Origin of the sequence: uncultured Campylobacter sp. (assembly GCF_944323605.1) — a bacterium.
Lineage (GTDB): Bacteria > Campylobacterota > Campylobacteria > Campylobacterales > Campylobacteraceae > Campylobacter_D.
In genome coordinates, this window is sequence record NZ_CALUTC010000006.1 from 1 (window position 1) to 81,606 (window position 81,606).

General features: G+C 31.3%; 83 protein-coding genes. 56 read left to right on the top strand and 27 right to left on the bottom strand.

Annotated elements, in window-relative coordinates; all coding sequences use genetic code 11:
- Window positions 1-222: 222 nt before the first annotated feature.
- Window positions 223-642 (top strand): capsular polysaccharide synthesis protein, encoded by a 420-nt coding sequence (locus Q0J35_RS04665; RefSeq protein ID WP_297193584.1) that lies wholly within the window; start codon window positions 223-225, stop codon window positions 640-642.
- Between the two features lie 49 nt (window positions 643-691).
- Here Q0J35_RS04665 and Q0J35_RS04670 read toward each other — a convergent pair whose 3' ends face one another.
- Genes Q0J35_RS04670 through Q0J35_RS04685 form a run of 4 tightly spaced genes read right to left on the bottom strand, consistent with a single transcriptional unit; the run spans window position 692 to window position 5,650 of the window.
- A complete protein-coding gene (locus Q0J35_RS04670; protein WP_297193586.1) occupies window positions 692-2,332 on the bottom strand; it encodes a flagellar hook-basal body complex protein in 1,641 nt (546 codons plus the stop codon).
- Window positions 2,333-2,353: 21 nt separating this feature from the next.
- On the bottom strand, window positions 2,354-3,133 hold the full coding sequence (locus Q0J35_RS04675) for a flagellar basal body rod modification protein (protein WP_297193588.1): 780 nt from the start codon (window positions 3,131-3,133) through the stop codon (window positions 2,354-2,356).
- A gap of 48 nt (window positions 3,134-3,181) precedes the next feature.
- Window positions 3,182-5,296: a flagellar hook-length control protein FliK gene (locus tag Q0J35_RS04680; protein ID WP_297193590.1), complete on the bottom strand. Its 2,115-nt coding sequence runs from the start codon at window positions 5,294-5,296 to the stop codon at window positions 3,182-3,184.
- 18 nt (window positions 5,297-5,314) lie between these two features.
- Window positions 5,315-5,650, bottom strand: coding sequence for a hypothetical protein (locus tag Q0J35_RS04685; RefSeq protein WP_297193592.1), 336 nt, complete (start codon window positions 5,648-5,650; stop codon window positions 5,315-5,317).
- Window positions 5,651-5,773: 123 nt separating this feature from the next.
- Here Q0J35_RS04685 and typA point away from each other — a divergent pair, with 123 nt between their 5' ends.
- Genes typA through Q0J35_RS04715 form a run of 6 tightly spaced genes read left to right on the top strand, consistent with a single transcriptional unit; the run spans window position 5,774 to window position 11,775 of the window.
- Window positions 5,774-7,582 carry a translational GTPase TypA gene (gene typA, locus Q0J35_RS04690; RefSeq protein WP_273404897.1) on the top strand — a complete coding sequence of 603 codons (1,809 nt, stop codon included), beginning with the start codon at window positions 5,774-5,776 and terminating at the stop codon, window positions 7,580-7,582.
- Window positions 7,582-8,220: a poly(A) polymerase gene (locus Q0J35_RS04695; RefSeq protein WP_297193595.1), complete on the top strand. Its 639-nt coding sequence runs from the start codon at window positions 7,582-7,584 to the stop codon at window positions 8,218-8,220. The genes typA and Q0J35_RS04695 overlap by 1 nt, the downstream gene beginning before the upstream one ends.
- Window positions 8,221-8,265: 45 nt before the next feature.
- Window positions 8,266-9,618: a hypothetical protein gene (locus Q0J35_RS04700; RefSeq protein ID WP_297193596.1), complete on the top strand. Its 1,353-nt coding sequence runs from the start codon at window positions 8,266-8,268 to the stop codon at window positions 9,616-9,618.
- Window positions 9,615-9,992, top strand: a complete 378-nt coding sequence (locus tag Q0J35_RS04705) for a DUF1425 domain-containing protein (protein ID WP_297193598.1) — start codon at window positions 9,615-9,617, stop codon at window positions 9,990-9,992. The genes Q0J35_RS04700 and Q0J35_RS04705 overlap by 4 nt, the downstream gene beginning before the upstream one ends.
- 3 nt (window positions 9,993-9,995) lie before the next feature.
- Complete coding sequence (gene lpoB, locus Q0J35_RS04710; RefSeq protein WP_297193600.1) at window positions 9,996-10,622, top strand: penicillin-binding protein activator LpoB; 627 nt, start codon at window positions 9,996-9,998, stop codon at window positions 10,620-10,622.
- A gap of 7 nt (window positions 10,623-10,629) precedes the next feature.
- Complete coding sequence (locus tag Q0J35_RS04715) at window positions 10,630-11,775, top strand: CsgG/HfaB family protein (protein WP_297193602.1); 1,146 nt, start codon at window positions 10,630-10,632, stop codon at window positions 11,773-11,775.
- Window positions 11,776-11,840: 65 nt separating this feature from the next.
- Here Q0J35_RS04715 and Q0J35_RS04720 read toward each other — a convergent pair whose 3' ends face one another.
- Entirely contained in the window at window positions 11,841-12,191 is a 351-nt protein-coding gene (locus Q0J35_RS04720; RefSeq protein WP_297193604.1) for a cyclophilin-like fold protein, read from the bottom strand.
- A 62-nt stretch (window positions 12,192-12,253) separates the two neighbouring features.
- A complete protein-coding gene (locus tag Q0J35_RS04725; protein WP_297193606.1) occupies window positions 12,254-12,823 on the bottom strand; it encodes a sugar O-acetyltransferase in 570 nt (189 codons plus the stop codon).
- 198 nt (window positions 12,824-13,021) lie between these two features.
- On the opposite strand from Q0J35_RS04725, the gene Q0J35_RS04730 reads away from it, so the two are divergent.
- The 5 genes from Q0J35_RS04730 to Q0J35_RS04750 are packed head-to-tail and all read left to right on the top strand — an operon-like array spanning window position 13,022 to window position 16,642.
- On the top strand, window positions 13,022-13,720 hold the full coding sequence (locus Q0J35_RS04730) for a methyltransferase (RefSeq protein ID WP_297193608.1): 699 nt from the start codon (window positions 13,022-13,024) through the stop codon (window positions 13,718-13,720).
- On the top strand, window positions 13,710-14,078 hold the full coding sequence (locus tag Q0J35_RS04735) for a YkgJ family cysteine cluster protein (RefSeq protein WP_297193610.1): 369 nt from the start codon (window positions 13,710-13,712) through the stop codon (window positions 14,076-14,078). Before Q0J35_RS04730 ends, Q0J35_RS04735 begins: the two co-directional genes overlap by 11 nt.
- The gene (locus Q0J35_RS04740) at window positions 14,057-15,373 is read left to right on the top strand and encodes a hypothetical protein (protein WP_297193612.1); all 1,317 of its coding nucleotides are present in this window, start codon (window positions 14,057-14,059) and stop codon (window positions 15,371-15,373) included. Before Q0J35_RS04735 ends, Q0J35_RS04740 begins: the two co-directional genes overlap by 22 nt.
- The gene (trpC, locus tag Q0J35_RS04745; RefSeq protein WP_297193614.1) at window positions 15,370-16,149 is read left to right on the top strand and encodes an indole-3-glycerol phosphate synthase TrpC; all 780 of its coding nucleotides are present in this window, start codon (window positions 15,370-15,372) and stop codon (window positions 16,147-16,149) included. The genes Q0J35_RS04740 and trpC overlap by 4 nt, the downstream gene beginning before the upstream one ends.
- Before the next feature lies 1 nt (window position 16,150).
- Window positions 16,151-16,642, top strand: a complete 492-nt coding sequence (locus Q0J35_RS04750) for an HIT domain-containing protein (RefSeq protein WP_297193616.1) — start codon at window positions 16,151-16,153, stop codon at window positions 16,640-16,642.
- Between the two features lie 63 nt (window positions 16,643-16,705).
- Here Q0J35_RS04750 and glnA read toward each other — a convergent pair whose 3' ends face one another.
- Window positions 16,706-18,136: a type I glutamate--ammonia ligase gene (glnA, locus tag Q0J35_RS04755; protein ID WP_297193618.1), complete on the bottom strand. Its 1,431-nt coding sequence runs from the start codon at window positions 18,134-18,136 to the stop codon at window positions 16,706-16,708.
- 184 nt (window positions 18,137-18,320) lie between these two features.
- Between glnA and Q0J35_RS04760 the strand changes: the two genes are divergently transcribed.
- The 17 genes from Q0J35_RS04760 to Q0J35_RS04840 all read left to right on the top strand — a co-directional run bounded on the left by Q0J35_RS04760 (window position 18,321) and on the right by Q0J35_RS04840 (window position 30,717).
- Window positions 18,321-18,980: a chemotaxis protein gene (locus Q0J35_RS04760; RefSeq protein ID WP_297193620.1), complete on the top strand. Its 660-nt coding sequence runs from the start codon at window positions 18,321-18,323 to the stop codon at window positions 18,978-18,980.
- On the top strand, window positions 18,980-20,227 hold the full coding sequence (locus Q0J35_RS04765; protein WP_297193622.1) for a peptidase U32 family protein: 1,248 nt from the start codon (window positions 18,980-18,982) through the stop codon (window positions 20,225-20,227). The genes Q0J35_RS04760 and Q0J35_RS04765 overlap by 1 nt, the downstream gene beginning before the upstream one ends.
- A gap of 4 nt (window positions 20,228-20,231) precedes the next feature.
- The gene (gene purE, locus Q0J35_RS04770; RefSeq protein ID WP_297193624.1) at window positions 20,232-20,726 is read left to right on the top strand and encodes a 5-(carboxyamino)imidazole ribonucleotide mutase; all 495 of its coding nucleotides are present in this window, start codon (window positions 20,232-20,234) and stop codon (window positions 20,724-20,726) included.
- 13 nt (window positions 20,727-20,739) lie between these two features.
- Window positions 20,740-21,261, top strand: coding sequence for a DUF3972 domain-containing protein (locus Q0J35_RS04775; protein WP_297193626.1), 522 nt, complete (start codon window positions 20,740-20,742; stop codon window positions 21,259-21,261).
- A complete protein-coding gene (glyQ, locus tag Q0J35_RS04780; protein WP_297193628.1) occupies window positions 21,261-22,124 on the top strand; it encodes a glycine--tRNA ligase subunit alpha in 864 nt (287 codons plus the stop codon). Before Q0J35_RS04775 ends, glyQ begins: the two co-directional genes overlap by 1 nt.
- Window positions 22,114-22,839, top strand: coding sequence for a Nif3-like dinuclear metal center hexameric protein (locus tag Q0J35_RS04785; protein ID WP_297193630.1), 726 nt, complete (start codon window positions 22,114-22,116; stop codon window positions 22,837-22,839). The genes glyQ and Q0J35_RS04785 overlap by 11 nt, the downstream gene beginning before the upstream one ends.
- Before the next feature lie 18 nt (window positions 22,840-22,857).
- Window positions 22,858-23,604: a zinc ribbon domain-containing protein gene (locus Q0J35_RS04790; protein WP_297193632.1), complete on the top strand. Its 747-nt coding sequence runs from the start codon at window positions 22,858-22,860 to the stop codon at window positions 23,602-23,604.
- Window positions 23,604-24,758, top strand: a complete 1,155-nt coding sequence (waaA, locus tag Q0J35_RS04795) for a lipid IV(A) 3-deoxy-D-manno-octulosonic acid transferase (protein ID WP_363315703.1) — start codon at window positions 23,604-23,606, stop codon at window positions 24,756-24,758. The genes Q0J35_RS04790 and waaA overlap by 1 nt, the downstream gene beginning before the upstream one ends.
- Complete coding sequence (locus Q0J35_RS04800) at window positions 24,755-25,510, top strand: RNA pseudouridine synthase (protein ID WP_297193637.1); 756 nt, start codon at window positions 24,755-24,757, stop codon at window positions 25,508-25,510. Before waaA ends, Q0J35_RS04800 begins: the two co-directional genes overlap by 4 nt.
- Before the next feature lie 65 nt (window positions 25,511-25,575).
- Window positions 25,576-26,913 carry a signal recognition particle protein gene (gene ffh / locus Q0J35_RS04805; RefSeq protein WP_297193639.1) on the top strand — a complete coding sequence of 446 codons (1,338 nt, stop codon included), beginning with the start codon at window positions 25,576-25,578 and terminating at the stop codon, window positions 26,911-26,913.
- Between the two features lie 65 nt (window positions 26,914-26,978).
- Window positions 26,979-27,206 (top strand): 30S ribosomal protein S16, encoded by a 228-nt coding sequence (rpsP, locus tag Q0J35_RS04810; RefSeq protein WP_297193642.1) that lies wholly within the window; start codon window positions 26,979-26,981, stop codon window positions 27,204-27,206.
- Window positions 27,207-27,208: 2 nt separating this feature from the next.
- The gene (locus Q0J35_RS04815) at window positions 27,209-27,454 is read left to right on the top strand and encodes a KH domain-containing protein (protein ID WP_297193644.1); all 246 of its coding nucleotides are present in this window, start codon (window positions 27,209-27,211) and stop codon (window positions 27,452-27,454) included.
- Complete coding sequence (gene rimM / locus Q0J35_RS04820) at window positions 27,447-27,968, top strand: ribosome maturation factor RimM (protein ID WP_297193645.1); 522 nt, start codon at window positions 27,447-27,449, stop codon at window positions 27,966-27,968. Before Q0J35_RS04815 ends, rimM begins: the two co-directional genes overlap by 8 nt.
- A complete protein-coding gene (trmD, locus tag Q0J35_RS04825; RefSeq protein WP_297193647.1) occupies window positions 27,965-28,684 on the top strand; it encodes a tRNA (guanosine(37)-N1)-methyltransferase TrmD in 720 nt (239 codons plus the stop codon). The genes rimM and trmD overlap by 4 nt, the downstream gene beginning before the upstream one ends.
- Complete coding sequence (gene rplS / locus Q0J35_RS04830; RefSeq protein ID WP_297193649.1) at window positions 28,674-29,030, top strand: 50S ribosomal protein L19; 357 nt, start codon at window positions 28,674-28,676, stop codon at window positions 29,028-29,030. The genes trmD and rplS overlap by 11 nt, the downstream gene beginning before the upstream one ends.
- Window positions 29,031-29,041: 11 nt before the next feature.
- Window positions 29,042-30,385, top strand: a complete 1,344-nt coding sequence (locus Q0J35_RS04835; RefSeq protein ID WP_297193651.1) for a class II 3-deoxy-7-phosphoheptulonate synthase — start codon at window positions 29,042-29,044, stop codon at window positions 30,383-30,385.
- Window positions 30,385-30,717 carry an ArsC/Spx/MgsR family protein gene (locus Q0J35_RS04840; RefSeq protein WP_297193734.1) on the top strand — a complete coding sequence of 111 codons (333 nt, stop codon included), beginning with the start codon at window positions 30,385-30,387 and terminating at the stop codon, window positions 30,715-30,717. Before Q0J35_RS04835 ends, Q0J35_RS04840 begins: the two co-directional genes overlap by 1 nt.
- A gap of 6 nt (window positions 30,718-30,723) precedes the next feature.
- Here Q0J35_RS04840 and Q0J35_RS04845 read toward each other — a convergent pair whose 3' ends face one another.
- Genes Q0J35_RS04845 through hemB form a run of 5 tightly spaced genes read right to left on the bottom strand, consistent with a single transcriptional unit; the run spans window position 30,724 to window position 34,103 of the window.
- Window positions 30,724-31,125: a pyridoxamine 5'-phosphate oxidase family protein gene (locus tag Q0J35_RS04845; RefSeq protein WP_297193653.1), complete on the bottom strand. Its 402-nt coding sequence runs from the start codon at window positions 31,123-31,125 to the stop codon at window positions 30,724-30,726.
- A 9-nt stretch (window positions 31,126-31,134) separates the two neighbouring features.
- Window positions 31,135-31,878 carry a 3-oxoacyl-ACP reductase FabG gene (gene fabG, locus Q0J35_RS04850; RefSeq protein WP_297193656.1) on the bottom strand — a complete coding sequence of 248 codons (744 nt, stop codon included), beginning with the start codon at window positions 31,876-31,878 and terminating at the stop codon, window positions 31,135-31,137.
- 43 nt (window positions 31,879-31,921) lie between these two features.
- Window positions 31,922-32,227 carry a divalent-cation tolerance protein CutA gene (gene cutA / locus Q0J35_RS04855; protein WP_297193658.1) on the bottom strand — a complete coding sequence of 102 codons (306 nt, stop codon included), beginning with the start codon at window positions 32,225-32,227 and terminating at the stop codon, window positions 31,922-31,924.
- Entirely contained in the window at window positions 32,221-33,123 is a 903-nt protein-coding gene (argF, locus tag Q0J35_RS04860; RefSeq protein ID WP_297193660.1) for an ornithine carbamoyltransferase, read from the bottom strand. The genes cutA and argF overlap by 7 nt, the downstream gene beginning before the upstream one ends.
- On the bottom strand, window positions 33,120-34,103 hold the full coding sequence (gene hemB / locus Q0J35_RS04865; protein ID WP_297193662.1) for a porphobilinogen synthase: 984 nt from the start codon (window positions 34,101-34,103) through the stop codon (window positions 33,120-33,122). Before hemB ends, argF begins: the two co-directional genes overlap by 4 nt.
- Before the next feature lie 59 nt (window positions 34,104-34,162).
- Here hemB and ribA point away from each other — a divergent pair, with 59 nt between their 5' ends.
- The 3 genes from ribA to Q0J35_RS04880 are packed head-to-tail and all read left to right on the top strand — an operon-like array spanning window position 34,163 to window position 36,007.
- Window positions 34,163-34,729 (top strand): GTP cyclohydrolase II, encoded by a 567-nt coding sequence (ribA, locus tag Q0J35_RS04870; RefSeq protein WP_297193664.1) that lies wholly within the window; start codon window positions 34,163-34,165, stop codon window positions 34,727-34,729.
- Window positions 34,726-35,337 (top strand): 16S rRNA (guanine(527)-N(7))-methyltransferase RsmG, encoded by a 612-nt coding sequence (gene rsmG, locus Q0J35_RS04875; RefSeq protein ID WP_297193666.1) that lies wholly within the window; start codon window positions 34,726-34,728, stop codon window positions 35,335-35,337. The genes ribA and rsmG overlap by 4 nt, the downstream gene beginning before the upstream one ends.
- On the top strand, window positions 35,267-36,007 hold the full coding sequence (locus Q0J35_RS04880) for a hypothetical protein (protein WP_297193668.1): 741 nt from the start codon (window positions 35,267-35,269) through the stop codon (window positions 36,005-36,007). The genes rsmG and Q0J35_RS04880 overlap by 71 nt, the downstream gene beginning before the upstream one ends.
- Here Q0J35_RS04880 and Q0J35_RS04885 read toward each other — a convergent pair.
- Window positions 36,000-36,596: a nitroreductase family protein gene (locus Q0J35_RS04885; RefSeq protein ID WP_297193670.1), complete on the bottom strand. Its 597-nt coding sequence runs from the start codon at window positions 36,594-36,596 to the stop codon at window positions 36,000-36,002. The two genes, Q0J35_RS04880 and Q0J35_RS04885, sit on opposite strands and share 8 nt — an antisense overlap.
- 207 nt (window positions 36,597-36,803) lie before the next feature.
- On the opposite strand from Q0J35_RS04885, the gene Q0J35_RS04890 reads away from it, so the two are divergent.
- From Q0J35_RS04890 to Q0J35_RS04920, 7 genes are all read left to right on the top strand, one after another.
- Complete coding sequence (locus Q0J35_RS04890; protein ID WP_297193736.1) at window positions 36,804-37,958, top strand: efflux RND transporter periplasmic adaptor subunit; 1,155 nt, start codon at window positions 36,804-36,806, stop codon at window positions 37,956-37,958.
- Window positions 37,955-39,877: an ABC transporter permease gene (locus Q0J35_RS04895; RefSeq protein WP_297193672.1), complete on the top strand. Its 1,923-nt coding sequence runs from the start codon at window positions 37,955-37,957 to the stop codon at window positions 39,875-39,877. Before Q0J35_RS04890 ends, Q0J35_RS04895 begins: the two co-directional genes overlap by 4 nt.
- A gap of 29 nt (window positions 39,878-39,906) precedes the next feature.
- A complete protein-coding gene (locus Q0J35_RS04900) occupies window positions 39,907-41,271 on the top strand; it encodes a TolC family protein (protein ID WP_297193737.1) in 1,365 nt (454 codons plus the stop codon).
- 261 nt (window positions 41,272-41,532) lie between these two features.
- Window positions 41,533-42,669, top strand: a complete 1,137-nt coding sequence (locus Q0J35_RS04905) for a hydrogenase small subunit (RefSeq protein WP_297193738.1) — start codon at window positions 41,533-41,535, stop codon at window positions 42,667-42,669.
- 2 nt (window positions 42,670-42,671) lie between these two features.
- The gene (locus Q0J35_RS04910) at window positions 42,672-44,387 is read left to right on the top strand and encodes a nickel-dependent hydrogenase large subunit (RefSeq protein WP_297193674.1); all 1,716 of its coding nucleotides are present in this window, start codon (window positions 42,672-42,674) and stop codon (window positions 44,385-44,387) included.
- 11 nt (window positions 44,388-44,398) lie between these two features.
- A complete protein-coding gene (cybH, locus tag Q0J35_RS04915) occupies window positions 44,399-45,088 on the top strand; it encodes a Ni/Fe-hydrogenase, b-type cytochrome subunit (RefSeq protein ID WP_297193676.1) in 690 nt (229 codons plus the stop codon).
- A complete protein-coding gene (locus Q0J35_RS04920) occupies window positions 45,089-45,622 on the top strand; it encodes a HyaD/HybD family hydrogenase maturation endopeptidase (protein ID WP_297193678.1) in 534 nt (177 codons plus the stop codon). It abuts the gene before it with no gap.
- Here Q0J35_RS04920 and Q0J35_RS04925 read toward each other — a convergent pair.
- From Q0J35_RS04925 to pta, 3 genes are all read right to left on the bottom strand, one after another.
- The gene (locus tag Q0J35_RS04925) at window positions 45,619-46,758 is read right to left on the bottom strand and encodes a hypothetical protein (protein ID WP_297193680.1); all 1,140 of its coding nucleotides are present in this window, start codon (window positions 46,756-46,758) and stop codon (window positions 45,619-45,621) included. The two genes, Q0J35_RS04920 and Q0J35_RS04925, sit on opposite strands and share 4 nt — an antisense overlap.
- A 102-nt stretch (window positions 46,759-46,860) precedes the next feature.
- Window positions 46,861-48,051 carry an acetate kinase gene (locus Q0J35_RS04930; protein ID WP_297193682.1) on the bottom strand — a complete coding sequence of 397 codons (1,191 nt, stop codon included), beginning with the start codon at window positions 48,049-48,051 and terminating at the stop codon, window positions 46,861-46,863.
- 18 nt (window positions 48,052-48,069) lie between these two features.
- Window positions 48,070-49,575: a phosphate acetyltransferase gene (gene pta, locus Q0J35_RS04935; RefSeq protein WP_297193684.1), complete on the bottom strand. Its 1,506-nt coding sequence runs from the start codon at window positions 49,573-49,575 to the stop codon at window positions 48,070-48,072.
- Between the two features lie 79 nt (window positions 49,576-49,654).
- On the opposite strand from pta, the gene flgH reads away from it, so the two are divergent.
- From flgH to Q0J35_RS04975, 8 genes are all read left to right on the top strand, one after another.
- Complete coding sequence (flgH, locus tag Q0J35_RS04940; protein ID WP_297193686.1) at window positions 49,655-50,356, top strand: flagellar basal body L-ring protein FlgH; 702 nt, start codon at window positions 49,655-49,657, stop codon at window positions 50,354-50,356.
- Window positions 50,357-50,486: 130 nt separating this feature from the next.
- Window positions 50,487-51,194 carry a hydrogenase nickel incorporation protein HypB gene (gene hypB / locus Q0J35_RS04945; protein WP_363315702.1) on the top strand — a complete coding sequence of 236 codons (708 nt, stop codon included), beginning with the start codon at window positions 50,487-50,489 and terminating at the stop codon, window positions 51,192-51,194.
- Window positions 51,172-51,453, top strand: coding sequence for a HypC/HybG/HupF family hydrogenase formation chaperone (locus Q0J35_RS04950; RefSeq protein WP_297193688.1), 282 nt, complete (start codon window positions 51,172-51,174; stop codon window positions 51,451-51,453). Before hypB ends, Q0J35_RS04950 begins: the two co-directional genes overlap by 23 nt.
- Window positions 51,437-52,525 (top strand): hydrogenase formation protein HypD, encoded by a 1,089-nt coding sequence (gene hypD, locus Q0J35_RS04955; protein ID WP_297193690.1) that lies wholly within the window; start codon window positions 51,437-51,439, stop codon window positions 52,523-52,525. Before Q0J35_RS04950 ends, hypD begins: the two co-directional genes overlap by 17 nt.
- Window positions 52,526-53,500 (top strand): hydrogenase expression/formation protein HypE, encoded by a 975-nt coding sequence (hypE, locus tag Q0J35_RS04960; RefSeq protein ID WP_273403664.1) that lies wholly within the window; start codon window positions 52,526-52,528, stop codon window positions 53,498-53,500.
- Window positions 53,500-53,841 (top strand): hydrogenase maturation nickel metallochaperone HypA, encoded by a 342-nt coding sequence (locus Q0J35_RS04965; protein ID WP_297193694.1) that lies wholly within the window; start codon window positions 53,500-53,502, stop codon window positions 53,839-53,841. The genes hypE and Q0J35_RS04965 overlap by 1 nt, the downstream gene beginning before the upstream one ends.
- Window positions 53,842-53,849: 8 nt before the next feature.
- Entirely contained in the window at window positions 53,850-55,361 is a 1,512-nt protein-coding gene (locus tag Q0J35_RS04970) for a peptide MFS transporter (protein WP_297193697.1), read from the top strand.
- A 9-nt stretch (window positions 55,362-55,370) separates the two neighbouring features.
- The gene (locus tag Q0J35_RS04975; RefSeq protein ID WP_297193699.1) at window positions 55,371-57,155 is read left to right on the top strand and encodes an aminopeptidase P family protein; all 1,785 of its coding nucleotides are present in this window, start codon (window positions 55,371-55,373) and stop codon (window positions 57,153-57,155) included.
- A 9-nt stretch (window positions 57,156-57,164) separates the two neighbouring features.
- On the opposite strand, the gene Q0J35_RS04980 is transcribed toward Q0J35_RS04975, so the two are convergent.
- From Q0J35_RS04980 to lepA, 3 genes are all read right to left on the bottom strand, one after another.
- Window positions 57,165-58,799 (bottom strand): DUF4105 domain-containing protein, encoded by a 1,635-nt coding sequence (locus Q0J35_RS04980; protein ID WP_297193701.1) that lies wholly within the window; start codon window positions 58,797-58,799, stop codon window positions 57,165-57,167.
- Window positions 58,800-58,806: 7 nt separating this feature from the next.
- On the bottom strand, window positions 58,807-59,202 hold the full coding sequence (locus Q0J35_RS04985; protein ID WP_297193703.1) for a hypothetical protein: 396 nt from the start codon (window positions 59,200-59,202) through the stop codon (window positions 58,807-58,809).
- Window positions 59,203-59,457: 255 nt separating this feature from the next.
- Window positions 59,458-61,248, bottom strand: coding sequence for a translation elongation factor 4 (gene lepA, locus Q0J35_RS04990; protein WP_297193705.1), 1,791 nt, complete (start codon window positions 61,246-61,248; stop codon window positions 59,458-59,460).
- A gap of 83 nt (window positions 61,249-61,331) precedes the next feature.
- Between lepA and Q0J35_RS04995 the strand changes: the two genes are divergently transcribed.
- The 3 genes from Q0J35_RS04995 to Q0J35_RS05005 are packed head-to-tail and all read left to right on the top strand — an operon-like array spanning window position 61,332 to window position 66,357.
- A complete protein-coding gene (locus Q0J35_RS04995; RefSeq protein WP_297193707.1) occupies window positions 61,332-62,603 on the top strand; it encodes a TolC family protein in 1,272 nt (423 codons plus the stop codon).
- 20 nt (window positions 62,604-62,623) lie between these two features.
- Window positions 62,624-63,331 (top strand): efflux RND transporter periplasmic adaptor subunit, encoded by a 708-nt coding sequence (locus Q0J35_RS05000; RefSeq protein ID WP_094325658.1) that lies wholly within the window; start codon window positions 62,624-62,626, stop codon window positions 63,329-63,331.
- Window positions 63,331-66,357: an efflux RND transporter permease subunit gene (locus Q0J35_RS05005; RefSeq protein WP_297193741.1), complete on the top strand. Its 3,027-nt coding sequence runs from the start codon at window positions 63,331-63,333 to the stop codon at window positions 66,355-66,357. The genes Q0J35_RS05000 and Q0J35_RS05005 overlap by 1 nt, the downstream gene beginning before the upstream one ends.
- A 42-nt stretch (window positions 66,358-66,399) precedes the next feature.
- On the opposite strand, the gene Q0J35_RS05010 is transcribed toward Q0J35_RS05005, so the two are convergent.
- Genes Q0J35_RS05010 through Q0J35_RS05020 form a run of 3 tightly spaced genes read right to left on the bottom strand, consistent with a single transcriptional unit; the run spans window position 66,400 to window position 69,196 of the window.
- Entirely contained in the window at window positions 66,400-67,119 is a 720-nt protein-coding gene (locus Q0J35_RS05010; protein ID WP_297193709.1) for a hypothetical protein, read from the bottom strand.
- Window positions 67,116-67,880, bottom strand: a complete 765-nt coding sequence (locus Q0J35_RS05015; RefSeq protein WP_297193711.1) for an inositol monophosphatase family protein — start codon at window positions 67,878-67,880, stop codon at window positions 67,116-67,118. Before Q0J35_RS05015 ends, Q0J35_RS05010 begins: the two co-directional genes overlap by 4 nt.
- A gap of 47 nt (window positions 67,881-67,927) precedes the next feature.
- On the bottom strand, window positions 67,928-69,196 hold the full coding sequence (locus Q0J35_RS05020) for a citrate synthase (RefSeq protein WP_297193713.1): 1,269 nt from the start codon (window positions 69,194-69,196) through the stop codon (window positions 67,928-67,930).
- Window positions 69,197-69,476: 280 nt separating this feature from the next.
- Here Q0J35_RS05020 and nrfH point away from each other — a divergent pair, with 280 nt between their 5' ends.
- The 4 genes from nrfH (at window position 69,477) to Q0J35_RS05040 (ending at window position 73,747) form a co-directional block, all read left to right on the top strand.
- On the top strand, window positions 69,477-69,977 hold the full coding sequence (gene nrfH / locus Q0J35_RS05025) for a cytochrome c nitrite reductase small subunit (protein WP_297193715.1): 501 nt from the start codon (window positions 69,477-69,479) through the stop codon (window positions 69,975-69,977).
- A gap of 18 nt (window positions 69,978-69,995) precedes the next feature.
- Window positions 69,996-71,816: an ammonia-forming cytochrome c nitrite reductase subunit c552 gene (locus tag Q0J35_RS05030; protein ID WP_297193717.1), complete on the top strand. Its 1,821-nt coding sequence runs from the start codon at window positions 69,996-69,998 to the stop codon at window positions 71,814-71,816.
- Between the two features lie 149 nt (window positions 71,817-71,965).
- Window positions 71,966-72,829, top strand: a complete 864-nt coding sequence (locus Q0J35_RS05035; protein WP_297193719.1) for a response regulator transcription factor — start codon at window positions 71,966-71,968, stop codon at window positions 72,827-72,829.
- Between the two features lie 66 nt (window positions 72,830-72,895).
- Window positions 72,896-73,747: an ATP-binding protein gene (locus Q0J35_RS05040; RefSeq protein ID WP_297193721.1), complete on the top strand. Its 852-nt coding sequence runs from the start codon at window positions 72,896-72,898 to the stop codon at window positions 73,745-73,747.
- 41 nt (window positions 73,748-73,788) lie between these two features.
- Here Q0J35_RS05040 and Q0J35_RS05045 read toward each other — a convergent pair whose 3' ends face one another.
- The 3 genes from Q0J35_RS05045 to Q0J35_RS05055 are packed head-to-tail and all read right to left on the bottom strand — an operon-like array spanning window position 73,789 to window position 76,720.
- On the bottom strand, window positions 73,789-75,066 hold the full coding sequence (locus Q0J35_RS05045; protein WP_297193723.1) for a TRAP transporter large permease subunit: 1,278 nt from the start codon (window positions 75,064-75,066) through the stop codon (window positions 73,789-73,791).
- Between the two features lie 2 nt (window positions 75,067-75,068).
- On the bottom strand, window positions 75,069-75,689 hold the full coding sequence (locus tag Q0J35_RS05050) for a TRAP transporter small permease (RefSeq protein WP_297193725.1): 621 nt from the start codon (window positions 75,687-75,689) through the stop codon (window positions 75,069-75,071).
- A gap of 5 nt (window positions 75,690-75,694) precedes the next feature.
- Window positions 75,695-76,720: a DctP family TRAP transporter solute-binding subunit gene (locus Q0J35_RS05055; RefSeq protein ID WP_297193728.1), complete on the bottom strand. Its 1,026-nt coding sequence runs from the start codon at window positions 76,718-76,720 to the stop codon at window positions 75,695-75,697.
- A 253-nt stretch (window positions 76,721-76,973) separates the two neighbouring features.
- Between Q0J35_RS05055 and Q0J35_RS05060 the strand changes: the two genes are divergently transcribed.
- Together Q0J35_RS05060 and truD are read left to right on the top strand one after the other, a co-directional pair.
- Entirely contained in the window at window positions 76,974-77,798 is an 825-nt protein-coding gene (locus Q0J35_RS05060; protein WP_297193730.1) for a thiamine-phosphate kinase, read from the top strand.
- Complete coding sequence (truD, locus tag Q0J35_RS05065; protein WP_297193742.1) at window positions 77,767-78,870, top strand: tRNA pseudouridine(13) synthase TruD; 1,104 nt, start codon at window positions 77,767-77,769, stop codon at window positions 78,868-78,870. Before Q0J35_RS05060 ends, truD begins: the two co-directional genes overlap by 32 nt.
- Here truD and kcuS read toward each other — a convergent pair.
- Both kcuS and Q0J35_RS05075 read right to left on the bottom strand, forming a co-directional pair.
- A complete protein-coding gene (gene kcuS, locus Q0J35_RS05070; RefSeq protein ID WP_297193744.1) occupies window positions 78,867-79,061 on the bottom strand; it encodes a KCU-star family selenoprotein in 195 nt (64 codons plus the stop codon). The genes truD and kcuS overlap by 4 nt on opposite strands.
- Window positions 79,062-79,171: 110 nt before the next feature.
- Window positions 79,172-81,337 (bottom strand): carbon starvation CstA family protein, encoded by a 2,166-nt coding sequence (locus Q0J35_RS05075; protein ID WP_297193732.1) that lies wholly within the window; start codon window positions 81,335-81,337, stop codon window positions 79,172-79,174.
- Between the last annotated feature and the right edge of the window lie 269 nt (window positions 81,338-81,606).

Below are 81,606 nucleotides of genomic sequence, written 5' to 3' on the forward strand. Positions count from 1 at the left end.
AAAAAGACTAAAAAATTTTAACGTCTTCTTCAGTATTTTTTTTTTATTACACACTAATCTTTCCTCCCCCCCCCCCCCTTTTTTTTTTTTTTACTACAAGTTTGCATTTACTGCTTTAAACTTACATTTTTAATATTTTTTTTATATTCTTAAGTAAAAACTATATTAAATATATTTAATTTTTAAAAGATAACTTATTATACATTTTTACTTAAGTATTTTATGCCAAGCAATGATGAGCTAAAAAAGGTTTTGCATAGTAAATATTTTGCTTATTCTTATTTTAACTATAATGATGATTTTATGGTGAAAATGTTTTCAAGCTTTATCATATCTAAGAAAAATAACGCTTTCACAAGTGCTATGCTTGATATTATGATGAATTATTGGCAAAATGACGATTCAAAACATCATCACTATTTTATGCTACATATTATTTTTGAGCTTTTAAAAGAAAATGGTTTTACAAATGAAAAATTTCATATAAGTGATTTTGAAATCCACCTTTTACAGTTTCATTCTCAAGACAAGTTTGATGAGAAATTATGGCAGGATATAAAAGAAAAAACCTTTTTACATAAATTAACATATTTTAAAGAGATAAAAGAAAATTCTATGCTGTCTAAAGTGCTTTTTGATTGAGTGTTTTGTAAATCACCCGTTTGGATGATTTGCAATTAAAGTTTTAAATTTATTTTTTCATATTTATAGCTTGCTGTATCATTTGATCGCTTGTTGTTATGCTTTTGCTACTTGCGTCAAATGCTTTTTGCATAACTATTAAATTTGTAAGTTCTACGCTTAAATCAGTTGCTGAAGCTTCTAATTTATCGCCTATAAATTGTGCTGTGTATATTAAATTTCCTTGCTCATCATACAAAAAGGAAGCTTCTCCGCTATTTCCTGTTTGAACAAAATTACTTCCATCTACAGAAGCCAAGCCTTGCTCATTGATGAAATTATACAGTGCTAGTTTTGCTACAGTTGCAGTAGCCCCATTTGTAAATTGCACCATTATAGAGCCGTCTGCTTTTATATCATACATTTGAAAAAAACCTTCAGGAACGCCGTCTTGTGAGCTTGTTATATTTTTTACATCGGGATCGTTTATGTTTATGTAAATTCCATCAAACCCAGAACCAACCACAGCGTTATTTAGTGTAGAACCTAGATTTATATTTACTGTATTTCCGTTGCTAGGATTTACTACTGAAGTTACTGTGTTTTGTATTAAAGCACCAGTTCTGTCAAAAACTATACTTCCTTCATTTGCTTCCCCTAAAGGATTTCCGTCCCAGTCAAAAATTTGCACAGTTGCTCTATATGCTATGTCAGTTCCATCTTGCGGTAAAACTCTTTCTAGTGTTAATCTTAGCCTATTTTGACTTCCATCGCTATTTACAAGCTTTTCTTCCATTACTTGAACATCAGCACTTTCTCTTTCTGTAGCCAGAAAAGCACTTTCTATTCTTAAGCTATCTCTATCAAGCCCAGCTAATTCTAATTCATTTGTTGTGAAATTTAAATTTTCATCTAGCAAAACTTCAGCACTAGCCTTTACTCCGTTCGCATCAACGAAATTTATCACAACTCTTTCTCCCTCTTTAGCGGAAAATATATCTTCTCTGCTTATAGACCCACTTACTACTATATTTGTATTTACTTCTTGTATGTTAAGTTCTGCAGGATTTAAATCAACCTCTATAGTTTCTACTGTAGTGCTTGAATCAAGACTTCCTTTAAATGTTACGTTGTTTGTGAGTTGCGGTTGATAGTATATATTAGTAGGGACAGATAAAATACCTTGAGAATCAACAGTGCCTAAGTCAAAAATTTGATTAGGATTATTTACTGTAAAGCCATTTGTTACGGGTATTCCACTTGCACTACCCATTATTTGAGATACTCTGTCGCTATAAGTTATAGGGGCAAAATTTGGATTCATAGTCCCTAAAACATAGTTTCCATTACTATCTACTAAATTTCCATTTGCATCTCTCATAAAAGAGCCATTTCTAGTATAGTAAATTCCGTCATTGCTAGTTACCCCGAAAAAGCCTTTTCCTGCTAATGCGACATCAAATTCTCCACCACTATCTAAAAAATGCCCTTGTTCAAATACTATTTTATTCGCACCTTGCACAGCACCAAAACCTGATTGTGATGGATTGGTTGAGTGCGATGTAACCACTCTGTTAAACACATCTGAAAATTCTGTTATGTAGTATTTGTAACCCGGTGTATTTACATTTGCTATATTGTTAGAGGTAGAATCAATACCAAAATTTTGGGCTTTAACCCCATTAACTCCATTATAAAATGCAGCAAACATCTGATGCTCCTTTGTAAATTTTTAACCCACTATTTCAGAAATCAAATCAAATCTAAGCTCTTTACCAGCCATAACAGCATAAGGAATTCCGTCCTTAAATCTAACAGATTCTATAGGATAAGCTCCAAATGAACTTGTTGAAGTTCCGCCATCCACATCTGTGTAGCTTGTTTTAAAGGTATATTGTCCGGCAGGAACTGGATTTCCATTATCATCTTTGCCGTCCCAAGATACTTTGTTTAAGCCTTGAGTTAAATCATCTTTTTCTATCTTTATAGAGCGAACTACATCTCCTTTTGAATTAAACACTTGAAAAGTAGCCCCGTCTTTTGTTTCCTTAGGTAGATACATATCTATATCAGAAAAACTTTCTCCAGAACTGCTCACATTTATGTAAGGATTATTTATAACAGCCATTTTACCTAAAGCACTTAAAGAAGCTAGGTTTTGACTAGCCATAATAACTGTTGAAAGATTGGTCATAGTTTCAACCATACTTTGCATAGTTGTATTTGTATTTTGCTGCATTTCAAGTGCGGCAAGTTGAGAAGTTTGGGTAAGCATTTTATCAGTATCCATTGGATCCGTAGGATCTTGGTGTTGCATTTCTATCAATAATAACTTCAAAAAAGCATCTTTATCAAGTAAAGAGTTGCCAGATTGACTTGTGCTATCATTTATACCTGTATCTGTTGTATTTGTAGTATTTGTAGTATTTGTAGTATTTGTAGTATTTGTAGTATTTGTTCTTGCTACTTGATTGTTGTTTGAAATAATAGCATTTGAATAAAAATCACTCATATTAAACCCCCTTAATTTTTTATATTTAAAAGCAAAAAGTATTCCAAATTAAAAATACTTGGCTAGGATTAATTCCAAAGGAGACTGTGTAGGCTCACTTATGGCAAAATCACCACTAGCTTTGTATGAATTTTTATTCTTTGAAGTTTGCTCTTTTTGATCTTTTTGTTTTTGATCGCTAAAATTCATTTCAAGTCCTGTGAAGCCCATATTTACAAGAGAATTTTTAAATTCTGCTTGATTTTGCACGAACAATGCCATTGTGTTAGGATTTGAGTTGAAATTTATATGTAAGGCACTTCCTCTTTGTATCAAAGTAACTTCAACTTCACCTAGATTAGAAGGATTAAGAGTTATGTTAAGCTTAGTAATAGGTGCTTTAAATTGTTGCATTTGCTCTTTTAGGTCATTTGCAAAGTATGAAAAGGTTTCTCTTACATTTAAATTCGCCTTAAGCTCATTTGCACTTATTTTGCTTAATGTGCTTACTAGATTATTTAGCTCATTTGTATTGTATTTTACATCACTTTTTGTATCTGTGTTATGCTCTTTTACATTGTTGTTTGTAGCAATTTCTTTGGTGTTTTGATTTTGGCTTTGACTATTTTGTTGCTCTAGATTATTGTTTGGATTTGAATTTGCTAAATTTGGATTAATCTTATTTTGATTTATCTTTGTGTTAAGTTCAAGCTTGTTATCTGTTATTATATCGCTTTCTTTGGTGCTAGGTTCTTGTTTTATATTTTTTAAAACACTAGTATCAACAACTACTTTTTCAGCAGATTTTACCTGCGTTGTTTGTAAAGAAGGCTTGGTATTTTCTATATCGGCTTGTTTTATTTCAGCTTGTTTGGTATTGTCTTGTTTTGTATTGATATTTTGCTTATTATCTATTTTATCATCTATCTTTTCATCTTTATTTAATGCTAAATTTTTATCAGTATTGTCAAGTTTAAGCTCTTGTTTTTCATCTTGTTTAGCAAGATTTTTAATGGTATTTGTGTCTAAATTTTGAGTTTTAACCTTAGAATTTTCATTTTTAAGCTCACTATTTTCTTGTAAATTGTTTTTATTTTCTAAAGGCTTTTCTTTTGATATATCTTTGCTTACTTCGTTGTTTTCTTGTATCTTGCTAAATGTTTCGTTTTTATTTTCTGTTTTTATATTTTCATTTATTTTTGGCATATTTTCTTTTATTTTTTGTGAATCATCTTTTAAAGGAAGTTCATCTTTTTTTGCATTTGTTTTAACTTCTTTAAAATCTTCTTTTTTAATCTCATCTACTGCAAGTTTGTTGCTTGTTTTGTCATTTGTATTTTTGATAATAGCTTCATTATCTGTGATTAAATTTTCTACCTTAGTATCTTTTATAGTTTGATTTTTTGCATCAAGCTTTAGCAAGTCGTTATTATCTAAATTTTCTATCTTTTTATCTTTAGAATCCTTAGTTTTTACTTTTTCATCTGTAAGCTTTAAAGCTTGGCTTAATATATCTTTTGAATTTTTGTTTGAATTTACATTTGTATTTTTATCTTTTTTTTCTATCTTATCTACTATGTTTGAAATTTTTGTGTTTAGAATATCTTTAAATGCACTTTCTAAAGACTGATTAAAAAATCCAGCTTTATCTAAATTTGGAAAGGTGTTTTTTAAATCCAAAATCCTATCTATCTTTATGTTTGATACATTTAAATCTAGCCCCTTAGCTATATCCAAAAGCTCACTTAAATTTTTAGCACCTTTTAAGGCATTAAAATTGCTCTCGCTTTGTAAAAATTGCTGTGTAAGATTAGATAGATTAGAAAGCTTAACATCAGTGCTTTTTATCTTTAATGTTTCTAAAACCCCCAAAACCTCCATAAAACTTAGAGATTCAAAGATTGACATTTCATTATTTTCGCTAGAAAGTCCGAAAAAGTTTGAATTTTTTTCTATATTTGCTATGATTTCTGCAGAAATTTCTTTATCGCTTATTTTAAGTCTATCCGGTAGAAATTCATTTGTTTCATCTATCGCAGAAAGTAAAGAAGATAAAAAATCCCCTTGAGAGCTATCATCACTTAAATTTTGATTGCTTTCTATAAAATTTTCACTACCTTTAGAACTTTTATTAGCTACCGTAGCTATGTCCAACAAAGAAGCTTTTGCAGCGAGTCCTTGCATAGTATATCCTTTTTAAAATTATAAAAATTTCTTTTTAGCTAATACTGGAAAGCTATCTTTTAAACTTTCAGTAGAATAAATTTTTAGCATTCTGTCGTTTTTATTTAACTCATCTAATATACACAAAAGATCATCTAAATTTTTGGCTTTTTCTATTCTCGCACAATTTTTCTTATTGCTAAGAATTTGAGATAATTCGCTTGAAATTCGAACTAACTTGCTATTTTTGCCACTTTTTAAACTATCTAACAATGCTAAAACTTGCATAAAGAATTCATTCTTCTTATTTACCTTTACCTCGAAAATTCCGTCTGTTAAAAGTTCAAAAATTTCATTTTTTACTGGTTTTGACATCTTCAATCCTTTAAAATAATATTTACACAGACAAAAGCAATTACTGTTCCAATTTTTAAATTTCTTTATTTAGATATTTTTTATATAATTTCAAGTCTTTAAACTTACACAAAGGGACCTAATTTGGAAAATATAAGAAACATAGCAGTAATAGCCCACGTTGATCACGGAAAAACTACTCTTGTTGATGAGCTTTTAAAGCAGTCAGGAACTTTTTCACAAAGAGAGCAAATAGCTGAAAGGGTTATGGATAGCAATGATATAGAAAAAGAAAGAGGCATAACCATACTTTCAAAAAATACCGCCATAAAATACGAGGGTTATAAGATAAATATAATAGACACTCCCGGACACGCTGATTTTGGTGGCGAGGTTGAACGTGTTTTGAAAATGGTAGATGGGGTTTTACTTTTAGTAGATGCTCAAGAAGGCGTTATGCCCCAAACTAAATTTGTGGTTAAAAAAGCCCTGTCTTTGGGCTTAAAACCCATAGTTGTGATAAATAAAATAGACAAGCCAGCAGCCGAGCCTGACAGAGTTATAAATGAAATTTTTGACCTTTTTGTAGCCTTAGAGGCAAATGATGAGCAACTTGACTTTGCCGTTGTTTATGCTGCGGCTAAAAATGGTTATGCAAAATTAAATTTAGATGATGAAAACAAGGATATGAAGCCGCTTTTTCAAACCATTATAGACAGAGTTCCAGCACCAAGTGGCAAGGTGGAAAATCCTCTACAACTTCAAGTATTTACATTAGGCTATGATAATTTTGTAGGAAAGATAGGAATAGCTAGGATATTTAATGGCAAGGTTAGGAAAAATGAAAATGTCTTGCTAGTAAAAGCAGACGGCGAGAAAGTAAATGGCAGAGTTTCAAAGCTTATAGGCTTTTTAGGTCTTGAAAAAATGGATGTAGATGAAGCTTATTGTGGGGATATAGTAGCTATAGCTGGCTTTGAGACTCTTGATGTTGGTGATAGTATAGTAGATGTAAATAATCCTCTACCACTTGATCCTTTGCATATAGAAGAGCCTACTTTAAGTATAGTTTTTTCAGTAAATGATGGCAAATTAGCAGGAACAGAAGGAAAGCACGTAACGGCAAATAAGATAGCCGAGAGATTAGAAGCTGAAATGAAAACAAATATAGCTATGAGATATGAAAATATAGGAGAGGGTAAATTTAAGGTAAGTGGTCGTGGAGAACTTCAAATCACTATATTAGCTGAAAATATGAGACGAGAAGGCTTTGAATTTTGTATGGGCAGACCAGAGGTTATAATAAAAATGGAAGATGGCGTAAAAACAGAACCTTTTGAGCATTTAGTTATAGATGTGCCTGATGAATTTAGTGGTGCTGTCATAGAAAAACTTGGAAAAAGAAAGGCTGAAATGAAAACTATGGTCCCAACTGCAGATGGACAAACTAGGCTAGAATTTGAAATCCCAGCCCGTTCTTTGATAGGTTTTAGAAGTCAATTTTTAACGGATACCAAAGGCGAAGGCGTTATGAATCATAGCTTTTTAGAATTTCGTCCTTTTAGTGGAGCAGTGGAAAAAAGAGGTAATGGTGCTTTAATATCGATGGAAGATGGAGTAGCATTAGGATACTCGCTTTTTAACTTGCAAGATAGGGGAGTGCTTTTTATAGAGCCTCAAACCAAAGTTTATGTAGGTATGATAATAGGAGAGCATTCCAGACCAAATGATTTAGATGTAAATCCTATAAAAGGTAAAAATTTAACAAATGTTAGAGCTAGTGGAAGTGATGACGCTATAAAACTTGTGCCGCCTAGAAAGCTAAGCCTTGAAAGGGCTTTAGAGTGGATAGAGGAAGATGAGCTTGTTGAAGTTACCCCACAAAATGTAAGGGTTAGAAAAAAATACCTTGATCCAAATCAAAGAAAAAGAATGCAAAGGCAAAATTCTTAATGCAAGACTTAGAGGATAATAGACTTTTTTTACTAAAAAGACTTGGAATTCTAAGGCTTTTAAGCATTATAGAAGCATTAGTCATTGGTTTTTTAGCCTTTGTTTTTATAAAAGATCTTATTATAGCTGTGATACTTGCTTGTATTGTAGGAATTTTATTTTTTCGATTTACAAGCAAAAAGCTTATTTTAGCTAAGAATGAACTTGAATTAAATATCACTAGGCTTTTTTTAAGGCAAAACAAAGCAAAGTTAAAGCTTTCTAGCATAAACGAAAAGGACTTTTTAAAGCTTAATTTTTTACAAAATTTAAGTGAATTTAAAAGTGTAAATAGCTTTGAATTTGATGATTTTAAACTTTATGATTTGCTTTTTAAAGATGAGTTTAAACGAGCTTTTTGCGGAGTGCTTGTGTGCTTTAATAAAGAATTAAAACAGGACGCAAACGCCGATATAAGCGATATATTCATAAGGGTAAAGGATAGAAATTTTAATACAAATGTTTTTTTTAAGAAAGGAAACAGTGTTTTAATCCCAAGCCTTAAAAATCCATTCTTTGCAAATTTAAATTTAACAGTTAAAGCAAATTTAGAACTTATGCAAGAAAATCTTAAAAAAATCAGAAATATTAACCCATAGTTAAGATGTTTTATACTACAATTTTGCTTATTGTGAGGTTTTTATATGTATAAGTTTTTTAAATATTTTATACCTTTTTATACCTTTTTTTTATTGGCTTGTGCTAATCATAGCTCTGACAATTTAATTTACACCCAAACCATACTTAGCAATTCTTGCTCTGATTCTTTTTTTGAGAAAGAAAAGAAAAAGATAGATAATTTAGAAGATCCTATATATGTAGGCATAAATGTAGCATCTATAGCTAGATATTGTAATAAATTTGAACTTAGCAATGAAATTTTTGACAAAACAGAAGACGCTTATAAATTTGATGTAGATTTAAAAGACGGAGCATCTAAAACATTAAAAGCCATTGGCACAACACTCACAAACGATTCTCTTGCTGATTATGATGGCACTTTATATGAAAGAATAATGCTAAATATTTATAAGGGCTTGAATTTTATGAGTCTGCGTGATTTTGAAAATGCTAGAGTTGAATTTAACAGAGCCTTGTATCGACAAGATAGAGCAAAAGAGTATTTCGCAAAAGATATAGCCGAGCTTAGAAAGGAATTTGACGAGCAAAAACAAAACAAAAAAGATATAGAATCAGGCATAGATAAAGTAAGTTCGCAGTATGAACATTTATTAAGAGAATTTAAAACATCGCAAAATTTTATAAATCCTTACGCTACTTATATTAGCTCTGTGTTTTTTTTCTTAGAAAGGGATTATTCAAAAGCTGCTGATTTGTTTAAAGAAATTGCCGTAACACACTCAAACAATGCTGAAATTAAAAAAGAATTTAATGTCTTTAATCAATACGCAAATTCAAGCTCTCCAGAAAAACTTAAAAAATATATATTTGTAGTTTATGAAAATGGGCTTGGTGCGGGATTATACGAAATGAGTTTTACTATACCTTATTCTTTTAACGATAGTATAATAACAACCTCATTTGCTTTACCGGTTTTAAAGGCTAGACCTTCATCGTTTCATTACATAAAAGCGGGAGATAAAAGAACTGTTGAGGTTGCAAATTTTGACGATATTATAGCTACTGAATTTAAGATTTTATTACCTGCTAAAATTTTTAAAGCCATTGTTTCAAGTATTTCAAAAACCGCTGTTAATATGGTCGTATCAAATAATGCAGGAGGCTGGGCTGCCTTAGCAAGCTCTATAATAAATTCAGCTACTACTAGAGCAGATGTTAGATATTGGTCATCTTTGCCAAAAAATGCACAAGTTCTTATGATAGAAAATAATGGCTATATAGAACTTACTGATAATATGGGCGGACTTTTATATAAAAATGATAATATAGACAAAAGTAAAAATACCTTACTTATATTGAGGTCATTCAGCGTAAATTCTACAAATTTAACATATCTCATACAGGAGGATAGATGAAAAGAATATTAATCTTGGCTTTGGCAACTTTGTTTTTTGTCGCTTGTGCTAGCAAAACAGTTGATCCTATGCAAGAAAGGATTAAAAAACATATAGTTTTTGAAGGCTTTAGTGAAGATATAGTTAAAAGTTTTAATTACAGAATAAATTCAAATTCTTTATTAGAAATAGAACTTATCTTATTTAGCGAGGATTCAGAGACTTTATCGTATAGTATTTCTTGGTTAGATGAGGATGGCTTTAAGATACAAACTCCTTCTTATTCGGAAAAGAAAAACAATATAAAACTTAAGGAAAATCAAGAGTTTGTAATACAAAGAGTATCAGAAAACAAAGATGCTGTTGATTTTAAGATAACACTTACGAAAGGATAAGAAATGACAAAAATAAAAATTTTAGGTTTAAGTTTGCTTAGTGCTTTTCTTTTAAATGCTTGTTCTAGTGCGGTTTCATACACTGACGGAAGAGCAGGTCAAGAAAAACAAGGAGATGCTCTTACTTTAGGGCTTGATAGAGAAGATTTTGAAAATGCTGCTGATACTATGATACAGTCTATGCTTAAAGACCCAGCCTTTGCTAGTATAAGACCGGGGCAAAGAAAGGTTATAGCAATAGGTAGGATAGTAAATGATACTCCTCAAAGGATAGATACAGATAGAATGATTTCAAAGATTACCATAGCTCTTAGAAAATCAGGAAAATTTGTTTTAACAACTGCAGTTGCAGCAGGTGGGGCAAAAGATAGTATGAGTCATGATGTAAGAAATTTAAGAGATAATGATGAATTTAATCAAGCTACCATAGCAAAAAAAGGAACTTTAGTATCCCCAGATTTTTCACTTGCAGGAAAGATAAGACAAGACACTGTAAAACTTCCTAACGGTAAAATTCAAGCTGAATATTTTTTTCATTTAACAGTAACTGATTTAACAAGTGGTTTGGCTTATTGGGAAGATGAGCAAACTGTTAGCAAAACAGGCTCTAGCAAAGCTGTAACTTGGTGAGGTTTTTATGAAATTTAAAATCTTAAGTATATGTTTTTTTGCCCTATCTTTTGCTTTTGCTGAAACAAACACTAGCACAAATTTTGGGAAAAATATAGGCATATCTCTTAGCAATAAAGACGGAACATATATCAATGTATCTCAAGGAGAAGGCAGCGGACAAACTAGGGAAGAAGCTACCTTAAATGCACTAGCAAACGCACTTTCTAAAATGAAAGGTCTTAGCATAGATGTAAAACAAGGTATAAATCAAAGAGCACATACTTACTTGCTAGGTTACACAAATGTTTTAGATAATAAAATTCAAAGTGCTGCAAAAGGCAGGATAGATAGCTATGAGATAACGAGCGTATCTATAGAGCCAGATACAAAAGAGTATGTGGTTTCGGTAAATGTGTATAAGACTCTTTTTAAAAGAAGCGAAAAGCCTCATATAGCTATATTTAATGATTCTGTCTTTAAAGCTATCGGAGATAATATCTTGCAAAATATCACAAACGAGCTTGTGAAAAGCAAGAAAGTAACAGTGCTTGATAGAAAAAGTGATAAATACTACAAGGCAGAAAAAAATTTGCTTAAAAGCGAGGATAGTTCAAGCGATGACTTATATAAGCTAGGAAATGTCTTAGGCACTGATTATATGCTTATTTTTAATCTTAGAAAGATAGGTGCTAGCTCGAATCAGGGTTCAAATATAACCGTTGCAGACACTCAAAGCATAAAAGGAGACGTGGTAATTGATTATAAGCTTATATTGTTTGCTACTAGGGAGATAAAGCTCTCTGATACACTTACTGTAAGTATTTTAGTCAAGGAAAATGATGTAAGAAGCGATGAAAAAGCAAGTGCTAAAATAGCAAAAGAGCTTAGCTCTAAGCTTTTAGATGAGCTTTATCCTCTTTATATAGCTATGGCTACAGATAAAGAAGTTATTTTTGAAGAAAAACTTGACAATGGTGCTATTTATACTTGCACCAGTTCTAATGCCGATACTTCCAGAGTGCAGATAACAAAGAGTTCTGCTAAAAGCTCAAGTGCAAAGATACTTGAGGGTAAGCCAAGACTAGCCAATGTATGCCATCTTGAAAGCGAAACAGGTAAGGCGGCAAATTATAAACTAGGCGATGATGGAGGCGTAAATTTAGGCTTTTAAGCCCTTATTAACTTTTACTTTTTAGTATCTTAACTAAGAAGTAAAAGTTTTCAATCTATATATTTTTATTTTAATTCGTAAATTTTAAGCTTGAAATCGCTGTTTGTGTTTTTAAGCTTTTCTACAAGCTTCTTATCTACTTTACCAAGATATACCAAGCCACTTGCTGGGCTTTGTTTTTCGTAAAAGATGCCTATATTTCCCCAAGGACTATAATAAAAAAAGTCCCCAATCTTAGGAGCATATCCATTTGTATGCTTTATAGATAAAGGTTTTTCTAAATGTGCTATTTTTTCTTTATGAACATAATCAGAAAAAGAAAGCTCAAGCGGAAGCTGTGTTAAAAATTCCGCACTAGCTTTATTATTTTCAAGTGTTATATTAAATTTTTCCTCGTTTAATTGTGCTATAATCATAAAATTCTCCTTAGCAAAATATTGACTACATAACAAAAATACACAAAAAATAATCCTAAACATCACAGTCCTTTTTGTTCTATTTCTTTAATGATCTTTGCTGGATTGCCACCAACTATTGAATTTGGTGGCACATCTTTTGTTACCACTGCACCTGCGGCTATGATAGAATTTTCTCCTATTCTAACACCAGCACAGATTATAGCTCCAAGCCCTATCCACACTCTATCTTCTATGTGTATGGCTTTGCAAATAGTGGTTTTTCTATTGTAAGGATTTATGTCGTGATTTATAGTCGCTAAATTTACTTTAGGTCCTATAAAAACATCATCTCCTATGTAAATTCCACCCCTATCCATAAATTCACAGCAGTGATTTATAAAAACATTTTTTCCAAGATGTATGTTTCGTCCAAAATCCGTGTAAAATGGGGGTAAAAGCCATACACTATCGTCTATATTGTTTCCTGTTAATTCTCTTAAAATTTGCCTTACCTCATTTTCATCGTGATAGCCAGTGTTTAATCTAGCTATTATTTTTTGGGCATTTTTAATCACTTCTAAAATTTTGTGATAATCATCATCTTCTGGATTTACAGGCTCTCCTGACATATCTCTTTGAAAAATATCCATTTTCTTCCTTTCTTAATTTTTGCTTATTATAAAACATTAGACCTACTCTAAGTCAATACTTATTTTTAAAAAAATATTAATTTTTAAATTTTTACTTTACAAAAAAGCAAAAATATTTACTGATTAAAATAAAACTATATGGCTAAATTTTTTATTGCATTACAAAATTATTATACAATCTGCTTAAGAGAGATTAAAATGAGAGAATTTACTTTTACCCAGCTAAAAGATGGCTATAGATACAATAGCGATACCTTGCTACTTTATGATTTCATTTCAAAGCATAAATTAAAAGGCTCTGTGCTTGAAGTTGGCTGTGGTTGCGGCATAATAGGAATTTTATTAAAGCATAAATTTGAAAAAATAGAGCTTTTTTTGCTAGATATTTTGCAGCAAAATTATGAACTTTGTGAGATAAATTTAAAGCAAAATAACATATCAGCCCAGCTTTTTTGTGAGGATTTTTTTAACTTTTCTCATAAAAAAAAAATTGATTTTATACTATGCAATCCTCCATTTTACAGAAATGGTGCGTATGAAAGCACAAATTTGCATAAAAAAGTTAGCAAATTTCAAAGCTCATTTTGCCTAGATAGCTTTATTAAAAAATCAAATAGTTTGCTTAAAGCAAATGGAACACTTTATTTTTGTTACGAAAGTTCTGCTTTAGAAAGTATTTGCTCTACTCTTACTAAATATAAACTTAGACTTAGTAAAATTTGTTTTGTTTATAAAGATGAAAAAAGCAAGGCGAGGTTGGTTTTATTGGAAGCAAAAAAGTCTTTTAATGGGGTTTGCGAGGTTATGAGACCATTTTTTATGTATAAAGATAAAATCATAAGCCCACAAATGCAAGAACTTTCATCGTCTTTAAGGATAAAAAGTCTTGATTTATAAAGAAAATTTTAACTATAGTTTTGATGAAAAAGCTTGTGAAAAGTGCAATGCCAAATGCTGCACGGGCGAAAGCGGGTATATATTTGTAAGCAAAGATGAGATGAAAGCTATATCATCTAGTTTGAGCTTAAATTTAAAAGATTTTAAAAAACTATATACAATAAAACTTGGCATAAAATACAGTTTAAAAGAAGTGCCTTACGAAAATGGCTTTGCTTGTATCTTTCTTGATACAGATAGCAAAAAATGTAAAATTTATGATCTAAGACCTAAACAGTGCAAAACTTTTCCATTTTGGGAATATTTTAAAACACATAAAAAGGAGCTTGAAAAAGAATGTATTGGCGTGTGTTTTTAGTTTGTTTAAGCTTGTTTTTTGCAGCTTGTGCTGTTAAGCAGGAAAATAAAGTTGCAGCTAATAACTCTTTAGTGGTAACAGAGGAGACTTTTAATACAAAGCTTTTAAGGGCATTAGCTTACGAAAGCGTTAGAGATTTTAGTTCTGCTAGTGCAGTTTTTTTAGAATTATATAAAGAATACAAAGAGCCTTCCTTACTTGAAAGAGCGTTTGTTTTAGCCATACTAAATAATAGCGATAAAAAAATACTTGATTCAATGAATGAAATGGCTAAAAAATACGATACAGCCAATATTATAAAGGTGAGGATTTCTTATTATGTTAAATTTGCAGATATTAAAAATGCTCTGATTTTGCTTGAGAGATTGATAAAAAAAGATAAAGATTTTAGAAATTACGAATTAGCCGGAGATCTTTATTTGTTTAGTAAAAATTTAAACAAGGCTTTGAGTTATTATAAAAGTGCTAATAGCTTACTTCCAGATCAATTTAAACCTAGCGAAGCTTTGAGTATAAAAATTTCAGAACTTGAATTTTTGCTAAACAACAAAGAAGCTTCAAAAAAAATTCTTAAAGATTTTATAAAAGCAAACAACAATAAATGCTCCTTGCTAGTTTGTGCTAGACTTGCTATGATATATGCAAATGAGAAAAATTTGGAAGGATTTAAAGATATATCATTGGAGCTTTATGAGCTTAGCCAGAATCCAGAATTTTTACTAAATGTTATATCAGCTTATTATAATTTTGGAAAAAAACAAGAGCTTTACGATAATATAAGTAGCTATTTAGAAAATAATTCTTTGCCTATATATTTTATTTTAGAGGTTATGAAAGATTCTCAAACAGCTAATAATTTTGCAAATAGACTTTATAACAAAACAAAAAATACAACCTTTCTTAGCATATCCGCTATAATAGAATACGAAGATATGAGAAAAACAAATACTGTAAATGAAAAAAAATTAAAATCCATCATAGAAAAATTTGATAAATCTGTAAATAAAAATAGCGAGGCTCACGTACTAAATTTTTATGGATACTTGCTAATAGATCATAATGTAAATGTATCAAAAGGTATAGAGCTTGTAAATTTAGCCTTAAAAGCAGAGCCTAAAAATGTGTATTATTTAGATTCATTGGCTTGGGGTTATTACAAACAAGGCAAGTGCGAAAAAGCTCTTGACTTAATGCAAGAAGCCCTTAAGTATGATTCTAAAAACGATATGATAAATTCAAGCGAATATAAAGAGCATATTAAGGCTATAAATTCTTGTTTAGGAGTTAAGGATTGATTTTAGATGATATTTTCAATAAAACGAAAGAGGATTTAAAACTTAAAAAGAAAGAAAAACCTTATAAGCATTTAGAAAGTATGATGCCTAAAAATAGGGCTTTTAAAGATGTAAAATCTTTATTAAAAAGAAATAATGAAAAATTAAATATAATAGCAGAGCTTAAAAAAGCTAGTCCTAGCAAGGGTGTTATAAGAGAAAATTTTAATTTTTTAGATTTAGCACAAGAATACGAAAGAGCAGGAGTAGCAGCTATCTCTGTTTTGACAGAAGAGCATTTTTTTAAAGGCTCTTTATCATACTTAAACGAACTTAGTAAAAAACTTTCTTTACCATTGCTTAGAAAAGATTTTATCTTTGATGAGTATCAAATTTTAGAAAGCTTTAATGCAGGGGCTGATTTTTTACTTCTTATAGCTAAAAGTCTGAGCAAGGAAGAGTTAAAAAGCTTATATGCCTTTGCTAAGTCCTTAAATTTAGAAGTTTTATTTGAAATTCATAGCGAGGAAGATTTAGAAAAAGCTATATTTGCTGAAGCTAAGATTATAGGAGTAAATCACAGAAATTTAGATGATTTTTCTATGGATATGAAGCTGGGCTATAAACTCTTTGAGCTTATGCCAAAAGAGCTTATAAGGGTTGCTGAAAGCGGTCTTGATGATAAAAACATTTTGCTTGAGCTAGACAGTGCCGGGGTCGATGCTTTTTTGATAGGTGAATATTTTATGAGACAAAGCGATGTTTTTAAAGCAAGTTTAGACTTTGTAAGGAGATGATATGCTAGAGGTTATACATTCGCCACACAGAAGCAAATATTTAAGCCAAAAACAAGATATATGCCCATTTTGCAATATAGATAAAAAAGATGATGAAGAAAAAGGTGTATTTTTTAGGGCTAAATTTTGTTACTGTATAATGAATTTATATCCTTACACTCCCGGACATTTTATGGTAATACCTTATGAGCATATAGCTAATTTGTCAGATTTAAGAGATGAGGTTTGGCTTGAGATGAGTTTGCTTGTTAAAAAGGGAGAGCTTGCTTTAAGAAAAATTTTAAAAGCACAAGGAGTAAATTTAGGTATGAATTTAAGCGATGTTGCTGGAGCTGGCATACCTACACATTTGCATTATCATCTTGTGCCAAGATATTTTGGTGATACAAATTTCATAACCACCATAGCACAAACTAGAATTTGCGGCAAGGATTTAAATAAACTTTATTTAGATTTAAAGCAAGAAGCTGACAAGTTTTTTACAGTTAGTTAATTTGTATTAAAAATATAGTTTAAAAAAGTTCATTGTTAAGCCCAGCAAAAGCTGAGCTTAAATTTAGCAAGAATAACAAGTTTTAAATTCATACGCAGTAGGTCTAGCTTCCACAGGCCAAACTTGAGTTCTAAATTTAAGGTGTTGATAATCATCTATAAAGACATCGCTCATCACAGGCTTTAGGTATGAATTATATCTTATCAAGGCTTCAAGGCTGCCTCTTAGGGTGTGAGGTAACTGTTCTATGCCCTTTTCTCTTATCTCATCAAGTGTTAATTCAAATAAATTTTCATCCATTGGTCCAACAGGAACTGTTTTATTTTTTATGCCATCAAGCCCTGCCATAAGCAAAGAAACAAAGGCTAAGTAAGGATTTGCTGTGCTGTCTGGAAAGCGAATTTCAACACGTGCCGAATTTTTACCTATACCGTATGGAACACGGCAGCTAGCACTTCTGTTTTGACAAGAATAAGTTAATATAGACGGGGCTTCAAAGCCAGGTATTAGTCTTTTATATGAATTTGAGCTAGGATTTGTAAAAGCTGCCACACTTCTTGCATGACCTAATATACCACCTATGTAGTTTATAGCCGTTTGGCTTAATTTTCCATAACCCTTTTCATCGTAAAATAAATTCACGCCATTTTTCCAAAGACTCATATGCACATGCATACCGCTGCCATTATCTCCATAAAGTGGTTTTGGCATAAATGTAGCTGTCTTTCCGTTAAGATGTGCTACCATTCTTACTACGTATTTGTAAATTTGCACATTATCAGCAGCCTCGACTAAGGTTCCAAAATTTACGCCTATTTCCCCTTGTCCTTGAGCGACTTCGTGATGATGGACGAATGTTTTTAAACCCACTTTTTCCAGAGTTTGCACCATTTCAGCCCTTAAATCAACCATAGAATCTATTGGTTGCACAGGAAAATATCCGCCTTTTGTTCTAGGTCTATGTCCCGTATTGTATCCATCTACAAAGTCTTTATCATCGTTCCAATCACCTTCTTCAGTATCTATTTCATATTTTGCACAGTGTATATTATCGACTATTTTAACACTATCAAATATGAAAAATTCATTTTCAGGTCCAAAATATGCAGTATCAGCTATATCGCTATTTTTGAGAAAATCCATAGCCTTTTTTGCTATGCTTCTAGGACATTTTTCATACATTTGACCCTTGTAAATATCATAAACATCGCAAAAAACTATCACTGTAGGATCAGCGGTAAATGGATCTAAAAAAGCACTTTGTGCGTCTGGTTTTAGTATCATATCTGATTGTTGCACGGGTTGCCAACCATCAAGTGAGCTACCATCAAATGGAATTCCTTCTTCAAAATGTTCTTTATTTATCACTGATAAGTTATAAGTTATGTGATGCCAAGTGCCTATCATATCTGTAAATCTAAAATCTACAAATAAAACTTCATTATCTTTACAGAATGAAAAAAATTCATCTACGCTATTCACGAATTTTCCCATATTTTCTCCTTATGTGAAATATATTTTAAAATTGTAGTATATTTTTTTTAAATTAAGTTTAAATTAATAAAAAAAAGATGAGCATTTTATAAAATAATTTTTTTATGCCTTTTTAACTTATTTTTGATTGATAAATTATGAAAAATTTATTATAATGAAGCTTTTGTTTTGTGAAGGACTTGCTATGACACAAGAAGAGCTTGATAATTTGATGGACGGCAGTAATGAACTTTGCGATTTAGATAGCAAAGATGATTATGTCAGAGGAAATGTAGATGATGGATATAGAGTAGAAGCTGATGCTCATTGGCCACCTCCTCCACCTAATGAAGAACATAAGGTTGTTCATCAATTAGACGATGTTACTAGAGATAGCGAAGTTAAGGCTATAGAGCTTATGGATAGGCTTGAACTTATGGATAAGTATTTTTCGCAATCGGAATTCTTTTTGCAAGAAATAGAAAGTTGTAATAAGAAAAATATAGAAATTTTTAATATATTAAAAGAAAAATTTCCTGCTGTGCAAACTTTCAAAGATAGAGCTGAGGCAAACGAGGCTATGTCAGAAAAATTTTCAGAAATTTTTACTCGTTTGCAGAATGGACAAAATGAAATTATGGTTTCTATGGATGCTATGCAATATCAAGATATACATAGACAAAAGATAGAAAGAGTTATAAATGTGATGAGAGCATTAAATAAATACCTTACTTCTCTTTTTGAAAGCAAAAAAGACGATAGTAAAAGGGTCTCTTCTGCTGTTTATATAAATGGTGATGATAATGACGATGTCGTTACTAATGACGACATAGAAGCCTTGATAGCAAATTTAGGCAAAAAATAATGCTAAAGCCCGAGTTAGTGGCACCTGCTGGAAATTACACTAAGCTTAAAATAGCTCTAGCTTACGGTGCAGATGCTGTTTATGCAGGGCTTAATAACTTTTCTTTAAGAGCTGCAACTGCTAAAGAATTTGATTATGAAAGCTTTAAAGAAGCTGTAAATTACACTCACTCTCTAGGTAAAAAAATTTTTGTTACATTAAATGCTTTTTATTTTTCTTCTCAAATTGAAAATTTAAAAAAACATATAAAAAAACTTTACGATATGAAGCCCGATGCTTTTATAATAGCTTCTTTGGGTGTGGCAAATTTGATAAAGGAAATGAAATTAGATATAGCATTGCATATATCAACACAAGCTAATGTTTTAAATTATTTAGACGCACAAGCCTATGAAAAATTAGGTGCAAAAAGGGTGGTTATAGCTAGAGAATTGAGTTTGAAAGAGGCAAAAATCATTAAAGAGCATTGTAAAAATTTAGAATTAGAAGCTTTCGTGCATGGCTCTATGTGCTTTGCTTATTCTGGACGTTGCCTAATATCTTCTGTGCAAAGTGGTAGAATGAGTAACCGTGGTTCTTGTGCTAATGATTGTAGGTTTTCTTATGAGCTTTACGCAAAAGGTAAAAATGGGACATTGTTTAGATTAGAGCAAGATGAAAAGGGAACTCATATTTTTAATTCTAAGGATTTAAATTTATGCACTTATGTAGAGCAAATTATAAAAGAAAACTGTATAAATGCCTTTAAGATAGAGGGTAGAACAAAAAGTGAATACTACGTAGCTCTTGCTACTAGAACTTATAGAATGGCTATAGATGATGCTTTAAGCGGAAATTTTAATCCTAAACATTATGAGTCTGAAATACAAACCTTAGCAAACCGTGGTTTTACAGATGGATACCTTGTAAATAGGGCATTAGATAGACAAGATACTCAAAATCTTTCAAGTAGTATAGAGCAGGGCAGCAAGCAAGTATGTGCCTTTAGTGAAGATGGAAATTTTTTCAAATGTAAAGGCAAAATAGCTTTAAACGAAAGCTATGAAATACTTTGTCCCTTAAATTCACACATAGATGAAAAAGAAAATGAGCTTGGTAAAATTTATAAAAAAGATAGCAAATATTTTGTAGAATTTAAAAAATTACTATCAAAAACTAATAAAGAATTCAAAGAAATTCATAGCGGTAATGAAAATGAAATTACCCTACCAGTTTCTTTGCCTAAATTCTCTTTTTTAAGAAGGTGATAAAATGAATTTTGTTTCTATTTTAATGGGTAGTAAAAGTGATTATGAGATTGTAAATGAGGCTAGTAAAATCCTTCAATCTTTTAATGTAAAATACGAGCTAGTAATTACTTCAGCACATAGAAGTCCCACAAGGACAAAAGAATACATAAAAGATGCTGAAAAAAGAGGTGCTAAAGTTTTTATAGCCGCTGCTGGTATGGCAGCACATTTAGCGGGAGCAGTCGCTGCTTACACGGTAAAACCTGTAATCGGAATACCAATGCCCGGTTCGAATTTAGCAAGTATGGATTCTTTGTATTCCACAGTGCAAATGCCAAGCGGGATACCTGTGGCTACAGTTGCCATAGGAAAAGCTGGTGCTATTAATGCTGCTTATCTTGCTATTCAAATTTTAGCTGTAAATGACGATTTACTAAGTAAAGCTCTTTTAGAAGACAGAAAAAAACAAGAGGAAAAACTTGTAGCCGATTCTAAAATGGTTGAAGTTTTGCTCTAAACAAGGAAAGCTTATGCAAACTTATCTAGAACTTAAGGAATTTTGCAAATTAGTTCATCTAAATGAAGATGTGGTTAAAGGAATGATGGCAAACAATGCTTTAAATTTTAAAGAAGAAGACGGTAAAATTTACATAGAAGCAAATCAAGGCACTTTTAGCGTTGTGCCAAGTAGAAATTCAAGCGAACCTTTACCTGTTGATTCTATAAGCTTAGCTGGAGAAAGTTTTGTAGAAAAAACAATAGGCACTATATTGAATTTGCACGAAAAAGTTTTGGATGCAAAAGATGAAACATTAGAGGTCTTGCAAAGAGAAAACAAATTTTTAAAAGATGCTCTTTATTCTATGCAAGAAATTTATGATGAGGATAGAAAAACTATAGATGCTTTAAATTCACAGTTAAAACACGCTCAAGATGAGGTAGAATTTCTTAAAAGAAAGTATAAAATGATGTGGAATAAGGCTATAGATAATTTTACTCAAAACAAAGAAACTAACAAGAATCAAAATACAAATCCTAGCGAGGATAAATGATGCTATCTTTTTCTGAAATGATTTTAAGATTACAAAATTTTTGGCAGGACAAAGGCTGTGCTATTATGCAACCTTATGATATGCCAGCTGGAGCAGGCACATTTCACCCTGCAACCTTTCTAAGAAGTTTAGGCAAAAAACCGTGGGCGACCGCTTATGTAGCACCTAGCAGAAGACCAACAGATGGAAGATACGGTGATAATCCAAACCGTTTAGGTGCTTACTACCAGTTTCAAGTCCTTATAAAACCTAGTCCAGACGATATACAAGAGCTTTATTTAAAGAGTCTTGAGTGCTTGGGTTTTGATTTAAAAAATCACGATATCAGATTTGTAGAAGATAATTGGGAGAGTCCTTCTCTTGGTGCTTGGGGGCTTGGTTGGGAAGTTTGGCTTGATGGTATGGAAATAACTCAATTTACATATTTTCAGCAGGTCGGAGGCTTGGCACTTGATTTAATAAGCGTTGAAATAACTTACGGTCTTGAAAGACTTGCTATGTATTTGCAAAATGTAAATTCTGTTTATGACATACTTTGGAGCGAATTTAATGGAGAAAAGATAAGCTATAAAGATGTGCATAAACAAGGAGAATTTGAACACAGTAAGTATAATTTTGAACTAAGCACAGTAGAGCGGCTAAATGAAAATTTTGATAATGCTTATAAAGAGTGCAAACATATACTTGAAAACAAACTTTCACTTCCTGCTTATGATTACTGTATGCAAGCAGCTCATATATTTAATTTGCTAGATGCAAGAGGTGCTATTTCAAGCACTAAAAGACAGGAGTATATGCTAAAGATTAGAGAACTTTCAAAGGCTTGTGCCTTAAATTACAAAGAAAATTTAAATGAAACTTGAGAAAATATATAAATTTTTAGACAGCATAAGCCCTTTTGAAAGCCAAGAAAAATGGGATAATAGTGGGCTTTTGTTGGGTAATTTTGAAGATGAAATTTCAACAGTTTATCTAAGCCTTGATATAGATGAAAATTTGCTTGATGAATGTAGCGAAAATTCTCTTTTGATTACACATCATCCTCTTATATTTAAGCCTTTAAAAAATTTAGCTAATGATTTGTATCCAAATTCTCTTGTAAAAACTATGGTTAAAAAGAATATTTCTTTGATTTCTTTGCATACAAACTATGACAAATCTCATTTAAATATATATTTTACTGAAGAAATTTTGGGCTTTAAGCATTATACGCAAGATAATTTTTTAATATACATTGATATAGAAAGCACTTTTTCTTCCTTGCTTACCTTGCTTAAACAAAAACTATCCCTGAGTATGATTAAAAATGCTTTTTGTGGCAAAGAAAAAATAAATCGCATAGCCATTTGCACTGGAAGCGGTGGAGATTTGATACCATTTGTAAAAGCGGACTGTTTTTTAAGCGGAGATTTTAAGTATCATCAAGCATTAGAGGCTATTAGCAATGGTTTAAGTTTGATTGATATAGGACACTTTGAAAGCGAGGAGTGTTTTTCAAAATCTTTAGCAAATTCTTTGCAAAATTTGCCATTAAAGGTTATAATTACAAATTCAAAAAATCCATTTAGACTTTCTTAGAGAAAAAAAGGAAAAGGTATGAATAAATATTTAAAGCAATTAGTCGAGTTATCTGAAATAGACAAGGAAATTGATAGTTTCGCACCTAAAATAGAGGATATAAGTAAAAATTTAAAAGACACACAGTCAAAAATAGACAAATTTCAAAAAGAAATAAATACTTGTAATGATGAAATTTCAGATATAAAAAAAGAACAGGTGCAAAATGATTTGCATATAAAACAATTCAAAGAAAGGATAGATGAGCTTAGCAAAAAATCAGCTTCTGTTAAAACTGCAAAAGAAGCTAATGCTTTACAGATTGAAGAGGATATACTAAAAGAGCAGCTAGAGGTTGCTAATGAAGAAATAGAAAAACTTGATAGATTGTTAAAAAGTAAAGAAAAAATAAAAGAAGAATTGCTTAGCAATAAGCAAAAAGAAGAAGAGAATTTAAAAGATATAAGTGTCGATGTTGAAGCCAGAATGAAAGAGCTTGAAAAACAAAGATCCTTAGTTTTTGACAAAAAATCAAAATTAGTAGAGCAAATAAACCACAAGGTTTTAGGATTTTATGAAAAAATTCGCAAATGGGCCAAAAATACAGCTGTAGTGCCAGTTAAAAAACAAGCTTGTTATGGTTGTTTTATGAGAATATATGATAAAACATACCTAGCCGTGATAAAGGGTTCTGAAATAGTTACTTGTCCTCATTGTGGTAGAATTTTATATAAAGAGATAGAAAAAGAAAATAATAAAGAAAAAATTGCTGAAAGTGCGAATTGATAGTATTTTTATACTATATTTTACTTAGCATATTATATATTTTATCCTTACCTTTTTTGCTTATACTGTCTTTTACCAAGGATAAATACAGACAAAGCATAAAGGCTAGATTTTTTTTATATAAAAATAAATTAAAAAAAAGTGATATACATTTTCACGTTTGCTCCTTTGGTGAGGCAAGAAGCATAAAAAAATTAAGCTCAAATTTCGAGGATAAACGAATAACTTGCATCACTCAAACAGGCTTTTTGGAAGCTAAGACTTTTTGCAAGAATGTTTCTTTTTTAGCTTTTGAAATTTTTATACCTTTTTGGTTTAGTCCTTGTAAGGTTCTTGTTATATTTGAGGCTGAACTTTGGCTTATGTTGATTTTTGTTGCTAAATTAAGAGGAGCAAAGGTCATACTACTCAATGCTAGGCTTTCTGATAAATCCTTTCACAGATATAAGAGATTTTCTTTTTTTTATAAAACCCTTTTTTCTTACATAGATGAGGTGTTTGCTCAAAGTGCCTTAGATAAACAAAGACTAGAGGAGCTTGGGGCTAAAAATGTTATAGAGTATTTTAATATAAAAGCAGCACTTAGCTCTACCGTGCAAAAAATATATAAAAAAGTAGATAAAAAAATAATACTTTTTGCTAGCACTCACGATAAAGAAGAAGAGCTTTTGTTAAATTTTTTCAAGCCAAGAAAAGATGAAATTTTAATCATAGCACCAAGGCATCCAGAGAGATTTGAAAAGGTTGAAGAATTTTGCAAGGATTATAGTAAAAAATACGCTTTAAGTTTTGATAAATTTAGTAATTATGGTGAAAATTTTAATAGCGATAAGTTAAGTTCAGTTTTTTTGCTAGATACGCTTAATGAGTTAGTGAATTTTTACTCTATCGCCGATATTGTGGTTCTTTGTGGATCTTTTATAAAAGGCGTGGGAGGACATAATCCAATAGAAGTAGCACAGTTTAATAAAATTTTGATTTCTGGACCTTACATACATAATCAAGTATCCCTCTTTTCAATGCTTGATAATGCCTATATTTGTTATGATATACCAAAGCTTAGAGAATTTATAGATACTTGCGATAAGGCTGTTTCTTTGAAATTTAAGCCAAATTTGAACTTGATTACAGATCACATCAAGGCTTTATTATGAATAAAGAAAAAGCCTATAAACTTTTAGCCTTGCAAGAAAAAATTTCTAACTCAAAGGCAAAAGAGCTAATAGATAGAGGTTTGGTTTTTTATAAAAATGAAAAACTTCAAATGGCTAGAACTATGTTAAATAGCTCTGCAAAATTTACGGTTAAAAAGTTGCAAGATATAAAAATAATCTTTGAAGACGATAAAATCATAGCCGTTAATAAGCCTTATTCTGTTTTAAGCGAAGAAATTCAAGATAAATTAAAAACAAGGCTTTTAAATAGATTAGACAAAGAAACAAGCGGACTTTTGCTTTTGTGTAAAGATGAAGATTTTCGCATAAAATGTGTAAAAGAATTTAAAGAACAAAAGGTATATAAGAGCTATATAGCAATACTTAATGGCATTGTGCCACAGGAAATAGATATAGATGAACCCATTTTGGTTAAAAAGACTAAAAATTCAGCTTTTGCTAAAATTTCAAAAGACGGTTTAGAAGCTCATACTAAAATCATACCTCTTATGGTCAATGCAAAGAAGACATTGGCAAAAATACTTATAAAAACGGGCAGAACCCATCAAATTCGTTTGCATACGGCTTTTATAAATAATGGAATTTTAGGCGATGAAAAATATGCAAAAAGTCGCTCTGTAAGAATGTTTTTACACAGCTTTGAATGCAAAATTTTTAATTATCATTTTATAGCCCCATTGGATAATGATTTTGAAAAACTTGGCTTTGATATTAAAAATTTAAATTTTTAAAGACCTTTAAAGCAAACATAAGTTATAATACACATTTTTACTTTAATTTAAAAGAGGAAAAAGAATTGTTCGAATTAATAGGAGATTCGTTTAAATCAGCCATTAATAAGCTTAGATTTGTCGATGATGAAAAATCCTTGAAAAATGCCTTAGATACACTTAAAAAATCTTTATTAAAAGCTGATGTGCATCATAAGGTTGTAAAAGAGCTTTTGGCTTTAGTTGAGGAAGATGTAAAAAAAATCGGTATAGGTCAAAAACAGTTCTTAAACTCTATAAAACAAAATTTAGAAAATATCTTAACGGTAAAAGACAAGCCTCAAGGTTTTGTTTTTTCAAACACTCCTCCTACAGTTGTTTTAATGTGCGGCTTACAAGGTGGAGGTAAAACAACAAGCACTGCAAAGCTTGCAAATTTTTTAAAGTTAAGAAATAAAAAAGTCCTAGTAGCAGCTTGTGATTTGCAAAGACTTGCAGCCGTTGAACAGTTACAAAAGCTTTGTGAAGATAATGATTTTGATTTTTTTAGCATAGACGGAGAAAAAAAAGCTTTAATAGTAGCAAAAGAAGCTCTTAAAAAGGCTAAAGCTGGAGCTTATGATGTTTTATTGGTAGATACCGCAGGTCGTTTAGCGATAGATGAGACATTAATATCAGAGCTAAAAGATATAAAAAAAGCATTAGAGCCAGATGAGACATTTTATGTAGCTGATTCTATGAGTGGTCAAGACGGTGTAAAAACAGCCGCTTCTTTTAATGAAAGCATAGGCATAAGCGGGGTTATACTTAGCAAATTCGATGCTGATACTAAAGGCGGTGTAGCTCTTGGCATAGCAAAGCAGCTTCAAATTCCACTTCGTTTCATAGGCACAGGTGAAAAAGTCGCTGATTTAGAGCTTTTTATACCTGATAGGATAGTGGGTCGTATTATGGGAGAGGGGGATTTGGCTTCTTTGGCTGAAAAAACCGCTACCATCATAGATGATAAAGAAGCAAAAAAAATAAATCAAAAGATAAAAAAGGGAGAATTTAATTTTAATGACTTTTTGGATCAAATGCAAAATGTTAGCAAACTTGGAAGTATGCAGTCTTTAATATCTATGATACCAGGAATGTCAAATGTTGCTTCGGCAGTTAAGGATATGGATTTTGAAAATTCCAAACAGCTAACTCATATAAAGGCTATGATATCATCAATGACACCAAAAGAAAGGGAAAATCCTAGTCTTTTGAATAATTCCAGAAAACGTAGGATAGCAAGTGGTGCAGGGCTTTCGCAAATGGAGGTAAATCGTTTTTTAAAGCAGTTTGAAAATGCAGCGAAATTAGCTAAGAAATTTTCCTCAAAAGCTGGTATGCAGAATTTAATGCAGATGATGTCAAATGCTAGACGAGGTTTTTAGCAAAATTTTATATATGTGTATTTTTTGTATTCATATATAAAATTTTTTATTTTTAGGAGATTTTAATGACAGTTGTTAGACTTACTAGAATGGGACGAAAGAAAAGACCATTTTACAGAATAGTAGTTACTGATAGTCGCAAAAGAAGAGACGGAGCTTGGATAGAAAGTATAGGCTATTATAATCCTATGGTAGAGCCAGAAGTCATAAAATTTGATGCTGAAAGGCTTGCTTACTGGAAAAGCGTTGGTGCTAAACTTAGCGACAAGGTTGCTTCTATTACGAGTAGATAATTATGGCTGAAGAATTTTTAAAAGAATATGCTAAATTAATAGCTGATTTTCCAGATAAAATTCAAACCAAATCGGTTAATTTGGGAGATAATTTTGTTGAAATTATAATTTATGCTGATAAGGTAGATACAGGAAAGCTTATAGGAAAAAATGGCAAAATGATAAATGCTATTAAAACAGTTATTTCAGCTTTTAAAAGTAAGGATATGATATCTTATAGGGTTACAGTTAAAAATATAGATGAATAAAATTCTAGTAGCCAAGATAGGCAAAACTGTAGCTCTTAGAGGTTATTTAAGGCTTCATATATTAAGCGATTTTCCTTATATCTTTAAAAAAAACAGTGCTTTTATGAGTTCTGATGATAGAACACTTAAAATAAAAAACTTCGATAAGGAAAAATCTTTGGTATTATTTGAGGGCTATGAAGATGTGAATTTAGCAAAAGATTTAACAAATTTAGAGCTTTATCAGAGCTTAGAAGATACAAAAAAATACTGTAAATTAAATAAAGATGAGTTTTTTTATTTTGATATTATATCCTGTGAAATTTTTGAGGATAGCTTAAAATTGGGCAAAGTGATTGATATACTTCAAACCTCTGCTTCATATTTATTTTTAGTGCAAGTTGATAAGTCTTTAGGACAAGATTTTGCTACACAGTTTTATCTACCTTATGCCGATTTTTACATAGAATCAGTAGATATAAAATCAAAAAAGATTTATGCTAAAAATGCCTTAGAATTATTAAAAAGCATATGAAATTTTCTTTTGTTTCTTTATTTTGTGAAATTTTATATCCGTATTTTGAATACTCCATTCTTGCCAGAGCTAAAGCTAGAAATTTAATAAGCACAGATTTTTTTAATCCCAGAGATTTCTCAAAAGATGTTAGAAAAAAAGTAGATTCTTATAAGATAGGTGGCGGAGCCGGGCTTTTAATGCAGGTAGAACCACTTTGTGAATGTTTAGAACACATACACAAAAGCAACAGTAACACTCATTTTGTTTTTTTAAATCCTGCCGGAAAACCTTTTACCCAAAAAGATGCAAAAAGACTAGCTAAAAAAGAGCATATTTGTTTCGTTTGTGGCAGGTATGAAGGTATAGATGAAAGGGTGCTAGAACTTTTTGCAAATGAAGTTTTTTCACTAGGTTCTTTTGTATTAACCGGTGGAGAATTAGCAGCACTTTGTATGAGCGATGCTATAAGCAGAAATATAAATGGTGTATTGGGCAATTCGCAAAGTTTAGATGAAGAGAGTTTCGAAGATAACTTACTTGAAGCACCGTCTTTTGCAAAACCTTTTTCTTTTAATTATAAAAATGAAAATTTAAATACTACTTCAGCCTTTTTAAAGGGAAATCACGGTAAAATCATAGCTTTAAAAAAAACTTTGTCTTTAGCCAAAACGAAGTTTTTTAATCCAACTTTGTATCAAAAATACCTTTTTTCAAGGAAGAATTATGAAAAATAAATATATACAAAATTTTGAAGCAAAACAGCTAGAAGGAAAAACAGTGCCTGATTTTAGAGCAGGCGATACCTTAAAACTTGCGATTCGTATTAAAGAAGGCGACAAGAGCAGGATACAAAATTTTGAGGGAGTTTGTATAGTAAGACGTGGTTCTGGCACTGCTGAAACTTTCACTGTAAGAAAAATAGGTGCAAACAATATAGGTGTTGAAAGAATTTTTCCTATTTATAGTGAGAGCTTAGAAAACATAACTGTTTTAAGACGAGGACGTGTTCGTCGTGCAAGACTCTTTTATCTAAGAGATAGAAAAGGAAAAGCTGCTCGTATAAAAGAATTAAAAAAATAAAAGTAAGCATTATGGCTTGGTCTAAAGATTCTTGGAAAAAATACCCGATAAAACAGCAGCCTGTTTATGAAGACAAGGCTTCTTTAGAATTAGTTACAACAAGGCTTGCAAAATTACCTCCTTTGGTTTTTGCCGGCGAGGTAAGAGCTCTTAAAAACAAGCTTGCTAAAGTATCTAGAGGAGAGGCTTTTTTATTGCAAGGTGGAGACTGTGCTGAAAGTTTTTTAAATTTTGGTGCAGACAACATAAGAGATACTTTTAAATTAATGTTGCAAATGGCAATAGTGCTTACTTTTTCTGGCGGTTGTCCCGTTGTAAAAGTGGGAAGGGTAGCAGGTCAGTTTGCAAAGCCTAGAAGTTCAGATTTTGAAGAAATAAATGGAAAATCTTTGCCAAGCTATAGAGGTGATATAGTAAATGGCTTTGAATTTGATGAAGAAGCTAGAAAAGCCGATCCTAAGAGAATGATTGATGCATATTATCAAAGTGCAACTACCTTAAATTTGCTTAGAGCTTTTGCTAGAGGCGGTTTAGCTGATTTAAGAGAGGTTCATCGTTGGAATTTAGCATTTTTGAAAAATGCAGAATTGGGTGATAAATATAGCGAATTAAGCGAAAAAATTACCCAAGCTATAAATTTTATAGAAGCTTGTGGGATTAATGCTACAAATACACCTAGTCTTAGAGAAACAAGCATATATACTTCACACGAGGCTTTATTATTGCCTTATGAAGAGGCATTAACGAGGATAGACAGCATCACTTTAGATGCCTATAATTGTTCAGCACATATGCTTTGGATAGGTGAAAGAACAAGAGGTGTAAATGATGCACACGCACATTTTTTAAGCGGTGTTAAAAATCCTTTGGGCGTTAAAATAGGACCAAGTGCTAAGGCAGACGAAATTAAGGCTTTGGCTTCTGTGTTAAACAAAGATAATGAGGAAGGAAAATTAAACATTATTATAAGAATGGGTGCTGATAAGATAGCAGATTCTTTACCTCAAATTTTTAGAGAGCTTAAAAAAGAAGGTTTGAATTTAATTTACAGTATAGATCCTATGCACGGAAACACTGTAAAAGCTGGAAACTATAAAACAAGAGCCTTTGATAAGATAATGCAAGAAGTCAGAATGTTTTTTGAAATAGCTATGAGCGAAGGAGTTTATCCCGGAGGTGTTCATCTTGAAATGACTGGGCAGGACGTAACCGAATGCACGGGTGGGATTTCTAATGTAACTGAAGAAACTCTTAGAAAAAGATACGAAACCCAGTGCGACCCAAGACTAAATGCAGATCAGGCTTTGGAGTTAGCTTTTTTGATGGCTGATTTGGTAAAAAGGGCTAGGACTTGATAAAGCTTTATGGTATAAAAAATTGTTCTAGCGTAAAAAAGGGTATAGATTTTTTAAATTCTAAAGGTATTTCTTTTGATTTTTTAGATATTAAAAAGATAAGCGAAGAAGAACTTGACTTCTTTTTATCTAAGAAGTCTTTTGATGCTTTGATAAATACAAGCGGTATGAGTGCTAAAAATTTAAAAATAAACAAAGAATTTATATCAAATTCCAGCATAGATGAATTAAAGCATATAGTTTTGCAAAATCCAAGCCTTATAAAAAGACCCGTCATTTGCATCGATAATGTAGTGCTTGTTGGAAAAGAATACGAAAATTTCCAGTTTTAATTAAACTTATAAACTTTCAAATTCCCCATTTAAAAATTGTTTTCTAGCACTTAATTTATCAAGATAAAATACTTCAAAAGTCGCATTACTAGGGCTTTGATAAAGATCTTTTAGCATAGGATATTTTTCAAACATAGCCTCTTTTACCTTTGCATTATCTTCAAATATAGCATTAGCTCTAAGTCTTAGGAAGGTTCCATCCTTTGCACAAGAGCAAAATTCTATGCCGCTGTGTTTTTGTATATGTTTAAAAAGATTTTTTGTATTTGATGTGCAAAAATAAATTTTATCCTCCCAAAGTAACGGACTTTGTATAGGTCTTATACGAGGATTTCCGCAAGTTCCAAGTGTTGCTAAAAAAGCCGGTGGATTGTTATCTAAAAATTCTACTAAGTCTTTGATTGTCATATTTTCTCCTTACATATAAAGTCCGCCATTTACTTTTAGCACATCACCGGTTATATAAGAGGCGTAATCGCTAAGCAAAAAGGCTACTGCATTGGCAACTTCTTCAGGTTCTGCAAATCTTTTTAATGCTATGTTGTTTTCATATGCTTTTTTTATATCTTCACTTAAAACGTTTGTCATATCGCTTTTGATAAAACCAGGAGTAACGCAGTTAAAGCGTAAATTTCTACTAGCTCCTTCTTTTGCAAAAGATTTTGTCATAGCTATCATACCGCCCTTGCTAGCAGAATAATTTACTTGACCAGCATTCCCCATTTCTCCAACTATAGAAGCTATATTTACAACCGCACCAAATCTTTGCTTACTCATAGCTTTTAAAGCTTCTTTGCAGCCTAAAAAAGCAGAATTTAAATTTGTATCTACAACTAGAGAAAAGTCAGCTAAACTCATTCTTAATGCTAACTTATCATTTGTTATACCAGCGTTATTTACTAGGTAAGAAAGCTCACCGTCGCTTTGTATTATAGTTTTTATAGCAGCTTCAAATTCATCTTCTTTGCTAGCATCAAAACAAATCACAGCAGCACTTCCACCTGATTTTTCTATATCATCTTTCAAGGCATCAGCAAGCTCTGGTTTGCTTCTATAATTTATCCAAACTTTAAGCTTAAAATCAGCCAAAGTTCTTGCAATAGACGCACCTATGCCTTTGCTAGCACCTGTAATTAATACATTTTTTCCACTAAATTTCATTATTTTTCCTTTATAATTTTTATTATTTTAACAAATAAATTATTTACATACAATCAAAAAGCCATTTCTCATATTCCACAGAGCTTTCTTTTATCTCAAAAACAACGAATTCCGGCAGCTCGTAACTGTGTTTTTCTTTTAATTGTTTTAAAATTTTATCTACATTTTCACTTTTGCTTTTTATGCTTAATAAAAATTCCTTATCTTTTCGTATTTTGTTCTGCCAGGGGTAAAAGCTTTTTATTTTTGAAATTTGCACACAGGCTGATAGTTTGGATTCTATTAGCATTCGTGCTAAGTTCTTAGCGTCTTTTTTATTTGCAACTGTAGTGTTTATTACAACTAGCATTCAACATCGCTCAAAAAGCAAAGTAAGGCTTTAACCACGTAGAGTCTGTTTGTGGCTTCTGTAAATACAACTTCGCTATGTTCCTCAAAAACATCTTCGCTTACTTCAAATCCTCTATATGCAGGTAAGCAGTGCATAAAAATAGCATTTTTGTTGGCATAACTCATAGCTTCCTTGTCTATTATAAAGCCGCTAAAATCTTTTATTTTTTGCTCTTTTTTATCCTCTTCACCCATAGAAACCCATGTATCTGTTATGATTACATCTTTATTGCTTATGGCTTTAAATTTATCATTGCTTATTTCTATCTTAGCTCCGCTTTTTTCAGCTTCTTTTAGGGCAAAAGAAAGAATTTCATTGTTTATATTATAGCCTTTAGGTATGGCTATGCTTAATTCAAATCCTAAAATAGAAGCCGCTATTAACCAAGAATTACACATATTATTACTATCGCCAACAAAGGCTATCTTACCTTGTTTGTTGTATTCTTTTATGGTGAGTAAATCACCTAAAACTTGAGTAGGGTGGTATAAGTCGCTAAGGGCATTTATAACAGGTGCTTTTGAATACTTAGCAAATTCAAGCAAGGTTTCGTGTTTATTAACCCTAAGCATTACAAAATCAACCATAGATCCTATAACTCTTGCAGTGTCCTTTACAGGTTCGCCTCTATTTAACTGCAAGTCATTAGAGCTTAAAAATAAAGCCTTTCCGCCAAGCTCACTTATAGCTAGCTCAAATGCCATTCTGGTTCTTGTCGAGCTTTTTTCAAAAATCATAGCTAATTTTTTATCAAGCAGTAGTTTTCTTGGTTCTTTTTTTATACTAACAGCCATATCTATCAGTTTTAAAATTTCATTTTTTGTATAATCTCTCAAGCTTAAAAAGTGTCTCACTGCATATCCTTTAAAATTTTAGCTATTTCTTTTGCGTGATAGCTTATTATTAGTTTTGCTCCAGCTCTTTTAAAAGCAAACATAGTTTCTAAAAGAACCTTTTCATAATCAATTACACCTAGTTTAGCTCCGGCTTTAAGCAATGCGTATTCTCCGCTTACATTATAAACGCATACTGGAAGTTTTGTATTTAAAGATAATTCTTTTACCACATCAAGATAGGCAAGTGCCGGTTTTATCATCAATATATCAGCACCTTGTTTTTCATCTTCTAGGCTTTCAAGTAAAGCTTCTTTTGCATTTGCATAGTCCATTTGGTAGCTCTTTCTATCTCCTTTATTTGGGCTTGATTTTGCTACCTCTCTAAATGGTCCGTAATAACTAGAAGCAAATTTTGTAGAATAACTCATAAGCGGTAAATTGCAAAAGCCATTTTCATCTAATGCTTTTCTAAGTGTGTATATAATCCCGTCCATCATACCGCTTGGAGCTATCATATCAACACCTGCTCTTGCTTGAACTAATGCTTGTTTTGCTGAAATTTCTAGCGTTAAGTCATTATCAACTGTTTCTGTTTTTGGGTCTATTATGCCACAATGACCGTGTTCTGTGTATTCACAAAAGCAAAGATCTGCTATTACAAATAAATTTGGAAAAGATGCTTTTATTTCTTTTATACTTCTTGCTATTAAGCCATCATCATCTAAAGCATCACTACCTATACTATCTTTTTTATCATCATCTAAAACTCCAAAAAGTATGATAGCTTTTATTCCAAGTTGTGTGAGTTCTTTACACTCTTTTAGTATTTCATCTATACTCATTTGAAAGACACCCGGCATAGATGATATTTCATTTTTTATACCATTTCCTTCAACAACAAAAAGTGGATAAATAAAATCGTTTATATCTAAAGAAGTTTCTTTGAGCATAGACCTTAAAGAACCGTTTAACCTTAGTCTTCTAAACCTCTTAAACATAAATTTCCTTTTTTTAGATAAAATAAAAGCAAATATTATAACATAAAAGGTTTTAAAATATGGATATAGAAATTTCTAAAATAGCAAAATTACCTACAAAATTTGGAATTTTTCAAATTCAAAGCTTTAAAGAGGGCGAAAAAGAGCATTTATGTATATTTAAAGGGGATTTGAAAGGAGATGTTAATATTAGAATCCATTCAGAGTGCATAACCGGAGATACCTTATCTTCTTTAAAATGCGATTGTGGAGAGCAGCTTGATTTTGCACTTAGATATATACAAGAAAATGGCGGGCTTATTATATATTTAAGGCAAGAAGGCAGAGGTATAGGACTTTTAAACAAGATAAATGCTTATTCTCTTCAAGATGAGGGTTTAGATACTGTAGAAGCAAATTTAAAGCTTGGTTTCAAAGAAGATGAAAGAAGATATGATGTAGTGAATTTTATATTAAAGCATTATAAAATAAGCTCTGTAAATTTAATGACTAATAATCCTTTAAAAATAAAAAGTTTAGGACTTGAAGTAGAATTAAAACAAAGAATACCCATAAAGATTCAGTCAAACGACTTTAACAAAGAATACCTAAGAATAAAAGAAGAAAAAATGGGGCATTTAACTTGAATGTATCTGAATTAGAGAAAAATTTAAATTTTTTACAAGATTTTGATAGCTCTAAAAAAGAAACTTTTTTTAAAAGATTGAAAATTTATGAAGAATTATTTTTTTCTTATCAGAAAGTGCATAATATCTCAAATTTTAAAAGCTTAGAATTTGAGATAATAGACAGCCTTAAAATACTTGATTTTAAAAATCTAAATTTTGTTAAAAATGCTATTGATGTAGGGAGTGGTGCTGGTTTTCCGGGCGTTTTTTTAGCACTTGTTTTAGGGTCTAAATTCTACCTTTTTGAGCCAAATAAAAAAAAAGCAGCTTTTTTATTTTTGATAAAGAGTGAATTAAAACTTACAAATTTAAGTATAAAAACGGAAAGGATAGAGGCTAGCACGGAATTTTTTACAGCTGATTTGATAAGCTCTAGGGCTTTGACTAATGTAAGAGATTTATTAAAACTTTGTATAAAATTTTATGATAAAAATACATTTTTTCTTCTTTATAAAGGAAGTAAATTAGAAGATGAATTAAAAGAGGTTAAAGAATATGAAATTTTTTCATACAATAAGAGAAAGTATTGTTTTTTGTCTTGTAGTTTTTGTAATGCTCTCAAGTGAGCTTTTTGCTGATAATATTTTGCAAGATTATCTTAAAAATGAGCTTAAAAACATAAGCGAAAGCGAGCAAAGAACTTTGTCTTATAATGCGATTAGGGTAATTTTAGAAAAGAAATTTAAGAACGAAGCTTTAGAAGATAAACTAAAAGATGAGGTTTTAAAAAAAGCTAGGTTAGCTCTTTTGTCTATGAAAAATGAAAGATTAAGCGGAGATTATTTGGCTATAGCACTTAGTTTTTATGCTAATGATGGGCTATATGAAAGTGAAAATATAAGCCATTTTATTGCTCTTTGGAAAAATGATGAACAAATACCAAAAAATTTAGCTATAAGTGCTGATTATAATTTATTTTTAAATCTTGTATCTTTTTTAAAGGAAGTTGATAAGAATGAAACTTTTGCTAAATTTGTGGCAAAAACTGTAAATAAAAACAACAATAATATATTATTTTTAAGCACAAAGATTGATAATGAAGCGTATTTCATAAATTTTAACAAAAAACAATACACAGTAAAACACGAAAATTTTATCCCGCTAGAGCAAAATAGCTTATCTGTAGTTATTTTAAAACAAGACTGCACTCTTGCACCGCAGGAAATAAGAGATACAGGCTTAGAGCTTTTTAGCGATAAAAAATGCTTTGAAATTTTGCCTTTAAGTATTATATAAATTTAACAACATCATTAAAGTTAAATCTAGACTTTGCAGGTATTTCTTTATCTTTTCTATGCCCCAAAGCAACCATAACCGTAGCTTGCTCTTTGCCTGTATCAAGTCCAAGATATTTATCTAAATCTTTTTGGGAGAATCCACCTATAGCACAAGAACCCAAATTTAAGCTTGTAGCAGCATATAAAATTGTAGCAAGTGCTATGTGAGCTTGTTGTTTTGAATATGATTTTCTTTCTTCAAAATTCATAGACTCTAAAAAAGGCTTGTAAGCTTGTATCCTTTTTTCTATCTCTTCTTTGCTCATATCTCTTTTTCTAAGTTTATCCTCGAAATAAGCAGCAAAATCATATCTTGAAACGATGATTATCAAAGCAGCACAAGTGCTAACGCGAGTTTGATTATTTGCTATTATTCCTAACTCTTTTATTTTATTTTTATCTTGAGTGGCTATAAAATACCAAGGCTCAAGCCCTAAGGAGCTAGGACTAAGACGTGCAAGTTCTAAAACCTTCCTAAAATCGTCTTTATCTATATCTTTATCTAGAAATTCTCTACAAGAAAAACGGTTTTCAAAAATTTTAAACATACTCAAACCTTTATGCAAAAATGTCTTAAAATTCTAGCAAATAAAATCTTAAAATTTAAAAAAATATTTCCTAGAATTTACTTTAAATTCACTTTTAAAACTTAAAATAGATATAGTAAAATACTCAAGGGACAAGCTTTGAAAGCACTAAAATTAAGGTTTAAAGATTTTTTTTCATCATTACTTGCTTTTGCTAAAAAAAAGAAAATGATATTATTTATTATTTTAATAATCTTATTAATAGCATTGTTTTATATATTTTATCCACGAGACAATACTACACACCTGCTTACACAAAAAATTACTAGAATCACTATAAATCAGAGCATAGAGGCTATAGGCACTGTTTATGCTAAGGAAGAGGTTGATGTCGGCGCACAGGTTAGCGGACAGATTATAAAGCTTTATGTCGATATAGGCGATAAGGTTAAAAAAGGGGATTTAATAGCACAAATTGATAAAGATAAACAAGAAAATGATCTTAACATATACAAGGCACAACTTCAAAGTGCAAAAGCGAATTTAGAAAGTAGGCAGGTTGCACTTGATATAGCTGATAAACAGTATCAAAGGGAACAAGCACTATATGATAAAAAAGCTTCTTCTTTGGAAGTTTTAGAAAATCTTAAAAATAATTACTACACTTTAAAAGCCAATGTAGCAGAGCTTGAAGCTCAGGTTGTCCAGCTTGAAATAACGCTTAAAAATGCTCAAAAAGATTTAGGTTACACTACTATATTAGCTCCAATGGACGGGATTATAATAAATACAGCTGTAGAAGAGGGTCAAACTGTTAATGCAAACCAAAATACCCCTACCATAGTAAGAATAGCAAATTTAGATGAAATGGAAGTAAGAATGGAAATAGCGGAGGCTGATGTTAATAAGATAAAAGTTGGAAGTGAGGTTGAATTTGCTATATTAAGTGATCCAGATAAAAGGTACAAAGCTAAAATAGAAAGCATAGATCCTGCAGATATTGAAACAAGCGATGCGACTAGCAATTCATCAAATTCAAATTCATCAAGCACATCTAGTGCGATTTATTATTATGCAAAATTTTTTGTTAAAAATGAAAACAATTTTTTGCGTATAGGTATGAGCACTGAAAATAAAATAATAGTAGCAAGTGCTACAAATACCATATCCGTTCCAACATATGCTATAAAAAATGATAGTGGAGGGTATTTTGTTGAGATTTTAAAAGGACAAAATATTGTTAAAAAATACATAAAACTAGGCATAAAAGACGGCATAAACACCCAAGTTTTAGAGGGTGTTAATGAAAATGATGACTTGATAGTAGCAAATACAAGTGCAAAAAGTTCTGGAGCATCTACACCTTATGCGAGACCTAGATGATAACACTAAGAAATATTTGCAAAAATATAGGACAAAATGAAATATTAAAAAATGTTAGTTTAAGCATACAAAGAGGCGAATTTGTAGCTATTATAGGTCAAAGCGGTAGCGGAAAAACCTCTCTTTTAAATATTATAGGAACATTAGATGAGCCAAGTTCAGGCTCTTATATCTTTGATAAGTATGAAGTTACAAAACTTGATAAAGATGAAAAAGCAAAGTTAAGAAGAGAAAATATAGGCTTTATTTTTCAAAGATATAATCTTTTAAGCTTATTAACTGCAAGAGAAAATGTCTCTTTACCGGCAGTTTATGCGGGTAAAAAGACTGATTTTAGAAACGAAAGAGCTAAAAATTTACTGTCTGATTTAGATCTTGAATCAAAAATAAATTCAAAACCAAATGAGCTAAGCGGGGGACAACAACAAAGAGTAAGTATAGCAAGAGCCTTGATGAATGGAGGAGATTTAATACTAGCCGATGAACCAACCGGAGCACTCGATAGTAAAAGCGGTATAATGGTGCTAAATATTTTAAAATCCTTAAACAAAGAAGGTCATACCATAGTCTTAGTAACTCACGATCAAAGCATAGCAGCACAAGCTAAGAGGATTATAGAAATAAAAGATGGAGAAATTTTAAAAGATAGCTCTACTGCATATGAAAAACAAGAAATAAAGATTGAAAAAATGAAAGCTGAAGTAAAAACTTTTACACTGCTTAAGAATCAGCTTTTTGAATGCTTTAAAATAGCTTTTTCATCTATACTTGCCCATAAACTTCGTTCTATACTAACTATGTTGGGTATAATAATAGGCATAGCTTCAGTAGTTTGTGTTGTAGCACTTGGGAAAGGCTCTCAAGAACAAATACTAGCTTCTATTAGTAGGCTTGGCACAAATACAATAGAAGTTCGTCCCGGTAAAGGTTTTGGCGATATTCGTTCTGGTAGGACTTGGCTAAATGTAAGCGATTTAAAGACATTAAGAACTCTGCCTCAACTTGAAGCTGTTGAAGCTAGAGTAAATTCATCGGCTATCGTTACTTATAAGAATATATCTTTAAATGCAAGAGGCGAGGGCGTAGGTATAAATGAAATAAAAATAAAAGGTCTTGAATTAGAGGCTGGTAGAGTGCTTTCAAGTGATGATATAAAAAATAATTCTAATGTCGTGGTGATTGATTATAATGGACATCAAGGGCTTTTTGCAGATATGAATGCAAAAAATATATTAGGAAAAACAATAATTTTTGATTCTAAACCATTTGTTGTAATAGGTGTATTAAAAAGAGATGCAAACAGTAGGGCTGAAGATGTAACCGTAAGGCTTTACATACCATATACTACTATGATGAATAAAATAACAGGAGACAGACTTTTAAGCAGTATAATAACAAAGGTTGCAGATAATACCTCACCAACAGTAGCAGAACAAGCTATCACAAGAATTTTAGAGATAAAAAGAGGGCAAAAAGACTTTTTTACAGTAAATTCAGATGCCATAAGACAAACTATAGATGAAAATACTAGAACTATGACAATATTAATCACTTCAATAGCAGCTATAGCTTTAATAGTAGGCGGAGTTGGTGTTATGAATATAATGCTTGTTTCTGTCAGTGAAAGAACAAGAGAAATCGGCATAAGAATGGCTATTGGTGCTAGAAGAGAGGATATTTTAATGCAATTTTTAATAGAAGCTATTATGATATGCTCTATAGGTGCTTTTCTTGGCGTTATTTTGTCTATTAGCTTGGTTTATTTTTTAAATTATTTAGGTGTTTTTTCTATGATTATCTCTAGCTTATCTTTGTTTGTAGCTCTTTTAAGCTCTGTTTTTATAGGTTTAGTCTTTGGCTTTTTTCCAGCTAGAAATGCCGCAAATTTAAATCCTATAAGTGCTTTATCAAAGGAATAAATATGGTATTAAGTGCTTTAAACATAAATATTAAGCAGGTATTGTTATCATTTTTTGTATTTTTTATCCTTGCTTGTGCCCCATTAAATGATGTAAATTTAGAAAGAAACGATACAGATTTTGCCTATGATAAATGGTGGCAAAAATATGATAATCAAATTTTAAATGATTTTGTAGATACTATTTTAAAAAATAATAGCGAAATACAAATGGCAAGGCTTAATCTTCTAAGCTCTCTTGCTTCTTATGATTTAGCTTATGTTGATTTATTTCCCACTGCAGACGGGTCTTTAGGTGCATCTAGCACTAAAAATTATAATCCAAATAACACTAGCAACAGCTTTTCAGGCTCTTTATCTGTATCATACGAGCTTGATATATATGGAAAAATAAGAGACAATATAGCTTCAGCAGAATTTAGTGCTAGAGCTAGTGCATACGAACTTGAAAGCTTAAAATTAACTCTTATAAATTCCAATATAGATGCGGTGCTTGATTTGGTTTATGCAAATGAAGTTTCAAAGCTTTTAAGTGATTATGTTGAAAATTTAGAGCTTGCACGAGAGCTTTATGCTTTAAAATACGAACTTGGAAAGATTCCAGAGCTTGATTTATTAAATTTAGAAAATTCTTTGCTTAATGCTAGACAAAGTTTATTGAGTAATGAGCAAAGCAAAGAGCTTATTATAAAAGGCTTAAAGGATTCGTTAGCTTTTGAAAAGGATTTTGATAAAATTGCGAGCTTAAATAGTCTAAGTTTTAGTGATTTCAAAGAAAGTGAGTTAAATTTTGATATAAATTTACAAGATCTTAGCAATAGACCAGATATAAAATCCGCACTAAATTCTTTAAAATCAGCTTTTAAAGACCTTAGTGTAGTTGAAAAAAGCATTTATCCTAGCATAAATTTAGGAGGAACTTTGAATACAAATGATTCTAATAACGGCAGTTTTAGCGTCTCTAGTTTAGGCGGAAATTTAAGGCTTTCTCTACCTTTTTTGGATTACGCACGCATAAGACAAAATATAAAAATTTCACAATACGCCTATGAAGGTTTAAAAGTGCAGTATGAACAAAGCCTTCAGAGTGCTATAAATGAATTTATACAATGCAAAGCTGATTATGCTTTTTATGAAGAGCTTTTTAAGAATATTATTTTAATTAACAAAAAACAAGAAAAAATAAAAAATACCTATGCTTTACAGTATGAGGCTGGAAAAGTAGAGTTAAAAGACTTTTTAGACGCACAAAATAGCTATATAAATTCTCATAGAGACATATTAAGCCAAAAATTAAATTTATTAAAAACTAGAAATTTGTATTATAAAATAACCACATTTTCAAGCTCTACACCCTCTTTAAACAAAGAAAATACGGGTAGAATTTCTTTTTAGATTTTTGAAAAAAGTTATGTTTATATTAAAGATTTTTATCTATTTTAATTCTTTAGCAACTTTAAAATTTATTTTTATCTTTTAGGGCATAAAATATCTTATTTAAGGGCTTTTGAGATAAATTATATCCTAAAAATTTTTGTGTAAAAACTTAACATTATTGATACTTTTTTATATAAAAAATAATTTTTTTTAATTTTTTTACACAAGCTCTATTATTTTTAATATAATAGCAAATGAGAAATACTTTTTAAAGGTTTAATTATGACAGAAGAAAGATTAAAGGCTCGTCTTCTAGAGCTTGAAAGTATGCCTTCTTTAAAGCCCAAACTCTCTATACCACAGGCTTTAGAACAGGCTGGTTTTTCTAGAAGGGATTTTTTAAAATGGGCTGGTGCTATGACAGCTTTCTTAGCACTTCCTAGCACATTTACTCCACTTGTTGCAAGAGCTGCTGAACTTGCTGATAGAGTGCCTGTTATATGGCTTCATATGGCTGAATGCACAGGCTGTTCTGAAAGTTTGTTAAGAAGTGATACTCCTACTATAGATAGCTTAATATTCGATCACATATCTTTAGAATACCACGAAACAGTTATGGCTGCGTCTGGTTGGCAAGCTGAAGAAAATTTAGAAAGTGCTATACAAAAGCATAAAGGAAATTATTTTCTTATGGTAGAGGGCGGAATTCCTATGGGTGATACTGAAAATTACCTAACGGTTGGACCTCACGGAAAAACAGGATATCAACACGCAAAAGAAGCTTGTGATAACGCAAAAGCTATTTTAGCTATAGGCACATGTTCCTCTTTTGGTGGAATTCAAGCTGCTAGACCAAATCCAAGCAACGCACAACCTTTAAGCAAGGTTACAAACAAAACTGTTATTAATGTTCCTGGCTGTCCTCCTAGCGAAAAAAATATAGTTGGAAACATTCTACAATTTTTAATCTTCAAAGAAGCTCCATCTCTTGATGTTTATAATAGACCAAAATGGGCTTATGGACTTAGAATTCACGATTTATGTGAGAGAAGAGGTCATTTTGATGCTGGTGAGTTTGTGCAAAAATTTGGAGATGAGGGTGCTAAAAATGGATACTGTCTTTATAAGGTTGGTTGCAAAGGACCTTATACCTTTAATAACTGCTCAAGAGAAAGATTTAATTCACACACCTCTTGGCCTATACAAGCAGGACACGGTTGTATAGGTTGTTCTGAACCTCATTTTTGGGATAGAATGCAGCCATTTGAAGAGCCTATTGCTGGTAAAATTTTTCCTTTAGGGCAAGGATCTGATTCTGTTGCAGATAAAGTTGGTATAGGTATTTTATGTCTAACAGGTGTAGCTATAGCTGCTCACGCTGCATTGGCTGCCATTAAAAAAGATAAGGAGGCTTGAGTATGGCACAAAGAATTATAGTAGATCCAATAACAAGAATAGAAGGACACTTAAGAGTCGAAGTTGTAGTAGATGAAAATAATGTTGTGCAAGAAGCATATTCTGGCTCTACCTTGTGGCGTGGTATAGAAACAATAGTAAAGGGAAGAGATCCTAGAGATGCTGGTTTTTTAACTCAAAGAATTTGTGGAGTTTGCACATTTTCACATTATAAAGCAGGTATAGTTGCTGTTGAAGATGCTTTGGGTATAACACCTCCTTTAAATGCTATTTTAACAAGAACGCTTATGAATGCAGCTTTGTTTTTACACGATCACATAGTGCATTTTTATCAATTACACGCTCTTGACTGGGTTGATATAGTTAGTGCCTTAAGTGCAGATGTTAAAAAAGCTAGTGATGAAGCTTTTAAATACACTAATATGCCTTATGCAACAGGTGCTGATAAATTACTAGAAGTAAAACAAAGGGTAAAAACTTTTGTAGATAAGGGAAATTTAGGACCGTTTGCAAATGCTTATTACGGACATCCTACCTATAAATTGACCCCAGAACAAAATTTAATAGCACTTTCTCACTATCTTGAATGCCTTAGAGTTCAAAGAATTGTTGCTCAATGTATGGCTATATTCGGTGCTAAAAATCCTCACCCTCAAAGCTTAACAGTAGGTGGAGTTACTTGCGTTATGGATCTTTTAAGTCCAGCTAGACTTGGAGAATACATAGAAAAAATAAAAGAAGTTGTTGATTTTGTTAATCGTGCGTATTATCCTGATTTGATAATGGCTGGTAAGGCTTACGCTAATGAACCTAGTGTTATAAATGATGTAGGTGTGCCTAATCTTCTTACATATAAAGAATTTCAAATTGGTGCTAATGATTGGTTATTTGATAGTGGATATATCAAAAATGGCGATCTAAGCAAAGTTTATGAAGTAGATGAGTCTTTAATAACAGAAGAAGCCACACACTCTTGGTATAAAAATGACAAGCCTTTACATCCTTATGATGGTGAAACAGACCCTAATTACACAGGTTTTGTGGATATGAAAACCGTTAATGGCAAAGGTCAAATGGTAGATAGCAAAGCCTTTGATACAAAAGGTAAGTATAGCTGGATAAAAGCACCTAGATACGACAGTATGCCTATGCAAGTTGGTCCTTTAGCTAATATAGCTGTAAATTATGCTAAGGGAAATAAGTTAGTAGTTGAAGCTGTTGATAAATTCTTAAAAGACAGTGGCTTACCTATAAGTGCCGTTTTAAGCACACTAGGAAGAACTGCTACTCGTTGTATAGAAGCTAGCATTATAGCAAACAACATACATAAGGCATTTGATAATTTAGTAGAAAATTTAAAAATAGATGAAAGCACTTGTGCTGATTATAAAATCGATCCTAACAAAGAATATAAAGGTAGATATATAGGCAATGTGCCAAGAGGTATGTTAAGCCACTGGTGTCGCATAAAAGACGGAGTTATATCTAATTGGCAAGCCGTTGTTCCTTCTACTTGGAATGCTAGTCCAAAAGATTCTAAAGGAGTTGGAGGAAGCTATGAGCAGTGCTTAATAGGGCTTAAAATAGCTGATGTAAAACAACCTTTGGAAATTATTAGAAAAATTCACTCTTATGATCCTTGTATTGCTTGTGCTGTGCATGTTATGGATACAAAAGGCAATAATTTAAGTGAATATAAGATGAATGTAAATGCGTGAAAGGATAAATAATGCGACAGGCTACTTCACACCAAAAAAGAAGTGATGGAAACAGACACGCAGTTTATGAATTTAGCTTAGGTTTAAGACTAGCACACTGGATAAGGGCCATAAGCATAGCGGTTTTAGTCTTAACCGGCTTTTATATATCCTATGTTTATCAATACCCAAGCGATAATGTTTTTGTGCAAAGTGTATATCGTTTTGCACATGAAATTTTTGGTTTCGCTTTTGTAGCTTGTATATTTTTTAAAATTTATTTATTTTTTGCTGATAATACAAGCAAGATAGAAAGAGCTAGTTTCAAGGATTTATTTGATAAGCAAGTGTGGATAGATCAAATAAAATTTTATCTATGTATAGGTAAGCACCCTAGATTAAGGGGTGCTTATAACCCATTGCAGTTTGTTACGTATTTTATACTTTATGTTGTTTTTATGGGTCTTATTGTAACGGGTCTTATACTTTATATGCACAATTACCACGAAGGTCTTGGAGGATTTTTTTATGGCTTTTTAAGACCTATTGAAGCTATGTTTGGTGGATTATCTGAAGTTAGGACTTATCATAGATTATTTATGTGGTTTGTGATTATTTTTGTTCCTATACATGTTTATATAGTTGTGCTAAATTCTATAAAAAACAAAGATGGCTCAACAGATGCTATAGTAAGTGGTTATAAATACGAAGAAGAGCATTGATTGAAATTTTTGGTTCTTGGCATAGGAAATATCGTGTTTGCAGATGAAGGCTTAGGCGTTCATCTTTGCAAACAGATAGAAAAAAACTACCTCTTTAAAAGCGATAGTCATAGTATAGATTTTATAGACGGCGGGACCTTGGCTTTACAGCTTAGTTATATAATAGCAAAGTATGATAAGATGATAGTTATAGACTGTATAGATGCTGATGATGCTAAGCCCGGAGATGTTTTTTTCTTTCCTTACGAGGCTATGCCAAAGAAGGTTTCTTGGAGTGGGAGTGCTCACGAAGTAGAAATGCTACAAACTTTGCAGTATATGGAGCTTCTTGGAGATTTACCACAAAGCCATATTTTAGCTTGTGTCCCAAAACGGATAGAGCAGATGAGTTTTAAGCTTTCAGAAGAGCTTATAAACGCTTCTAAGATTATGGAAGATACGCTTATAAAACACCTTAAAAGCGAGGGGTTTGATTGTGAAAAAATAGCTGATTATTCTTTGCAAGACTTAGCAAATTTGTCTTATAAAAATTAGAATTTTCCTCTTTCTCTTCTTTGAATAAACCTTATAGCTTCAATTAAAACACTTATAAAAAGCGAGTAAAATATGCCTTTATTTTTCTTTTCATCTTTAAGGAATGATTTTAAGTATTCTAGATAATTATTTTTATCTTTAGATTTTTGAAACATCTTCCAGCTAAATTCAGCAATTTTATCTATGTGTTCTTTGTTTATATGTTTTAATTCATAATTTTCTTGATAAGTGCTTAAATCTTTTTTTGTAAAAAGCCTTTCTCTATCTGGGAAAAATTTTTTTCTTACTTTTTCGTTTGAGTCTTCAAAATATTTTAGATAAGCTCCATAACTCTGTTTCGGTGGCATAAATTTAAGATTTTTATCATAAAAACATAAAACATCACTACAGCTACTTGGAATATCGTCCATATTATTGTTATATTTGTTAAAGATGCTAAGAAATTCAAAGCCTAGCAAATTTAGACTTTCATTCTTGTTTTTAGGGAAAATAAAGTCATAGTCTTTTATGCCTAAAATATGTAAAAAATCTTTTATTAAATCCTCTTTAAAAAAATCATCTTTTTGAAATATCCTAGGTATAAAATTTTCTTTGCCAAATATATCGCTATACCTAGAACAAAGAATATCATAATCAAAAGTATATATATGCTCGTGTTCTTGAGGTTTGATTTCATAAGAAGTTTTAATTAAGCCTCTTTTTAAATCTTCAGAGCTTAAAGATACCATAAGATCGGCTTGATTTCTAAGATAAAGTATTATTTTTATATCATCAAAACCAAGATAATTTAAAAACAATTTTAAAGCTTTAATTTTTTCTTCTATATCCAAAAAAAAGCTTATACATTCACTTGAAAATATAAAAGTTTTATCTTTGTTTTTTTCTATTTCTTGTTTTAAAGATTTTATTATACGTTCTGAATCAAGGTATTTGCTAAAATTATTAGGACTGTTTTTTTCATAAATTTTGTTAGCTATATGATGTAGAAAAATATGCTGGGGATTTTCTTTTTTATATAATATGCTTTGTGGGTAGTAAAATTTATGCTTTTTTAGCTCGTTTTTATTATCTTGCAGGAATCTTTGTATAGATGTTGTCCCTGTTTTAACTGTGCCTATATGCAAAAAAGCTTTCATTTGTTGCCTTTTTTAATTTTCATCATTTTACAAAAAAAAAAAACAAAATCAAGGATTATATGTATTTTTGTGAGAGAATTTCCGCTAAGTAGCGGAAATTTGCTATTTTTTGTAGATTAAATTCTTTGTAGTATTTGCTATTTCAAATTCCTCATCTGTTGGCACAACTAAGATTTTTAATTTAGCATTTTTAGAGCCTATTTCTCTTATTTTAGATGATCTTTCATTGTTTAGATTATCATCTATATCAAAGCCTAAATGTTTTATAAAATCACAAGTTTCTTTTCTTATGAAAGAAGCGTTTTCGCCCACTCCTGCGGTAAATACCAAAGCATCTGTTTTTGGAAGTATTGCAAAATAAGAACCGATATATTTCGCAAGTCTGTAAGCATACATTTGCACGGCAAGTCTGGCTTTATCATCTCCTTTTTTTCTTTGAGAATCCACATCTCTTAAATCATTGTAGCCGCAAATTCCTAAAAAGCCACTTTTTTTATTCATCAAAGTATCCACTTCATTAGGGCTTAAACCTCTTACCTTTTGTATGTAAGGCACGATGGCTGGGTCTAAATCACCGCATCTAGTCCCCATCATAAGACCTTCTAATGGAGTTAGTCCCATTGAGGTATCAATGCATTTTCCATTCTTTATAGCACTAATGCTAGCTCCATTTCCAAGGTGAGCAGTTATTACATTAAAATTATCATACCCAATGCCTAAAAATTCGGCAGCTTTTCTACTAACATACGAATGAGATGTGCCGTGATAGCCATATCTTCGTATATTTTCTTTTTCGTAGTATTCGTAAGGCAAGGCATACATATAAGCATAATCAGGCACTGTAGCGTGAAAAGCTGTATCAAATACTGCAACATTAGGGACATTTGGTGCTTTTTTTATCATAGTTCTTATACCTGCTAGGTTTGCTGGGTTATGAAGTGGTGCTATAACAGTTGCTTTATCCATTTCATCTATAACTTCTTGAGTAACTAAGCAATGTTTCATAATCTTAGCTCCACCTTGCACCGCTCTATGACCACAGCCATCTAAGGTGTTTAAATCCTCTAGCAAACCTGACTGTTTAAATAGCTCATTTACCAAGCTCAAGCCTTCTTCGTGATTTTTTATGCTTTGTTCTTTGCTAAATTTTTCATCTGTATCTATGTTTTTAAGCTCGACTTTAGAACTTGCCTCTCCTATTCTTTCTACCAATCCTACGGCAATAGCCTTGTCATCTTTGTATAACTTAAATTTTATTGATGATGAACCTGAATTTAAAACTAATATTTTCATTATTTATCCTTTTCTTAATTATTTTGATTGTGCTTGTATCGCACTTAGTATAACTGTATTTACTATATCATCTACTAAACAACCTCTAGAAAGATCGTTAATAGGCTTTTTAAGACCTTGTAATATAGGTCCAACCGCTAAAGTATTTGCTGTTCTTTGCACCGCTTTGTAACATATATTTGCTGCATTTAAATCAGGAAAGATAAATACATTCGCATGTCCTGCCACAGAACAGTTTGGCATCTTGCTTTTTGCTGTTTTTATGTCAATAGCTGCATCAAACTGTAGCGGTCCATTTATCTCTAAATCAGGGTATCTTTCTTTTGCTATAGCTAAAGCTTCTTTTATAGCATCTACGCTAACGCCACTTCCACTACTTCCAGTAGAGTAGGACAACATAGCCACCTTAGGATTCATACCAAAAGCTTTTGCAGTGTTTGCACTTGAGTAAGCTATCTCTGCTAACTGCTCTGGAGTAGGATTTGTAGTAACAGCACAATCTGCAAATACCAAAACTCTATCCTCTAAAAGCATAAAAAACATACCAGAAACTACGCTTACTCCGTCTTTTGTTTTTACAAATTGTAACGCAGGTCTTATTGTCTCGGCTGTGGTTGTAGAAGCTCCACTTACCATAGCATCGGCTTTATTTGTATGCACTAACATAGTCCCAAAATATGTTCTATCTTTTACAAGCTCTTTCGCCTCATTTTCACTCATACCTTTGTGTTTTCTAGCTTCATATAAAATTTTTGCAAATTCAGAATGTAGAGGTGAAGCTTGATTATTTAAAATTTCAGCCTTATGTATATTTATATTTAGCTCTTTAGCCCTACGTTTTATAAGAGCTTCATCTCCTAAAAGCACAACATCTACAAGTTCTTGTTGAAGCAATATAGCTGCAGCTTGTAAAATTCTATCATCATCACTTTCTGGCAAAACAACTTTTTTCTTATTCTTTTTAGCCAATTTAACTGTTTGGTAAGAAAAACGATTTTGTGTAACGAAATTATACTCTTTTACCTCGTAAAATTTATTTAAATCAAATTTGTCATTTATTTCTACAAATTCTACACAGTCTAGCTTTTCGCTTAGATAGTTATTAACTGTTTTATCTTGTCTAAAATTGATAGCAAAAATAGGCGTATTAAGTTCTTTTGCAAATTTTACATTCATTTCAAAAAGCCCTAATACTCCAAATGACGATAGCCCTAAAACAAAAACAAAATCATATTCTTCTTTCAGTTTCTCAAAAGCAGATATAAGTCCTTGTAAAAAGATATTTTTATCTTTAACATAACTTTCTAAAGCTTCTTCTTCTGAAAAAGCGTATGTTTTGTTAAACTCTTGTTTTAATTTAAATTTCGATATAAGTTCTTTTAAGAGTCTTTCATCTACAGGAGCAAAAACGGGAGTAAAAATACATATATTTTTGTATTTTTGAGCTATGCTCTGTAACATTTTTTCACTTATACTAAAACTTAAATCCTCATCTTTTGTTCGTATAAGATATAAACTTTTCATAAAAATACCTCCTTACTAAATTTGGAACTTAATTTGCTTTCATTTTAATAAAAAAATGATTTTATATCAAGGAGGAGCTATGAAAGTTAGAAGTTTTTGTTTATTATTGTTACTTTTTGTTTTTTCAGCTTGCACTGCTAGCATAGAACCACAAATCAGTATGGCACCGCCAGCTTATGTTGAAGAGCTTGAGCCAAAACATAGCAATAATGTAGAAATTTCTCCCGGATCTTTGTTTGGCAAAGGAGATAATCCTTTGTTTTCAGACAAAAAGGCTATGAATGTGAATGATTTGGTAACAGTTGTAATACAAGAAAGCACCACTCAAAGCACACAGGCTGATAAATCTACCTCAAAAACAAATAACACAAATTTAGGTGGAGCTACTATAACAGCTGGTGGGGCTTTAAGTTCTGTTGCAAATACTATAAGTGATTACTCAAATATAGGTATGCAAAGCACATCGACTAGAAATTTCACTGGAGAAGGTTCTCAAAGCAGAAATGAAAGCTTTAACACTACTATTTCAACTAGAGTTATTAAAATTTTATCGAATGGAAATTATTTTATAGAAGGATCAAGGGAGCTTTTGATAAATGGAGAAAAGCAAACTATACAGCTAAGTGGAGTTATAAGACCTTATGATATAGGGCAAGATAATACCATAGATAGTAGATATATAGCTGATGCTAGAATTTTGTATAAAACAGAAGGAGATGTTGCAAGAAGCACCAAAAAGCCTTGGGGCATTAGTATCTTTGAAGCTATTTGGCCTTATTAAAAATGTTGGGCTTGTTTAAAGCCCAATTTATCTTTTTAAATTTTAATTATACTAACAAAATCTTATTATTGACAAAGTATCTAAAATTTTATACAATCGCTTAATCTTAAATAATTTAAAAGGCATTATAATGTGTAAAAACTGTGGCTGTTCTAACAAAGTTGAAGAAAAAAAAGAAGTTGTTGTTGAGAAACAAATACTTTATAAAAATATGGAAGAAGCAATGCACAATAAAAAACATTTTGATGAAAATAAAGTATTGTGTATAAATTTAATGTCCTCTGCTGGAAGCGGTAAAACAACGCTTTTAGAAAGCACTATAAAGGCTTTAAAAGATGAGTTTTTTATTTCTGTTATAGAAGGAGATTTGGAAACAAACAATGACGCAAATAGAGTAATCAAAGCCGGTGCAAAAGCCTATCAAATCACCACCGGACAAACTTGCCATTTAGATGCTTTAATGATACATAAAGCACTTAATCATATAGATTTAAAAGAAACTCAATTGCTATTTATAGAAAATGTTGGAAATTTAGTGTGCCCAGCTTCATACGCCTTAGGAGAGCATATAAATGTTGTTTTATTATCTGTTACCGAAGGTAGCGATAAGCCTCAAAAATATCCTGTTATGTTTAGAAAGGCTGATGTGGTTGTCATTTCAAAGTCTGATTTAGCACCTCATTTTGACTTTAACTTTGATGAGGCTATAAAAGCTTGTAAGGAGTTAAATCCAAACGTAAGGGTTATAAAGCTTGACGCAAAAAACGGGACAAATTTAAACGAATGGCTTGAATTTTTAAGAAAGGAAGTAAAAGATGTGTCTGTCCATACCGTCTGAAATTTTAGAAATAGATGAATACAACAATGCTTTAGTTCAAACACTTGGAGTAAAAAGAAAGGTAAATTTAGATCTTGTGCCTGAAAGATGTGAGGTCGGTGATTTTGTTTTAATCCATGTTGGTGTTGCTATGGAAAAAATCGATAAAGAATACGCTAAAGAAAGTATAAAAATGTATGAAGATATAGCTTCAAAAATGCAAAATGGCGAGATAGATGAAAATGAAGGGAATTTAGGATTTAATGAACTTTATAGATGAATTTCGCTCAAAGGATACCATACTAGCTTTTAAAAAACTTATAGAAAAAAACATCAAAAATAATATAAATATAATGGAAATTTGCGGAGGGCATACTCATAGCATTATGAAATATGCTTTGCCAAGTATCTTGCCAGAACAGATAAATTTCATACACGGACCGGGCTGTCCTGTTTGTGTTATGCCAAGAGAAAGGATAGATATTGCTATAAAATTAGCATCAAATAAAGATGTGATATTTTGCACCTTAGGTGATTTGCTAAGAATCCCAGGAAGTAAGATATCATTACTTGAGCTTCGTGCAAAAGGTGCTGATGTAAGGGCTTTGTATTCTCCTCTTGATGTTTTAAAAATAGCTAGTGAAAATACCGATAAAAAGGTGATATTTTTTGCACTTGGTTTTGAAACCACTACGCCAATGACTGCTCTTTTGCTTGAAAAAGTTATAGAAAAAGAAATAAAAAATGTCTTTTTTCATATAAATCATATCACAGTGCCAGCGGCTATACATAGTATAATGCAAGATGAAAATGTAAAAATAGACGCATTTTTAGGACCGTCTCATGTAAGCGTTATAACAGGTTACAAAATTTATGAAGATATAGCAAAAAAATACAAAACTCCAATAGCAGTAAGCGGTTTTGAGCCAGTTGATATAATGCAGTCTGTGTTAAATATAGTCTTACAAATGAATGAGTCAAAATTTGAAGTATTTAATCAATACAAAAGGGCGGTTAGTGAATTTGGTAACACTAAGGCACAAGCTTTGGTAAATAAATACTTTAAGCCTTGCGATTTTGAGTTTAGAGGACTTGGGCTTATAAAAAATTCAGGCTTAGAATTAAGGTCTGAATTTAGCATTTATGACGCTTCTAAAATTTTTGATTGTGAAGTTGAAAGCAAAAAAGAAAGCAAGGCCTGTATCTGCGGTCAAATTTTAAGAGGACTTGCAAAGCCTTATGAATGCAAGGTTTTTGCTAAGGCTTGCACCCCTAAAAGTCCTATAGGAAGCTGTATGGTTTCATCAGAGGGTGCGTGTGCGGCTTATTATAAATACTCAAAGGCTATGTAAATGAAAGAAATTCAACTAGCCCACGGGGGCGGAGGCGAGGAAATGTCTGAGCTTATAGGCAAAATTTTTTCAAGTCTTGATAATGAAATTTTAAGACAGGCAAATGATGCTGCATTGTTTGATGGATTTGCTCTTAGCACTGATAGCTTTACTCTTAGTCCGATATTTTTAGATGATGAGGTAAATATAGGCAAGCTTTGCGTTTGTGGTTCTGTAAATGATGTTTTAATGGTTGGTGCTAAGCCTTTATATATGAGCTTAGCTTTCATAATAGAAGAGGGATTTTCTTTTTCTAGCTTTGAGAAAATTTTAAATAGCATTAAAAAAGAAAGTGAAAAAATTGGTGTAAAAATAGTCTGTGGTGATACTAAGGTTGTCCCAAAAGGCAAGGCAGATGAAATTTATATAAATACAACAGTTTTTGGTAAAAGTATAAAAAAACTAGAAACAAAAAATATTAAAGAAGGTCTTTCTATAATATTATCGGGCGATATAGGTAGGCACGGTGCTTCTGTTTTAGTTCAGAGAAATGAGCTTGAAGCTGACATTAAAAGTGATTGTAAGTGTTTATATGATGAAGTTTTTACACTTTTAAATGAAAATTTAGAAATAATCTGTATGAGAGACGCTACAAGAGGTGGAATCAGTGCTGTTCTTAATGAATGGAGCTTGCATAGCAAATTTGACATACTTGTTTATGAGGAAAAAATATCTATAAAAGACGAAGTTGCAGGTCTTTGTGAGCTTTTTGGATACGAAGCTTACGAGCTTGCAAATGAAGGAACTTTTTTGCTTTGCATTGATAAAAAAGACGAAAAAAAAGCAGTAGAGCTTTTAAGAAAATTTAACAAAAATGCGAATGTAATAGGCGAAATTTTACCAAGCAAGGAATCTAGAGTAATCATACAAAATGCTTATGGGGCTAAGCGGTTTTTAGAAGCCCCAAAAGGTGAGCTTTTGCCAAGGATTTGTTAATGCACGAATTATCCATAGTAGAAGCTTTAATAAGACAGTGTGAAGAAGAGGCAAAGAAAAATAACGCTTCTTTAGTAGATGAGGTTTATGTAAAGATAGGTCGTTTAAGTGGCGTTGAGGTTGATTTGTTTCAAAGATGTTTTGAGACTTTTAAAGAAAATTCTTTATTTTGCAAAAAAGCCACCCTTTTCTTAGATGTTGCTGATGTAACTGTAGCTTGTGTTTGCGGATTTGAAGGAATTTTAGAAAATAATATCTTTCTTTGCCCAAAATGTAAGTCAAAAGACTTAAAAATAATAGACGGCGAGGAGCTTTATCTAATGAGACTTTGTATGAGTTAAGGTTTAAAATGAAAAAAAATGATTTAAATACGGCTTTTTTAGGACACCCAAAGCCTTTAATGTCGCTTTCTGCTGTAGAATTTTGGGAAAGATTTTCTTACTATGGCATTAGAGCCTTGTTAGTTTTTTTTATGAGTGCTGGGGTATTATCCGGAGGGCTTGGACTTGGCGAGGAAAATGCAAGTGCTATTATGGGAATTTTTGCTGGGGCATTATATCTTGCTACCTTGCCCGGAGGCTACATAGCTGATAATTATCTAGGTCAAAAAAGAGCAGTTTTTATGGGAGCTGTTGTTGTGGCTTTGGGGCATTTAAGCATAGCATTTTCTTATTTTTACAGCTTTATGTTTTATATAGGACTTGTTCTTATAGTAATTGGCACAGGACTTTTTAAAACTTGCTCTTCTGTTATGGTCGGAATGCTTTATAAACAAAATGACACTAGAAGAGATGCTGGTTTTACTCTTTTTTATATGGGGATAAATTTAGGTGCTTTGATAGCACCACTTATATGCGGATTTTTTAGCGAGCTTTATGGTTGGCACATAGGTCTTGGCATAGGTGGTCTTGGTATGTTGCTTTCTTTAGCGATATTTTATTTTAAAACTATACCCGATTTTGAGGAATTTGAAAAAAATATAGGAGTAGATAGTGCTTGGAAAGAACCTGTCAAAAAGCAGCTTTTTTTAAAATATGTGATTATTTTTTCCTCCATACTACTAGCTATATTTATAGCACTTTGTATTTTTGGTGTAGTAAAGCTTAATCCAGTAGCAATAGCAACTTATATGACCGTTATCATAGCTCTTGTCTCTTTGCTTTATTTTATAGTATTGCTTTTTTTGCCTTCAGTAAGCCTAGATGAAAAGAAGAATTTATTTCTTTTTGTGATATTATTTATAGCTTCTGCATTTTTTTGGTCTGTATTTGAACAGCAACCAACTACCTACAACCTCTTTGCTAAAGATTTTATGGATAGAATGATTTTTAATTTTGAAATTCCAGCTACTTGGTTTCAAGCCTTAAATTCATTTTTTATAATAATCTTTGCACCATTATTAAGCTTTTTGTGGATTTTCTTGGCTAAAAGACAAAAGGATCTTGATTCTATGTCTAAATTTGTTTTAGGACTTGTTTTTGCAGGACTTGCTTTTTTGATTATGTATTTTGCCGCACTTTCTGTTTTAGAAAATTCTCAAAACAAAGTTTCTTATCTATGGATGGTTGCTTCTTTGTTTTGTCTAACAATAGGAGAGCTTTGCTTATCACCTGTTGGTATGTCTATAATGACAAAAATAGCTCCTAAAATTTTGCAAAATCAAGTTATGGGGCTTTTTTTCGTAAGCATATCTCTAGGAAATTTAGTAGCAGGTCTCATAGGTGGGGGTGTAAATTTGGAAAATATAAATAATCTTCCAAATATTTTTATGAACTGTGTTATTATGCTTTTTGTTGTAGCGTTTATTGTATTTGTAATCAAAAAACCTATATATAAAATTTTGAAAAAAGATAGAATTTAAGGATAAAAGATGAGTATTTATGCCGATAGAATCAAAACTTTGCAGTCTTTGATGAAAAAAAAGTCCCTTAGTCTTTTTATAATCCCTTCTTTTGATATTCATTTAAGCGAATATCCAGCCGAATGCTTTTTGCAAAGGCAGTATATAAGCGGTTTTAAAGGTTCTGCTGGGACCTTGCTTGTATTTTTAAAAGAAGCTTTTTTGATAAGTGATGGCAGATATGAAATTCAAATGAAAAAAGAGCTTAAAGATAGCAATATACAAGGCATAGTATCTACTGATTTTACAACATTTTTAAAAGAAAAATTGAAAAATAATTCTACCATAGGAATAGATTTTAAAAAACTTTCTATGCACCAAGCTATAGAGCTTAAAAAGCTTGTTAAAAGCAAAAACTCAAAACTAAAAAACATAGATTTAGTAGATGAAATTTGGACTGATAAACCTCTTTTGCCAAGCGAGAAAATTTTCGAGCAAAGAGCTATTTTTTGCGGAGAAAATAGACTTGCTAAGCTCACAAAAATTAGAGAGGAAATGAGTCTTAAAAAAGCAAATGCTAATTTTATTTCAAGCCTTGATGATATAGCTTATATCACAAATTTAAGAGGGCTTGATGTGGATTACAATCCTGTTTTTTTGTCATTTTTATATATAGATGAAAATGAGGCTTTTTTATTTGTAGATAGCAAAAAACTAGACAGTAAGCTAAAACAAAAGCTACAAAAGGATAAAATTTTTATAAAAGAATACGAAACTTGCTTTGATTTTATAGCTTCTAAAAAGAATTTAAGACTTTTAATAGACCCTAATAAAAATAGTTTTTTTATAGCTAAATTGTTTAAAAAACAAAAAAATAAGCTTATAAAAGATACAAATCCTAGCACCATACTAAAAGCTTGTAAAAAACCAAAAGAGCTTTTAAATTTAAAAGATGCTATGGTAAATGATGGTGTTGCTTTATGTAAATTTTTTATTTGGTTTGAAAGGGCTATTAAAAAAGGAATTTTGCTTAGCGAGTTAGACATAGACAAAAAATTATGCGAGTTTAGAAGCAAAAACGATCTTTATCTGTGCGATTCTTTTGCTACTATAGCAGCTTTTAATGCTAATGCTGCTTTGCCGCACTACCGTGCAAAAGAAGACAGCTTTTCGTATATCAAAGCAGACGGACTTTTACTAATTGATTCAGGAGCACAGTATCAAAATGGCACAACAGATATAACAAGGGTTGTAAGCGTTGGTAAGGTAAAAAAAGAGTATAAAAAAGATTACACAACGGTGCTAAAATCGTTAATATCTATGAGTAAAGCCGTATTTCCAAGAAATATAAACTTAGTCTTAATAGACAGCATAGCAAGGGCTAAGATGTGGGAAGAAGGCTTTGAATACAAGCACGGAACAGGACACGGGGTAGGGTATTTTTTAAACGTCCATGAGGCACCTATAGTGCTTTCTTACCACGCAAAAAATAATGATAATAATAAAGCTAAAATAGGTGTTTTAAGCTCCATAGAACCGGGAGTTTATAGAGAGGGAAAATGGGGAATTAGGCTTGAAAATTTAGCATATATAGACGAGGCAACTTCTTTAAAAGATAGCGAATTTGGAAATTTTAATTGTTTTAAAACGGTTACGCTTTGTCCTTTTGAGAAAAAACTCATAGATAAAAATCTTTTAGATGAAAAAGAAATAAAGTGGCTTAATGACTATCATAGTTTGGTTTTCAAAAAATTATCTCCTTATCTTAAGACAAATGAAAGAAAATGGTTAGAGCAAAAAACATCTGCTTTATAAGTTTGCAATTTAAAAATTTAAGCTAAATCCTAGATCTAGGTTATTTAGCTTTTTTATTTTATAAATTTTTGTGTTATTTTTGTAAAAATTATGTCTTATGAAAAAATCTGTGTTTTTTAGAATATTAAAAGACAACGAATTTTCAACTCCAAAATCATAACCTCTGTTATTTACCTTTAAATCAAAGTATTTGTTTAATTCACTTTGAATTCTAGCCTTATAAAAACTAAGCACAAAACCAGCTTTTACTCCAAGTGCTACATTGTGTATATTATCATATCTATACGATAATATAGGAATCGCATAAAGGCTTAACTGTTTGTAATAAGTTCCAAGTCCATAGCCAAATTCTACTTGAGGATTAAATCTTGTATCCTCATTTAACTCATCTAGATATTTTCCTTTAACTCTTTTATACAAATTCTCTTTTAAAGAAATGTCTAAAAATTTTGAAAAAGACTGTGTATCTTTTATATCATTTATGGAAAATAAATGCACTAGTTCAAGATTTTTGATAAATATATTTTTTTCATCAAAACCCAACTTCAAAGACATAAGTCTTGATTCGCTTAGTTCTTTATAAGCGTAATTACTGTTTTTTATATCCGAGTATATAGGTGAAAAATACACATAAACTTGCTTTTGGCTTGAAAAAGCGGTCGCAAAAGTTGAGCTAGGAGCTGTTTTAAATATATCATTATAGCCTTGTTTTTGATAAAATTCTTTCTTTTCTTCAGGACTTACAATTTGCAAATTTTCTATTAAATTTTTACTATTTAATTCTTTTATGTATTCATTTGGTGTGATAAAAGGCTTGTTTTTACTGGCTTCATACTTTTCATCGAGCACAGATAAAATTCTAGAAATTCCGTCTGTGCAGTTATTTGTAACGAAAGAATAATGCACATTTATATCTTTTAATTCAAACAAATGCAATCTAAAAAGTTGTTTTTGCTCTTCATTTATATTTAGTTTAAGTTTATATATATTTCTTTTTTCTTGTTTGAGATATAAAAATTCGCTTTCTTCGTATAAATTTAAGGCATAATACCCGCTTAAATTTCCACTTAAAGCCTTTAAATATCCAAGCGGATCTATATCTCCTACTATCGCGTGATAAGAAAGTGCGTAAGAGCGAGTATCTCCTTTTTTAAATTCTACTTTTTGCCCCAAGGATGTTTTATTAAAATCTTGCTTTGCTTTGCCTTTTATATGTAGATAAAGATGTCCCATAGTAGAGGCTATATAATTAGTGCTTTCAGCTGCAAAATCAAGATACAATTCATCTAAGACAACTATTTTTAGGTAATCTTCTAATTCTTCACACTCGCTTAAGGCTTGTATTAAAAAATCACTATTTATCTTTTTTGATATAAAAAAAGTACGTGCTGGGTATTTGCAAAGCACGGTTTTATCGTTTGTATTTATGTAGGCTAAAAGACCTTTTACTGTTTTTTTAAATTCATTTTTAGGATTTTTGTATCCATCTTTTGCTAGAAAAAATGAGGAATTGCCTTGTATGACGGATTTTTTATCGTCAAAATGAAGCAAATTTAACCAGATTTTATCCTCATAAAATTTCAAGTCTTTTTGTGTAGCATATAATAAATTAAATAGCAAAAGAAACAAAAAGACTTTTTTCAAACTAAGCTTATTTTCTAATAGGCACTGTATAGCTTTCTTGAGAATAAGACCACATAGACCCAGTTATCCCGTCAGTTGTAGAACCTAGTGTTCCGCCTATTGTGATATTTCCTAAAAACCACGGATTAAAACTTTCTTTACCAGGTATTACAAGTTCGCTATTTTGAAAACCAGGATTGTCACTTGATAAAACAGTTATAGTAGCACCGCTACTTCTATTTATTCTAACTTTACCAGGTATGCTTACTTTTAAAACACCTACGGTTGCAACAACCTTTTCACCTGTTGAAGTGTTTATTTGCACTTCTTGCTCTGTAATTTGCCCTTTGCTTGCATTTGTTATTGTTGTGCAAGCACTAAAAGCTAAAGCCACTAAAGTAGCCATACATAGATGTTTAAACATTAAAAACTCCTTAAATTAAAATCAGTGACTTTGATTTTACAAAAAAAAAAAAAAAACGAAATGTAAATTAAGAAATTCTATCTTTAAAAAGTTTTAGTTCAAAGCCAAACATTAGGGTATTTAGCTCTTTACACAAAAAAGTCTAACAGTTTAAGCTCATTTACAAAAAGATTTTTGTTATATGCAAGATTAATGCCTATATTTTTGCCCTAACTTTTCTCATAAATCACCTAAATTTAAAAATAAATTTTTATATCAATCTATCTTAAGCACAGACAAAAAAGCTTCTTGCGGCAAATGCACTTTGCCTATAGCTTTCATACGCTTTTTACCTTCTTTTTGTTTTTCTAAGAGCTTTCTTTTTCTGGTTATATCTCCTCCATAGCACTTTGCTGTTACATTTTTTCCCATTGATTTTACGGTTTCTCTAGCTATTATTTTTGAGCCTATGCTTGCTTGAATAGCTACTTCAAAGAGCTGTCTAGGCACTATTTCTTTCATAGCTTTTACAAGCTCTCTGCCCTTAGTTTGTGCTTGTTCTTTTGGCACTATTACGCTTAAAGCATCTACATTTTCTCCAGCTACCTTTATATCAAGTTTTACAAGGTCTGCTTCTCTAAATTCTATAGGCTCATAATCAAAACTAGCATAGCCCTTGCTTAGAGATTTTAGCTTGTCATAAAAATCCATTATTATTTCATTTAAAGGTATATCGTATTCAAGCAAAACTCTAGTAGTATCTATATAATCCATCTTTGTTTGCATAGCTCTTTTTCTATTTAAAAGTGTTATTAAATTTCCTACAAATTCACTCGGAGTGATTATTGTAGCCTTTACAAATGGTTCTTTTATAAAATTTATTTTATTTACAGGTGGAAGTTCGCTAGGATTTTGTATGTTTATTACCGTGCCATCGTTTAAATGCACTTCGTAAGTAACTGTTGGTGCTGATGCTATTAAATCAAGCTTAAATTCTCTTTCTAACCTCTCTTTTACAACTTCCATATGCAAAAGCCCTAAAAACCCGACTCTAAAACCAAAGCCAAGAGCTAGAGATGTTTCTGGTTCGTATGTTATGGAGCTGTCATTTAGCTTAAGTTTATCAAGTGCATCTCTTAAATCTTCAAATTTATCAGTATCTATAGGGTAAATTCCTGCAAAAACAAAGGCTTTTGCCTTTTCAAAACCAGCTATAGCTTCTTTTGCTTCATTTTTTGTGCAAGTTATAGTATCGCCTACTTGTAAATCAGAAACATTTTTAAGTCCTAAAACTACAATGCCTACCTCTCCTGATTTTAAAATATTTGTCTTTTTTTGACTTATTGGGTGAGGGTATAAAAGCTCCAAAACATTGTGCTTTTTTCCAGAAGACATTATTAAAACTTCCTCATTTTTTTTAATGCTACCATCATAAATTCTAATCAAAGCCAAGGCTCCAAGGTAATTATCAAACCAAGAATCATAAATCAAAGCTTTAGTAGGGGAATTCTCATCTATTTTTGGAGCTGGAATTTTTTTTATTATATTTTCTAAGAGTTCTTTTATACCTTCGCCAGTTTTTGCACTTACGCAGATTGCATTTGAGCAATCTATGCCTATGATGTGCTCTATTTCGTGTTTTACTTTGTTTATATCGGCTGAAGGAAGATCTATTTTGTTTATAACCGGTATTATTTCAAGATTATTTTCTAAGGCTACATAAACATTTGCTATGGTTTGGGCTTCAACTCCTTGAGAAGCATCTACTACAAGCAAAGCACCCTCGCAACTTGCCAAAGATTTGCTAACTTCGTATGAAAAATCAACATGTCCTGGAGTATCTATCAAATTTAAGATATATTTTTCTTTTTCAAATTCATACTCAAGTCTTACGGACTGTGCTTTTATGGTTATGCCTCTTTCTTTTTCTATATCCATAGTATCAAGCACTTGAGAGCTCATCTGTCTTTCGTTTATAGCATTGCATTCGCTAATTATCCTATCTGCTAATGTGCTTTTTCCGTGGTCTATATGTGCTATGATTGAAAAATTTCTAATATTACTCATTTTACTTCCTAAATCGCACATTCTAGCAAAACTTGCTTTAAAGAAAAATTTAATATAATTAAACAAAGTTTAGGATTATTTTTATGCTTAGAATCGCTATATTTGTTTTTTTGTCATTGTCGTTATATGCTGTAAATTTAGAGGATTTTATAGAGCTTAGTCTAAGAAATGAAACAAATTTGATAAAAGAAAACGAAATTTTAAAAGCAAATAATGAAAAAGACAAAGCTTTAAGTGCTTATTTTCCAAGTATAAGTTTAGAAAGTGCTTATAACGCAAATAATGGAGATGTTTTTATAGATAGGGCTAAAGAGAGTTTATATGCAGTTTTTTCTTTATCTTATATAATATATGATGGAGGTAAAAGAGAGGCACAGTTTAAAGGTGCAAAAAGTATGCAAAATTTAGCTCTTTTAAATTCACAATTTACAAAGCAAAATACAGTGTATAAAGCTTGTGTTCTTTATTTTAATTATCTAAGTTTAGAAAAAATAATATCAGCAAGTAAGGCTAAAGAAAATTTTTTGCAAAACAGTCTTAATAACGCTCAAAAGATGTTTTTAGCAGGTTTAAAAAGCAAAGAAGAATTTGAAAGCATAAAGGCTGTATATCATCAAAGCAAGATAGAGCGTATGAAAAATGAGCTTAAATTAAATGAGATTGAAAAGGAGATTTTTATACTTAGCAAAGAAAGGCTTGTCCCAAGCAAAATAAGCTCTTTGCAAGAACCAAAATACCATAGCACAGATAGCATAGAAGTAAAAATAGCAAGAGAAGAAGAAAATTTAGCAAAATTAAATTTAGATATAGCACGTTCTAAATTTTATCCAACTTTTTACATACAAAACAATTACGGTTTTTATCAAAATAATTTTGATTTTAGTATCCCAAACACCTTGCCGCCTTTTGCCATAAATTTCGTGGATAGGTATTTTAAAAGGCATTCACAAAATAATCAATTCATAATAGCTATGCAGTGGAAAATTTTTGATTTTAAGTTAAGAAGTTCGGAGCTTGAAAATAGCAGACTTGACTTTTACTCGAAAAAACTACAAACAAGATTAAATGAAAGAAAAAATAAGGCTGAACTTGAATATAGCTTAAAGGAATTACAGGTTTTAAAGGAGCAAATAAGTGCTTTAGAGCTAAATTTAGATGCTTCAAATTTAAGCTTTGAAAGTATAGATAAGAAATATAAAAGTGGATTAAAATCTTTAAATGACTATTTAAAAGCACTTGATGATAAGTTTAATTCTATAAGTAGGCTTGAATTGGCAAAAAATGAATACGAAATAGCTAAAGCTAGATATTATTTCTTAGCCGGACTTGACATAAGAGAAAGGATACAAAGGTGAGATTTTTTATATTTACATTTATGTTTATTTCTTGTTTAAAAGCGGAAGAGGTTTATGCTTATTTTGATGTTTATGCTATGAATCAAAGCTTTCTTGCTATGGAAACAGCTGGAGTGGTGAAGCAGATTTTTGTCAAGCCTTCTCAACTTGTAAAAAAGGGCGATGTTCTTTTAGAGCTTGAAAACAGTTCCGAAAAAATAGCTTTGCAATTGGCTAAAAATGACTACGAGCTAGCTTTAACAGAGCTTAACAATAGCAAAAGCAAACTTTCTAAATTTAGCAAGGTAAAAGATGTCTTAGACAGTCAAAGTTTTGAAGATATGCAAGGTGCCTTTGAAGAAGCTAGATTAAAAGCAAAAAAGGCTGAATTAAACATAAAACGATATGAAGATGCTTTAGAAAAAAAGACCTTAAAAGCACCTTATGATGCTATAGTGGCAAATAAATTTATAAATGTAGGTGAAGGCGTTTCTCCGACTTCTCAAAAACTTTTTGAAATTTTTTCATATCCGCAAGTAAAACTTTTACTAAGCTTTGATGAAAAATACAAAGATAAAGTAAAAATAGGTCAAACATATAGATATAAGGTTGCAAACGAAGAAAAAGAAGCAAAAATAGATCTTATTTATCCTAGCATAGATGTCAAAAATAGAAAAATTTACGCAGAAGCCTATACCACAGGGCTTACAGTTGGACTTTTTGGAGAAGGGAGTATAATTATAAAATGATGTATAAAATAGCTATAAATAGACCTATAACGGTTTTAATGTTTTTTGTGGCTTTGATAATATTTGGCTTGATTTCAGCCTTTAGTATGAGTGTGAATTTGTTTCCTAGCGTCAATGTGCCGATAATTAAAGTAAGCACAAAACTAAGCGGGGATTTAAAATACATAGAATCAAAAGTTACTAAAGAGATAGAAAATGCTCTTAGCGATATAGATGGCATAAAGACTATATCTTCAAGTTCTTTTGATAATTTCACTGTAACCGTTATGGAATTTGAGCTTGATAAAGATTTAGAAGTGGCGGCAAATGACGTAAGAGATAGGATAGGCTCTTTATCGTTACCAGCAAAACCAGAAGTAGAAAAGCTAAATTCAGAGGCAGGTTCTGTTATATCTCTTTTTGTTTATTCAAAAAATAATGACAATATAGCATTAATGAGAGCTGTAAATGAAAAAATAAAGCCTAAATTACAAAGGATAAGTGGAGTAGGAAAAATCGATACAGTAGCTTATCTAGAGCCACAAATTAGAATAAAACTTGAACCAGCTTTGCTACAAAAATATAATCTTAATGCCTTAGAAATAGCAAATTTGATAAAAAAACAGAATTTCAAACAAGCACTTGGAGAGCTTGAAAATGATAAGAAAAATTATATAATAAAAGGTTATTTTGAAGCCACGTCTTTAAAAGAGCTAGAAGATATCATAGTATTACCGGGACTTTTTCTAAAAGATATAGCAAAGATAGAGCAGGATTTAGAAGATAAAAAACAAATCGCTATCAAAGATTTGCAAGAAGGGGTTTTGCTTGAAATAAATAAAGTCAGTAGATACAACGCTCTTGAAACTATAAGTAATGTAAAAAACGAGCTTTCAAATCTTGAAAAAATAGCTGGTAAAGATATTGTCATAGAAGCTGTTTATAATAAAAGTGAAAACATAAGCAAACATCTTTATCAAGTAATTTTTGATATGTTTCTTGGTATTATTTTAACTGTGCTTATAGTGTATCTTTTTTTAAGGAGTATAAGTGCTACCTTAATAGCTTGTGTTGCTATACCAACCTCTATAATATCTACATTTTTTTTGATAGATTTGATGGGATATGATTTAAATCGTTTAACACTTATAGCACTTACTCTTAGTATAGGTATATTTGTTGATGATGCGATAGTTGTTATAGAGCATATAGCAAAAAAAATAGATGAAAAGCTTCCACCTTTACAGGCGGCTTATGAAGGCATAAGCGAAATAGGCTTTTCTGTTCTTAGTATAAGCGTTGTTTTGCTTTGTGTTTTTGTGCCTATTGCTTATATGCATTCTATACCGGGACTTTTCTTTAATGCTCTTGGCATAAGCGTTGCTAGCGGCGTTGTAGTAAGCTTTTTAGTAGCTATATTTTTGATACCTAGCTTAAGTGCTAGATTTTTTTCCAGCAAGAAAAGCAAATTTTACTATAAAAGTGAGCCTTTTTTTAACAGCTTAGAACATAGATATGAAATGTTATTAGGAAGCATTTTAAAACATAAGGCTAAATTTTTATTAGCATCTTTTGTTGTCATTTTGCTTTGCTTTTTTTTAGCTACTAGATTAGGTCTTGATTTCTTGCCTATGGAAGATGATAGCGAATTTCAGGTTATGATAGAAAATAGAACAGATTTGAGTTTAGAAGCTATGAAAGTCAAATCTTTAAAAATTTTGCAGGAAATAAAGGCTGATAAAAGAGTTGAATACGCTTATTTACTCGTTGGATATACAGATTCTATGGAAAGTAAGAAAGCTAAAATTTATGTAAAATTAAAAGAACTTAGTAAAAGAGATGAAAGACAACCTAAGATAGTAGAAGAGTATAGAAAAAAACTAAGTTATAGCGATCTTAAAATAAGAGTTTTAGATATGCCTAAATTCGAAGGTGCTGGTGTGGATTCTCCTATACAATTTTTAGTTCTTGGAGATGATTTAAACGAAATTTTAAAAGCAAGTTCTAGAGCAAAAGAGCTTTTAGCAAAGAATCCTAACATCGTTAATATAGACGATGATGCTAATTCCACAAAGGAAGAATTAGCAGTTTTTGTAGATAGACAAAAGGCTACTAGGCTTGGTGTTGATTTAGAATATTTAGCTGGAGTTTTGTCTTATTCTTTTTCTCAACTTAGCGTAGGAAATATGGATTTAGGAGCTTTTAAAGATGAAATTATATTAAGTTTTGACAAAGATTATAAAAAAGACATAGAAAGCTTAAAAAAGATTCAAATAAAAAATGATAAAGGGCAAAGTCTTGATTTAGAATCCGTTGTAAGCTTGGTATATCAAACAAATTTAGCATCAATAAATAGATACAATAAAAGCACAAGCGTAAAAATCAATGCTAGTAATACTGATATAAGTTTAGGTGAAGTAAAAAAACTTATACTTGATAATATAGACTATATTTTGGGCGATAATTCAAATTTAAGTTATGATTTTGCTGGTTTTATAGATCTTTTAGATGAAACTGTTATGGGTTTTGTGATGTCCATACTTTTAGCTTTTGTGTTGATATATCTTGTATTAGCTGCACTTTATGAAAGCTTGATACTACCTTTTGTGATTATGGTGAGTATGCCTCTAGCATTTGCTGGAACTTGTCTTGGTCTATTTTTGACGGGAAATAATTTTTCTCTTTTTGTTCTAGTTGCAATAATATTACTTTTTGGTATGGTTGGAAAAAATGCTATCTTGCTTGTAGATGTGGCAAACAAAAAATGCAAAGAAGGCTTTAATGTAGATGAAGCCTTGATAATAGCTGGTAAATCAAGACTTAGAGCTATTTTGATGACCTCTTTTGCTATGATTTGTGCTATGTTACCACTTGCACTTTCAAGAGGTTCAGGCTATGAGGGAAATTCTCCAATGGCGATAGCTGTTATATTTGGGCTTGTTAGCTCCACCATTTTGACACTGCTTGTTGTGCCTACTATCTTTGAATTTGCTTATAAGCTTGATGTAAAGATTAGAAAAATTTACCAAAGAGAAGAATTAAAATAAATAAACATACCTTACTTAAAACGAATTTAAGTAAGGTAAAAATTATTTTAGAGCTTTGGCTTCATCTCTTAGAAAGATACTTAAGCTTCTTGCTATTTCATCTAGCATTTCTTTGTATTTGTTTGGCTTAAAACTAATGTCTAAATTTAAAATTTGGTCTTTTATGATTGTTTTTTGTTTTGTATCCAAAATTTTAAATCTTAATTTTATATTTAATATTTTATATTTAAAAAATAAAAATTCTTCATCCACAAGCTTCATATCATCAAATGCAAGAAAAATAAGGTATTCAGGTATTTTCAAAAATGTTCTTTCAAGACTTGGTTCATATATAAGCAAAGATGAAATATCAAAGATTTTGTATTCTTTGTCTTTAGAGATATTTTTAAAATTTATTGGATGTTGATAAAGTACATTATTTTGTTGGTTTAAAAGCTCTAAACTTCTTTCGTTTAATATATTTGCTATCATTTTTTCAAAGCTTTGCTTTATTATATCATCTTTGTTTTCAAAAACTATCTTATCATTATAAGCAGCAAGTATGATAAAATCTTTTTTTGTATCATCATATTCTACATATAAATGATCTTTTACTCTTTCTATGGAGCTATCAAAAAGCGGCTCTTCATCGTCTATATTGTTTAAATTTACCTGTTTTAGGTCTATGAGTTCAAATTTTTGTGGGTTTTCAAGCTTTATTATAATATGTTCTTTTGAAAAAATAAGCGAAGTTAAAATAAACAAAAATAATACTATCTTCATAGTATAACTTCTTTTAGGTATTCTTTTTTAGCTACCGCTATAAAAGATGGGCATAAAAAGCTTTCTTTGTTGTATTGCAAAAATGTTTTATCGAATTTAAGCATCAAGCCAGAGTTTTGATTTACTAAAAAATCTCCAGCAGCTATATCCCAAGAATTTAAAGATTCAAAGCGGCAGTAAAGTCCAGCTTCACCTTCTAATAATGCTGTAAATTTCAAAGCAGAGCTTATTTTTATAGTTGTTAAAGAATTTTTTTCTAAAAATTCTTTATTTCTAGCATTTGGGTGATGGACGCTGATTAGGGCTACTTTTTTATTTTTTTCAAATTTGTCTTTATCTATTTTTAAAATATTTTCATTTTTATACACAGGGCTTTCTTTGTGTGCGTAAAATATTTCCTTCGTGCTTGGTTTTTGAATGAGTGCTAAAATAGGTCTTTGCTTTTCTATCAATGCTATTAATACACAGTATTCATCACTACCATTTATAAAGCCTTTAGTTCCATCAAGTGGATCTACCAACCAAAATCTTTCTAAATTTTTCCTAACATCAAAAGACAAAGGGCTTTCTTCGCTACAAATTTTTATATCACTTTTTCCTAAAATTTCATTTATGATTTCATTTGCAGCTACATCAGCAGAGCTTAAAGGACTATTATCATCCTTTTTCCAAGTGTTTAGATTTTCTTTTTCTCTTAATATAGCGTCAGAAGCTTTATTAGAAGCTTCTAAAGCTAAACTTAGCAAGGAGTCTAAATTCATATTTTACCTTGATATGAAAATTATCCTTGCAATTTTAGTAATTTTTTTTAAACTTTTGGTTTATCACCTATATAAAGTTGTCTTGGACGGACTATTTTTAAACTTGCTTGTTCTTTTAGTTCTATCCACTGTGCTATCCACCCAGGAATTCTTCCTATCACAAAGAGAACCGCAAACATTTCGTTTGGTATGCCTAAGGCTTTTAATATAAGACCACTGTGAAAATCAACATTAGGATACAGATTTCTTTGCACGAAATAATCATCATTTAGTGCTATTTCCTCTATTCTAGAGGCTACTTTGATTAAATTTGTATCTATACCTATCTCGTCTATTAGTTGGTCTCTTAATTTTTTAAGAACCTTTGCTCTAGGATCAAAATTTTTATAAACCCTATGCCCAAATCCCATAAGTCTAAATGGATCGTTTTTGTCCTTAGCTTTTTTGATATATTCATCTACTCTATCAACTGTGCCTATAGTTTCTAGCATTCTTATAACACCTTCATTTGCTCCACCATGAGCGTGTCCCCAAAGTGCTCCAATACCAGCACTTATACAAGCGTAAGGGTGAGCATGAGTCGAGCCAACAGCTCTAACTGTCGAAGTAGAAGCATTTTGTTCATGGTCTATATGAAGCATAAAGACTGTATCTAGAGCTTTTACTTCTATTGGTTTTAGCTCAACATGATCGTAAGGATATGTTCTTAGCATATATAAAAAGTTTTCTGTAAAACCTCTATCTAGATTAGGATATGCTGCTGGAAAACCGTGTTTGCATCTATACGCAGTAGCTGCTATAGTAGGAATTTTGGCTATTATCCTTGCTGCCATTTCCATATATTCTTCTTTTAAATTCATATTTAAATGATCAGGATAAAAAGTAGATAAAGATGAAACAGCTGCTTGTAAAACAGCCATAGGATGAGCGTTGTCTGGAAAGGCATCAAATAATTTTTTCATACCCTCGTGTATAAAAGAACGTTTTTTAAGCTCGTATCTAAACTCTTCCAGTCTTTGTGTGCTAGGAAGCTCCTTGTATAGTAATAAATGCACCACATCTAAAAAAAGCTTGTTTTCAGCCAACCATTCTATAGGATAGCCTCTATGCATCAATAAACCTTTTTCACCGTCTATATATGTTATATCTGATTTACATGTTGCGGTTGAGGTTAAACCTTCATCATAAGAAAACATTCCAGTTTGTTTGTAGAAACTAGACATATCCACTACACTAGGTCCAACCGTCCCATCATATATAGGAAATTCATAATTTTTGCCGTTCCTATTATCCGTTAGTGTTACTGAATTTGACATCTTATCCTCCTGCTATTTATTTTTATCTTACCTATTGTAACACATAAAAGCTTTTTATTATAAATTTTAAAAGCAAGAAAGCTTTTTATTTTAAAAAATGTATGAAAAAGTAGCAAAAAATTTAAAGAATATTAATAAAGGCTATTTTTAGAACTTATTTTTGTTAATTTTTATAATTAAAGAGTAAATTTAGGTTAATTAAACATTAACACAAATTAAAAAAAGTTTAAAATTATATTTTATATAATCTCATTTGTGATTTTTGTAACAAGGAGGAAGTTTGGAGAAAGATAAAAAAGTAAGTGTATTTTTTACATTTTTTATAATCTTGCTTTTTGTATTCTTTGCACTGGGTTTTTACACCTTTTATAATGCTAAAGGCATTTCGTATTTTTCTGATTCTAGTGAAGCCTGTAATAATTGTCATATAATGAATGATGTTTATGCTGATTATTTAAAATCTTCACATTCAAAGAAAATAGCGGGTCAGCCTAGAGCAAGTTGTGGGGACTGTCATTTACCACACGGTTTTGTTGATAAATGGATAGCAAAGGCACAAAGTGGCGTAGGACATGCTTATGCTTTTACTTTCAAATTAGATGAACTTCCTACAAATTTAAGTGCAAACGAAAAGAGCAAGGATATAGTTCAAGCAAACTGTATATCTTGTCATTATGAAATGGTTTCAAATGTTATAAACCCAACAACCAATCCACACGGTGATAATTCTTTAAAATGCGTATCTTGTCATCAAGGTGTTGGACATAGTAGAGGATTTTAATATTTTTAAGGAGATATGATGAGCAAAAAAGGTTTAAGTGTAGCAATTGTAGTGTTGATAGTATTGATAGCTGGGGTTTTATGGCTAAACAATGATATCACGCAGAAACAAAATGAGGGCATAGGTGGAACAATCTCTAAAAATTTAGTTGAATTAAGTGATGATAATCCAACTTTTGATCATTGGGGACAAAATTTTCCTGACTATCTTGACATGTATACAAAGGTGGAAAAAGAAGTCCCATTTAGCACAGAATTTGGTGGAAATTTAGCTTATTCTAAGCTTATTAGATACCCACAACTTACTGTGCTTTGGGCTGGATATCCTTTTTCTATAGATGCAAATGAAGAAAGAGGGCACTTTTGGATACAAGTAGATCAAATGGATACAGCAAGAAACAATAAAGACTTCTTAAATTCTCATGGTTTTGCAGCATTTGCGGGACAACCAACAGCGTGTATGAATTGTCATAGCGGATGGTCTCCTTGGTTGCTTGAAAATGTAGCAAAGGGTGATTGGGTAGCTTTTAACTCTACTAAGTATTGGACTATGATAAAAAATGTTCCTGCTGTAAATGGTATAGTTGAAAATTCTCCTGAACATAGTGGTCCTCACGGTGGTAAGAGAATGGGCGTTACCTGTGCTGATTGCCATAATCCTGATGATATGAGCTTAAGACTTAGCAGACAAGCAGCTATTGATTCTTTGGTTATGAGAGGTTATGAAAAAGACCCTGTTCAAGGTATAAAAGCTAGCAGAGAGGAAATGAGAAGCTTAGTTTGTGCACAGTGTCACGTAGAATATTACTTTAAGCCTACCGGAGAAAAAGTTAAGGTAATGGGTGAAAGCATAGCAAATGATACTAGTAAAAAGTGGTATAATGGCACACAAAAAACTTATGATGAATTTGATAGCTGGAGAGATGGTAACTCGCCTACAGAGATAGAAGCAGATGGTATAGTGTTGCTTTTCCCTTGGGCTGAGTGGAAAAAAGGGCAACCTTTTAGAATAGAAATGTTTGACGATTATTACGACAAAATCAGAGATAAATTTCCTTCAGATTGGACTCATAAATTAAGTGGTGCGCCTATGATAAAAATTCAACACCCAGAAACAGAGCTTTATAGTGGAGGAGTTCATGCTGCAAACGGTGTTAGTTGTGCTGACTGTCATATGCCTTATATAAGAAAAGGTGCTAAAAAATTAAGCCAACACAATGTAACAAGCCCACTAGCTGATATAAATTCGGCTTGTAAAACCTGCCATACTCAAAGCGAGGAATATTTAAAGGGTCAAATTGCTGATATACAAAATTCTGTTGCTTACGATTTGAGAACAGCAGAATACGGCATAGTAAGTCTTATAACAGATATTAAAAAGCTAAGAGATGCTTTAGGAGAAAAACCTGAATATCAAAGTGAAGGTAAAGCTGATGTTAAAAAGATAAATTTAGCTCTTAATGAGGTTTTAGAGCTTCATAGAAAAGCGCAGATTAGAGCAGATTTTGTCGGAGCTGAAAACTCAACAGGCTTTCACAATCCAAGAGAAGCTTCAAGAATGCTTCTTCAAGCCATAGATATGGCTAGAACCGGACAAAGCAAACTCGTTGAAATAGCTTCTGCAAATGGAATTGCTAACTTTAAAACATCTAATTTAGGTTTTGAAGATATTCAAAAGCTTAATCCTGGTGAAATTCGCTATAAGGTTGATTTAAATGGCAAAAAAGCTGGAGATAGATATTATGAGCACGATAATGTAAATGGTAATCCTCCTGCTGCTTCGTTAGAACACGACAAAAACATCAAACCTTATAATTATCAAATCATTGATAAAAAATGATAAAATGGGCTTTTTATAGCCCATTTTTTTAATATTCTTTTTTTGCATTTTATATACATTTTTTAATTTAATCTTTTTAAGATAAAATAATAAAATAGATATTTTATAGATAAACTTATCAAAAAACTTGTATTATTTAAGGAAATTTTATGTATGTTTTTCCAGATGATTTAAGCGGCATTAAAAATGTAAGCTTATTTAAAAGAAATAATTTTGTATTTGCTAAGTATATACAAGAAAAATCAGGCTTTTTTCAAAAAGTAAAAACAAATATGCATTGTTTTGTTTTGGTAAAAAATGGTTCAAAGATAGTGCATAGTCAAAATGGAGATTATGAGCTAAAAACGGGAGATGCTTTATTTTTAAAGGCTGATAAGCATATATTTAGTAATATAAAAACGCACAAAAGAGCGTATGAAGCCATTTTGCTTTTTTTTGATAATAATATCTTGCTTAATTTTGCAAAATCTCATAAAGATAAATTAGAACAATGTGAGGCTAAATGTGATATTTTTAAGATAGAAAGAAATGATTTTTTAAATTCCATAATAAATAGCTTTGAAATTTATATAGATAATTTTTTAAACGATATATTGCTTTTGCATAAGATAGAAGAGCTTTTTTTATATATACTTTTAAGAAATAAGCTAGTTTTTTCATCGTTTTTAATGGATATAGTAAGAGAATTTGAAATGGACTTAAACACCATTTTTACTTGTTGTGATTCAAGTTTTGCAACCGTTGCTGATATGGCTAATTCCGTGAATATGGATAATGCAACATTTACTAGAAAATTTAGAACTATTTTTGACAAAAGCCCTAAAAATTGGCTTGATAACAAGAGATTTGAAAAGGCTTTATTCTTGCTTGAATATACCCCAAAGAATATAAATGAAATTTGTTCTGATTGCGGCTTTTCTTCTGTTTCTTGGTTTATAGAAAGATTTAAAAAGAGGTTTAATACAACTCCAAAACAGTATCAAAAATCAAAAAACTTGTATTTTTTAGCATAAAAATTATACTAAAAAAAATAATATTTTAATATACTTTCTACATATCAAAAAGAAAGGAACAGTATAATGTTAAAGAAAATTTTATTAAGCACTGTTTTGAGTGCTGCTTTAGCTACAAGTGCTTTGGCTGAAGATATAAGTGGCTTTTCTAATCCAGAAGGAAGCTTAATCACAGCAGATGCTGTATATATAAGCAATTTAGGTGAGAAGCTTGACCCAATGGCTAAGGATAAAGATGGTTTTATATCTAAGCTAGATAAAAATGGCAAGATTGTAGAAGCAAAATTTATAAGTGCTAATCTCAATGCCCCAAAAGGTATGGCAAATGTTGGAAATACGCTAATAGTTCTTGATATAGATAGAATTGTTGCTTTTGATTTGAAAACAAAAAAAGAACAATTTGTTGTTGATGTAAAAGGTGCTGTGTTTTTAAATGATATTGCCTTGATTGACAATAATACAGCTTTTGTTAGCGATACAGGCACAGGTATCATACATAAATTTGATATAAAAGCTAAAAAGATAGAGAATTTTGTTACTTTAAACAAAGAATTTATGGGACCAAACGGACTTTTGCTTAGCAAAGATAAAAAAACTCTTTATACAGCTACTTATGATGCAGCTGGAAAAGAAAAGGGTAGATTAGTTAGTGTAAATTTAGAAGATAAGAGCCAAAAATCTCTAAGCGAGCCTCTAGGAGCTCTTGATGGCATAGTTTATGCTAAAAATGGAGATATATTTTTTTCTAGCTGGGAAGATGGCAAAAATGGCGTAATTTATAGGTATAATAGCAAGGGAAAAGTTAGCAAGGAAAAATTAAAACCTATGGCTGGACCTGCTGATATGAGCACAGACGGCAAGGTTCTTTACATACCTAAAATGGTAGAGTCAAAGGTTCTTAAAATAGACTTACCTTAATTTTTAAAAGCAAATGGTGGCAAGATAAACCACCATTTGTGCTATTTTGATACTAAATTTGGCAGAAAGAGTGAAATTTCAGGTATATAAGTAATCAATACCAAGCCAAGTAGCAATACCATAAGCCAAGGTATAACAGACACCGTAACATCTTTTAAGCTAAGTTTAGTTAAAGAGCTTGCAACAAATAAATTTAAACCTACAGGCGGCGTTAGCATACCTATCTCCATATTTACTATCATAACTATACCAAAATGTATAGGATCTATACCAAGTTGAATTGCTATAGGTAGTAAAAGTGGCGTCATTATCATAACAACAGAGCTTGGCTCCATAAACTGACCCATTACAAAAAGCACTAAATTTACTAGTATTAAAAACATCCACCAGGTCATATTTATAGATACTAGGTATTCTGTTATCATATGAGGAATTCTCTCGCTTGTTAAAAAATGTGCAAAAACCACAGCAAAGCCTATAACAAAGAAAATCATCGCAGTAGTTATGGCAGCGTCTAAAAATACATCATATAAATCTCTTAATTTTATATCCTTATAAACAAAGATAGAGACGATAAAAGCATACACAGCCGAAATTCCAGCAGCCTCAGTAGCGGTAAAAATTCCAGCATAAATCCCGCCAATTACCACAACTATGATAAGCAAAGCCCAAAAAGCTTCTTTAAATTTAAGCCATCTTTCTTTAAAAGATGCTGGAGCACTCGATTTAAAGCCAAGTTTTTTAGCCCCAAAATAAGCGTAAAGCATCATCATCAGACCTATCATTAGACCTGGCACAACACCAGCCATAAAAAGCTTCTCTATAGATACTTCCGCAGTTACCCCATAAACTATCATAACAACAGAAGGTGGTATGAGAATTCCAAGACTTCCAGCAGAAGTTATAGCACCTACTGAATAGCTTTTTGGATAGCCAGCCTCCTTTAAAGCTACAAACATAACAGAACCAATAGCCACAACAGTAGCAGGAGAGCTACCACTAACAGCTGCAAAGATGATACAAGCTAAAATTGCACTCATAGGAAGTCCGCCCGGTAGGTGTCCTACTATGCTTTTAGCAAAATCAACTATCCTCTTAGCAGATGAGCCCTTGCTCATTAATGAACCTGCTAATATAAACATAGGTATAGCCATCAATGCTGGTTTTAATCCTGATATCATAGTTTCAGGCACTGCTAAAATATCGTGCGAGCTGAAAAAAATCATAGTAACTACAGCTGAAACACCCAAAGATATAGATACGGGAACTCCTATTAAAAGTAGTGAAAAAAGCAAAAGCATTAATACCAAAACACTCATCTTTAATCCTTTACAACCATATCGTGTATCATTTCTGCTTCTGCATTTTTAACCACATATTTAGAATCAGTCCAAGATATCTCATAAATTTTTTCTATCGACCTATAAGTAGCTCCTAAAAAAGATATAGGCAGACAAAGCAAGAAAAAATATAAAGGCACAGAGTGTAAAGCTTCGCTCATATAGCCCATTTCCCTATTTAAAATACACACTTCTACACTAGCATAAAACATATACCCTAAAAAAATAGAATTTAAAATGTGTGCAAAAAGAACACAAGCTTTAGCAAATGCTGGCGGAAACATTTCTATCAGCGTTGTTACGCTTATATGAACGCCCTTTCTAAAGCCATATGCAGCACCAAAAAATGCAGACCATAAAAAGCAGTATCTAGAAACTTCTTCAGCCCAAGTAAGAGAGCCTATATCAGGGTAAAATGTAGCTATGTATCTAACGGATACATTAGCAGCTGTTATTATCACGCCAAGTGCCAAACCTATAACAGCTACGTTTTTATTAATTGAAGCTATAATCTTATCTAGCACCTGAAAAAAATGATTCACAGCCTTGCTTTTGTGAGCCCATAAAAATGGGCTTTGTAATATCAATAAAAATTTTACCATTTTAATCACTTCGTATTAAGTGTTTTTTCTATCAAATCTTTGCCTATTAGGTCATAAAACTTAGGATAAATTCCAACCATCAAATCTTGCCACTGCTTTTTTTGCTCATAATTAAGTTCAAAAATTTGAGTGCCTGTTTTATCATCTTTTTTGAGTTTATCAAGAAGCATTTCTTCTTCTTTTGCACTCTCTTCTCTTTCATATATAGTAGCTTCTCTCATAGCCGTCTTTACAACTTCTTGCAAGTCGCTAGGAAGTTCTTGCCAGAATTTTTCACTAGCCACTACTAAATATCCTAAATATCCGTGATTTGACATAGTTATAGAACTTTGAACTTCATAAAATTTAGAATTATAAAGATTTGATAGCGGATTTTCAGCTGCATCAACAACACCTGTTTGAAGTGCAGAATAAACTTCGCCAAAAGGTAAAACTTGAGGTATAGCTTTCATAGCCTTAGTTTGTTCCTCTAAAACCTTAGAACTCATAATCCTCATTTTTTGACCCTCTGCATCGCTTGGGACTATTATAGGTTTTTTATTTGTGCTAAATTGTTTAAAACCAGCATCCCAATAATCAAGTGCTATATAACCTTTAGCAGATATGATGTCTTTTAAAATTTGTCCAACTTCTCCATCCATAACATTGTGTAAGTGTTGTGTATCTCTAAAAATAAAAGGCACATCCCAGAGGTTAAATTCCTTAGCTATTGGTGTAAATTTAGAAAAAGACGGTGCCGCTATTTGCACGTTATTTCTTTTAAGCTCTTGAAACACCTTATCATCATCTACAAGTTGAGCCGAAGGAAAAACATGCACTTTTATTCTGCCATTGCTGAGCTCTTGCACTCTTTTAGCAAACAAATCAGCAGCCTTACCTTTTGGCGTATTTGCACTTACAACATGTGCAAATTTTATTTCATAAACCTTGTTTGAATCTGCATTTGTAGTGTTATTTTCGCTTTTGCTATCAGAACAAGCAATGAAAGTAAAACCAACAAAGGCAATAGTCGCTAGTATAAGCTTTTTCATTTTTTATCCTAAAGTTAGTGTTTTCTAAAAAATTAAAATAATAAATCCAAGTGTAAAATGCAAAAATAGAATTTAACTCTTTTAGATTTTGTATTATTTTAATAATTTAGCTTTTAAATTATATAAATTTTTTCTTTAAAAGCAAATAAAAATTTAAAATATTTTTGTGCCTTTGTTACAAAAATAAAAATTATATTTAGCTAAAAGAGCAAATAATGTTATAATTTAATGCATTAAAAGTAAAGTTTGTTTTATGGATAAAGAATCTTTTATAATATCTGCTTTTTTGAATAATAAAATAAATGGTGATGACGGAGCTATTTTTGGGGATTGGTGTTTTTCAAAGGATTTATTCTTTGAGGATGTGCATTTTAAAAAAAAATGGCTAAGTTTAGAGCAAATTGCTCAAAAGGCTATGTTGGTTAATATTTCAGATTCTATAGTTATGAATGCAGAGCCAAAATTCGCCCTTTTGGGGCTTTCTTTACCCAGTGATTTAAGTTTTGGTGATATAAAGGCTTTGCAAAATGGATTTTTAAAGATTGCAAAAGAGTTTAACATACAGATTATAGGTGGAGATACTATAAATTCTGATAAAATAACTATTAGTATAAGCTTGATTTCTAAAATTAGAAAAAAGGCAATTTATAGAAAAGGCTTAAAACAAGGTATGTTTTTGGCATATACAGGCATTTTAGGTCAGAGTTTAAAGGGATTAAAAAATTTACAAGCTGGTTTAAAGCTTCACAAGAATCACCGTTTTGTAAAGCCGCTGTTAAGGGCGAATTTTTTTTATGAAGCAAGCCCTAATATAATATGTGCTATGGATATTTCAGATGGGCTTAAAAAGGATATGTCAAGAATGTTAAGCTTAAATATTTTGGATATAAAACCATTAAAAAAACTAAATAAAATAGAGCTTTTAAGTGGGGAAGAATATGAAATTTTATTTGCCTTTTTGCCAAAATATAAAAAAAAGATTGAAAATTTAGCAAAAAAACATAGGATTAAGATAAATATTTTTGCAAAAACAAAAAGAGGAAGATATAAATTTTATGGAAGAGAACATCACTTTTAAGAATATTCCAAGCTTAAGTCACGAAAAAATAGAAGTGCATTTTAGTAAAAATAGCAATGATTTTGTTGTCAGAGAACAAGCTTTATATGAATTTAGCGGTAATGGAGAGCATTTAATAATCCATATTTGCAAAAAAGATTTAAGCACTGTTGAGGCTCTTAGAATTTTGAGCGAATTTAGCGGGGTTAAATTAAAAGACTTTGGTTACGCTGGACTTAAAGACAAACAAGGACTCACATTTCAGTATATTTCTTTGCCTAGAAAATTTGAACAAAATTTGAATAATTTTTCTCACGAGAAGCTAAAAATTTTAAATAAATTCTATCATACAAATAAAATAAAAATAGGGCACTTAAAGGGCAACTCTTTTTTTATAAGATTGAAAAAAGTAAATAAAATCAATGCACTAAAGATAAAACAAGCTTTTGAAACAATTAATAAACAAGGTTTTGCTAATTATTTTGGCTATCAAAGATTTGGAAAATTTAATGATAATTACAAACAAGGTATTGAAATTTTGCAGGGAAAAATAAATATAAAGAATAAAAAAATTAATAATTTTTTGCTTTCATCTTTTCAAAGCATACTTTTTAATGCTTATCTTAGCAAAAGGCTAGAGCTTTGCCATTTTGTAAATACATTTAACAAAAAAGAATTTGCAAGTATTTTTAAGCTGGGAAAAGATGAGGTAAATGAGATTTACAAACAAGAGCATTTTTTTAAACTTTTAAAAGGAGATGTGCTTTGTCATTATCCTTTTGGTAGAAATTTTTTTTGTGAAGATGTAGAAAAAGAGTCTGCTAGATTTTTTACAAGAGATATAAATGTAACAGGGCTTTTGCTAGGTAAGAATGCTATGAAAAATAAAGATTTTGCACTTGTTTTAGAAGACGAAATATTTACACCTTATTACGTTTTTAATCCTAGCTTAAATGGTTCAAGAAGATTTTTATGGTCTTATTTAGAGGAAGCAAATCTTTCATATGATGAGGAAAAAGCACAGCTTTGCCTTGAATTTTTTTTACAAAAAGGTTCTTACGCAACTACTGTTTTAGAAGAAATTTTACATTAGCAACAACGATTTACCCCGCCATTGTATCTAGATTCAAGTGCTTCTTTAAAAAATTCTTTGCGACTTAAAATTTCTCTTTCTGGATGAACGGTTTTCATATGTTCTACATACTTATCATAACTAGGCATACCAACTAGCAAATTTATAAATCTATCACTTCTTTGATATAGCCTTTTAAGCTTATCAAAAATACTTTCTTCTTTTTGGGTTACAAGCACAGGCAATGTGTTTGTGCGTTTTACTAAGGCTCTTGACATAACTATCCTTTCATCAAAAAGGGGCTTTTGCCCCTTTTAATATTTTAGTGAGGTTGTTTTAAAATATTTTCATATTTTTTCATATCTTGCTTAGGTTCTTCTCTTAAAGGGAAGGCTTCAGCTTTTCCTACAAATGTTAGATAGCAAATTTTTATAGTTTCAAATAGCACTACAAACACAACTATCATAAAAAATCCACAAAGCACAGCGTCAAGTATATTGTTGTGTATTATTGTATTTGCCTTATTTATCAAAGCCTCATTATTTGCTAGTATAGCTTCTTCTTTCTTTTTGAGCCAAATTTGTGCTGTAGCAACATGAGAAACTGTATCGTGAATTTTATCTCCATTTGCAGGTAGAAGTTTTTGAAAACTTGCGTAAAGTGTTGTAAGCAAGATCCAAAATGCTGGAAGTATAGTAACCCAAGCATATTTCATTTTACCCATTTTGAAAAGCACAACGGTTCCAAGTAAAAGAGCGATTCCAGCTAACATTTGATTTGCTGCACCAAAAAGAGGCCAAAGCGTAAAAATTCCACCCATTGGGTCTATTGTTCCTTGATAAAGCAAGTATCCCCAGCCGCAAACACAAATAAAAGATGCCACGATGCCATAAAAATAATTTTTTGTATCAGCCATAGGTTTAAATACATTGCCTAATATATCTTGTATCATAAATCTGCCCGTTCTTGTTCCTGCATCAACTGCTGTTAATATAAATAATGCTTCAAACAATATGGCAAAATGATACCAAAAAGCCATAGCTTCAGGACCACCTGCTATTTTATGTAATATATATGTTAATCCTATGGCAAAGGTTGGAGCACCTCCCGTTCTAGATAAAACGGTGCTTTCTCCTATATCAGAAGCTACTTTTGGTATTAAAGCTTGATAATCTGTATTTAAAGCAGTTGAATCAAGAGCAAAACCTGCGGTTTGTAGAATTTGCTTTAAATTTGCTTCAACGGTTGCTAAATTTACACTAGCTGCATTAGCTGCGGCAGGATCAAGCGTAGCAAGTGGCGAATTTATAGCAAAATAAAGCCCCGGCTCTAAGATACAAGCAGCTATCAATGCCATTATACCAACCAAACTCTCCATAAGCATAGAACCATACCCAACGGCTCTTGCGTGGCTTTCTCTTTCTAGCATTTTTGGGCTTGTGCCTGATGAGATTAAGGCGTGAAAGCCTGAAACCGCACCACAAGCAATGGTAATAAACAAGAAAGGAAAGATAGAACCAGCAAAAACAGGTCCCGTTCCATCAATCAAAGATGTAACTTTTGGCATATAAAGCTCTGGATTTATCCACAAAATTCCAACAGCCATTATCACTATAACGCCTATCTTTAGGAATGTGCTTAGATAATCCCTTGGTGCTAACAAAAACCACACAGGCAAGACTGAGGCTATGAAGCCATAGGCTATAACTATAAGAGCTAGTGTTTTTCTATCTAGTAAGAAAATATTGTGCCAAGGATGCGTTGGATCTGATATAGCATGTCCATACCAAAGAGCTATTAGAAGTAAAATAAAGCCTATGATACTAGCTTCTCCAACTCTACCCGGTCTTAAAAACCTCATATAAATTCCCATAAATATGGCTATTGGTATAGTCATTGCTATGGTAAATAAACCCCAAGCAGAATCAGCTAGTGCATTTACGACAACCATAGCTAAAATAGCTACTATGATAAACATTATAAATAAAATTCCTATCATAGCAAATCCGCCGGTTATCTTACCCATTTCATCTTTTATCATCTCACCTAAAGAACGACCATTTCTTCTAACTGATATAAAAAGAACTGTAAAATCATGCACAGCACCAGCTAATACAACGCCTACAAGTAGCCAAATCATACTAGGCAAATATCCCATTTGTGCCGCTAGTATAGGACCTACTAATGGTCCAGCTCCTGCTATAGCTGCAAAGTGGTGTCCAAATAACACTATCTTGTTTGTAGGCACAAAGTCTTTGCCGTCATTATTGATTACAGCTGGAGTAGCCCTTGTATCGTCTAGTTCAAATACTTTTTCAGCTATAAATTTGCTATAAAATCTATAACCTATCATATAAATACACACAGAAGCTATTACTATCCAGGTGGCACTTATAGTTTCACCTTGATTTAATGCTAAAATACCAAAATACCAAGCTGCCACAACAGCTACTAAAACCCAAAAAATTTGGCTTAAAATTTTACTCATATGGATATTCTCCTTGCGAATTTAACTCGATTTTAAGTAAAAAATATTAAATATTACTTGAAAATTAAAAAATATAACTCTTTTTTAAAAAGAAGTGTTACAAATTTACTTGTTTTATGCTAAGAAGTATTTTTTAGACATTTGTTTTGTATTTTCACTTTCCTTCAAATGTTTTCTTTAACTTGCACTTTATTTTTTCCCTTCTTTAAACTCCCTCTTTATCCTACGCACATCTTTCATAAATCTTATATATTTCAATGCCCCCCCCC

Bases quoted from the DNA above. Each gene is read 5' to 3' on its own strand.
- Q0J35_RS04700 (WP_297193596.1), top strand. From the start codon at position 8,266: ATGTATAAGTTTTTTAAATATTTTATACCTTTTTATACCTTTTTTTTA.
- Q0J35_RS05020 (WP_297193713.1), bottom strand. From the start codon at position 69,196: ATGTCAAATTCAGTAACACTAACGGATAATAGGAACGGCAAAAATTAT.
- Q0J35_RS04785 (WP_297193630.1), top strand. From the start codon at position 22,114: ATGAAACTTGAGAAAATATATAAATTTTTAGACAGCATAAGCCCTTTT.
- Q0J35_RS04725 (WP_297193606.1), bottom strand. From the start codon at position 12,823: ATGGATATTTTTCAAAGAGATATGTCAGGAGAGCCTGTAAATCCAGAA.
- Q0J35_RS04845 (WP_297193653.1), bottom strand. From the start codon at position 31,125: ATGACAATCAAAGACTTAGTAGAATTTTTAGATAACAATCCACCGGCT.
- Q0J35_RS05050 (WP_297193725.1), bottom strand. From the start codon at position 75,689: ATGGTAAAATTTTTATTGATATTACAAAGCCCATTTTTATGGGCTCAC.
- Q0J35_RS04885 (WP_297193670.1), bottom strand. From the start codon at position 36,596: ATGTTTAAAATTTTTGAAAACCGTTTTTCTTGTAGAGAATTTCTAGAT.
- Q0J35_RS04800 (WP_297193637.1), top strand. From the start codon at position 24,755: ATGAATAAAGAAAAAGCCTATAAACTTTTAGCCTTGCAAGAAAAAATT.
- Q0J35_RS04975 (WP_297193699.1), top strand. From the start codon at position 55,371: ATGAGTATTTATGCCGATAGAATCAAAACTTTGCAGTCTTTGATGAAA.
- hypD (WP_297193690.1), top strand. From the start codon at position 51,437: ATGAACTTTATAGATGAATTTCGCTCAAAGGATACCATACTAGCTTTT.
- Q0J35_RS04950 (WP_297193688.1), top strand. From the start codon at position 51,172: ATGTGTCTGTCCATACCGTCTGAAATTTTAGAAATAGATGAATACAAC.
- Q0J35_RS04730 (WP_297193608.1), top strand. From the start codon at position 13,022: ATGAGAGAATTTACTTTTACCCAGCTAAAAGATGGCTATAGATACAAT.
- Q0J35_RS05030 (WP_297193717.1), top strand. From the start codon at position 69,996: ATGAGCAAAAAAGGTTTAAGTGTAGCAATTGTAGTGTTGATAGTATTG.
- Q0J35_RS05015 (WP_297193711.1), bottom strand. From the start codon at position 67,880: ATGAATTTAGACTCCTTGCTAAGTTTAGCTTTAGAAGCTTCTAATAAA.
- glyQ (WP_297193628.1), top strand. From the start codon at position 21,261: ATGCTATCTTTTTCTGAAATGATTTTAAGATTACAAAATTTTTGGCAG.
- Q0J35_RS04965 (WP_297193694.1), top strand. From the start codon at position 53,500: ATGCACGAATTATCCATAGTAGAAGCTTTAATAAGACAGTGTGAAGAA.
- Q0J35_RS04695 (WP_297193595.1), top strand. From the start codon at position 7,582: ATGCAAGACTTAGAGGATAATAGACTTTTTTTACTAAAAAGACTTGGA.
- Q0J35_RS04670 (WP_297193586.1), bottom strand. From the start codon at position 2,332: ATGTTTGCTGCATTTTATAATGGAGTTAATGGGGTTAAAGCCCAAAAT.
- Q0J35_RS04970 (WP_297193697.1), top strand. From the start codon at position 53,850: ATGAAAAAAAATGATTTAAATACGGCTTTTTTAGGACACCCAAAGCCT.
- Q0J35_RS04995 (WP_297193707.1), top strand. From the start codon at position 61,332: ATGCTTAGAATCGCTATATTTGTTTTTTTGTCATTGTCGTTATATGCT.
- Q0J35_RS04705 (WP_297193598.1), top strand. From the start codon at position 9,615: ATGAAAAGAATATTAATCTTGGCTTTGGCAACTTTGTTTTTTGTCGCT.
- ribA (WP_297193664.1), top strand. From the start codon at position 34,163: ATGGATATAGAAATTTCTAAAATAGCAAAATTACCTACAAAATTTGGA.
- Q0J35_RS04760 (WP_297193620.1), top strand. From the start codon at position 18,321: ATGACACAAGAAGAGCTTGATAATTTGATGGACGGCAGTAATGAACTT.
- Q0J35_RS04835 (WP_297193651.1), top strand. From the start codon at position 29,042: ATGGCTTGGTCTAAAGATTCTTGGAAAAAATACCCGATAAAACAGCAG.
- Q0J35_RS04765 (WP_297193622.1), top strand. From the start codon at position 18,980: ATGCTAAAGCCCGAGTTAGTGGCACCTGCTGGAAATTACACTAAGCTT.
- hypB (WP_363315702.1), top strand. From the start codon at position 50,487: ATGTGTAAAAACTGTGGCTGTTCTAACAAAGTTGAAGAAAAAAAAGAA.
- Q0J35_RS04740 (WP_297193612.1), top strand. From the start codon at position 14,057: ATGTATTGGCGTGTGTTTTTAGTTTGTTTAAGCTTGTTTTTTGCAGCT.
- Q0J35_RS04815 (WP_297193644.1), top strand. From the start codon at position 27,209: ATGGCTGAAGAATTTTTAAAAGAATATGCTAAATTAATAGCTGATTTT.
- flgH (WP_297193686.1), top strand. From the start codon at position 49,655: ATGAAAGTTAGAAGTTTTTGTTTATTATTGTTACTTTTTGTTTTTTCA.
- Q0J35_RS04985 (WP_297193703.1), bottom strand. From the start codon at position 59,202: ATGTTTAAACATCTATGTATGGCTACTTTAGTGGCTTTAGCTTTTAGT.
- glnA (WP_297193618.1), bottom strand. From the start codon at position 18,136: ATGGGAAAATTCGTGAATAGCGTAGATGAATTTTTTTCATTCTGTAAA.
- hemB (WP_297193662.1), bottom strand. From the start codon at position 34,103: ATGTTTAAGAGGTTTAGAAGACTAAGGTTAAACGGTTCTTTAAGGTCT.
- Q0J35_RS04880 (WP_297193668.1), top strand. From the start codon at position 35,267: ATGAAATTTTTTCATACAATAAGAGAAAGTATTGTTTTTTGTCTTGTA.
- lpoB (WP_297193600.1), top strand. From the start codon at position 9,996: ATGACAAAAATAAAAATTTTAGGTTTAAGTTTGCTTAGTGCTTTTCTT.
- Q0J35_RS04750 (WP_297193616.1), top strand. From the start codon at position 16,151: ATGCTAGAGGTTATACATTCGCCACACAGAAGCAAATATTTAAGCCAA.
- Q0J35_RS04665 (WP_297193584.1), top strand. From the start codon at position 223: ATGCCAAGCAATGATGAGCTAAAAAAGGTTTTGCATAGTAAATATTTT.
- Q0J35_RS04925 (WP_297193680.1), bottom strand. From the start codon at position 46,758: ATGAAAGCTTTTTTGCATATAGGCACAGTTAAAACAGGGACAACATCT.
- Q0J35_RS04715 (WP_297193602.1), top strand. From the start codon at position 10,630: ATGAAATTTAAAATCTTAAGTATATGTTTTTTTGCCCTATCTTTTGCT.
- Q0J35_RS05060 (WP_297193730.1), top strand. From the start codon at position 76,974: ATGGATAAAGAATCTTTTATAATATCTGCTTTTTTGAATAATAAAATA.
- Q0J35_RS05075 (WP_297193732.1), bottom strand. From the start codon at position 81,337: ATGAGTAAAATTTTAAGCCAAATTTTTTGGGTTTTAGTAGCTGTTGTG.
- Q0J35_RS04680 (WP_297193590.1), bottom strand. From the start codon at position 5,296: ATGCAAGGACTCGCTGCAAAAGCTTCTTTGTTGGACATAGCTACGGTA.
- rimM (WP_297193645.1), top strand. From the start codon at position 27,447: ATGAATAAAATTCTAGTAGCCAAGATAGGCAAAACTGTAGCTCTTAGA.
- Q0J35_RS04930 (WP_297193682.1), bottom strand. From the start codon at position 48,051: ATGAAAATATTAGTTTTAAATTCAGGTTCATCATCAATAAAATTTAAG.
- Q0J35_RS05005 (WP_297193741.1), top strand. From the start codon at position 63,331: ATGTATAAAATAGCTATAAATAGACCTATAACGGTTTTAATGTTTTTT.
- Q0J35_RS04895 (WP_297193672.1), top strand. From the start codon at position 37,955: ATGATAACACTAAGAAATATTTGCAAAAATATAGGACAAAATGAAATA.
- lepA (WP_297193705.1), bottom strand. From the start codon at position 61,248: ATGAGTAATATTAGAAATTTTTCAATCATAGCACATATAGACCACGGA.
- rpsP (WP_297193642.1), top strand. From the start codon at position 26,979: ATGACAGTTGTTAGACTTACTAGAATGGGACGAAAGAAAAGACCATTT.
- Q0J35_RS05000 (WP_094325658.1), top strand. From the start codon at position 62,624: ATGTTTATTTCTTGTTTAAAAGCGGAAGAGGTTTATGCTTATTTTGAT.
- Q0J35_RS05055 (WP_297193728.1), bottom strand. From the start codon at position 76,720: ATGAAAAAGCTTATACTAGCGACTATTGCCTTTGTTGGTTTTACTTTC.
- cutA (WP_297193658.1), bottom strand. From the start codon at position 32,227: ATGCTAGTTGTAATAAACACTACAGTTGCAAATAAAAAAGACGCTAAG.
- trmD (WP_297193647.1), top strand. From the start codon at position 27,965: ATGAAATTTTCTTTTGTTTCTTTATTTTGTGAAATTTTATATCCGTAT.
- Q0J35_RS05035 (WP_297193719.1), top strand. From the start codon at position 71,966: ATGTATGTTTTTCCAGATGATTTAAGCGGCATTAAAAATGTAAGCTTA.
- Q0J35_RS04890 (WP_297193736.1), top strand. From the start codon at position 36,804: ATGATATTATTTATTATTTTAATAATCTTATTAATAGCATTGTTTTAT.
- Q0J35_RS04910 (WP_297193674.1), top strand. From the start codon at position 42,672: ATGGCACAAAGAATTATAGTAGATCCAATAACAAGAATAGAAGGACAC.
- Q0J35_RS04720 (WP_297193604.1), bottom strand. From the start codon at position 12,191: ATGATTATAGCACAATTAAACGAGGAAAAATTTAATATAACACTTGAA.
- cybH (WP_297193676.1), top strand. From the start codon at position 44,399: ATGCGACAGGCTACTTCACACCAAAAAAGAAGTGATGGAAACAGACAC.
- Q0J35_RS04675 (WP_297193588.1), bottom strand. From the start codon at position 3,133: ATGAGTGATTTTTATTCAAATGCTATTATTTCAAACAACAATCAAGTA.
- fabG (WP_297193656.1), bottom strand. From the start codon at position 31,878: ATGAAATTTAGTGGAAAAAATGTATTAATTACAGGTGCTAGCAAAGGC.
- Q0J35_RS05040 (WP_297193721.1), top strand. From the start codon at position 72,896: ATGTTAAAGAAAATTTTATTAAGCACTGTTTTGAGTGCTGCTTTAGCT.
- Q0J35_RS05010 (WP_297193709.1), bottom strand. From the start codon at position 67,119: ATGAAGATAGTATTATTTTTGTTTATTTTAACTTCGCTTATTTTTTCA.
- pta (WP_297193684.1), bottom strand. From the start codon at position 49,575: ATGAAAAGTTTATATCTTATACGAACAAAAGATGAGGATTTAAGTTTT.
- Q0J35_RS04790 (WP_297193632.1), top strand. From the start codon at position 22,858: ATGAATAAATATTTAAAGCAATTAGTCGAGTTATCTGAAATAGACAAG.
- Q0J35_RS05045 (WP_297193723.1), bottom strand. From the start codon at position 75,066: ATGAGTGTTTTGGTATTAATGCTTTTGCTTTTTTCACTACTTTTAATA.
- purE (WP_297193624.1), top strand. From the start codon at position 20,232: ATGAATTTTGTTTCTATTTTAATGGGTAGTAAAAGTGATTATGAGATT.
- Q0J35_RS04685 (WP_297193592.1), bottom strand. From the start codon at position 5,650: ATGTCAAAACCAGTAAAAAATGAAATTTTTGAACTTTTAACAGACGGA.
- rplS (WP_297193649.1), top strand. From the start codon at position 28,674: ATGAAAAATAAATATATACAAAATTTTGAAGCAAAACAGCTAGAAGGA.
- Q0J35_RS04775 (WP_297193626.1), top strand. From the start codon at position 20,740: ATGCAAACTTATCTAGAACTTAAGGAATTTTGCAAATTAGTTCATCTA.
- hypE (WP_273403664.1), top strand. From the start codon at position 52,526: ATGAAAGAAATTCAACTAGCCCACGGGGGCGGAGGCGAGGAAATGTCT.